Consider the following 113,887-nt stretch of genomic DNA (forward strand, 5'->3'; position numbering starts at 1 on the left):
TGCTCCTTAGAAAGGAGGTGATCCAGCCGCACCTTCCGGTACGGCTACCTTGTTACGACTTCGTCCCAATCGCCAGTCCCACCTTCGACAGCTCCCTCCCACAAGGGGTTGGGCCACCGGCTTCGGGTGTTACCGACTTTCGTGACGTGACGGGCGGTGTGTACAAGGCCCGGGAACGTATTCACCGCAGCAATGCTGATCTGCGATTACTAGCAACTCCGACTTCATGGGGTCGAGTTGCAGACCCCAATCCGAACTGAGACCGGCTTTTTGAGATTCGCTCCACCTCACGGTTTCGCAGCTCTTTGTACCGGCCATTGTAGCACGTGTGCAGCCCAAGACATAAGGGGCATGATGACTTGACGTCGTCCCCACCTTCCTCCGAGTTGACCCCGGCAGTCTCCTGTGAGTCCCCATCACCCCGAAGGGCATGCTGGCAACACAGAACAAGGGTTGCGCTCGTTGCGGGACTTAACCCAACATCTCACGACACGAGCTGACGACAGCCATGCACCACCTGTACACCGACCACAAGGGGGACCCTGTCTCCAGGGTTTTCCGGCGTATGTCAAGCCTTGGTAAGGTTCTTCGCGTTGCGTCGAATTAAGCCACATGCTCCGCTGCTTGTGCGGGCCCCCGTCAATTCCTTTGAGTTTTAGCCTTGCGGCCGTACTCCCCAGGCGGGGAACTTAATGCGTTAGCTGCGGCACCGACGACGTGGAATGTCGCCAACACCTAGTTCCCACCGTTTACGGCGTGGACTACCAGGGTATCTAATCCTGTTCGCTCCCCACGCTTTCGCTCCTCAGCGTCAGTAATGGCCCAGAGATCCGCCTTCGCCACCGGTGTTCCTCCTGATATCTGCGCATTTCACCGCTACACCAGGAATTCCGATCTCCCCTACCACACTCTAGTCTGCCCGTATCGAATGCAGACCCGGGGTTAAGCCCCGGGCTTTCACATCCGACGTGACAGACCGCCTACGAGCTCTTTACGCCCAATAATTCCGGACAACGCTTGCGCCCTACGTATTACCGCGGCTGCTGGCACGTAGTTAGCCGGCGCTTCTTCTGCAGGTACCGTCACTTTCGCTTCTTCCCTGCTGAAAGAGGTTTACAACCCGAAGGCCGTCATCCCTCACGCGGCGTCGCTGCATCAGGCTTTCGCCCATTGTGCAATATTCCCCACTGCTGCCTCCCGTAGGAGTCTGGGCCGTGTCTCAGTCCCAGTGTGGCCGGTCGCCCTCTCAGGCCGGCTACCCGTCGTCGCCTTGGTGAGCCGTTACCTCACCAACAAGCTGATAGGCCGCGGGCTCATCCTTCACCGCCGGAGCTTTCAACCCTCACAGATGCCTGCGAGAGTGGTATCCGGTATTAGACCCCGTTTCCAGGGCTTGTCCCAGAGTGAAGGGCAGATTGCCCACGTGTTACTCACCCGTTCGCCACTAATCCCCACCGAAGTGGTTCATCGTTCGACTTGCATGTGTTAAGCACGCCGCCAGCGTTCGTCCTGAGCCAGGATCAAACTCTCCGTGAATGTTTACTCGGCATCACTGCCGGTGCACACATCACGAGAGCGGAACAGCCAGGCGGAATAAGCCCGGCCGTTCACAGCGTCCTCGCTGTGTTTTTTCAAAGGAACCTCATCCGCGGCTATCACTGCCGCAGACGGGGTATCAACATATCTGGCGTTGATTTTTGGCACGCTGTTGAGTTCTCAAGGAACGGACGCTTCCTTTGTACTCACCCGAGAGACTCTCTCAGGCTTTCCTCCGGGCGCTTCCCTTCGGTCTTGCGTTTCCGACTCTATCAGATCTTTTCTCGATCCGATTCCCTGTCAGCGGGATTTGCCTTGGGCTTGTAGCTTTCGCCTGTCGGCCTTTCGACATTCACTACGTTAGCCGATTCCCTCGTCGACTCATAATCGAGTCCCGGAGACTTCGAATTCGGGCATGCAGGCATACCGAATTCGACCCCCATGAGGGGCGTCGTAGGTAGTGGGTTGGCCGCTTCCGGCTGCAGGCGATCGCCGTACCCGGTTCAGCGGCTCGGGCCACGTTACGCCCCTGCCCAAGGCGAGTCAACTTCGGCGGCGCCTCGGCGTGTGGGCTCGGTAGGGGCTCACGGTCGGGTCGTCGGCGATCCAGTAGCGCCAGGGGTGGACGGCTCCGTCACCGGACACTCCGGTGCGAGGGCCGTTGCGTACCTGGTCGGGCGGAATCGGAGTGCCCGTGAGGACGCGGAGCGGGGTGTCGGCGGGGGTGCAGGCGTCGGTGCCGTCGAGGGTCCGGTCGACGTCGAGGGCCGTGGCGAGGCGGGCCGGGCCTTTGGCCAGTTCCTTGTCGTTGCGGGCCGAGAGTCGACGGGTGCGTGCCAGCTCGGCCCCCTCGACGATCTCGCCGGCCCGGAGCAGGACCGCGCTCGCCTTTCCCTCGGGACCGCAGACGAGGTTCATGCAGTGCCACATGCCGTAGGTGAAGTAGACGTACACGTGTCCGGGGGGACCGAACATCACGCCATTGCGGGCCGTTGGGCCTCGGAAGGCGTGGGAGCCCGGGTCGTTCGGGCCGTCGTAGGCCTCGACCTCGGTGAGGCGGAGGGTGATCGGACCGTCCGGGGTCGTGCGGACCAGGAGGCGGCCGAGGAGATCCGGGGCGACTTCCAGGACGGGGCGGTCGAAGAACGACCGGGAAAGGGGCGTACGGTCGGGGGTCGCGATCATGCCCTCCGAGCGTAGTGCAGGCGCGTGGGTGCGTCGGGGTGGTCGGTGGGCACTCGACTTGCCAGGGTGTGAGTGCGGAACCGGCCACGGCCGGATCGCGTTTGTAGGGGTCAGGGATCCCGTCGTACAGGTCGTAGAGGGAGAGTCATGGCGTTCAAGAAGCTGCTCGCGAGTCTGGGGGCCGGTGGGGCCTCGGTCGAGACGGTACTGACGGAGGTCAATGTCGTTCCGGGCGGCGTCGTCCAGGGTGAGGTGCGCATCCAGGGCGGGTCCGTCAACCAGCAGATCGAAGGTCTGTCGGTCGGACTGCAGGCCAAGGTCGAGGTCGAGAGCGGCGACCAGGAGTACAAGCAGGACATCGAGTTCACCAAGCAGCGGCTCGGCGGGGCCTTCGAACTGCAGGCCGGGGCGGTGCACGCGGTGCCGTTCGGGCTGGAGATCCCGTGGGAGACGCCGATCACGATGATCGACGGTCAGGCCCTGCGCGGGATGAACATCGGTGTGACCACCGAGCTGGAGATCGCTCGGGCCGTGGACTCCGGCGACCTCGACCCGGTCAACGTGCACCCGCTGCCGGCGCAGAAGGCGATCCTCGACGCCTTCATCCAGCTGGGCTTCCGCTTCAAGAACGCGGACCTGGAGCGCGGTCACATCCGGGGCACCCGGCAGAAGCTGCCGTTCTACCAGGAGATCGAGTTCTACCCGCCGTCGCAGTACCGGGGTCTGAACCAGGTCGAGCTGAGCTTCGTGGCCGACGCGAGCGCGATGGACGTCGTCCTGGAGATGGACAAGAAGCCGGGTCTGTTCGGTGAGGGCAGTGACACCTTCCGGTCGTTCCAGGTCGGGCTGAACGACTTCCAGGGGACCGACTGGGCGGCGTACCTGAACCAGTGGCTGTCCGAGGTCGGCAGCAAGCGCAACTGGTTCTAGGCTCGGAACCACTGACTCCAGAACCGATTCAGGAGGTATCGAGGTGACCGAGCTCAAGCGGCGGCCGCTCCCCCACGACTTCCACCCGTCCGTGCCGTCGTTCACGGTGACGAGTGAGGACGTCGAGGAAGGCGCCGCGCTCCAGAGTGCTCAGGTCCACGCGGAGGGGAACACTTCGCCCCACCTGCGGTGGGAAGGCTTCCCGACCGAGACCAAGAGCTTCGCCGTGACCTGCTACGACCCCGACGCTCCGACCGGCAGTGGGTTCTGGCACTGGGTCGTGTTCGACATCCCGGCCTCGGTGACCGAGCTGCCGGCGGGTGCGGGCGGCGGCAAGTTCGAGGGGCTTCCGGAGGGTGCCGTCCACGCGCGCAACGACTACGGGACGAAGGACTTCGGCGGTGCCGCGCCGCCGCCCGGGGACGGGCCGCACCGGTACGTCTTCACGGTGTACGCGGTGGACCAGGAGAAGCTCGGTCCGGACTCCGACGCCTCGCCGGCCGCCGTCGGGTTCAACCTGCGGTTCCACGCGATCGCGCGGGCCCAGCTGATCGGGGAGTACGAGGTTACCGCCGACGGCTGACGCCGTGGGCTGACAGCTCATCGTTCATCCAACGTTTGCCCGCCTCTGGTCTTGGAAGTGATCAGGGGCGGGCATTTTTGTTGCCGGGGGTCGCGGGGGTGTCACCCCCCGTGGGAGCAGCAGATATTGCGTTGTCCATCTCGGCGTGCCCGGCCAGAGTTGATCCCAGCCCGCCAGGGGGTGGGCCGGTGCACACGGGAGGTGGGCTGGTTATGCGGGACACGCTGGTACTGAACGCGAGCTTCGAGCCGCTGTCGACGGTGACGTTGAACCGAGCCGTCGTTCTGGTGCTTCAGGACAAGGCCGTCGTCGAGCAGTCCCACCCCGAACTGCGCATGCGCGGAGCCGCGGTCGACATACCGGCGCCCCGGGTCATCAGGCTGTGCAGGTACGTACGGGTGCCCTTCCGAAGACAAGCTCCGTGGTCGAGGCGCGGTGTGCTGGTGAGGGACCGGCACCGGTGCGCGTACTGCGGTCGCAGGGCGACCACGGTGGACCACGTGGTGCCCCGGGCGCAGGGCGGCCAGGACTCCTGGCTCAATACGGTCGCCTCGTGCGCGGAGGACAACCACCGTAAGGCGGACCGGACCCCCGAGCAGGCGGGGATGCCGTTGCTGCGGCAGCCGTTCGAGCCGACGCCGGCCGATGCGATGCTCCTGGCTCTGGGGCAGGAGGACCTGGCCGCACTGCCGGAGTGGCTGGCCGTAGAAGCGGCTTAGGGGACTTCGCCGTCTGAGCCTTCGTGCTGCGTCCGCCTCGGGCCGCATGTGGCTGATCACGCAGTTCCCCGCGCCCCTTCGGGTGGGCGCGGGGACTGTGCTTTTCCGTGGCGTCAGTCGATCGACGGCTTCTCGCGGCGCTCCGGGATCTTCTTCTCGGTGCCGCCGCCGCCCGAACTCGAACCGCCGCCCATGGCACCGAAGTTGCCCATGGCGCCGGACAGGCCCTTGAGGGCGTCGCCGATTTCGCTGGGGACGATCCAGAGCTTGTTGGCGTCGCCCTCGGCGATCTTCGGGAGCATCTGGAGGTACTGGTAGCTGAGCAGCTTCTGGTCGGGGTCACCGGCGTGGATGGCCTCGAAGACCGTGCGGACGGCCTGGGCCTCGCCCTCGGCGCGCAGGGCGGCGGCCTTGGCCTCACCCTCGGCGCGCAGGATCTGCGACTGCTTCTCGCCCTCGGCGGTGAGGATGGCGGCCTGGCGCGTGCCTTCGGCGGTGAGGATCGCGGCGCGCTTGTCACGGTCGGCGCGCATCTGCTTCTCCATCGAGTCCTGGATGGAGGTCGGCGGCTCGATCGCCTTCAGCTCGACGCGGTTGACGCGGATGCCCCACTTGCCGGTGGCCTCGTCGAGGACGCCGCGCAGGGCCGCGTTGATCTCCTCGCGGGAGGTGAGGGTGCGCTCGAGGTCCATGCCGCCGATGATGTTCCGCAGCGTGGTGACGGTGAGCTGCTCGATCGCCTGGATGTAGCTGGCGACTTCGTAGGTCGCGGCGCGGGCGTCGGTCACCTGGTAGTAGATGACGGTGTCGATGTTGACGACCAGGTTGTCCTGGGTGATCACCGGCTGCGGCGGGAACGGCACGACCTGTTCACGCAGGTCGATGCGGTTGCGGATGGTGTCGATGAACGGGACGACGATGTTGAGGCCCGCGTTGAGTGTCCGCGTGTAGCGCCCGAAGCGCTCCACGATGGCGGCGCTCGCCTGCGGGATGACCTGGATCGTCTTGATCAGGGCGATGAAGACCAACACCACCAGAATGATCAAGACGATGATGACCGGTTCCATCGTGCTCCCCGTACCCTTCTCCGCCTCGGCGCTTTCGGAAGATCTTAGGCTTGTCGAAGATCTTGCTGGTCGAGTCTGACAGACCGTCGTGTGGCTCGTGGGGTGTTCGGTTCACTTGCGACGTGCGGGAGTTGTGCAAGGTCAGATCACGATCGCCGTGGCCCCTTCGATGTCGACGACATCGACTTCCTGGCCCACGTCGTAGGCGCGGTCGGTGTCGAGCGCGCGCGCCGACCAGACCTCCCCGGCGAGCTTGATGCGCCCGCCGGAGCCGTCGACGCGCTCCAGTACAACGGCCTGTTTGCCCTTCAACGCGTCCACTCCCGTGGCGAGTTGCGGCCGTTGTGCGCTGTGGCGGGCCGCGATCGGCCGGACGACGGCGATCAGGGCGACCGAGACGACGATGAAGACGAGCACCTGGGCGACGGTGCCGGTGCCGAGGCCGGCGGCGATCGCGGCCGCGCCGGCGCCGACCGCGAGCATGCCGAACTCCGGCATAGCGGTCACCACGAGCGGGATTCCGAGCGCTGCCGCGCCGACGAGCCACCACACCCACGCGTCTATGTCGTTCACACGGTCATGGTAGGACCGTGGGTCGTGCCGCCGACAGGGCGCGTGAGGGGGCGGTCGGGGGGACGGTCAGGACAGTGGCAGGCCCTGGGCGGTCCAGCGGTCGCCGACCTGCTCCACGACGAGGGGCAGACCGAAGCAGCGGGAGAGGTTGCGCGAGGTGAGTTCGAGCTCGACCGGGCCTGCGGCGAGGACCTTGCCCTGGCGGATCATGAGGACGTGGGTGAAGCCCGGGGCGATCTCCTCGACATGGTGCGTGACCATGATCATCGAGGGGGCGATGGGGTCGCGGGCGAGGCGGCCGAGACGGCGGACGAGGTCCTCGCGGCCGCCGAGGTCGAGGCCGGCGGCGGGCTCGTCGAGGAGGAGCAGCTCGGGGTCGGTCATCAGGGCGCGGGCGATGAGGGTGCGCTTGCGCTCGCCCTCGGAGAGGGTGCCGAACCTGCGCTCCAGGTAGTCGCTCATACCGAGGCGGTCGAGGAAGGCGCGGGCGCGCTGCTCGTCGATGTCCTCGTACTCCTCCTGCCAGCCGGCCGTCATGCCGTAGGCGGCGGTGAGGACGGTCTGCAGGACGGTCTGGCGCTTGGGGAGCTTGTCGGCCATGGCGATGCCGGCCATGCCGATGCGGGGGCGCAGTTCGAAGACGTCGGTGCCGGGCGTGCCGAGGGTCTCGCCGAGGATGGAGGCGGTGCCCTTGCTGGGGTAGAGGTAGCTGGACGCGACGTTCAGCAGGGTCGTCTTGCCGGCTCCGTTGGGGCCGAGGATGACCCAGCGCTCGCCCTCCTTGACCGACCAGGAGACCTGGTCCACCAGAGCCCGGCCCTCGCGGACCACGGATACGTCCTGAAGCTCCAGAACATCGCTCATGAGCGCGTTGTCTCCCCTTGCAGTGTGGCCGGTCTCGGTCGTCGCGTACGCCTGTGGCTCGGACCGCCGCGCGCGGGTGGGCGCGGCCCTCCAGGAAAATCTACGCCACCGGCCGGGGAAGCCGTTCCATCGGTCCGGTCCTTAGGGTGGGGGCATGCTCACGGAACCGCGCTCAGGTCGCCTCGCCGCTTGGGGAAATGCCCTCTTGGCCGGATTTGTCTCTCCGGACGACGCCGTTCTCGCCGTCGTCGGCGAGGACGCCGTGCACCGGGTGGAGGGGCTGCCCGGGGAGTCGGCGCCCGTCGGGCTCACACTCGGGCTGGGGCGGCTGCGGGCGCTGGGGGTGAAGGGGCTGCGGCTTGCGCTGCCCGCGCCGGGGCATCCGCTGGGGCTGAGCGGGCCGCCGGAGTTCAACGCGCGGGCGCTGGAGGCGGAGGAGGCGGTGGTGTGCCACGGGGCCGCGCTGGGGCTGGTGCCGGAGGTGTACGAGGCCGGACCCGAGGGCGATGCGCACGTCGAGGTGGTGTGGCACTGCCTGGCCGTTCGCGAGGCCCCGCCGGCGGACGTGCCGTCGCTGGGCGAGGCGGAGCGGGAGTTGGCGGAGGCGCTGCGGGAGGCGACGGCCGTGCTGTCGCGGTTGGACGTGGCGGGGTCGGGGCCGCTGGCGGAGGCGGCGATCGACGCGTACCGGGCTCGGGCCGGGCGGGGGCGGGAGGTGCTGGCGCCGGGGTACCCGCCGCGGGCGGTGCGGGTGCTGGAGTTGGCGCAGCGGGTGGGGTTGTTGGTCTCCCTCGCCGTGGAGAACGGCCACGGGGGTGCGGTGAGCGGGTCGGAGATGGCGGCACGCAGGGAGGCGTTGCGGCCGGTGGAGCGGACGGCCCGGCGGGCGCAGGTCGCGGCGTACAACGCGTATGTGGAGGAGTTGGAGCGGGGAGGTCGGTGAGGGGTCGGCCGAGGGCCCGGTGGGGTCGCACGGAGGGTTGTGGCGTTCGCCGCCGCGGCCGGTCGCACGGCGCCGCCGCGGCAGGTGGGGTCCGCGACCGCTGACGACCGTGGGTTCCGGACATGCAGAGGGACCCTCGCGTCTCCGTTGACGCGGGGGCCCTCTGCGGCTCGGGTGGGCTCAGTCGTCGACGCCCGTGTTGCCGGAGGCCGGGGTCGGGGCGGCGAGAGCGTTGACCGTGTTGCCGACGATGTCGGCGGGGGTGGGGAGCGGGGTCTGGACGATGCTGCCCGAGGCGACGCCGGGCGACTTCACCCCCGCGCCGTCGGCACCCGCGGCGGCGACAGCGGCGTCGGCGGAGGCGGGGGTGCCCGCGGAGGCGTCGGCCGCGACACCGGCGACGGTGAGGGCCACGGCGGTCTGCTCGGTGATGGTCATGGGGAGCGTTCCTCCTGCGGCGGTGATCCGTCCGACCCGGCCGGGGGTCGTGCGCCGACCAACGCGGGAGCGGTCGGGTGCGGCGGCCGCTGGGGAACTGCCCGTTCGGGTCATGGGGGTGACAAGCGGACCGGCCTCTCCCGGAATGGGGCCGAGAGAGGCCGGGGGTGACGCGGGGCGCGGGAGGACCTCAGTGGTTGAGGCCCGTGTTGCCGAAGGCCGGGTTCAGCACGCCGATGACGTTCACGCTGTTGCCGACGGCGTTGACCGGGACGTGCACCGGGGCCTGGACGACGTTGCCCGAGCCGACACCCGGCGAGCCCACGGCCTCGCCGGCGGCTGCGGCGCCGCCGGTGGCGGAAGCCATGCCGGCGCCCGCGGCCACCAGACCGCCGGCCACCATCGTCACGGCCGCTGCCTTCTTCAGGTTCTTCACTTCTGAGCCCTCCTGGGCCTGCTGGATCTCGTCGCGGCGGGTCGCCGCGGCACGCACTGGAGAACGCCGGTGGGCGCCGGAGGGTACGCCGTCCGGGGGACATTCCCACGACGGTATGAATCTCGGATCGGACGGGACGCCTCCGGATGTGCGCCCCCCCGTGCTCCGGTCGCGCCCGGGAGCGCGTCGGCCGTACCCGGTCGTGCCCCGCTCGTGCGCCGGGGCGCGCGGGCTCAGCCGGCCGCGCCGTGGCGTACGGCCCACAGGGCGGCCTGGGTGCGGTCGGCGAGGTCCAGTTTCATCAGGATGTTCGAGACGTGGGTCTTGACGGTCTTCTCGGAGAGGACCAGGGCGCGGGCGATCTCGCGGTTGGAACGGCCGTCCGCTATCAGTCCGAGGACCTCGCGCTCCCGCTCGGTGAGCGAACCCCCCCTTCCCTGACCGGAGTTGGCCTCCTCCTGGGAGAGGAGGGCGCCCGCGACCTCCGGCTGGAGCAGGATGTGGCCGGCATGGACCGAGCGGATGGCGCCGGCCAGCGCGTCGGGGTCGACGTCCTTGTAGACGTACCCGGCGGCGCCCGCGCGCAGGGCCGGGACCACCGTGCGCTGTTCGGTGAAGCTGGTGACGATCAGCACGCGCGCGGGGTTGTCGCGTTCGCGGAGCGTGCGCAGGGCCTCGACGCCGTCCATACCGGGCATCTTGACGTCCATCAGGACGACGTCGGGCCTCAGCTCCTCGGCGCGGGCGACTCCCTCGGCGCCGTCGGAGGCCTCGCCGACGACCTCGATGTCGTCCTGCACTTCCAGGAAGGTGCGCAGGCCGCGGCGGACGACCTGGTGGTCGTCGACGAGCAGCACCTTGATTGCGTCAGCCACCGGGGGCCTCCATCTCGATCGTGGTGCCCTTGCCGGGCGCCGATTCCACCGTCAGGCTGCCGCCGACGCCGCTGGCCCGGTCGCGCATGGACACCAGGCCGAGGTGGCGGCCCGCTCGGCGGATCGCCTTGGGGTCGAAGCCGTTGCCGTCGTCCGTGACCCGCAGGACCGTGTCGGGGCCGCGCTTGTGGAGGGTCACCTCGACGTGCTCCGCGTCGGAGTGCCGCAGGGCGTTGTGCAGGGCTTCCTGGGCGACGCGCAGGAGTGCCTCCTCCTGGGCGGCGGGCAGGGCGCGCACGCCGTGGCTGGTGAAGGTCACGCGCGCGGTGTGGGCGCGGTCGAGGACCTGTGTCTGGGTGCGCAGGGTGGCGACGAGGCCGTCCTCGTCGAGGGCCGCGGGGCGCAACTCCACGACGGCGGCGCGCAGTTCGTCGGCGGCTTCCGCGGCGAGCGCGGCGACCTGCTGCAACTCGCCCTTGGCGCGGCCGGGGTCGCGGTCGACGAGGGCGGCGGCGGCCTGGGCGGTCAGGCGCAGGGAGAACAGCTTCTGGCTGACCGCGTCGTGCAGTTCGTGGGCCAGGCGGGAGCGTTCCTCGGCGATGGTGAGTTCGCGGCTGCGCTCGTACAGGCGGGCGTTGGTGAGGGCGATCGCGGCGTGCTGGGCGAGGATGGAGAGGAGTTCCTCGTCGTCCTCGGTGAAGCCGCAGCCGCCTTGTGGTTTCGCGCAGTTCTTGTTGGCGAGGAACAGGGCGCCGATGACCTCGTCGCCGTCGCGGATGGGCAGGCCGAGGAAGTCGGACATCTCCGGGTGGGCGGAGGGCCAGCCCTCGAAGCGCGGGTCCTTGCGCACGTCGGCCAGGCGCTCCGGCCGGGCCTCGTGGAGCATCGAGGCGAGGATGCCGTGCTGGCGGGGCAGGGGGCCGATGGCCTTCCACTGCTCCTCGCTGACGCCGTCGACTACGAACTGGGCGAAGCCGCCGTGGTCGTCCGGGACGCCGAGCGCGGCGTACTGCGCGTCCAGCAGCTCGCGGGCGGAGGCGACGATCGTCTTGAGGACGTCGCGTACTTCCAGGTGTCTGCTCATGGCCAGCAGCGCGGAACTCACCGCGGCGAGGCCGGACCGGGGGCCTTGGCTCATGTCCTCACGGTACCGGCGGGGTGTGACGGTGGGGATCGGACCTGCGGCGGCCGTGGGGTAGGGCCGCGGACCTAGGCCTGTCGGAGGGTGCCGCAGGAGCTGGCGGCGCGGGTGCCGGCCGAGCAGCGTGGGCCGGGCCGCGTCCGGGACTCCGTACGGCTGCTGGTGTCGCAGGGGTGCACGGTGGCGCATCACACCTCCCGGGGCTTGCCGGGGCTGTCGCGGGCGGGGGATCTCCTGGTGGTGAACACCTCGCCGACGCTGGCGGACGCGGTGGACGGGGCGGTCGGGCACGCGCGTGTGGTGGTGCACCTCTCCACGCGCGGGGACGGCGAACCGTGGGCGATGGAACTGCGTGAGCCGGACGGGCGGGGCACCGCGCGCGCGTGCGGGCGGGCCCGCGGGGACGGAGATGCGGCTGTCCGGGGGGGTGCGGCCGGTGCTGGAGGAGGCGCTGAGTCCGCGGAGCGGGCGGCTGTGGTGGGCGCGGTCGTCCGTTGGGGCCGGTGCCGAGGGCTGCTGCGCGAGCACTGGCGGCCCGTCCGGTACTCCTGCACGGACCGGGACCAGCCGTTGTCGGTGTACCAGACGGTGTTCGCGCTGCCTTCGGGGGACGGGGCGGGCGGTGCGGAGATGCCGAGTGCGGCGCGTCCCTTCACCGCGCGGCCGGCCCTTCACCGCGCGGCCGGTGACGGAGCTGGTGAGCCTGGGGTGGGCTTCGCGCCGGACGTGCCGCACACCGGGGTCGCCGGGGCCGAGGCGCGCGAGTCGCCGTATCCGGAGCGGCTCGTGGTGTCGGAGGCGTCGGCGCGGTCGATCAACGCGGTCGTCGCCGGGGGTGGCGGCCGGGTGATCGCGGTGGGGACGACGGCCGCGCAGGCGGTGGAGTCGGCGACAGGGGGCGACGGGTCGTACGGGCCGTGGAGCCGGCGGGTCGTACGGGCCGTGGAGCCGGCGGGTCGTACGGGCCGTGCGGGGGTGGGCGGACCTCGCGGTGACGCCGGAGCGGGGGTGCGGTGGTGGGCGGGCTGCTGACCGGACTGCACGAGCCGGAGGCCTCGCATCCGCCGATGCTGAAGGCGGTGGCGGGGCGGGCCACGGTCGACCGCAGCGACGAGGAGGCGGTGCGCGGGCGGTACCCGTGGCACGAGTCCGGCGACGTGCATCTCCTCCTGCCCCCGCCGGGGTAGGGGCGCGGTGGTCGGGAGGTCCGGCGGAAGGCCGGGCGGACGACACTCACACACAGCATTGCTTCAGCAACTGATGGTGAGTTGGGGCCGCCGCGCGTGTGAGCCCGCACATAGGGCCCACATCACGTACGAAGGACTTTAGGAGTCAAAGGGGGCACAGATGAACGGGACAGATAGCTCTATCTGTCCCGATTTGCCCCTCCCTGATCCACTACCGGGGATCGTACGTCACACCTTTGCCTGGGCATTTTGCGGCCGCTAAGAATTGCTCTCGTCGCTCAGCGCCGCGGGTTCTCCCCGCGGCGTTCGTGCCGAAAGCACCCGTGTCCGCCGTCGGACGTAGAGAGCGACCTCCGCGCTATACGAAGAGGTCCTTCCGCATGCCCAAGAACACTCACAAGATCGCGATCGCCGGTGCCGCCACGCTCGGCGCAGCAGCCCTCGCCTTCTCCGTGGTGCCGGCCGACGCGCAGACGACCACGACGGACGCCGTCTCCTCGTCCAGCGTGGCCTACAGCTCCGAGCCCGTGCGGGACGTCAAGACGAACGTGACCGACCAGCTGGCGAGCGCCGGCGTGAAGATCGACGCGATCGAGGCGAAGAAGAAGGCCGCGGCGGACGCCGCAGCAGCGAAGCAGGCCGCCGAGGCCGCCGCGAAGAAGAAGGCCGCCGCCGAGGCAGCGGCCAAGAAGAAGGCCGCCGCGAGCCGCGCCGCCAAGCGCGCCGCGATCAAGAAGGCCGCCGTCAAGAGCTACCCCAACACCCTCGACGGCTGGATCCGCGAGTCGCTCGACGTCATGAAGAAGCACGGCATCCCGGGCTCGTACCACGGCATCCACCGCAACATCATGCGGGAGTCCTCGGGCAACCCGAACGCCATCAACGACTGGGACATCAACGCCATCAACGGCGTCCCGTCGAAGGGCCTGCTGCAGGTCATCCCGCCGACCTTCCAGGCCTACCACGTCCCCGGCACGTCCTGGAACATCTACGACCCGGTCGCCAACATCACCGCCGCCTGCAACTACGCGGCCGACCGATACGGCTCCATGGACAACGTCAACAGCGCGTACTGAGCCGGTCCGCACACGCCGAAGGGCGGCACCCCGCAGCGGGGTGCCGCCCTTCGGTGTCGTACGCCGCGCGCTACTTGCGCATGACCTCGGGCTCGTGCCGGCGCAGGAAGCGGGACACGAAGAAGCCGCAGATCACGCCGAGAGCGATCAGGGCGGCCATGTCCAGGCCCCAGGCGCCGACGGTGTGCTCCCACAGCGGGTCGTTGTCGCCGGCCGTCTCCGGCGGGCTGATCTTGTTGAAGTCCAGCGTGGCGCCCGCGGCGGCGACCGCCCAGCGCGACGGCATCAGGTACGAGAACTGGTTGACGCCGATCGAGCCGTGCAGGGCGAAGAGGCACCCCGTGAACACGACCTGGATGATCGCGAACATGACCAGCAGGGGCATGGTCTTCTCGGCGGTCTTCACCAGCGCCGAGATGATCAGGCCGAACATCATCGACGTGAAGCCGAGGGCCATGATCGGCAGGGAGAGCTCGACGAGCGTGAGCTTGCCGAGGACCAGGCCCTCCTCCGGGATCTCCCGGCTGGAGAGACCGATGACGCCGACCAGCAGGCCCTGCAGCACCGTGATCATGCCCAGCACGAACACCTTGGACATCAGGTACGCCGAACGGGACAGGCCGGTCGCGCGTTCCCGCTCGTAGATGACCCGTTCCTTGATCAGCTCGCGGACGGAGTTGGCCGCTCCGGCGAAGCAGGCGCCGACTGCGAGAATCAGCAGGACGGTGGTGGCCGTGCCGTTGGGGATGATCCGGCCGGTCTGCGCGTTGGGCTGGTTGGGCAGCAGACCCCGGTCCGGGTCGATCAGCAGGCTCACCGCGCCGAGGACGGCCGGCAGGATCACCATCAGCGCGAGGAAGCCCTTGTCGGAGGCGATCACCGAGACGTAGCGGCGCACCAGCGTCACGAACTGCGACATCCAGCCCTGCGGCTTCGGCGGCTTCATCGCCTGCATCGGCGGCATCTGTACGGACTGCGGCGCGATGGCGTCGATGTCCGCGGCGTACATCTGGTAGTGCTGCGAGCCCTTCCAGCGGCCCGCCCAGTCGTAGTCGCGGTAGTTCTCGAAGGCGGAGAAGACGTCGGCCCAGGTGTCGTAGCCGAAGAAGTTCAGCGCCTCCTCGGGCGGACCGAAGTAGGCGACGCTTCCACCCGGCGCCATCACGAGCAGCTTGTCGCAGATCGCGAGCTCGGCCACCGAGTGGGTGACCACCAGGACCGTGCGGCCGTCGTCGGCGAGGCCGCGCAGCAGCTGCATGACGTCGCGGTCCATGCCCGGGTCGAGGCCCGACGTGGGCTCGTCGAGGAAGATCAGTGACGGCTTGGTGAGCAGCTCCAGGGCCACCGAGACGCGCTTGCGCTGGCCTCCGGAGAGGGAGGTGACCTTCTTCTCCTTGTGGATGTCCAGCTTCAGCTCGCGCAGCACCTCGTTGATGCGGGCCTCACGCTCGGCACCGGTGGTGTCGGCGGGGAAGCGCAGCTTGGCCGCGTACTTGAGGGCCTTCTTGACGGTCAGCTCCTTGTGCAGGATGTCGTCCTGCGGGACCAGACCGATGCGCTGGCGCAGCTCGGCGAACTGCTTGTACAGGTTGCGGTTGTCGTAGAGGACGTCGCCCTGGTTGGCGGGCCGGTAGCCGGTCAGCGCCTTGAGCAGCGTGGACTTGCCGGAACCGGACGGGCCGATGACCGCGATCAGCGACTTCTCGGGGACGCCGAAGGAGACGTCCTTGAGGATCTGCTTGCCGCCGTCGACCGTGACGGTCAGGTGGCGGGCGGAGAAGGAGACCTCACCGGTGTCGACGAACTCCTCGAGGCGGTCGCCGACGATGCGGAACGTCGAGTGGCCGACGCCGACGATGTCGGTCGGCCCGAGCAACTGCGAGCCGCCCTTGGGGATCGGCTGACCGTTGACGTACGTGCCGTTGTGCGAGCCGAGGTCGCGGATCTCCATGCGGCCGTCGGGCGTGGAGTGGAACTCGGCGTGATTGCGCGAGACCTGCAGGTCGGAGACGACCAGGTCGTTCTCCAGGGCACGGCCGATGCGCATGACGCGGCCGAGGGAGAACTGGTGGAAGGTGGTCGGGCTGCGGTCGCCGTAGACCGGCGGCGCCCCCGCGCCGACGCCGGGGCCCTGCTGCTGCGGCACGACCGGCTGTTGCGGCTGCTGCCAGCCGGCCTGCGGCGCCTGCTGCTGGGGCGGGGCCTGCTGCGCCCAGCCCGCGTTCGCGCCCTGCGCGGCGTACGGCTGCTGCGGCTGCGCCTGGGGCGTGGCGACGGCGGCCGCGGCTCCTGAGACGCTCACGCGCGGGCCGTCGGTCGCGTTGCCCAGGTGCACCGTCGAGCCGGGGCGGATCTCCAACTGCTGGATCCGCTGGCCCTGTGCGAACGTGCCGTTGGTGCTGCCGTGGTCCTCGATGACCCAGCCCCGGCCGTTGAAGCTGACCGTGGCGTGGCGCCAGGAGACCCTGGCGTCGTCGAGGACGATGTCGCCCTGCGGATCACGTCCGAGGGTGTATGCCCTGGACGGATCAAGCGTCCAGGTGCGTCCGTTCAATTCCAGTACGAGTTCCGGCACTCCATGCCCCACTGAGTAGTCCCCCGAGTTACCCCCGTCGCAGGGAGTCTAGGGATGTCGAACATCGTCGGGAACTATTTCAGGCGTGGCCCCCTGACCGAAAGTCGGGCCTTGTGAAGACCGCGTACGGGCTCATCGGCCGTGCCCGTTGACGGGGTTGAAACCGGATCGGAGAGTGGTAAAAGCACGCGAGGGGGGACGGAAGCGGCGATCTTCGCCGCAGCGCGTGGCGGATCGGGGGGTCTGCATGAGGGCCGGCACGAGTGCGGAGACCGACGGGGGCAAAGTGCCGTGGGCGGACGTGCTGTTGTCCGCGGTCGCCGCGGTGAGCTGGGCGTCGATCGGGATGGCGGGGACGGCGGCGCTCGGTCTGCATCTGCTCGAGGCGGACACGGCGGGCTCGTTGGGGCCCATGACGGCGGCGGTCGTGGCGCTCGGGGCGGGGGGTTCGGTGACGCCGTCGGGCAATGTGTCCGCGTTCGGCCTCACCGGCGCGGAGGCGGACACTGCCATCGGGATCACGCCACTGGGTGTGAGTCTGGTCGGGGCGCTGCTGCTGTCGTGGTTCTTCCTACGGTCCCTGCGCGCGGCCGGAGTTGTGATCGCGCCGGCCGAACTCGCCGCCCGCGCGGGGACGGTGGTCGCGCTGTTCGCGGCAATGACGGGCGCTCTGGCGTGGGCGGGACACGATGTGATCACGATCGACGGCGGGACGCCGGGGCTCGACGTTCCGACCGGCGGCGGTGGCCGCGGCCTCGAGCTTCCCGGGCTCGGCGACCTGGGGGACGTGGGCGGCCTGTTGCCGGACCGGATCGGGGACCTGGACGACGCGCGGGCGGCGGTCGGGTTCACCGTCGACACGGTGCCCAGCGTGCTCGGGGGGCTCGGCTGGTCGGCCGGGGTGCTGCTGATCGCGCTGCTCGCCTCGCGCCGTACGCCCCTGCCGCGCGGGTGGGAGGCGGTGCACCGGGTCGTGCGGCCCGCCGTGTCCGCCGTCGTCACCGTGCTGCTGGTCGCGGTCGCCGCCGGGTTCGCGGCGGCGGCGTACGCGGCGATCGGCGACGACCGTCCGCGCCGGATCGCGGGAGCGGCGCTGCTCGGCGCGCCGAACGGGGTCTGGCTCGGCGTCGACCTGGGCCTGTCCGTGCCGTGGGACGGCCGGGCCACGGGCGTCCTGAGGGACGTCCTGCCGGATCCGCTCGGCGATCTGCTGGGCCCCGGCAGGCAGGAGTCGGTCACGCTCGGCCGGCTGGCGGAGTGGGACGGCCGGGTGTGGCTGCTGGGGGTCGCGGGGGCGGTGACGATGCTGCTGGCGGGGGTGCTGGCGGCCGCGCGGACCCCGCGTGCGCGGGGGGCGGGCGTCGCGGGGTTCGTCGGGCGGTGCGCGCTGGGGCTGGGGGTCGCCACGGCGGTGGCGCTGCCGCTGCTGGCCTGGTTGACGGACGTGTCGGTGAGCGCGTCGCTGTCCGTGCTCGGGTTCGACGCCTTCGACTCCGGCGTCGAGCTGCACGGGCACCGGGACACGGCGTTCCTGCTCGGTGCCGTGTGGGGCGCGGGGGCGGGCGCCACCGGGGCGCTGCTGGCCTGCGCGACGCGGGGGGCGGGGGGACAGGCGGCGGCATTGGCGAGGCCGGCGGACGGCGGCGCTGGCGGGGGTCCGGCTGTCGGTGGCGAAGGGGTGCGGGGGCAGGCCGGTGGCGGCGCGGGCGGGAGTCCGGCCGCCGGCGGACACGCGGCACGAGAGCCGGCGGACGGCGACGCGGGCGGGCGTCTCGCCGCCGGCGGCGAAGGGGCGCGGGGGCAGGCCGGTGGCGGGCCGGGCGGAAGTCCAGCCGCCTACGGCGAAGGGGTGCGGGGGCAGGCCGGTGGCAGCGCGGGCGGGCGTCCGGCTGTCGGTGGCGAAGGGGCGCGGGGGCTGGCGGGTGGGCCGTATGTGCCGCGTGCGCCGTACCGGCCCCCTGACCCGGCGACCAATCCGTATCTGCGGATGCCGGTGGGGCGGGGGGAGCCGGAGGACGCGCGTCCGGACGGTTCGTCCCCGGACGCGCGGGACGGGCGCCCGCCCGGGCGGGACCTGAGCGACGCGCCCACCGTCGTCCGCCCCGCGGGGCCCCCGCCGGCCCGCTCTGCGCGGCGTGGGGAGGCGGTGGAGTCCGCGGACGCCGGGCCGCCTCCGCCGCCTCCCCCTCCCCCGGCGTCACCGCCCCGGCCGCAGAAGCCCCGAGAACCGCGGTGAGGCGGCGGCCCGGGCGCCGGCCCCGACGCTTCGGGGGACGGTCACCCACAGGACGCCCACTGTTCCGTGTCCGCTGGGCGGACCTCGGCGGCGGTGGACGGCGGGTGCCGGATACGGTGGGTACACCATGAGCGCATCGCAGACCTCGCCCGCCGACGTCCCGACTCTCCTTGTCAAGATCTTCGGCAAGGACAGGCCGGGCATCACGGCCGGACTCTTCGACACCCTCGCCGCCTACTCCGTCGACGTGGTCGACATCGAGCAGGTCGTCACCCGCGGCCGGATGGTGCTGTGCGCGCTCGTGACCGAGCCGCCGCGCGGGCAGGAGGGGGAGCTGCGGTCGACCGTCCACAACTGGGCGGAGTCGATGAAGATGCAGGCGGAGATCATCTCCGGGCTCGGTGACAACCGGCCCCGAGGTCTCGGCCGCTCCCTTGTGACCGTCCTCGGGCACCCGCTGACCGCGGAGGCCACGGCCGCCGTCGCTGCCAAGATCACCAAGGTGGGCGGCAACATCGACCGTATCTTCCGGCTGGCCAAGTACCCGGTCACCGCCGTCGAGTTCGCCGTCTCCGGCGTGGAGACCGAGCCGCTGCGCACCGCCCTGGTCACGGACGCGGCGGCGCTCGGGGTGGATATCGCCGTGGTGGCGGCGGGGTTGCACCGGCGGGCCCAGCGGCTCGTCGTCATGGACGTCGACTCCACCCTCATCCAGGACGAGGTGATCGAGCTCTTCGCCGCTCACGCCGGCTGCGAGGACAGGGTCGCCGAGGTGACGGCGGCGGCGATGCGCGGGGAGCTGGACTTCGAACAGTCGCTGCACGCGCGCGTGGCACTGCTGGAGGGGCTGGATGCCTCCGTGGTGGAGAAGGTGCGCAGCGAGGTGCGGCTGACGCCGGGCGCGCGCACACTGATCAGGACCCTGAAGCGCCTGGGCTTCCAGGTGGGCGTGGTCTCCGGCGGGTTCACGCAGGTCACCGACGACCTGAAGGAGCGGTTGGGGCTGGACTTCGCCCAGGCCAACACCCTGGAGATCGTCGACGGGAAGCTGACGGGCCGGGTCACCGGGGAGATCGTGGACCGCGCGGGCAAGGCGCGGCTGCTGCGCCGGTTCGCCGCCGAGGCGGGCGTGCCGCTGTCGCAGACCGTGGCGATCGGTGACGGCGCCAATGACCTGGACATGCTCAACGCGGCCGGGCTCGGGGTCGCCTTCAACGCCAAGCCGGTGGTGCGCGAGGCGGCGCACACCGCGGTGAACGTGCCCTTCCTGGACACCGTCCTCTATCTGCTGGGCATCACCCGCGAAGAGGTCGAGGCGGCGGACACCCACGACGAGTAGTGCCCGCGCACAAACGCACGGGCGCGGAGACGCGTGAGCACGACAACCCACGGGCGCGGAGACGCGTGAGCACGCAAGCCCACCGGCGCGGAGACGCGTGAGCACGAAGCCCGCGAGGGTGCTCCGGGGCCCGGCGCCGGTGAGGCGCCGGGCCCCGCGTGCGCCGGGGGTTACTCGGACGGCGCCCAGTAGTCGAGGAGAGTGGCCACGCCCGGCTCCAGGGTCTTCCAGTCGCCGTCGAAGGAGAGGACGGCGAAGGCCGCGGCCGGGAAGCCGCGGCGGGTCATCCGCTCGCGGGCGTCGCCCTCGGCCGCGCCGGAGAGGATGTCGGCGAGGCCCTGGACGCCCGGGTTGTGGCCCACCAGCAGGACGGTGCGCATGTCGTCGGGCGTCTCGTTGAGCAGGGCGATCAGCTCGCCCGGGGAGGCCTCGTAGATCCGCTCCTCGTAGACGGTTTTCGGCCGGTGCGGGAACTCCTGGACGGCGAGCTTCCACGTCTCGCGGGTGCGGGTCGCGGTGGAGCACAGGGCCAGGTCGATGGGGATGCCGGTGTCGGTCAGCTTGCGTCCGGCGACGGCGGCGTCCTTGCGCCCCCGCTCAGCGAGCGGACGCTCGTGGTCGGTCACCTGTGGCCAGTCGGCCTTCGCATGCCGGAAGAGGACGATCCTGCGGGGTTCTGCGACGCTCATGACTCCCAGCTTCGCATGAAACACGCCACGGGGCGCAGGGAGTTGACATGCCCCTTCACCGCCGGGCCGGGGTGTGAAGGGTGTGCCCGGGGCGTGATCGACACGGCTAGCGCGCGAAGAGTTCCCGCACGCGCTCGACGAGCTGGGTGATCACCTGGTCGCCTGCCGCCGCGTGGGCGTCGGCGGGGTTCAGTATCAGCAGGAACAGGCTGACGAAGGCCAGCGTCGGCAGGGCGAGGGCCCACCAGGGCAGCCGGGTGCCGGTGCCGCCCGGGGCGGCCGAGTGGGGCCGGGTGTGGGTGTGGGCCGACATGGGTGCCTCCGCTGGCGTCGAGGTGTCCGTGGTCCCGCTCCGCGGTCCGTGTCCGCGGGTCTGCGGCCACATCTCGAAGGTACGGATCCGACGGCCCTCGCCCCATCCGGTGATCCACCCACTTGACCCTGACCCTCACCCCCTAGGGGACAGGGGGGTTAACCCCACCCTCCCCCGGCGGGACGGGCCGGCGGGCGGGCGTCAGGGTGAGGCGATCGTCGCGACGATCGCGATGATCACGAAGATGAGGAGGAACGCGCCGAAGACGAGCAGCATCTTCTTCTGGCCGTTCTGGGGGTTCGGGTCGAGCACGGGCATACGGCCAGTCTCGCACCCCGCGCCCCCGGCGCTCGCTCCGGGGTCAGCGGACGGCCTCGTCCTCCACGGTGCGGTCGCGGCCGGCCAGGACGCCGACGACCATCTGCGGAACCATCAGCGCCGCCATCAGTGCGAGGGGCGGTCCCCAGCCGCCGCTGTGCTGGTAGAGCACGCCAACGAGGAGCGGGCCCGGGATCGAGATCAGGTAGCCGGTGCTCTGCGCGAAGGCCGACAGCTGGGCCACGCCCACGCCGGTCCTGGCCCGCATGCCGACCATCGTGAGGGCGAGCGGGAAGGCGCAGTTCGAGACGCCGAGCAACACAGCCCAGGCCCAGGCGCCGTCGGCGGGCGCGAGGTAGAGACCGGCGTAGCCGAGGAGTCCGCAGACGCCGAGGGCGATCACGATGGGGCCCTGGTGCGGCAGCCGGGTCGCCACGCGCGGGATGACGAAGGCAAGCGGCACGCCCATCACCATGGTGACGGCGAGGAGCAGCCCGGCCGTGCTCGCGGCGACGCCCGCGTCCCGGAAGATCTGCGCCATCCAGCCCATGGTGATGTAGGCGGCGGTGGCCTGGAGCCCGAAGAACACGGCGAGCGCCCAGGCGGTACGGCTGCGGGTGATGCGCAGCCGCGGGGCGTCCTCGCCGCCGAGCGTCACGCGCGCGTGACGCTCCGGTCCGGGCCCCCCGCGCGCGTGACGCTCGGGTGCGGGCCCCCCGCGCGCCTCACGGTGAGACGTGGACTCCCCCTGGGTGTGACGCTCGGGGCCGGACTCCCCGCACGCGTCACGGTGAGACGACGACCCCGCGCGCGCCTCACGCGGGGGTCCGGGCTCCCCGCGCGCGTCACGGTGCATGGCGGGCTCCGCGCCTGCGGAGTGCTCGGGGGCGGACGCTCCGCGTGCGGGCGCCCGCCCGGCCGACGCCGCACCCGGCTTCCGCTCGCTCTCCCGTTCCCGTTCCCGGACGAACGGGAGCCACGGCAGGACGGCCGCGGCGGCGAGCGCGGCCCACACGGCGAGCCCGGACCGCCAGCTGCCGCCCAGCGTGTCCGTCAGGGGCACGGTCACCGCGGCGGCGGCCGAGGTGCCGAGGGCGAGGGCCATCGAGTACAGGCCGGTCATGGATCCGACCCGGTCGGGGAACCAGCGCTTCACGATGACCGGCATCAGGACGTTGCTGACGGCGATGCCCATGAGGGCGAGGGCGCTGGCGGCGAGGAAGGTCACGGTGTCGCCGGCGAAGGGCCGGACCGCCAGCCCCGAGGCGATCGCCGCCATGCCCGCGCAGACCACCGCGCCCGCACCGAACCGGCGGGCCAGGCGGGGGGCCATGACGCCGAAGACGGCGAAGCAGAGCGGGGGCACGGAGGTCAGGAGCCCGGCGACGCCGCCGCTCATGCCGAGGCCGTCGCGGACCTCCTCCAGAAGGGCGCCGAGGCTGGTGATCGCGGGACGCAGGTTGAGGGCCGCGAGGACGATGGCGGCCGTGAGCAGCCGCCGGGTCCACGTGCGCGTGGACGCCGTTCGGGGGTGGTCGACGGAGCTGCGTACGGAGGTGGACATCCTCGTCCCGGTTTCCTGGTATCCCTGCGCCATGACCCCATCATAGAATCATCGGACGAATGCTCCTTCCAGTCCCTAGGACGGTCATGCCGCTCAACCACCCCCTCAGGTCGGCGCTGTCCGAGCAGGTCATCGCCGCTCTGCGCACCCAGATCACCTCGGGCGAGTGGCCGGTGGGCTCGCGCATCCCGACCGAGCCCGAGCTGGTCGAGCAGTTGGGCGTCGCCCGCAACACGGTCCGTGAGGCCGTGCGCGCCCTCGCTCACAACGGCCTGCTGGACATCCGGCAGGGCTCGGGGACGTACGTCGTCGCCACCAGTGAGCTGGCGGGCGTGATGCAGCGCCGCTTCGCCGACGCCGACCCCCGGCACATCGCCGAGCTGCGGGCCGCCCTGGAGTCGTCCGCTGCGAAGCTGGCGGCCCAGCGGCGCACCGAGAAGGACCTCAAGCAGTTGGACGCCCTGCTGCTGCGCCGCGAGGAGGCGTGGGAGTCGGGCGACGCGGAGGTGTTCGTGACGGCGGACGCCACCTTCCACCTGGCCGTGGTGGCCGCCTCCCACAACGACGCGATGACCGCGATGTACGCGGACCTGGGCGAGGTGCTGCGGGACTGGCTGCGCGCGGACGTCGGCGAGGAGCTGACGCCCGGGACGCACATGGACCACACGCGGTTGGTGGACGCGATCCGGGCCGGGGACGCGGAGGCCGCCGCCGAGGAGGCAGCGAGCTACCCCTTCCTGTGCCGGCCCGGCCGGTTCACGCCCGCTGGTGACTGACCCAGGCCGCGCCGACCTCCTTCCAGCACCGGCCGGTCAGCCGCACGGTCACGGCGGGGCCCACGTCGGCGGGGGCGCCGTCGGTGTCCAGGTCCCACCAGCGGGCGCACTCGATGTGCAGGCGGACCCGGTCGACGGTGGCATAGGGGTTGTGGCAGTGGGCGACGACCTGGGAGCCGCGGACGCTGGTGCGGCACTCCGCGCCGAACGGCTCCGAGGTCGCGGTGGGTTCCGGTGCCTCCACGCGCGCGTGCGACAACGCTTCGTACGGCACGGACACGACGAGACAGACGGCGACGGTCACTGGGGCGAGGCTGCGGGACAGGCGCACAAGGGGAACCTCCTCGGCCGAGCTGGGGAGGGGGAGCGCGTGCTGGACGCGTATCTCATCGTCGCTGGTGGCGGGCGCTCCACGCCTGGCCGGATGGGCCGAACGGGTGACGCCCCGCTCCCCGCGCGGCGCGGGGACGGGGCGTCGGGAAGGCTCGGCGGATCAGGCGCCGACGGCGTGCAGGCCGCCGTCCACGTGGATGATCTCGCCGGTGGTCTTCGGGAACCAGTCGCTCAGCAGGGCGACGACGCCCTTGCCGGCCGGCTCCGGGTCCTTGAGGTCCCACTCCAGGGGGGCGCGGGTGTCCCACACGGAGGCGAGCTCCGCGAAGCCCGGGATGGACTTGGCGGCCATGGAGCCGATCGGGCCGGCCGAGACGAGGTTGCAGCGGATGTTCTGCTTGCCCAGGTCGCGCGCCATGTAGCGGCTGGTGGCCTCCAGGGCGGCCTTGGCCGGGCCCATCCAGTCGTACTGCGGCCAGGCGTACTGCGCGTCGAAGGTGAGGCCGACGACCGAGCCGCCGTTCTGCATCAGCGGCAGGCACGCCATGGTCAGCGACTTCAGGGAGTACGCCGAGACGTGCATGGCCGTGGCGACCGACTCGAACGGCGTGTTGAGGAAGTTGCCGCCGAGCGCGTCCTGCGGCGCGAAGCCGATGGAGTGGACGACGCCGTCGAGGCCGCCGAGCTCCTCGCCGACGGTGTCCGCGAGCCGCCCGAGGTGCTCGTCGTTCGTCACGTCGAGCTCGATGACCTTGGTGGGCTTGGGCAGCTTCCGGGCGATGCGCTCGGTCAGCGTGGGCCGCGGGAACGCGGTCAGGATGATCTCGGCACCCTGCTCCTGGGCCAGCTTGGCGGTGTGGAACGCGATGGAGGACTCCATCAGCACACCGGTGATCAGGACGCGCTTGCCCTCGAGAATTCCGCTCATGGTGATCAGTGACCCATTCCCAGTCCGCCGTCAACGGGAATGACGGCTCCAGTGATGTACGAGGCGTCGTCCGAGGCGAGGAACCGCACCGTCGCGGCGACCTCCTCCGGCTGCGCGTACCGTCCGAGCGGCACCTGGGCCACGATGCCCGCGCGCTGCTCGTCGGTGAGGGCCTTGGTCATGTCGGTGTCGACGAAACCGGGCGCGACGACGTTGAAGGTGATGTTGCGCGAGCCCAGCTCACGGGCGAGGGAGCGCGCGAAGCCGACGAGGGCGGCCTTGGAGGCGGCGTAGTTGGCCTGCCCGGCCGAGCCGAGGAGCCCCACGACCGAGGAGATCAGCACGACGCGGCCCTTCTTGGCGCGCAGCATGCCGCGGTTGGCGCGCTTGACGACGCGGAAGGTGCCGGTGAGGTTGGTGTCGACGACCGAGGTGAAGTCCTCCTCGGACATGCGCATCAGGAGCTGGTCCTTGGTGACGCCGGCGTTGGCGATCAGCACCTCGACCGGGCCGTGCGCTTCCTCGACCTCCTTGTAGGCCTGCTCCACCTGCTCGGGGTCGGTGATGTCGCACTTGACAGCGAGGAAGCCGGCCGGCGGCTCGCCCGAGCGGTACGTGATCGCGACCTTGTCGCCGGCGTCGGCGAACGCGCGGGCGATGGCGAGGCCGATGCCCCGGTTTCCTCCGGTGACGAGAACCGAGCGGCTCAACGGATCACCCTTTCGATAGGGGTCTGACACACCCGCCCGGGCCCGTGGACGGCAGGCGGCTTCCCTCGAAACCTATCGGTCCGCTTGCGCCTGAGGACATTCGGGCACCGACAGTGGGGCACCGGCGCCACTGTGGGGTCCCTACAGTTTCGCCCATCGCCGGTGCGCGAGTGTCAGCTCCCCGCACAGGGCTTCGAGGGTGGAATCCCGCAGCGCACCTCGGTGGGAGAGGATGTTCCTGGCCTTGACGAGCTCCCTCAGCAGGCGCAGTTCCTCGTCGGGCAGCGCCAGTCCGCCGCTGTGGTGCGCGCCGAGCAGCGCGCCGACCTCCAGCTGTGCGAACGCCGGTTCCGGCCGGGTGCGGCAGTCGGCGGGCGGGCGCGTGGCGTGGGTCTCGACGAGATCGGCGAGCGGGCGGGTCGCGTAGCGCGCCCCGAGCCGGGCGAGCTGGGCGCGGGCGTCCTCGATCCAGGGGAACACGGCCCGCTGCTGGGCCTGGCCCACCAGCGGGTCGAGCTCGGACGGGGCGTCCGCGGCGGCGTACCAGACTGCCGGGTGCCGGCGCAGCCTGCCCTCCCAGGACTGCACCAGCCCCCGGGCCCAGGCCGGCCGCAGCCGTGACCCCGGGCGGCGGCGCGTGCCGGCGTCGAGGGCCGCGTCGGGGCACAGGCCGGCGGCCGTGATCAGGGTGCCGTCCAGACAGGAGCGCAGGGCCGGCCCGAGCCCGCCGATCCTGCCGTCCCAGCCGGTGGCCAGCCGCTCGGCGAGGGCCAGGTCGAAGGCCGCGAGCTCGGTGACGATCTCGTCGCGGACGGCGGCCAGGACGCGCTGGGTGACGGTGCCGCCGGGGCCGCGCTCCCGGACGGAGGCCACCACGGTCGCGGTGTCCAGGCGCCCGACCGTGCCCCACCACCAGTGCACGGAGGTGGTGGCGATGTCCCGGTCGAGTTCGTCGGTGAGTGTCTCCGGCACGTCCCGCAGCCGGGCCACGACCAGCAGCCGGGGACGGGCCTGCGGGGGCAGACCCGCGTCCTTGACCGCGGCGGCCAGGGAGTGGAAGAGCCGCGCCACGGCGCCGCCCCGGACGGCGCCGCCGCGGGGGCCGGGCACGGCCGGCCGGGGATCGTCGGGCTCCGTCCAGGCGCGCAGTCCGACCACGGGCCGCCAGCGCTGCCCCGGGTCGGTGAGCCGCGCGACGACCTCGCCCGGCCCCACGGCCAGCTCCTTGCCCAGCCGCTCCAGCAGTTCGGGGGCGGCCTGCTCGCGCACCGCGGGGCGCACGGGGCGCGCGGCGCGGACGTCGGACCATCCGAGGTCGAAGTCGTCGTCGAAGTCGAGGGCGGGCAGGTCGCCCCAGTCCTCGTCGGCCGCGTGGGCCGGCTCGGCGTCCTGGTCCCCCGGTGCCGCCCGGCCCTCGCGGTCCCGCCCCGGTGCCTCGGCGGGTCCGCCCGGTTCGGGGCCGCGCTGCGCGGGCACCGTCAGGACGGTCGGCGGGGCCACGTCCAGCCGGTCGGGCGTGGTGGTGAGCGCGGCCCGGTACAACTGCTCCGCGTGCCCCGTCTCCACCAGTTGGTCGGGCAGCAGCCACAGGCAGTTCAGGCCCGCCGCCAGGCGGGCGGCGATCTCGTCGACCTGCGCTCCGACGCCCGGCAGGTCGACGAGCGCCCGGCCGGGCCGGTACGCCGTCACGCGCTCTCCGTGGCGCGTGCGCGCACCGCCCGGAAGGTGACCGGGTCGAGTGCCATGCCCCCGTCGGTCTCGTCGACGACGTTGAGTTCGTCCAGGTGGGCCAGCCAGTCCCGGGTCTCGTCGGAGCCGAGGCCGGTGGCCGCCTCCACGTCGTCGACCGGCACGCCCTGGCCCTCCTCGACGTACTCCGTCCACAGGCTGAGCAGGGCGAGGTCGCGCTCGCTCAGACCGGACTTCTTGAGGTGGGCGTCGACGTTCGCCGGTTTGGCGGTGACGGTGCGGATGTGGTCGAGGGCGTCGTCGAGGGTCGCCCCGCGCAGGGAGACGTCGGCGACCGCGGCCTCCGTCCACTGCGGCCAGCCCGAGGTGGCGTCGGTGAGCCGGCGGCGGTCCTCACGGTCGACGAACGGGCACTCGGGCCAGGCGCGCAGCGAGTCGGCGGTCCAGCGGCGCGGCGGGAGGGTCCGCACCCGCAGCCGCCTGCCCTCGTCGCCGGCGCGCAGGGCGGCGACGGCGCCGGCGTCGGCCACCACGACGACCGAGCGGGTCTGCTTGTTCTTGCGTCCCTCGTTCTGCGGGACGTGCTTGTCGGCGGCCGGACCGGCGTGGTCGACGCACAGCCGCAGCTCCTCGCCGAGGGCGTCGGCCGCGACACCCCTCAGGTCGGCGAGGACGACGTGCGCCGTGCGCGAGCGGGCCGAGGCCGCCGCGGTCAGGAGCGCGCCGAGGTCCTCCCCGCGCTTGACCTTGAGCACCTTCACCCCCCGCCCCTCGGCGAACGCCGAGACGGCCTGGAGCACCAGGTCCGGCTGGTGCAGGGCGGTCGTCGCCACCAGCGAGACGCCCGGCTGGGCGGCCTCGTGCAGCTGGCCCTCGGTCAGCGGGCTGTAGCGGGGGGCGCCGGTGCTGCGGTCGCGGCCGAGGATGCGCCGGGCGGCGCGCGGGTTGTAGTCGTAGGGCAGGCCGAACTCGGTCTCGTGCAGCTCGGTCTCCAGCTCCTCGCGGGTGCCGAGCATGTTGACGACGTTCGGGCTGCGTACGGCGAAGCGCGCGCGGTCGCCCAGGCGGATCAGCAGGCCGAGCCCGACCATCTCGTTGAGGTAGATCTCCGCCTGCTGCACCCCGCACTCCTCGAAGCCCTCGGGCCAGGCGTCCCGGGCGAGGTCGAGCAAATCCTTGGCGCTGTAGTCGCCCTGGTAGCTGTCCTTGAGGCTCTCCAGGGCGATGAGGAGCGCGAGGACCCGGTAGCGGTCCTCCAGGTTGATCGTGAACCGCAGCCGCTCCGCGATGCGGCGGCGCAGCGTCTCGGAGGCCGCGACCTCCTGCACGTCGGCCTCGGAGATGGCGGTGGCACGGCCGGTGACGGCGTAGGGCCGCGAGTGCAGGGTGCGCACCAGCTCGCTGCAGAAGATCTGCACCAGGTTGGCCTGGTAGTTGGTGATGGCGAGGATCCGCCAGACCAGTTCCGGCCGCTCGAAGACGTAGCCGAGGGCCGCCATGGGCTCGGTCACGAGCCGCAGGGCCGCCTGCTGCTTCAGCGGGCCCACGAGGACGTCCGGGCCGCCGTGCGCCGTCGAGACGTTGGACAGGGCACCGAAACGCTGCACCTGGTGCAGACCCGCGAACACGATCTTGAACCGGCGTTCCGAGTGCTCCATGAGCTGCTGGAAGCGCTTGACGTTCGGGAACGTCGACTCGCCTCCCATGCGGAAGGTCCGGCGGGAGTCGGCGGTCAGGAACGCGTCGGCCTCGTCGGCCAGGACGAGCAGCCGGCGCGACTCGTCGGCGTCGAGCCATTCGCCGAGCTTACGCACGATCACGTCGGGGCCCGCCTGCTCCGACACCTTGTTGGCGAAGACGCCCCGGCGCTTGAGTTCCTCCGCGAGCAGGCTCCAGATCTTGTCGGGCGCCTCGGCCTGGCCGATCTCCGCCTTGAGCAGGTCGAGGTAGACGGACACGTAGTTGTCGGAGCGGCGCGGGAAGATCCTGGCCACCCGGCGCAGCAGCGCGGACTTGCCGAGCTGGCGGCCGCCGTAGAGGAAGAGCCCGCCGCGCGGGTCCATGACCTCCCGCATCTCCTCGTCGCGGCCGTAGAAGACCTCCGGCGGGACCAGTCCCGCGACGAACGGCGTGTACGGGTTGTACGCCGCCCAGGGCAGGGTGACGCGCTGGAGGGCGCGGAAGCTGCCGGGGGCGCGGGCGGCCATCCAGCCCACGACGGCCGGGTCGACGACCAGCGCCTGCTGGGCGCCCGCCCGTGACGCCTCGGCGAGGCGGCGGCGTCCCTCGGCGCCCAGCGGGTGCAGGTAGAGCACCACGTTGGCGTCGACGTCGGCGTCCTCCAGGTGGGCGAGCGGGCCGTTCGCCCGCTGCTCCTCCCAGATCAGCTGGACGGTGTAGGAGGTGGCCTGGGAGCCGAGCGCGGCGACGTACCCGGGACGCTCGGCGACCCTGGCGCGCACCTTGAACCGGCGCACGCCCTGGGTGCGGGTCTCCACGACGGGCTGGCCGCTGGGCTCGAGGCCGAGCAGTCGGAGCACCCGCGGGAGGTGTTGCTGCCACTCGCTGTTGCGGCCGTGCCGGGTGCACAGCGCCTTCCAGGAGCGCAGTCCGAGGTCCGCCGCCTCGGTCAGTGCGACGCCGGAGCCGTAGCGGGCCGTCCACCAGTCGGCGTCGACGCCGTCGCCGCCCGGCTGGGGGACGCCCGGGCCGGTGAGGCCGTCGAGGAACACGGCGAGTTCCTCACCGTCGTCCTCGGGCCGTTCGGGCAGTTGCTTGCCGCCGCGCGCGAGGGCCAGGAACTCCTCGGCGGTCACCGTGTCGCCCTCGGTGATGAGCGCGGCGATCCGGTCGTAGTCGGCCGGGTCGAGCGAGGCGTTCGGGGTGAGCCGCAGTTGCTCCAGCTCCTGCCGCTGGCGGCGGGTGGACTTCTGCACGAGCTGCGACAGCTCGCCCCGCAGCGCCTCGAGCCGCTCCACGGCGTACCGGTAGCGGCCGGCCCTCTCGCCGTCGGCGAACTCCTGCAGTCGTCCCGTGAACTCGCGTTCCCTGTCGGGCGCGAGCAGGTTGAGCGTGCGCATCTGGGCGAGCATCCCGGCCGCCTCGGCGTGCCGGCGGCGCACGGTCTCCCGCCAGTTCTCCTGCGCCTGCTGCACCCGCCGCTCGGCTCCCTCGCCCCACTCGGCGTCCGGCTTCCCGTACGCGCCGGGCTCCTGCCGTACGGCGTCCACGAGTGAGCGCGCGAGGTGCAGGTCGCCGCGGGTGAGGTAGCGGCGCAGGGCCTGCTCGGCGTCCGGCGGTGCCATGAGCGCGGCCATGCGGCGGGCGGTGCGCGGGTCCTGGAGGTCGGGCAGGCCGACGCTGTCCCGCGGCAGGTCGGCGAGGGTGAGCAGGCAGTCGGTGGCGGGGTGGGGGCTGCCGTCGTCGCGGCCGGGGCGGTTCTCGGCGGCCGGGTGGCGCACCTTGCCCTCCAGCCAGTGGTGGAGCAGTTCCAGGGCCGCGCCGCCCACACCCGGCGGCGGTGCCACGTCGCGCAGGGCGCGGCGCGCGGCGGCCAGTTCGGGGATGCCCGACTGGGACATCCCGGCGGGCCGCAGCAGGTTGGCGGCGACCGCGTCGGCCTTGGTCAGGACGTCCGCCACGGACCGGCAGGCCGCGTGCAGCTGGCGCAGGGCGCCCGCGGTTATCGGCTCCTTGGCCTGCTTGGGGGTGCGGAAGCGGCTGTCGGTCTGTTCGATCAGCCGGTCGACGTGGTCGGCGCTACGCAACTGCTCGGCGCGGGAGCGGAAGTCGGCGGCGGGCAGCGGACCGCCGTCCACCCACTGGATGACGTCGCGCAGGGCGACGCCGAGCTCTCCGCGCGGGCCGACCAGGTCCTGCAGGACGCGGGTGGCGCGCTGGTACATCGTCTTGCGGCGGGAGAGGCTGTCGAGCAGCTGGTGGGCCTGCGTGCCGAGTTCCTCGCGCAGGTCGTGGTCCTGCTGTGCGTCGTCGGTGTGATGCGCCCCGGGTTCGAAGGACCGTCCGTTGCGCACGGCGGCGACCAGGACGGTGAGCAGTTCCTGCCAGGGCTCGGCCAGTCCGGCCGGCGGCGAGAAGTCACCGACGAGCACGTGCGGCCAGCACGCGGTGAGCCCGGCGCGCAGGGCGGCGACCAGGGCGACGAGGTAGGCGTCCCGGTCCCGGGCCAGCGGCGTCTGGTCGATGTCGTGCGTGATCTGGACGTCCGTGGCCTCCGACTCCGTCGCGCAGTCGAACGCGGCGGCCGCGAACGCCAACGCCCGTGCGCGGACGGCGGGTTCGGCGGACGCCTCGGTCATCCAGTACGCCTCGGCCAGCTTCCCCGTCCGCATGAGGACGGCGACCGGTGACTCCCTGCCCGTCTCCCAGGGCGCCCGCACGTCCCAGTCGGCGTCCGCGACGGAGGCCGGCCAGGGCTCCTGCTCGACGAGGATGGTGTCCGGGGCTTCCGGCCGGGGGGCGGGGACGGCGGCCTGCGCGGCGGCTTCGTCGGCCCCGGCGGTCTTCGTGGCCTCGGCGGCCTCGGCTTCGGCGGCCTCGGCGGTCTTCGTGGCCTCGGCTTCGGCGGCCGCGGAGAACCCGGGCTCACCGGCCGGGCGCGCCGGCTCGTCCGCCGGGGGCTCGGGGTCGGTGTCGCCGGCCTCCTCGGCGGGTTCCGGTTCCTCGGAGGGCGCCTGGGCGGGCTGTGGCTCGGGCGTCGGTGCGGGCTCCGGTGCGGCCGACTCCACGGATCGCGTGGACCCCGTTGCCTTCGTGGGCTCCTCGGCCGGCGCGGCGGCGGGTGCGGTGTCCGGCCCTGCCCCGGCCCCGGCCTCCGGCTTCTCCGACCGCGGCTCCCGCTCCGGCTTCGCCACCGCTTCCGTCTCCGGTAAGGCGGCCGCCCGGACCCCGGCCCCGGGACCGGTCGGCGCGCCGGTTCCCAGCGTCTTCTCCAGCTCGTCGATCTGTGCCCGCACCCGGTTGCGCAGCATGGTGAGCGTCGCGGCCTCGTCCGGGTCCATGGCCGCGTCGATCAGGGCGTCGTAGGACTCGGCGCGCTCGCGCAGCGCGGCGAGCTCCGCGCGGGACTTCTCCAGCCGCGCGCGCTCGGCGGTCAGCCACGCGTAGTCGGACTCGTGCGGCCAGTCGACCCCCTCGTCCGCGCACCGGTCGGCAACGCGGTCGCGCAGGCCGGTCCAGGCCTGCACCGTGTCCGCGAGGCCCCGGGCCCCCGCCGTGGGCCGCCGCCCGGACTCGACCGCGTCGGCCACCGTACGCAACGCGGCCGCCACGTCCCGGCCGGAGTCGCAGAGTTCGGTCAGTCGGGCGTCGAGCGTCGGCTCCCGGTCCGCCGCGCCGAGAAGCTGCCCCGTCGTGCCCGTCGTTGCGTCGTCCCCACCGACCCCGCCGTCCATGTCGCCGTCCGGACCGTGGTGCCCTGCTGCTCTCACGACTCTCCTGAGGATCTCGGCTGGATTCGACGGGGGACGGCGGTCGGCCGCCGTGCGCAGTGCGTCCGCGTGTCCCTGTGCCAGGCGCGCGGTCGGTGTCTTCTGCCGCTCCGGGGAGAGCAGTCCGTACAGCGCGCAGCGGGCGAGTGCGGGGTCGAGGACGCGGAGCATCGTCTCGAGCAGTTCGAGGGTCGGCTCGCCGAGCAGCTCGGCGGGGCATCCGTGCTCCTCGACGAGCGCGTGACACGCCCAGGTCAGGCCGCAGGATCCGGCCAACTGCAGGTGCTGCTGTCTCGCTCTGGTGACCCACACCCGGAAGGTGTTCATCTCACGCCGGGTGACCGTCGTGCGGTTGCGGACGTGGTGGCCGCGTGCGCAGGACTGGTGGCGGAGACACTGATGCGCTGTCAATAAGCTTCGTATGTCGTGCTCGTCGAGCGACGAGAGCCAGGTACGAAAATCACTCCCCCACCCCTGCATGGCGTCATCATGCCACTTCGCGTTCACCCCGCGGCACATACCGGAGGTACTGCCCGGACCGTCGAACGGCCTGCCACGACCCGTCGTTCGAAAAACCTGTGGACACGCCGGTCCCGGTGCTGACGTGCTTGACTGCGGCCTGTCCGCTCGCGGAGAACCGTCGAAGAGAACCGAAGTGAACCCATTCGATAGGGGAGAGCCTCCTGTGGCCCACGGCATCGATCCAACCTTTCTCGCGCTGCCCCTACGCGCCCTGGCGGACGCCGCGCTCGCACGCGCGCGTGCGCTGGGGGCGGAGCACGCGGACTTCCGGTTCGAGCGGGTGCGCGGTGCGTCCTGGCGGCTGCGGGACGCCAAGCCCGCCGGGTCCTCGGACACGACCGACCTCGGGTACGCGGTGCGGGTCGTGCACGGCGGGACGTGGGGGTTCGCGTCGGGTGTGGACCTGACGATGGACGCGGCGGCCAAGGTCGCCTCGCAGGCGGTGGCCATGGCGAAGCTGTCGGCCCAGGTCATCAGGGCGGCCGGGTCGGACGAGCGCGTGGAGCTCGCCGACGAGCCGGTGCACGCCGAGAAGACGTGGGTGTCGTCGTACGAGATCGACCCGTTCACCGTGCCGGACGAGGAGAAGGCGGCGCTGCTCGCGGAGTGGAGCACACGGCTGCTGGCGGGCCGCGGCGTCAACCACGTCGACGCCTCGCTGCTCACCGTCCACGAGAACAAGTTCTATGCCGACACGGCGGGCACGGTGACCACGCAGCAGCGGGTGCGGCTGCACCCGTCGCTGACGGCGGTGTCGGTGGACGAGTCGAGCGGTGAGTTCGAGTCGATGCGCACGATCGCGCCGCCGGTCGGCCGCGGCTGGGAGTACCTCACGGGCACCGGCTGGGACTGGGACGAGGAGCTGGAGCGCATCCCGGAGCTGCTCGCGGAGAAGATGCGGGCGCCGAGCGTCGAGCCGGGGCCGTACGACCTGGTCGTGGACCCGTCGAACCTGTGGCTGACCATCCACGAGTCGATCGGGCACGCCACCGAGCTGGACCGGGCCCTGGGCTACGAGGCCGCCTACGCCGGCACCTCCTTCGCCACCTTCGACCAGATCGGCAAGCTCCGGTACGGCTCGGAGCTGATGAACGTCACCGGGGACCGCACCGCGGAGCACGGCCTGGCGACCATCGGCTACGACGACGAGGGGGTCCGGGCGCAGTCCTGGGACCTGGTGAAGGACGGCACGCTGGTCGGGTACCAGCTGGACCGCAGGATCGCCCGGCTGACCGGGTTCGAGCGTTCCAACGGGTGCGCGTACGCCGACTCGCCCGGCCATGTGCCGGTGCAGCGCATGGCGAACGTCTCGCTGCGTCCGGACCCCGCCGGCATGTCCACGGAGGACCTCATCGGGGGCGTCGACCGGGGCATCTACGTCGTCGGGGACCGTTCCTGGTCGATCGACATGCAGAGGTACAACTTCCAGTTCACGGGGCAGCGCTTCTTCCGGATCGAGAACGGGCGGATCACCGGACAGCTGCGGGACGTGGCCTACCAGGCGACGACGACCGACTTCTGGGGTTCGATGGCGGCGGTCGGCGGTCCGCAGACGTACGTCCTCGGAGGTGCCTTCAACTGCGGCAAGGCCCAGCCGGGGCAGGTCGCGGCCGTCTCGCACGGTTGCCCGTCCGCCCTGTTCAAGGGCGTCAACATCCTCAACACCACGCAGGAGGCCGGCCGATGAGCGCCCCTACGAACAAGCCGCACGAGGTCGTGGAGCGCGCCCTCGCGCTGTCGCGGGCCGACGGCTGCGTCGTGATCGCCGACGAGCAGTCGACGGCCAACCTGCGCTGGGCGGGCAACGCGCTGACCACCAACGGCGTCACGCGCTCGCGCACGCTCACCGTGATCGCGACGGTGGACGGCAAGGAGGGCACGGCCTCCGGCGTCGTCTCGCGGACCGCGGTGACCGAGGACGAGCTGGAGCCGCTGGTGCGGGCCGCCGAGGCGGCCGCGCGCGGGGCCGGTCCGGCGGAGGACGCCCAGCCGTTGGTCACGGGCGTGACGGAGTCGCCCGACTTCGCGGACGCGCCCCTCGAGACCTCGTCCGCCGTGTTCGGGGACTTCGCGCCCGCGCTGGGCGAGGCGTTCGCACGCGCGCGTGCCGGCGGGCGGGAGCTGTACGGCTTCGCCAACCACGAGCTGGTCTCGACCTATCTGGGCACGTCGACGGGGCTGCGGCTGCGGCACGACCAGCCGAACGGGACCCTGGAGCTGAACGCCAAGTCGCCGGACCGTACGCGCTCGGCGTGGGCGGGCCGGTCGACGCGGGACTTCAAGGACGTCGACCCGGGGGCGCTCGACGCCGAGCTGGCCGTGCGCCTCGGCTGGGCCGAGCGGCGGATCGCGCTGCCCGCCGGGCGGTACGAGACGCTGCTGCCGCCGACGGCCGTCGCGGACCTGATGATCTACCAGCTGTGGTCGGCGTCCGGCCGGGACGCCGCCGAGGGCCGGACGGTGTTCTCCCGGCCGGGCGGCGGCACCCGGGTCGGCGAGAAGCTGACCGAGCTGCCGCTGTCCCTGCGCAGCGACCCGCACCATCCGGGATTGGAGTCGGCGCCGTTCGTGGTGGCGCACTCCTCCGGCGGCGACCAATCGGTGTTCGACAACGGGCTGCCGATCCGGGCGACCGACTGGATCGGCGAGGGCGAGCTGAAGCACCTCACGACGAGCCGGCACAGCGCGGGCCTGACCGGCCTGCCGGTGGCCCCGGGCGCCGACAACCTGATCCTGGACGGCGGCGACGACCGTTCGCTGGAGGAGATGGTGGCGGGCACCGCACGCGGGCTGCTGCTGACCTGCCTGTGGTACATCCGCGAGGTCGACCCGGCGACGCTGCTGCTGACCGGTCTGACCCGGGACGGCGTCTACCTGGTGGAGAACGGCGAGGTCGTCGGCGAGGTCAACAACTTCCGGTTCAACGAGTCGCCGGTCGGCGTGCTGGGCCGGGCGACCGGGGCCGGGCGTACCGAGAAGACGCTGCCCCGGGAATGGAGCGACTATTTCACCAGGGCGGCCATGCCCGCGCTGCGGGTGCCGGAATTCAACATGAGCTCTGTCAGCCAGGGCGTATAACCTCGTAGCCGGCAGCCGCTCGGCTGCCCGAGGATCATCGAGGAGACACGAGAACCGTGACGGACATCGTCGACGACCTGAAGTGGCGGGGGCTGTTCGCCCTGTCCACCGACGAGGACGCTTTGCGCAAGGCGCTCGCGGACGGTCCCGTCACGTTCTATTGCGGCTTCGACCCGACCGCCCCGTCCCTGCACGTCGGGCACCTGGTGCAGGTGCTCACCGTGCGCCGGCTCCAGCAGGCCGGTCACCGGCCGCTGGCGCTGGTGGGCGGGGCGACGGGATTGATCGGCGACCCGCGCCCGACCGCCGAGCGCACGCTCAACGACCCGGAGACGGTCGCCGGGTGGGTCGACAAGCTGCGCGGCCAGATCGAGCCGTTCCTATCCTTCGAGGGCCAGAACGCCGCGGTGATGGTCAACAACCTCGACTGGACCGCCGGCCTGTCCGCGATCGAGTTCCTGCGGGACATCGGCAAGCACTTCCGCGTCAACAAGATGCTGACGAAGGACTCCGTGGCCCGCCGTCTGGAGTCCGACCAGGGCATCAGCTACACCGAGTTCAGCTACCAGATCCTCCAGGGCATGGACTTCCTCCAGCTCCACCGGCGCTACGGCTGCACGCTCCAGCAGGGCGGCAGCGACCAGTGGGGCAACCTCACGGCGGGTCTGGACCTGATCCACCGGCTGGAGCCGGACGCCACCGTGCACGCGCTGGCGACGCCGCTGATGACGAAGGCGGACGGCACCAAGTTCGGCAAGACCGAGGGCGGCGCCGTCTGGCTCGACCCGGAGCTGACGACGCCGTACGCGTTCTACCAGTTCTGGCTGAACGTGGACGACCGGGACATCTCCCGCTACATGCGGATCCTGTCCTTCCGCACCCGTGCGGAGCTGGAGGAGCTGGAGCGGCAGACCGAGGAGCGCCCGCAGGCCCGGGCCGCCCAGCGGGCGCTGGCCGAGGAGCTGACGACGCTGGTGCACGGCGCCGACCAGACGGCCGCCGTCATCGCCGCGTCCAAGGCCCTCTTCGGCCAGGGCGAGCTCGCGGACCTCGACGACCGGACGCTGGCGGCGGCCCTGTCGGAGGTCCCGCACGTCCGGGTCACCGAGCTCGGGCCGGTCGTGGACCTGTTCGCCGAGGTCGGCCTGGTGGCCAGCAAGTCCGCCGCGCGGCGCACGGTGAAGGAGGGCGGCGCCTACGTGAACAACGTGAAGGTCGCCGCGGAGGACGCCGTCCCGGCCGCGGAGGACCTGCTGCACGGGCGGTGGCTGGTGCTGCGGCGTGGCAAGAAGAACCTGGCGGCCGTCGAGGTCGCCCAGGGCTGAGTCACCCCGTTCCGGAGTGCGCCGTGGGGGTGCGGGCGGGTCGCCGGGGGGAACCGCTGCGGGCTGCGGCTCCGCCCCGACCGGCTTCCTCGCGGCCGGCCGTCGTCACGGCCGGCCGCGGGCGTGGTCGGTCGCGGGCGTGGTCGGTCGCGGGCTCGAATCGTGGCCGGTCACTGTCGTCGTGAACGGCCACGGTCGTCTTGACCGGTCCTGATCGGTCGCGGTCGTCCTGATCGGTCGCGGTCGTGAAGTCGGTCGGGGCCGTGCAGTCGGTCGCGCCCGCGCCCCCTGTGGTCGTCCCGGGTCAGATGCGCCGCTTCCTCTTGCCCAGCGTCGCCATGTAGAGCATGTCGCCGAAGGCCACGATGACGATCGCGGCGATCAACTGGAAGACGTGACGGCTCCAGTCGATGCCGGGGGTCTCGTCGACGCCGAAGCCGCGCGCGACCGCGTTGCCGACGACCGCGCCCAGAATGCCGAAGATGGTGGTCAGCCACAGCGGGCTGTGCTGCTTGCCCGGGATGATCGCCTTGGCGATCAGTCCCAGCACGAACCCCACGATGATCGCCCACAACCAGCCCATGACTTCCTCCTGTGTACGGCTCGACGCGAGCATTGCTCCCAGTCTCGATCCGCTCGCCCTACGCCGCATGCCGGGCGGATCCGTACGCGGTACCGCGCAGGGCGTCCGGCGGGCGGGAGGCGACCCGGGCTCGAAGGCGGCGCAGGCGCGGCGTACCGTGGATGACGGGGTGAGTTCGATGCGGGCGGATGGTGGAACGTGATGCGGAAGCAGGGTGACGGCGGCAACGTCCAGGTGTTCCGGATCACCGGGGCACGGCAGGGTCTCCAGGAGGACGTGCGCGGTCGGCAGCGGCGCTATGTGATCTCGATGTCGATCCGGACACTGTCGGTGATCCTCGCCGCGGTGCTGTGGAACGTGGAGCGCCATGTCGCCGTGGTGGCGCTGGTCCTCGGGGCGGTGCTGCCGTACATCGCGGTGGTGGTCGCCAACGCCGGCCGGGAGAACGCGCCGGGGCTGCCGTCGACCTTCGTGACGGTGCCGTCCAAGCCGATGATCGCGCCGCCGCGGGCGGACGAGGAAGAGGCCCGGGAGCCCTCCGCGGAACCGCAAGAGGAGCCCGTCGCGGAATCCGTCCCAGGAGACGCGCAGGACGGTCCGGCGCAGCGGGGGCCCTGAGTCAGCCGTGCGCCAAGCTCAGGAAAAGCTCAGATCAATCATGTTGTTCCGGTGCCGTGGGGCCGGTGACCCGTGACATACTTCGTACGCGCTCCGCATCCCCCGTCGGAGCGACGGACCGACGCCGGGCAGCTCCCCCCGTGGCTGCTCGGCGTCGCCTTGTTCTGCCGTCTTCCCTGTGAGGCGCACCCGTGAGTGAAGAGACCCCGACCTGCTCCGCCAAGGGCTGCCGCGTCGCCGCCGTGTGGGTCCTCGCCTGGAACAACCCGAAGCTGCACACCCCGGAGCGCCGCAAGACGTGGCTGGCGTGCGACGAGCACCGGGAGCATCTGTCGCAGTTCCTCGGTGTGCGGGGCTTCCTCAAGGACGTCGTGAAGTTCGCGGACTGGGAAGCTCCTAAAGGCGCATAAGGGGTCCTTGCACCGCACAACGGGTCCTTGCACCATGAGCGCCTGATCAGGCCTGCCGCTAGGAGGGAAACACCCCCTAGCCCCCGATCGCTGACATCGGGCGGTCCGGCTGGACGAACGACGGGTCGTCCAGGCCCGCGCCCGCCTTCTTGCCCCACATCGCCAGACGCCAGATGCGGGCTATCTCCTCGTCGGGGGCGCCGGAGCGCAGGGCGGCGCGCAGGTCGGTCTCCTCGCGGGCGAACAGGCAGGTGCGGACCTGGCCGTCGGCCGTGAGGCGGGTGCGGTCGCAGGCCGCGCAGAACGGGCGGGTGACGGAGGCGATGACGCCGACGCGGTGCGGGCCGCCGTCGACCAGCCAGCGCTCGGCGGGGGCGGAGCCGCGGGCCTCGTCGCCCTCGGGGGTGAGGTCGAAGCGGGTGCGCAGGGAGGCCAGGATGTCCCCGGCGGTGACCATGCCGTCGCGCTTCCAGCCGTGCTGGGCGTCCAGCGGCATCTGCTCGATGAAGCGCAGCTCGTAGGCGTTCTCGACGGCCCAGGCCAGCAGGTCGGGGGCCTCGTCGTCGTTCAGCCCCGGCATCAGGACCGCGTTGACCTTCACCGGGGTCAGGTCCGCCTCGCGGGCGGCCTCGAGGCCTTCGAGGACGTCCTTGTGACGGTCCCGGCGGGTCATGGTCTTGAAGACGTCCGGGCGGAGCGTGTCCAGCGAGACGTTGACCCGGTCCAGGCCTGCCGCCTTCAGGGCCGTCGCGGTGCGCCTGAGGCCGATGCCGTTGGTCGTCAGGGACATCTGGGGGCGGGGGGCGAGGGCCGCCACCCGCTCGACGATGCCGACCAGGCCGGGGCGCAGCAGGGGCTCACCGCCGGTGAAGCGGACCTCCTCGATTCCCAGCGAGGTGACCGCGATGCCGATCAGCCGGACGATCTCGTCGTCCGTGAGGAGGTCGGGCTTGGCCAGCCACTGCAGGCCCTCCTCGGGCATGCAGTAGGTGCAGCGCAGGTTGCACCGGTCGGTCAGCGAGACGCGCAGGTCGGTGGCCACTCGGCCGTAGGTGTCGATGAGCACGGGGGCCCCCTCCCTCGATCCACGGATCGGTCAGTGTTCCGACACCTGCGAGCCTACGCGACGGCACCGACAACGACAGGTGCCCGATCCCACAAGACGCGGCGCGGGGCCGCCGTAGGGATCTACGACGGCCCCGGGTGCGGGACGGTCAGTGGGCGCCGGTGCCCGTGAGGGAGCGCACCTCCAGTTCCGCGTACTTGCCGGTGTCGGGCCCCTCCTTGGACAGGACGGTGCCGAGCCAGCCCATGAGGAAGCCGAACGGGATGGAGATGATGCCGGGGTTCTTCAGCGGGAACCAGGCGAAGTCGGCGTCGGGGAACATCGCCTTGGGGTCGCCGGAGACCACGGGCGAGAAGAGCACCAGGCCGACGGCGACGATCAGGCCGCCGTAGATCGACCACAGGGCGCCCTGGGTGGTGAACCGCTTCCAGAACAGGCTGTAGAGGATCGTCGGCAGGTTCGCGGAGGCGGCGACGGCGAAGGCGAGGGCGACCAGGCCGGCCACGTTGAGGTCGCGGGCAAGGGCGCCCAGGCCGATGGAGACGATGCCGATGAAGACGGTCGCCCAGCGGGCCGCGCGGACCTCCTCCTTGCCGGTGGCCTGGCCCTTGCGGATGACGTTGGCGTAGATGTCGTGGGCGAAGGACGACGAGGAGGCGAGGGTGAGGCCGGCGACCACGGCGAGGATCGTCGCGAAGGCCACCGCGGAGATCGTCGCGAGCAGGATCGCGCCCCAGGCGGAGTCGACGCCGCCGAGGTGGAGGGCGAGCAGCGGCGCGGCCGTGTTGCCGGACGGGTTGGAGGCGATGATCTCGTCCTGGGAGATCAGGGCGGCGGCGCCGAAGCCGAGCGCGATGGTCATCAGGTAGAAGCCGCCGATGATGCCGATCGCCCAGTTCACGGACTTACGGGCGGCCTTGGCGTTGGGCACGGTGTAGAAGCGGATCAGGATGTGCGGCAGGCCGGCGGTGCCGAGGACGAGGGCGATGCCCAGGGAGATGAAGTCGAGCTTGGAGGTGCCGGTGGCGCCGTACTGGAGGCCGGGTTCCAGGAAGGCAGTGCCCTTGCCGCTGTTCGCGGCTGCCGTGCCGAGCAGGTCGGAGATGTTGAAGTCGAACTTCAGCAGCACCAGGAAGGTGATCAGCAGGGTGCCGCCGATGAGCAGCACGGCCTTGACCATCTGGACCCAGGTGGTGCCCTTCATGCCGCCGATGGAGACGTACACGACCATCAGGAGGCCGACGAGGGCGACGATGAGGATCTTGCCGGCGTCGGAGGTGATGCCCAGCAACAGGGAGACCAGGACGCCCGCGCCGGCCATCTGGGCCAGCAGGTAGAAGATCGACACGACGATCGTGGAGGTGCCGGCGGCGGTGCGGACGGGGCGCTGACGCATGCGGTAGGCGAGGACGTCGCCCATGGTGTACCGGCCGGAGTTGCGCAGCGGTTCGGCGACCAGCAGCAGGGCGACCAGCCAGGCGACGAGGAAGCCGATGGAGTACAGGAAGCCGTCGTAGCCGAAGAGGGCGATGGCGCCGGCGATGCCGAGGAACGACGCGGCCGACATGTAGTCGCCGGAGACGGCGAGGCCGTTCTGGAAGGCGCTGAACTGGCGGCCGCCGGCGTAGAAGTCGGCGGCGTCCTTGGTCTGGCGGCCCGCCCAGACGGTGATGACGAGGGTCGCGACGACGAACAGCGCGAAGAGGGTGATGATCAGCGGGCGGTGTTCGCTGGCCTCGTTGGCGGCGAGGAGCGTCTGCTGTGCGGGGCTCATGCGGCACCCTCCATGCGGGACTTGATGGCCTCGGCCTTGGGGTCGAGCTTGGCGGCGGCGTGCCGCGAGTACCACCAGGCGATGAGGAACGTGGTGACGAACTGGGCGATGCCGAGGACGAGGGCGACGTTGATGTTGCCGAACAGCTTGGTGCCCATGAAGTCGCCCGCGTAGTTCGACAGCAGGACGTACAGCAGGTACCAGGCGATGAAGGCGACGGTCAGCGGGAAGGCGAAGGAGCGGTACGAGCGGCGCAGTTCACCGAACTCCGCGCTCTCCTGCACCGCGACGAACTCCGCGGTGGAGGGGAGTTGGGCTGGGTTCTTCGAGGGGGGCGGTGTCTCGGTGGCCACGGAGTCTCCTCGTTGCGGATGCGGTCGGACGGCGAACGGAGGCGAGTGTCCTCGCGTTCCCTGCCCAAGGTCACGGCGCCACGCGTGGACGGGTTCAACACGATGGGTGGCTTTGTGGAAGTCATCCGGGGAAGGTCATTGCTGGTCGGTGAGTCGGGGAGATAGCTTCGGGCGAGCACCACCCGTCATGTACCTGCCCAGGCGCGAACCGCGTTCCGGGCGGGTCCCGTTTCCGGATGATGTGGAGACCCCATGGCTCATCTGCCTTCCAGACGTCGCCTCGCCCTCGCGGTGCCCGTCGTACTGTCGCTGACCGCCTCCCTCGGCTTCCTGCCGACGGCCGCCTCGGCCGCCCCGGTCACGGCTCCCGCCGCCCAGGCGGCCGACGCCGGCACCCTGGCGTACGTCGTCAACACGAAGGTGGACCGCCGCACGATCGCGTCGGTGAAGCAGGCGGTCGCGGCGGCCGGCGGTACCGTCACGGCGGCCTACGACAAGATCGGCGTACTCGTCGTGCACTCGGCGAACCCCGACTTCGGCCCGCAGATACGCGCCGTGCGCGGGGTCCAGTCGGCGGGTGCGACGCGCACGGCGCCGCTGAGCCTCGCGGGCACCACCGACGAGGGTGCGGCCCAGCTGCTGTCGAAGGCGGAGGCCGCGCGGACCGCGAGCGCCTCGGCCGCCGCGGGCGAGAGCGAGCCGCTCGAGGCCGACCAGTGGGACCTGCGCGCCATCGGCGCCGACAAGGCCGCCGAGATCAACCCGGGCAGCAAGAAGGTGACGGTCGCCGTGATCGACACCGGCGTCGACGACACCCACCCGGACCTCGCCCCGAACTTCTCCGCGTCCCAGTCGGCCAACTGCGTCGGCGGTGTCGCGGACACCTCCGCGGGCGCCTGGCGTCCGTACACCGCCGAGGACTACCACGGCACGCACGTCGCCGGTGAGATCGCTGCCGCCCGCAACGGCATCGGCGTGGCGGGCGTGGCGCCCGGGGTGAAGGTCTCCAGCATCAAGGTGAGCGACCCCAAGGACGGCCTCTTCTACCCGGAGAACGTCGTCTGCGCCTTCGTCTTCGCCGCCGACCACGGCGTCGAGATCACGAACAACAGCTACTACGTCGACCCGTGGCTGTACAACTGCATGGACGACGCCGACCAGAAGGCCATCGTCGACGCGGTCAACAGGGCGCAGCTGTACGCCCAGAAGAAGGGCACGCTCAACGTCGCGTCGGCGGGCAACTCCAACCACGACCTGGACTCCGACGCCATCGTCGACACCTCGAGCCCCGACGACTCCACGCCGGTGACCCGGACGATCGACCCGCACGAGTGCTTCGACGTGCCGACCCAGCTGCCGGGGGTCGTCACGGTGAGCGCAACGGGCGTCAAGGGCGCCAAGTCGTACTACTCCACGTACGGTCTGGGCGTCGTGGACGTCGCGGCGCCGGGCGGCGACCGGTACCAGATCCCGGAGACCCCGTCGGCCAACGGGCGCATCCTGTCGACGATGCCGAACAACGCGTACGGCTTCCTCCAGGGCACCTCGATGGCGTCCCCGCACGTGGCGGGTGTGGCCGCGCTGCTGAAGTCGAAGTACCCGTTCGCCTCGCCCGCGGCGCTCCAGGCCCTGCTCAAGGCGCAGGCCGACAACCCGGGCTGCCCGGCCGAGCCGTACGACGGCAACGGTGACGGCGTCGTGGACGCGACCTGCGCGGGCGGCAAGCGGGTCAACGGGTTCTACGGGTTCGGCGTGGTGAACGCGCTGCGTGCGGTGAAGTAGCCGGCGCGCGGATCTGGTGCACGGGGCCGGGCGGGCCGACCGCCCGGCCCTTCGCACGGGGTCGATTCGACCGGTACTGCATAGTGCAGTCATGACTGATGTCTCGTGGGCCTGGTCGGATCTGGGCGGCGATCCGGCGCTCCTCGCGCGCGTGTCGACCGTGGTGCGCGAGGGCGCCCTCGCGGCGCGGCTGCCCGTCCGGGAGCTGGCACGGGCGTGCGTCGGCGCATGCGCGCTGGCCGCCGCCGAGCTGGGGGCGCGGCGGGCCGGGCTCGCGCGGGTGCCCCGGGTGCGCGTGGACGACGGGGCGGTGGCCACCGCGTTCGTCAGTGAACGGCATCTGCTGGTCGACGGGCGGGCGCCGGTCGCCTTCGCACCGCTGTCGCGGTTCTGGCGGACGGCCGACGGGTGGGTGCGCACGCACGCCAACTACCCGCACCACCGTGAGCGGTTGCTGCGGGCGCTGGACCTGCCCGACGACCGTCCCGAACCGGTCGCGGCCGCCCTCGCGGAGCGGTCCGCCCTGAAGGTGGAGGACGCGGTGTACGCGGCGGGCGGTCTGGCCGTCGCGCTGCGCACGCCCGAGGAATGGGCCGCGCACCCGCAGGCGGCGGCGATCGCGCGGCGGCCGCTCGTGGAGAGCGAGCGGTTGGACACCGCACGCGCGCGTGCGCTTCCGTCCCTCACCGGCACCCCCCTGCTGCCGGCCGCCGGGCTGCGCGTCCTGGACCTGACCCGGGTCATCGCCGGCCCGGTCGCCACCCGCACCCTGGCCCTGCTGGGCGCGGACGTCCTGCGCGTCGACACACCCCGGCTGCCCGAACTGTCCGACCAGCACGTCGACACGGGCTTCGGGAAGCGGTCGGCGACGCTGGACCTCGCCGTCGACCGGGGGGCGTTCGAGGAGTTGCTCGCTGCGGCGGACGTCGTCGTCACCGGCTACCGGCCGGGCGCCCTTGACCGGCTCGGGCTCTCCCCCGACGAGCTGGTCGCACGCCGGCCCGGGCTGCTGGTGGCGCAGTTGTCGGCGTGGGGGGCGTACGGGCCGTGGGGCGCGCGGCGCGGATTCGACAGCCTGGTGCAGGTCGCGACGGGCATCGCGGCGACCGAGGGCACCGCCGGACAACCCGGCGCCCTGCCGGCCCAGGCCCTCGACCACGGCACGGGGTACCTGCTCGCCGCGGCGATCCTGCGCGCCCTGACCGAGCAGTCCTCGGAGGGGTGCGGCAGGGTCGTACGGGTGGCGCTGGCGCGGACGGCCATGTGGTTGCTGGAGGGGACGGGTGCGGGACCGGGCGGGCCGGGTGCGGGACCGAGTGGAGCGGGTGAGGGAGCGCCTGGGGCGAGGGTGGCCGGAGCGAGTGGGACGGGGCCGGGAGCGACCGGGGCGGGGCCCGGCACGACCGGTGCGAGCCCTGGCACGACCGGTGCGGGCGGAGGAGTGACCGGAACGAGCACCGAGGCCGGCGCCGAGTACGACGGTCCGGGGGCGTGGCTCGGTGAGACCGACAGCGGGCTCGGGCGGCTGCGGTACGCGCTCCCGCCGGTGTCGTTCGCGAACGGGCCTGCCGACTGGGCACGCCCGCCCGGCCCCTGGGGGGCGGACCCGGCTCGCTGGGAGGCGTGAGGCGGAGAACCCGAGCCGGGGCTGCTGAGACCCGCTCGGGGGACGGGCACGGCACCCCCTGAGCCATGGCGGGCAACGGTGACGACGCCCGGCGGGGACGGACCCGGCTCGCCCGCCGGCGGGAACCGAGGACCGAGCCGGGCTGCTGAGACCCGCTCAGGGGACGGGCGACGGCACCCGTGAGCCGTTCGCGGCCGACGGTGGCGGGCGGCCGGCGAGGGTGCCCCGGGTCAGCAGGAACTGCGCGGCGGCGTAAGTGAGCATGATCCAGAAGTCGGGGCGGGGCGGCTGCGGCCAGTGGGCGATGCCGGTGGCGATGAGGGTGTCGGAGAGCAGGAACAGCGCGCCGCCGAGCCCGGCGACGAGGCCGGCCCGGGTCGCGGCGGTGTACGCCATGGCCGTGAGGAGGGCGCTGTAGCAGGCGACCGGGACACGCAGTTCCGTCGGCAGGTCCGGCCACAGCAGGGCGACGGTCGTGATCAGGGCGGCGGCGTAGCAGGGGAAGAGGACGGCGCCCCGGGCGCGGACCGAGCCGTGACGGCGGAAGAGGGCGAGGTAGCAGACGTGCCCGGCGGCGAAGGAGGCCATGCCGGCGAGGAAGGCGGGCTCGGCGTCGAAGAGGAGCAGGACGTCGCCGCCCCAGCCGCACAGGAGGGCGGCGACCAGGGGGCGAGGAGCGCCGCGCAGGGCCGCCCAGGCGGCCAGCAGCGGCATCAGCAGGGGTTTGGCCGCCCCGTGCCCGACGGCCGCATCGGCCACGAGGGCGCTCAGGTCGACGACGGTGGCGACGGCGAAGGTGGCGAGGAGAACGCGGTCACGGGTGAGGACACGGTGGACGCCGTCACGGGAGGCGGCAGCACGGACGTCGTCACGGGTCGCCCCGGGGTCGACGCTCGAGCGGGTGGCGGTGGGGGCGACGCGGGGGCGGGTCACGGCACGGCGGACGCGGTCGCGGGTCGCGGTGAGGAGGGCGCGGGCGGGGGTCACGCGGGCGAGGACTCCTCCACCTGGGCGGCCACGGCGGCCTCGGCGGGCGGCGCCGGCCGCCAGCCGGGTCCCCGGAACACGCGGCCCGCTCGCTCACCCCAACTCGACGCCGCTCTGAGGTCCCTGGCGATGGCCACGTACTCGTGGGTGGCCACCCTGATCGGGTTGAACGTGTTGATGTTCTTGGTCAACCCGTAGACGGGCCGCTCGGCCTCCGGCGCGAACGACGCGAACAGCCGGTCCCACACGATGAGGATGCCGCCGAAGTTGCGGTCCAGGTAGCCGCCCTGGGAGGCGTGGTGGACGCGGTGGTGGGAGGGCGTGTTGAACACGAACTCGAACCAGCGGGGCATCTTGTCGATGCGCTCGGTGTGGATCCAGAACTGGTAGACGAGGTTCGCCGAGGAGCAGAAGGCGAGCGCGGCCGGGTGCACGCCCGCGGCGACGAGCGGGACGTAGAACGGCCAGACGGTCAGGGACGTCCACGGCTGGCGCAGCGCGGTGGTCAGGTTGAACTTCTCGCTGGAGTGGTGGACGACGTGACAGGCCCACAGGATCCGGACCACGTGGTGGCCGCGGTGCGAGAAGTAGTAGAAGAAGTCCTGGGCGAACAGCATCAGCGGGATCGTCCACCACAGGACGGGAACCCTGAGCGGGGTCAGTTCGTAGACCGTGGTGTAGATCGCGACGATGGGGATCTTCCACAGGAGGTCGAAGGCGAGGCTCCCGAGCCCCATGCCGATGCTCGTCGCCGCGTCCTTGGCGTCGTAGCCGGCCGCGTCCTCGTCTGGATGGAGGCGGACGCTGATCATCTCGACCACGGCGAGGAGGACGAAGGCGGGTATCGACCACAGCACGACATCGGGCAGGTTCGGCATGCTGGCACCGTAGAACCGCTGGTGGGCCGGGGCTAGACGTTGTTACCCACAAGTATTACCGACGGTACGCGCTTGCTTCTTGGCGATCCCCGCCAACGGGCGCGGGAGCGGTGCCTAGGATGCGGTCGGCGGGAAGCGGGGAGGTCGGGGGATGCAGGGGATCGACGTCGTGGTGGTGCGGCTGGCGTCGACGGTGGTGTCGGCGGTCGCGAGGTCGATGCTCAGGCCGAGCCCGGGCGCGGGCCTGGTGACGAAGCCGGTCCGGCCGCTGCCGAAGCCGGCGGGACCCGAGAAGCTGGCGCGGGTGCTCGGCGCGCGGCTGGCCGACGGGTACGCGGCGCTGCCGGAGCACGAGAGGCTGGCGGCGGTCGCGGCCGTGCAGGACACCTTCGCGGCGGCGGGTGAGCTGACGGCGGAGTCGCTGTTCGCCGCCGACCTCGACCCGGCACGGCTGGCGGACGACCTGCGGCGCCCCGTCCCCGACCTGGCGGAGCGCGCCCAGGACCTGTACGCGGAGCTGCTGGGGCTGTGCTGCGGGCACGTCGTCGAACAGCTCACCGCGCACCCGTCGTTCGCGGCGCGGGCGGCGGTGGAGCAGACGCGGCGGACCGGGGCCCTGCTGCGGGACCGGGAGGAGGCCGTGCCGTCCGCGCAGCTCGCGTTCGAGCGGCGGTACGCCGACTTCGTCGCCGGGACGCACGCGCGGCTGGAGCTGTTCGGGGTCACGCTGGGCGGTCGGCGTCGGGCCGAGTGGCCGTTGGACACGGCGTATCTGAGCCTGGCCGTGAGCGCCGAGTGGTGGCGTCCGTCCCGCCGCGACGGAGCGCCGGAGAAGGCGGTCAAGGTGGAGCAGGCCCTCGCGGACGGCCGGCGGCTGATGCTGCGGGGTCCGGCCGGGTCGGGCAAGTCGACGCTGGTTCAGTGGCTGGCACTGAACGCGGCCCGGCAGAGCTTCGGTCCCGAACTCGCGGACTGGAACCGCTGCGTGCCGTTCGTGCTGCGACTGCGTGCCTTCCGTACCCCTGACGGTCTGCCCCTGCCGGAGGACTTCCTGTCCGCCGCGGGCGTCCCGCTCGCGGCGCCGCACGGCTGGGTGGAGGAACTCCTGGGCAACGGACGGGCGTTGGTGCTGGTGGACGGCGTGGACGAGGTGCCGCCGAGGCTGCGCGACCGTACGGAGAAGTGGCTGAGGTCGCTGCTCACGGCCTTCCCGCAGGCCCGCTACGTCGTCACGACCCGCCCGTCGGCGGTGCCGGAGGACTGGCTGGCACCCCAGGGCTTCACGGCGCACACGCTGCTGCCCATGGAACGCGAGGACGTCCGGACGTTCGTCCGGCACTGGCACGACGCGGCCCGCGTGGAGTGCGCGCCGGACGGCGAGCGCGAGCTGCTCGACCGCTACGAGGCGAGCCTCGTCGAGGCGGTGGCCACCCGCCGCGACCTGGGCCGGCTGGCGACGAACCCCCTGATGTGCGCGCTGCTGTGCGCCCTGAACCGCGACCGGCGCATGCATCTGCCGCGTGCTCGCAAGGAGTTGTACGACGCCGCCCTCGACATGCTCCTGGTCCGCAGGGACACCGAGCGGGAGATCTCCTCCGTCGAGGGCGTCGTCCTCTCCCGCGAGGAGCAGACGGCCCTGCTCCAGCGGCTGGCCTACTGGATGATCCGCAACGGCCAGGTGGAGGCCGCCCGCGACGAGGTCGTCGCCCTGCTGGACGAGTGGCTGGACGCCATGCCGCAGGTGCGCGAGCAGGGTGACGCGGAGCAGGTCTTCGCCCACCTGCTCATCCGCAGCGGTCTGCTGCGCGAGCCGGTGCCCGGTTACGTGGACTTCGTCCACCGCACCTTCCAGGACCACCTGGGCGCGAGGGCCGCCGTCGAGGCCCGGGACTTCGGCGTGCTGGTGCGCAACGCCCACGACGACCAGTGGGACGACGTCGTGCGGATGGCGGTGGGACACGCGCGCGTGGAGGAACGCGCACGGCTGCTGCGGCAGTTGCTGCGCCGGGCGGACAAGGCGCAGCGGCACCGGCACCGGCTGGTGCTGCTGGCGGCGGCGAGCCTGGAGCACGCGCCGGAGCTGGACCCGGCGGTGCGCCGGGAGGTGCAGGCACGTGCCGAGGAGCTGATGCCGCCGCGCTCGCCGGAGGAGGCGGCGGAGCTCGCGAAGGTGGGCGAGCTGGTGCTGGAACTGCTGCCGGGACCGGAGGGGTTGGACGAGAAGACCGCCGAAGCGGTGGTCCGGACGGCTGTGCTGGTCGGCGGTCCGGCGGCGCTGGCGGTCGTCGCGCGGTTCCGGGGCGACGACCGGCATCCCGTCTGCTACCAGATGTCCGTCGGCTGGCGCTTCTTCGACGCCGAGGAGTACGCCCTCGCCGTCCTGGCGGACGCGCACCTGCCGGACAGCTACCTCCACGTGGTGACACCGGCGCAGCTCACCGCACTGGAACACCTCCCGCACATCGAGCGGTTCCACTTCCGGGGCGCCTTCGGCGTGCCCGAGGTGATCGTGCGGAACGCGCGCGCGACGTGGCTGTTCCTCAACGACGACGAGACGCTGACCGACCTCACCCCCCTGGCCCGGCTCCCCCGGCTGGAACGGCTCGGCATCGACTCCTGCCGCAACCTGCGCGACCTCTCCCCCCTGACGGGCCTGCCGATCCGCACCCTCTACCTCTACGGCCTCTCGCCGGAGCTGTCCCTGGCGCCGCTCGCCGGCCTCAGCCGCCTCACCCACGTCTCGATGGACTTCGTCCCCGCGGGCATGCGGTCCGTGGCCGACCTCCCGGAGGTCGACCTGACCGGCTTCGGACTCTTCCCGGGGACGGAGGACATCCTGCTCGACGGGCTCTCCCGTCTGTCGCGCCTCGACTGGCTGAGCGTCTGCGGCACGGCGCAGATCGAGCAGTTGGCCCGCCTGGAGGACGTACCGGACATCAGCACGGTCCAGGTCCTGTACGGCACCCTGGCCCCCGAGTCCCTCACCCGCCACCGCCGGCTGGCCGAGATCGCCCTCGCCGAATGCGAGCTCACCTCGGGTCTGGACGCGTGGAAGGACCTGCCGGACCTGCACACCGTCGTCCTGCGGGGCTGCCAGGGACCGATCGACCTGACGCCTCTGGCCGACCGTGAGAACCTCACCGTCCGCTTCACTGCCGGCACACGGCTGCTCGGCGCGGAACGCCTCCCGCCGGAGCGTCTGATCCCGCTTCCCGTCTGACGCTGCCGCGCGCGGCGGGCCCGTCAGCAGCCGTTCGCCGGAGTGAGGGCCCGGATCTCGCCGACGGGGACACGGACCCATTCCGTCCTCTTGTCCCCCTTGCCCTTGGCCGGCTCGGCCTTGGCGGGCCTGATCGTCACCGTCCGGGCGTCCCCCACGACCAGCTCCCCGCAGAGGACGGCACGGTCCGTGGTCACCACGACGTACGGCCCGCTCTTCCCCGCCGCCGCCTCCTCCACCGGCACCAGCCAGGACACGCCGATGGCGGCGACGATCGCACACAGCCCCGCGACGGCCAGCCGCCGCGCACCGACCAGCGCGCGCTGGGTGCGCTCGACCTCGTCGACGACCGCCTCCATCAGCCGGTCACCGGTCAGCCAGGTCCCTTCACCCAGCTGCCCGTGCGCGGCCCGCACGGCGCGCAGGGCGCTCATGAGCAGCAGCACGAACGCCAGGACCAGCAGCAGCGCCGTGGTCCAGCGCCACACGTGCGGCATCCCGGCGACGCTCTCGCGCCCCTTGAGCACGAACACCACACCGACGAGCCCCGTCAGCCCGGTCAGACCGGTGCGCCACCCCTCGGCCTGCCGGCGGACGGTGCCCAGCTGGTCGTACTGGAGCTGCTGGCCGAGCTGGGCGTACCGCTTCTTGAGCAGATCGGTCACGGGGCGGCACCCTGCTCGGGCGGCACCGGCACGTCCCAGAAGGCACCGCAGCCGGTGTCGGGGGACTCGGGGGGACGGTCGGCGTGCGGGTAGCCGCACTGGCAGTACACGGTGACGGCGCCGGTGAGCGGCTCGGGGCGCCTGCGTCTGCCCCACTTGGCCGGGCCGAGGACGCCGTGGGCCACGCGGAAGACCACGTCGGATCTGCAGGTCGGGCAGGGGCCCGTGACCGTGTACCAGCGGCCGTCGCCGGAGCGGACGACGCTGAAGGCGCCGGGGCCGGCGGTCGGCGCCGTCACCTCGTGCTCGCGGAAGTCGGTCTGTTCGTGTCCGGGCATGCTGCTCCTCAGGCGGCGTCGTCCGTCTCCGGGAGGGGGACGGGGGCCGGGTCGGCCGGGTGGTCGGACGGCAGGTCGAGGGCGAACAGGGACGCGTAGAGCGCCAGCCGCTCATGGACCCAGGCGGTCGGTTGCTCCACCTCACGTGCGGCGACGGCGATGTGGTGTGCCGTCACCCGGCCGGCCAGGGCCGGGGCCGTGCCCGTGAAGTGCTCCGTCAGCAGGATGAGATCGCGCCAGGTCGGCACCGCGTCCAGTGCGGGCCGGGCCACGCCCATGGCGAGCCCGAAGGGGCGGTACACCGCGAGGCGGTCCCAGGCGTGGTCGAGCCGCCAGCCGAAACGGGCGGCGACACGGAGCAGGTCGAGCGGACCGACGTGCAGGTCGCCGACGAGGTCGCCGTGGAAGAAGGCGCGGTCGTGAGCCGTGGGCCGGTGGGTGCGCCAGGCGTCGTCGCCGTCCGGCGTCGAGGGCTCGGCCCACAGGGCTCCGAGCGAGGAGTAGCGGCACAGGAGGTCGAGGCTCTGGCCGAGAGTGCGGCCGCCGGCGCACGCGTGGGCGGCCAGGGCCGCCGGGGTGGGGGCGGCCCACTGCACGCCGTCCCCGTCGTCCCTCACCAGGCCGTACTGGGGAACCGTGCAGCACGCGGTGAGGTCCTTCACCGTCGGCACCGCGTCGGCGACGTCCGCGTCGAGCGGCTCCTCCAGCGCGGTGGTGTCGACCCCGAGCAGGGAGGCGAGGGCCAGGAGACGGGAGCGGGTCTCCCCCACCGACATCTCGTGGACCGCCGCCACCCAGAAGACGTAGACGATGTCCGGCTTCCCCCGGACCGCGGCCCGGGCGAGTTCACGCGCCGTGGTCGTCGCACTGGACGACATCAGGAAGCGGTTCAGGGGGAGCAGGGCCCAGTCGCCGCGGGAAACGGCGCGCCAGCGCTCGACCAGGAGCGGCGCCCTGTCGTCGACCAGTCCCAGCGCCGACAGCTCTTCGAGGCGCTCGATCACCTCCGGGGTGCTTTCCGCGGCTCGGCACACGGTGACCGCGGTGAGGAACAGCGGCGCCGGCGCGTCGGGGGACTCGGCGTCCAGCCGCACGTCCCAGTTCTCCGCCGCCGCGCCCAGCAGATCGCAGTCGAGCCGGGTGAACGTCCGCCCGGCCAGCGCGCCCGTGTCCGGCACCCGGATGTCGTGGTCCGCGAAGTGCTGGACGTACCGCTTCACCACGTCGTCGACCGATTCGTTCGACATGCCCGAGGCTCGGGCGAGCTGGTGGAGCGACAGGTCGAAGCCCCGCTGGTACGGAGAGAACCCGAAGGCGTGCTCGAAGCGCTCCTGTTCCTCCTGCTCCATTCCCGAAGCGAACGTGCCGGTCGCGGGCTGCTCCTCGGGGGACAGGCCGAGCCAGCGGTACCGCTCGACCACGTCCCGGTACTCGGTCTCGGAGGGCCGTGGCCGGAAGTGACGTGTCCCCGCCGCCGGAGCACACCGGGGGTGGCAGGACAGCACTTCGACGTCCCGTTGTGAGGCGGTCCGGTCCGCGGGCGGTTCCCCGGCCGTCGGCATGATCCTGACCGGGAGGCCGGCGGCCGCGAAGCGCTCCGCCCTGCGCACGGCCGCACGCAGTGGCTGTGCCGCGTTGACGCTGAACAGGGTGAGGAGGGCGGTGGTGCTCTCCAGCGGCCGGCGGGCCGTACGGGACAGCAGGCCCTCGTCGGCACGGCGCGACGCCAGGATCCGGCGGTCGACGTCGTCGAGCGTCATGCGGTACGCGGCGTCGAGATCGGCGAGGGGCGGCAGGGTGTACCCGGTGATGGCGTAGCGTCTCAGCCGCCGCAGCACCTCGCCCAGGGTCGACACGGTGTCCGGCGTCACGGACAGGGCCGCCGACTCCAGCATCTCCTTCTTGACGAACGGGCCGTAGGCGGTCGAGCGCATCCACACCTCCCAGGTGCGCGGCTCGGGATAGCCGGCCACCGAGTCCGGGAGGGGGAGTTCGTGCCGCGTCGTGGAGACCGGGATGCCCGCGGAGCGCAGCACGCCCAGCCGCCAGGACAACAAGGCGTCGGCACCCATGAAGTCGCTCTCCGTGGTGTCCCGGAAGCGGCCTTCCAGCGGGACGAGACCGGCGTCCGGTGGCACACAGCCGACGCGCCGCAGGTCGACGTCGGTGGTCCTGTTCCAGCCGAGCCTGCTGACGACACGGGTGCCGCGGGCGAGGAACCGCTCCATCAACCGTGCCCCGGCGGCCGGGTGGAGTGCGGCGAACGCCCACAGCCATTCGAGGGTGAGCCACTCGGGCGCGGTGGCGTCGCGGCACGCGTCCTCGATGCGTGCGTCGACCCAGGCCCGGTCGTAGGACAGGATCCGGTTCCGGTCCGTGCTGATCTCCGGTGAGTGCGTTCCTCCGAGGTCGATGACGCAGCCGAAGGGGTGCCCGTCCCGGGAGTGCCAGTCCTTGCCCCGCTCCTCCTCGTCCATGTACCTGTTCCTCAGCTGTCCCAGCCAGCGGGAGGCGCTGTCCTCCTTCCGCTTGAACATGTCCTCCGGGCTGACCAGCACCCCGTCCGCCAGCAGGCAGCCCTTCCCCTCCACCCACCACAGGTCGGTGCCCGCCTCGACGGCCCGGTCGGCGTCCCCGAAGTAGTGGAGTACGCGTTCCCGCCAGGTGCGGACGACCCGTTCGTCCTTCTCCACCCGCATCCCGAACCCGGCCCGCCACACGTGCTTGCCGAGTTCCTCCGCCACGTCCACGTCGGTGTCCTGGAGATACAGCCGGACCCGCGTCCCGCCCCCCGGCTGCGCCTCCTCGCTGCGGCGGATGCGGAACAGGCTGCCCGTCGAGGCGATGTCCACGCGCAGGCCGCCGTCGGCCGTCACCCGGCCGTACTCGTCGGTGGCGCGGGTCCAGATGCTGATCTCGTCGGCGAGCATGAAGTAGCTGAAGACGCCGATGCCGAACCGGCTGTTGGGGTGGATGCGCAGCTCCGGGTCGGCCCGGCGCCACTGCGCCTGTTCCCTGCGGTAGGCGCGGGACTGCTCGAACCGGCGGCCCGCGCGTGAGAACGTGCCGCGCAGGGTGGCGTGGCCCATGCCGACGCCGTTGTCCTCGCACTCCACGTAGGGCCGGCCGGTCTCCGCGTCCACGCCCTGCCGGAAGACGATCTCACCGGCCCAGGTGAACGGGATCCGCTGGGCCGCCTTGCCGTAGCGCAGCCGGGCCTGGCGGTACCGGCAGGCGTCGAGGGCGTTCTGGTAGAGCTCGCGCAGTGCGAGTGCCCGGTCGCCGTAGAGCCGGGTGCCCATGAGGAGTTCGCGCATCTCGTCCTCGGCGAGACCGAACCTCATCAGCGGCGTGCTGTAGGCGTCGCTTCTGCTCACGACGTCGTACTGGGGCTGGAGCCGGCGGCAGGTGACGCGGTCGGGCAGGTGGGCCAGGAGGTCGGCGGGGCCGGCGGGGCCGACGTGCTGCCGGATGTTCTGCACCGCGTCGTCGGTCCAGCCCGTCAGCGCCTCCAGGCCCGCGTGGACCGCCGGGTGCGGGCAGTCCAGGACCAGGTCGAGCGTCCTGCTGAGTCGGTCGCGAACCCAGTGCAGCTGGCGTACGCTCGCGACGGCCTGGGTGGGGTGCAGACCGTCGGTGATGCCGATGTTGTCGACCAGGACACCGGGCAGTTGCCGCAGGTCCGCGCCGAGCAGGCCGGCGACCCCGATCAGCCAGGACAGCTCGCGCGGGCGCCAGCGCTCCGGTGTGCCGTCGGAACGGACGATCCCGTCGAGGCGTCGGCGGCCGTCGGTCGGTTCATGCTCACCCTGGTAGGGCTGGGTGGGGGCGACTCCGATCTGTCGGCAGACCCGCACCAGTTCGTCGGTGAGCCGGCCGACCTGTCCGTCGGGCGCGCCGGGGCCGATGACCGCCTTGGCGAGCGGGGCAAGAAGCTGGGGCGCGTAGCGGTCCCACAGCTCCTCCTTACCGCCGACGTGCCGGTGCAGCAGCCAGGCGGCGACCGCGTCGGCGTCCTCGCCGCGATCGCGTCCGGCCAGTTCACGGCCCTTGCGCCACAGCAGGGAGTTGGCGGCGAACGTGTGCTCCAGATCGACGCGTTCGGGGTCGGCGCCCGCTGGCCCGGTGGCCGGGTCCAGCCGGAAGGGGTCGACGGCGGCGACTTCCTTCACCCCCATGGCGTACACGGCCTCGCGGACGAAGGGCGCGGCCGCGAGGGCGGAGAACTCACCGGCGTCGAGCAGGGGCCCGCCGCGGGTCTGCGACGGGGCGAGCAGGGTGCGCAGGCCGCACATCAGGACCCGTACGGGGTAGTGGTCGTCGGCCCACGGGTCGGGGACACCGCTCAGCGCGCCGGCGCACCAGGTCGCGCAGTCGGCGACCAACTGGACGAGGGCTTCCTCGAGTCGGGTCCGGCGCTCGTCGTCGCAGTGGACCGCCGCCCACAGCTCCGGGTTGCCCACGGCCGTCGTCCACTCCTCCCGGAGGGTGCGGCCGGCGCAGAGGTCCACTCCTTCGATCGCCCGCGGGCCGGCCGGCGCGTAGTGCACGGCGGGGGTCTGCCGTTCCCGCGCGGCCCGGGCCAGCTCGGTGGTCCGGCGGACGGTGTGGGCGATGACCTCGGCGACCGTGCGCGGGGCTGTGTCGGCGTGCAGCGCTTCGGCGAGGGCGCGGGTGAAGTGGCTGCCCCGCGTCTCGTCCGAGCCGCAGGTCTGGCCGGGGCCGCAGCCGAAGAGGACGGCGACCCTGTCCTGGCCGGCCGGGAAGTTGGTCGCCGGACCGCCGAAGGACGCGGTGCCGTCCTCGTCGCGGCAGGCGTCGACCGTGAGCAGCACGGTCGCGGCGCGGCAGCCGCGCAGCAGCTTGGCGAGATCGAGCCCGATCAGACTGTCGACGTCGACCTGCGGCGGTGTCGTCGCCCACGTCAACTGCGCGTCGGCCGGCACCAGATGGTCGGCTCCGCCCACCGACAGGCCGTGCCCGGTGAAGTGGATGAGGACCGTGGCGTCCTCGGGGGCGGTCGCGCACACGCGGCTGATGGCGCTGCGGATCCGGGGGCCCTGCGCCGGCTCCTCCGCGCTCGCCCCGATCAGCTCGACGCTGTAGCCCGAGGAGCGCAGCGACTCCGTCATCAGCTCCACGTCGTGACCGACGACGTCCGTCAGATCGCCGAAACGATCGGACAGTTCGCAGGACGGGACAGCGATGATCAAAGCCTGCCGGCTCTCCCCCATGCCTGACGCCTCCCCAGGTACCGTCACGGTGCGCAGGTCAGCATGGCACAGCAGGAAATCACGCAGCGTCGGACGCGAAAAACAGGTGGCGTTCCGTCAGGTGACCGTTCTACAGTCCTCACCACAGGGGCGGCTCCGCCGGTGTGCTTCCTTCTCTCCTTCCTACGCATCCTGTAGCGCACCCACTCTCCGCCTCTTCCCTTCCTTCACCAGACCTCTGGCCCCGATCGGTTCGGGGATTCCATCGAGGGTCGTGTCGTCTCCTTTTCCCTAGCCTTCCGGGGGATTCCGCTTGTCCGTACTGGCGTCCGTGCTGCTTCGTCGTCTCCGTACCGTCTACGTCGACCAGGCCGGGCCCCGGCCGGGGGATCCGTCGACCGACGAGGGGTTGTTCGCGCTCGAAGCGGAGTTGTTGGACCGGGGGTTCGCGCCGAGTGCGCCGTTGCGGGCGGCGCTGGCGTGGCTGGGTCCCGCGGGGCTGGCCGCCGCCGGGCGGGAGCTCGTCGCGCACATCGACGCCGAACTGGGCGCCGACCGCACGCACATGCCGCTGTTCCGCAGCTTCCCGGCGTCCGTGCCGGACGACACGTTCTCGATGTGGGTCGACCGGGTCTTCGCGCTGCTGTCGCAGTGGCCGAAGCAGCCGTGCGTGCTGTGCGGCACGGTGGGCGCCGTGCACCCGGTGGCGCCGTGCGCGCATCTGGTGTGCCGGGTGTGCTGGGACGGCGCGGACTACGCCGGCTGCCCGATCTGCCACCGCCGCGTCGACCCCGCCGACCCCTTCCTGACGCCGGCTCCGCCTCGCCACGCGCGCGAGGAGGAGGTGTCCGTGGGTCCGCTGAAGCTGCTGGCGCTCGGGCGGGACGCGCGGGCCGACGCCGTGACGGCGCTGCGGACGCTGCTGGCCCGTCGAACGCCGCTGCCGCCGAGGGACCGGCAGGACCTGGCGGTGCTGCTGGAGCACGCGCCGCTCGGCGCGGAGTGGTTCCCGCGGGAGATACCGGTCCGTGAGACGAAGGCGCTCGTGCTGGGGCGGATGCTGCGGGCGCGGGAACGGCGCGCGGACGCCCTGGAGTTGCTGGACGTCCACCTCACGACCGCCACCGATGTGCTGCGGCTGCTGTGCGTGTGGTCCGGCGGGGAGGCGGACCTGATCGAGCCGCCCCGGCTGCGGTCCCTGCCGCGCGGGCTGCGCCGCCGTCTGCTCCGTCTGCTGGACGGGCTGTCGACGCCGCTGCTCGTGGAGGACGTCCTGCGGCACCCGGTGCTGTGGAAGCGGGCCGCGGAGATCCTGCACCCGTTCGAGCAGCACGCCCGCCATCCGAGGGCGGCGCTGGCCTTCGCCGTGGTGCGGGGGACGGACACCGCCGGGACCGCGCTCGGTGCGGCGCTGCTGCGCACGGCCGCCGCCCACCCGGACGCCGTACGGGTCGACGGGGACCGTCTGCGGGCCGTGACCTGGAGTGCCCGCGTCGAACAGGCGCTGGCCGAACGGGACGCGCCGGCCGCGCTCGCGCTGCTGTCGCACCGCCCCGGTGAGCTGCTGCGGCGTCTGGACCATCTGCTGCGGCTGCGGAACCTGACCGAGCTGCCGGAGGGTTTCGCGGACGTGTTGCGGCGGGTGCTGCCGCAGGCGGGGCCGGCGCCGCTGCTGGCCTCGCTCGGCCGGATGCGGGTCCGTGATCTGCCGTCGGAGCGCAGGGTGTTCTTCCCGCGCGGCCAGGTCACCCAGGCGTACACCCTCGACGACACCCGTGCGCCGCTGTCGGCGGCGGTGACGGGTGCGGTGTGCGCGCTGCTGGAGGCGGAGGCGGTGCGCCGGCTGTCGGCGGCGCCGAAGGTCGAGCTGGCCGTGCTCGACTCCGCGCTCACCGGGCTCGCGGTGCCGGCCACCGAGCGCGCCGACACCAAGGCGCTGGTCTCCGTGCCGCGCGGCAGCACCCAGCCGCTGCCGAAGGGCGAGGTGATGCGGCTGTTCCTGCACTGGACGGAGCCCGCCAGGACACGCGTGGACCTCGACCTGTCGGTCGCGCTGTACGACGAGGACTGGGAGTTCGCCGGCCTGTGCGACTACACCCGTCTGGTGCACGACGAGCGGTCGGCCGTGCACTCGGGCGACCTGACCTCGGCGCCCGCGCCGGACGGCGCCACCGAGTACGTGGACCTGGACCTCGCCTCGCTCGGCCGGCTCGGTGTGCGTTACGCGCTGCCCGTCGTCTTCAGCTTCAACGACATCGCCTTCGAACGGCTGCTGGACGCCTTCGCGGGCTTCATGACCCTGCCCTCGTCGGCCGACGAGGCGCGCGACGCGTCGTACGACCCGCGGACCGTGCGCCAGCGCTACGACCTGGTCGGCGACTCCCGCATCCACGTCCCGCTCCTGGTCGACCTGCACCACCGCACGTTCCTGTGGATCGACCTGCACCTGTCGTCCGACGAGGGCTTCCACAGCCTGTACCGGCACGGCGCCGAACTGGGCCGGGCCGGCCGGGACCTGCACCGGTACTTCGCCCGCGGCCGGACGACGTTGTGGGACCTGGCGGTGTGGCACGCGGCCGCGCGCGCCGACGAGGTCGCGGTGGTCCGGCGGGCGCAGGAGCCGGGCGCCGCCGACGAGCTGTGGCACTACACACGGCGGGCGGGGGAGCCGGACACGGCGTTCGCGGCACGCGTGCGTGCGCTCGACGCGCCCCAGCGGCGGGAGTGTCCGGACGGCGACGGCGGCCGGGCGGACGAGGCGGCCGCCGAAGCCGGGGCCGGGAAGCACGTGTTGCTGGCGCTGGTGTACGGCGGGGTGGCGCCCGAGGGGGCGACGGGCGAGGTGTACCGGCTGCTGCCCGGCCCGGTCGACGGCTGCGGTCTCACCCCGCTTGCGGCCGGGGACCTGGTGGCGGCACTGGGCTGACGGTGCCGGGCCGCCACGACCTCCCCCGCACGCCCCGGCCCCGCGGCGGCCTGCCCTCCACGTCCTCGGGCCACGGCGGCCTTCCCGCCACGTCCCGGGCCCTGCGGGGGGCTTTCCCCTACGTCCTCGGCCCCAAGGCCTTCCCCGTACGACCCGGGCCGGCCCTCTCGTGGACTCGCCGGACCGCGCGTCGGGGCCGTCCGCGAACTCCCGTACGCCGCGCATCCCTTCCGTCCGGTTTCATCCCGTACGTACGTGTGGTCGTGCGCGATGTCGCGTCCGGAGGCGTTCACGGGGTGTCAGTGGCGGCCCGTATCCTCAGGAACCATGCTCGAAGACCACACGACCACGGTGTCCTCCCCCACGGAGTGGCCGGCCGCGTATCCCCAGGGGTACGCGGTCGTTGACGTGGAGACCACCGGCCTGGCCCGTGACGACCGGATCGTCTCCGCCGCCGTCTACCGGCTGGACGCGCGCGGTGAGGTCGAGGACCACTGGTACACGCTGGTCAACCCCGAGCGCGATCCGGGCCCGGTGTGGATACACGGTCTGACGAGCGAGACGCTGGAGGGCGCGCCCCTCTTCGGCGAGGTGGCCGAGGAGTTCGCGGCTCGGCTCGCGGGTCGGGTGCTCGTGGCGCACAACGCGGTCTTCGACTGGCAGATGATCGCCCGGGAGTACGCGCGCGCGGAGCGCGAGGCCCCGGTGAAGCAGCGGCTGTGCACCATCGCGCTCTCCAAGGAGCTGGCCCTGCCGCTGCCCAACCACAAGCTGGAGTCGCTCGCGGCGCACTTCGGTGTCGTGCAGCGGCGGGCGCACCACGCGCTGGACGACGCGCGTGTGCTGGCGGAGGCGTTCCGGCCGAGTCTGCGGGCCGCGGCGGCGGGCGGCGTACGGCTGCCGCTGCACGAGTGCCGGCCGCTGACGGAGTGGCAGGACCGGCCCGCACCCCGGATCGGCCGGCAGGCGAGCGGTCCCGGCGGCGGCTCCGGTGGGTACCGCGGTCCCGGCGGCGGTTACCGGCCGAGCAGTTGGCGCCCGTCCCGCAGGCGGCCCGCGTGCCCCTACCCCAACCCCGGCCGGTACGAAGAGGGCAAACGGCTCATGCAGGGCATGCGGGTGGCGTTCTCGGGTGACACGTCGGTCGAACGGGAGCTGCTGGAGGACCGGGCGACGGAGGCCGGACTGCATGTCGCCACCAGCATCTCCCGGCTGACCAGCCTGCTCGTCACCAACGACCCCGACTCGGGCACCTCGAAGGTGGTCAAGGCGCGCCAGTTCGGCACCCCGGTGGTGGACGAGGCGGCGTTCGGACAACTGCTGCGGGACGTGGAGCCCGCGGCGGAGTGACCGGCACACGGGGACCGGCCGGCGCGGAACCGGCCGGCGCGGGACCGGCCCCGTGTGGCGACCGACTGGCCCGCGTGGGACTGACCGGCACGCGGGGACCGAGAACCCCGCGTGGGGACCGACCGGCACATAGGGGCCGCGCCTGGTGACCGGCGGGTTCGCGTGGGGACCGACCCGCGCGCGGGTACTGCCCCCGCCTCGTCGGCACTGACCCGCGCGTGGGGCGAGCGACCCGTACGTCCGGGTGATTGCCGCGCGACTCGCCCGTCGCCCGCTCGCCCGCGCCACGGCGACCCCTCACCCTGTGGCGCATGGCGACATGCGAAGTATGCGGCAACAGCTACGGAATGACCTTCGAGGTGCACGCGCAGGGCGCGGTGCACGTCTTCGACTGCTTCTCCTGCGCGATCCACCGCATGGCCCCGATCTGCGAGCACTGTCGGGTGCAGATCATCGGCCAGGGCGTGGAGGTCGAGGGTCACTGGTACTGCGGCGCCCACTGCGCGCGGGCGGAGGGGAAGGTGGGCATCGTCGACCGCGTCTGAGCGCACCCCGCCGGGAGCACCCCACGGTCCGAGATGTACGGTCGTGGGGTGTACCGCTTCCTGTTGTCCCGGCAGTGGGTGATCATCACGCTGGTCGCCCTCCTCCTCATCCCCACGATGATCAGGCTGGGCATATGGCAGATGCACCGCTACGAGGAGCGCTCCGCCCGCAACCAGCTGGTCGCCGACGCGCTCACCGCCGAGCCGGTGCCGGTGGAGCGGCTGACCTCCCCCGGGCACACCGTCACCCGCGACGAGCGGTACCACCGGGTGACCGCGAAGGGCCGCTTCGACACCGGGCGGGAGGTCGTCGTCAGGCGACGCGTGAACGCCGACGAGGAGGTCGGCTTCCACGTCCTCACCCCCTTCGTCCTCGACGACGGCAAGGTCCTGATCGTCAACCGCGGCTGGATCCCGGCGGACGGCCCGAGCCAGAGCGCGTTCCCGAGGATCCCGGCGCCGCCCGCCGGGGAGATCACCGTCACCGGGCGGCTGATGCCCGACGAGACGACCGCGGCGAGTGGCATCAAGGACCTCAAGGGTCTGCCGGACCGGCAGATCATGCTGATCAACAGCGAGCAGGAGGCGCGCCGGCTGGGCGCCCGGGTCCTCGGCGGTTACATCGCGCAGACCGCGCCCGAGCCGAAGGGTGACACCCCCGAGCTGCTGGGCCGGCCGGGCGAGGAGAACGCGCCGCTGAACTACGCGTACGCCATCCAGTGGTGGCTGTTCGCCGCCGCTGTGCCGATCGGCTGGATCGTCCTGGTCCGACGGGAACTGCGCGACCGGCGGGAGGCCGGGCAGCGGGAGACGGAACGGGCCGAGCCGGCGGCGGTGTAGACCCCGCGCAGCCCGCGCCCGAGCATTGTCCGCGCCCGCGCCCGCACCCTGTCCGCGCCCGCGGTCGCCCGCGCCCGCCCGCGCGAGGCCGCTCACGGGCTGCCGTCGGACAGCCGGTCGCGGCATCCTGACCTCTGGGGGAGACGGCATCGGGGTGGGGGTCGCCGGAATGGGGGGCGTGGGAGGCGGGGGCAGTCGGGGTGGCGCAAGGGGGGCGGAACCGGGCGGAGACCCGGCGGGCCGGAGCGCCGGACCGGAAGCCGGCCGGCCCCCGGGCCGGGGCGGTGCCCCGGGCCGCGCCCCGGGGCCCCCTCAGCAGCACCGGCTCTGCGGCCGTTCCTCCCGCCGGCGCGTGCGCAGCACCTCGTACTCGCGGCGGGTGGGGACGGGCGTGTGCGGGTGACGGCGCCGGTGGTGGGCGCAGTAGTGGTCGTACTGCGCCTCGCCGGTCAGCTCACGCAGGTACCAGCGCAGGTACCGCCCCATGCCGCGGACCCGGTGGAGGACCGTCACCCTCGCGCTCCGGCAAGGGGCTCGGCCGGCCGGGACGGCACCTCGATGCGGGACTCGACGTACGCCGCCTCGGTCGTGGGCAGCGTCCCGGGCGCGCGGACGGCGCGGACGCACACCACCGCCGCGTTGACCAGGACCACCGCGACGAGCGCCAGGAACACCGCGATCAGGACGCCGTCCACCGTGGAGTTGGTGACCACGGTGTGCATGTCGTCCAGGGACTTGGCGGGCGGCAGGACCTTCCCGGCGTCGAGCGCGTCGGCGTACCGCGTGCGCTGGGCGAAGAAGCCGATCTTGGGGTCGTCGGAGAAGATCTTCTGCCAGCCGGCGGTGAAGGTGATCGCGACCACCCAGGCCAGCGGGACCCCGGTGACCCATGCCCAGCGCAGCCGCCCGGACTTGACCAGGACGGTCGTGCACACCGCGAGGGCGATCGCGGCGAGGAGCTGGTTGGCGATGCCGAAGAGCGGGAAGAGCTGGTTGATCCCGCCGAGGGGGTCGGTGGCGCCGGTGTACAGGAAGTAGCCCCACGCCGCGACGACCAGGGCGCTGCACAGCCAGATGCCGGGCTTCCAGTTGACACGGCCGACGGGCTTCCACACGTTGCCGAGCATGTCCTGGAGCATGAAGCGGCCCACCCGGGTGCCGGCGTCCACCGTGGTCAGGATGAACAGCGCCTCGAACATGATGGCGAAGTGGTACCAGAACGCCTTCATGGCGGTGCCGCCGAAGACCCCGGAGAAGATCTCCGACATGCCGACGGCGAGGGTGGGCGCGCCGCCGGAGCGGGCGATCAGCGTCTGTTCCTCGACCGCCTCGGCGGCCTGGGTGAGCTGGTCGGGGGTGATGGTGAAGCCGAGGCCGGCCACCGCGTGGGAGGCGGACTCGGCCGTCGTCCCGAGCAGGCCCGCCGGCGCGTTCATCGCGTAGTACAGCCCCGGCTCCAGGGTCGCCGCGGCGATCAGCGCCATGATCGCGACGAACGACTCCATCAGCATGGCGCCGTAGCCGATCATCCGGACCTGGGACTCCTTCTGGATCAGCTTCGGGGTGGTCCCGGAGGCGACCAGGGCGTGGAACCCGGACAGCGCGCCGCACGCGATGGTGATGAAGAGGAAGGGGAAGAGCGAGCCGGCGAAGACGGGCCCGGCGCCCGTGGAGGCGAAGTCGGTCACCGCGTCCGCCCTGAGCACGGGCGCGGCGACGACGACGCCGACCGCGAGCAGCGCGATGGTGCCGATCTTCATGAAGGTGGAGAGGTAGTCGCGCGGGGCGAGGAGCATCCACACCGGCAGCACGGAGGCGACGAAGCCGTAGCCGACGAGACAGAAGACGAGCGTCGTGGGGCTGAGGGTGAAGGTGTCGGCGAGCGAGGAGTTCTGCACCCAGCCGCCGCCGACGATCGCGAGCAGCAGGAGCGCGACGCCGATGAGGCTGGTCTCGACGACCCGTCCCGGGCGGATGCGGTGCAGCCAGGAGCCCATGAACAGGGCGATGGGCACGGTCATCGCGACGGAGAAGGTGCCCCACGGGGAGTGGGCGAGGGCGTTGACGACGACCAGCGCCAGCACGCCCAGCAGGATGATCATGATGGCGAACACGGCGATCAGGGCCGCCGCTCCCCCGGCCCTGCCGATCTCCTCGCGGGCCATCTGCCCGAGCGACTTCCCGTCCCGTCGCATCGACAGGAACAGCACGACCATGTCCTGCACAGCCCCCGCGAAGATCACCCCGGCGACGATCCACAGGGTGCCGGGCAGGTAGCCCATCTGGGCCGCGAGCACCGGTCCGACCAGCGGTCCGGCGCCGGCGATCGCCGCGAAGTGGTGGCCGAGCAGCACTCGGCGGTCGGTGGGCTGGAAGTCGACGCCGTCCTCCAGCCGTTCGGCCGGGGTGGCGCGGCGGTCGTCGGGCCGCAGCACGCGCCGGGCGATGAAGCGGGAGTAGAAGCGGTAGGCGATGGCGTACGAGCCGAGGGCGGCGATCCCCAGCCAGACCGCGGAGATCCGCTCGCCCCGGGCCAGCGCGAGCACGCCCCAGGCGACGGCGCCGACCAGGGAGACGGCGGCCCACAGCAGGACGGACCGTGGGGACATTCGGCGCCTCTCCGGCGTCGGGCGGCCGGTTTCGGGCATGGCTGAGACGGACATGGCGGCTCCTCGCTCGCACAGCGGGGTAAACGATCTCCGCAGCTCAGGAGGGCTTGCGGAGCAGCGGACGCGGGGCCCCGGGGGGTCCCGCTCGCTGTCGGTCTGTGCAAGAGTTGCCCACCCGCAGGAACCGGTTGACAGCGAATGTCCAGGAGATTTCCCGCCGGTTTCGCGTCAACCGAATCAGCCCCCCGCGCAACCAGAGGGTGAGGGCACAGGCACACCAAGGACGGTGACCCATGGCCGACGGCGCCATGACCGCGACTTTCCTCGCCGTGATCGGCGCGGCGTCGCTGCTCGCCGTCACCGCACGGCGTCTGCGCCCCACCGACCGGCTGCCCTCCCTGGAAGGCTGGGCGCTGGCCGACCGCAGCCTGGGTCCGGCGTGGACCTGGCTGCTGCTCGGCGGCACGATCTTCACCGCGTACACCTTCACCGCCGTACCGGGACTGGCGTACGGCAACGGGGCGTCCGCGTTCTTCGCGGTGCCGTACACGGTGATCGTGTGCCCGCTCGCCTTCGTCCTGCTGAGCCGCCTGTGGAGCGTGGCGCGCCGGCACGGCTACGTCACCGCCGCCGACTTCGTGCGCGGACGCTACGGTTCGCCGCCGCTGGCCCTGGTGGTCGCGCTGACCGGCATCCTGGCGACGATGCCGTACCTGGCACTGCAACTGCTCGGGATACGGGCGGTGCTGACGGCCGGGGGGCTCTATCCGCGCGGCGCGGCCGGCGACCTGGTGATGGTGGCGCTGTTCGCGGGGCTCGCGGTGGCCACCTACCGGCACGGGCTGCGCGCGCCGACGGTGATCTCGGCGCTGAAGGCGGTGGCGGTGTTCGTCTCGCTCACCGCCGTGTGCTGGCTGGTCCTGGGGCGGCTCGGCGGGCCTGGGCCGGTCTTCGACTCGGCGGCCCGGCGGCTCGGCGGGACGGACGTGGCCCACTCGCCGCTGATGCTGTCCCCCGCCCAGCAGCCCGCGTACGCCACGCTCGCCCTCGGCTCCGCGCTGGCCCTGCTGATGTACCCGCACGTTCTCACCGCGGCCTTCGCCGCCGACGGGCCGCGCACTCTGCGCAAGGTCTCGGTGGCGCTGCCCGCGTGGACGGGACTGCTCGCCCTCTTCGGCTTCCTCGGCGTCGCGGCGCTCGCGTCGGGTGTGCAGGCCCCGCCGGGCGGTGCCGAGTCGGCCGTGCCGATGCTCGTGGACCGGCTGATGCCGGCGCCGCTGGCCGGGCTGGTGTTCGCCGCGATCACCGTGGGCGCGCTGGTGCCGGCGGCGGTGATGTCGATCGCCGCGGCGACGAGCTTCGTGCGGAACGTGTACGTCGAGTACGTCCATCCGACGGCCACGCCGAAACGGCAGGTGCGCATCGCCAAGGCCGTGTCCCTGACGGCCAAGGTCGGGGCGGTGGCGTTCGTGTTCGGGCTGCGCGACCAGGACGCCGTCAACCTCCAACTGCTCGGCGGGGTGTGGATCCTGCAGATCTTCCCGGCCGTGGCCCTCGGGCTGTTCACCGCCCGGCTGCATCCGCGGGCGCTGCTCGCCGGGTGGGGCACGGGCATGGTCGCCGGGACCCTCATGGTGGTGCGGGAGGGGTTCTCCTCGACCGTGGCCCTCGGCCTCGGCTCCCCGGAGATCTACGCCGGGCTGGCGGCGCTGCTGCTCAATCTGACCGTGGCGGTGGCCGGCACCGTCCTCCTCGAACGTCTCGGCGTCCCGCGCGGCGCCGACCTGACCGACCTGCCGTCCCGCCTGACCGTCAGGCGGCGCCCCGAGACGGGAGCGAACCACCCGTGAGACGCGGACATCCCATCCCCGTGCCCGAGCCGTACGTCGAGCCGCTCGCCCTCGCCGCGGTCGACCCGGCCGACCTGGAACGCGAGGCCGGCCTCGCCCGCCTCTTCGAGCTGCACTACTCCTCCATGCTGCGGCTGGCGGTGCTGCTCGGGGCCGACGACCCGGAGAACGTGGTGGCGGAGGCCTACTACCAGATCTACCGCAAGTGGCGGCGGCTGCGGGACGTGGAGGCGGCGGAGGCCTATCTGCGCTCCACCGTCTGCAACCTGACCCGGATGCGGATACGGCATCTCCAGGTCGCCCGCAAGCACGTGGAGAACCCGCCGGAACCGCCCGACGAGACGGTCGCCTCCGCCGAGAGCACCGCACTGCTGCGCGACGACCAGCGGGTGCTCATCGACGCCCTCCAGCAGTTGCCGGCCCGGCAGCGCGAGGCGCTGGTGCTGCGCCACTGGCTCGGGCTGAAGGAGAGCGAGATCGCCGCCGCGATGGGCATATCCTGCGGCTCCGTCAAGACCCACACGTCCCGCGGCCTGGCCGCCCTGACCGAGGCGATGGAGGCCCGGCGATGAACGACACCGGCCACGACCGCACGGAGCGGGAACTGCGCGAGGCCCTGGAGGCACTGGCGGGCGGGGTGCGCGCGGCTCCCGACGCCTACCGCACGGCACGGGGCGAGTGGCTGCGCCGCGAACGCCGGCGGCGGCTGGTGCTCGCCGTCCTGATCGCCGTCGTCTTCGCCCTGGCGACGCTGATCGGGCTGTGGGTGCTGAACCAGGCCCCGGCCGACCCCGGCGTGATCTTCTCGGGGGCGGGCGGCGGGCCGGGCCCGGCCTCACCCCCCCGGCCGCACCCCTGATTGCCCCCCTCCGGTCCGGGAACCCGCACCCCGTGCACTCCCGCATCGAGGACTACGCCCTCATCGGCGACGAGCAGACCGCCGCGCTGGTCGGCATCGACGGCTCCGTCGACTGGCTGTGCCTGCCCCGCTTCGACTCCGCCGCCTGTTTCGCCCGGCTCCTCGGCGACGAGGAGAACGGCCACTGGCGCATCGCGCCCAAGGGCGTCCGCGGCCCCTGCACCCGCCGTGCCTACCGCCCCGACACCCTCGTCCTGGACACCGAGTGGGAGACGGACGACGGCGCGATCCGCGTCACCGACCTGATGCCGCAGCGCGACCGGGCCCCCGACGTCGTCCGCGTCGTGCAGGGCCTGCGCGGCCGGGTCACCGTGCGCTCCACGCTGCGGCTGCGCTTCGACTACGGCTGGGTCGTGCCGTGGATGCGCCGGGCCGACGGCCACCGCGTGGCGATCGCCGGACCGGACGCGGTGTGGTTCCGCAGCGAACCGCAGGTGCGCACCTGGGGCCAGGACTTCGGCACCCACTCGGAGTTCACCGTGGGTGAGGGCGAGTCCGTGGCGTTCGTGCTGACGTGGCACCCCTCGCACCACCCCCGCCCGCCGCTCGTCGACCCCTACGAGGCGCTGCGCGTCAGTGTGGAGGACTGGCGGGCGTGGGCGGCCCGCTGCCGCTACGACGGACCCCACCGGGACGCCGTCATGCGCTCCCTGATCACTCTCAAGGCGCTGACCTACGTGCCGACCGGCGGGATCGTCGCCGCGCTCACCACGTCGCTGCCCGAGGAACTCGGCGGGGTGCGCAACTGGGACTACCGCTACTGCTGGCTGCGCGACTCCACCCTCACCCTCGGCGCGCTGCTGGCCGCCGGCTACGAGGAGGAGGCCGAGGCCTGGCGCAACTGGCTGCTGCGCGCCGTCGCCGGCGATCCGGCCGACCTGCAGATCATGTACGGGCTGGGGGGCGAGCGACGACTGCCCGAGTGCGAGCTGCCCTGGCTGTCCGGGTACGCCGGCTCCACGCCCGTGCGCATCGGCAACGGGGCCGTCGACCAGCTCCAGCTCGACGTCTACGGCGAGGTCATGGACTCGCTGTCGCTGGCCCGCGTCGTGGGCATGTCGCCCAAGCCGCACATGTGGTCGTTGCAGTGCGCGCTGATCAAGTGGCTGGAGGAGCACTGGCGGCAGCCCGACGAGGGGCTGTGGGAGGTGCGGGGCGGCCGGCGTCAGTTCGTGCACTCCAAGGTGATGGTGTGGGTGGCCGCCGACCGGGCGGTGCGCGCGCTGGAGACCTACCCCCGACTGAGCGGCGACCTGCACGGCTGGCGGAGGTTGCGCGACGAGGTGCACCGCGAGGTCTGCGAGAAGGGCTACGACGCCGAGCGCAACACCTTCACCCAGTTCTACGGCTCGCGCGAGCTGGACGCCGCGCTGCTGCTCATCCCCCGCGTCGGCTTCCTGCCGCCCGACGACCCGCGGGTCGTGGGCACCGTCGACGCGGTCCGCGAGGAGCTCGGCCACGGCGGGCTGCTGCGCCGCTACAGCACCGAGGGCGCGACCGTCGACGGTCTGCCCGGCGACGAGGGCGCCTTCCTCGCCTGCTCGTTCTGGCTCGCCGACGCCCTGCACATGACGGGCCGCACCGAGGAGGCCCGTCAGCTGTTCGAGCGGCTGTGCCGCCTGGCCAACGACGTGGGGCTGCTCGCGGAGGAGTACGACCCGGTGGCGGGCCGCCACCTCGGCAACTTCCCTCAGGCGTTCAGCCACATCGGCCTGGTCAACACCGCCCTCACGCTGTTCGGCGACGACGAGGCAGGATAGGGGCCATGGATCTTGGACTGAAGGACCGGGTGTACGTCGTCACCGGGGCCACCCGCGGGCTCGGCAACGCCGCCGCACGCGAGCTGGTCGCGGACGGCGCGAAGGTGGTCGTCACCGGCCGGGACGAGCAGCGGACCGCCGACGCGGCGCGGGAACTGGGGCCGAACGCGGTCGGGGTCGCGGTGGACAACGCCGACCCGCAGGCGCCGGAGCGGCTGGTCGCGGCCGCCCGTGAGCACTTCGGCGGCTTCGACGGCGTACTGGTCAGCGTCGGCGGACCGCCGCCCGGGTTCGTCGCCGACAACACCGACGAGCAGTGGCAGACGGCGTTCGAGTCGGTGTTCCTGGGCGCGGTGCGGCTGGCCCGGGCGGCCGCCGCCGAGCTGGAGGCCGGCGGGGTCATCGGCTTCGTGCTGTCCGGGTCGGTGCACGAACCGATCCCCGGGCTGACGATCTCCAACGGGCTGCGGCCGGGCCTCGCGGGGTTCGCGAAGTCGCTGGCGGACGAGCTGGGACCGCGCGGCATCCGCGTCGTGGGCCTGCTGCCGGCGCGGATCGACACGGACCGCGTGCGCGAGCTGGACGGACTGTCGGCCGACCCGGAGGCCACCCGGGCCGCCCACGAGTCCCGGATCCCGCTGCGGCGCTACGGGACGCCGGAGGAGTTCGGGCGGACGGCGGCCTTCCTGCTGTCGCCGGCCGCCTCCTACCTGACGGGTCTGATGCTGCCCGTCGACGGCGGGATGCGGCACGGTTTCTGAGGCACCCTCAACCGACCCTCTCCGCCTTGTGCTTGTGCACCCTCAGCCGGACCTCCGCCGGGAGGGCCTTGAGGGCCGCCGACTCCCGCGCGTGGGTGAGGGCCTGTGTCGTGACGTGGTGCAGGGCGTCGGCGGGGTCCACACGGGGTTCCAGGAGGAGCCGTACGTGGGCCTCGGGCGCGTCCCTGCGGCCCGTGAGGCGGGCGCGGGCGTGGGCCACGCCGTCGGGACGGGCCGCGTCGGCGGCCAGGGCGCCCTCCAGGGCGCGCCCCCGCAGCCGGGCGCCCGCGCCGTCGCCGGTGTCGACGAGGACCTCGCCGAGCCGACGCCGGCGCAGGACGGCGACCAGCCACCACAGGGCGAGCAGCACGAGCAGCGTGAGCACGCCGAGGACGGCCGGCCACCACCAGGCGTCGTGCCGCCACCGGGTGCGTTCGGCGGTGGTGAGCAGGACGTCGTGGGATCCGTCGTGGATCCACCAGGACGGCGGGGAGGCGCCCAGGCCGACGGCGAGCACGGAGCCGCCCACGACCAGCAGGACGAGGCCGACGATCCCCAGTACCACGCGGTTGACGGTCCGGAGCACGGTTCTCACCCCCTTCTGCCGGGTCGGCGCACCCGCACCGACAGCGACGGCGGCCGGGCCAGGCCCAGGCCGCGTACCGCGTCGCCGAGCACGGCATCCAGGTCGGCGCGGACGTCGTCCAGGTCGCGGAAGTGGGAGACGGCGTGGACGTCGGCCCGGCGGCGGCCCGCGCGCACCCGCACCGACTGCACGCCGGCGACCTCCATGGCCCGGTCGCGCAGCACCAGCGCGGCGGCGCCCCGGTGGAGCCAGGCGCGGACGTCGGGACGGGAGCGGCGCATGGGCAGGACGTCGCGCAGGCCCGGGGTGACGGCCAGCAGGATCAGCCACAGGCCGAGGGCGGCGGCGACGGCCGCGCCGACCAGTACCCAGATGTCGTCGAGGGGCCGCTCGGCGAGCTGCCGGGCCAGTTCGCGCCGGGCGTGCAGGGCGGGCCGGTCGGCGCGGACGGCGGCGATGTCGTAGAGGAAGGCGCCGGCGAGGGCCAGGAGCAGGACCGCGACCACGGCCGCCGGGACGCGGCGCGCGGACCAGAAGCGGCCGCTGCTCGCCGCGGGGGCGGGTTCCGCCGTCTCCTCGGGAGGCGGCTTGTCCATGACCGGCAGTCGTCGCGTGGTGCCCTCGGTGCCGAGGGGCTCGGTCATCGCGTCCTCCCGTCTGCCAGGCCGTGCGCCGCGGTCGGATGCAGGCGCTCGACGTGGACGGCGACTTCCGGCACGTCCATGCCCACCAGCGCGCCCACGCGCTCGGTGACCCGGCGGCGTACCGCGTGGCAGCGCGGGCCGAGGTCGCCGGGGTAGCCGAGTTCGACGTGGACCCGGATGTGGGCGGCCTCGTGGTGGACCACGACGGTGGCGTGCGGGCGCGCGGCGTCCGGGGGCAGGGTGCCGACCGCCTCGTGGGCGGCCTGGGCGGCGATCTTCGCCACGACCCGGTCGGCGATCCGGGTCGCGCCGCGTTCACCCGGCGGGATCATGGCCGGCCGGGTGCCGCGCGCGCCGGTCCCCTCGTTCACGGGCGTCACCTGCGCCGGTCGTCACGCGTGCGGAAGAAGTCGCCGAGCTCCAGGTCCCCCTCGAGGAACCGGCCGACGACGAAGCCGATGGCGCCCAGGGCCGCCACCAGGACGAAGGCCCCGAACCCGCCGAAATATCCGGCGAAGCCCAGTGCCATGCCGGCGATCATGCCGATCACGGACATGCTCAAGGTGCGCTCCCCTCGGCGGAATGATCCACCACTCGGTCACTGGAGCCGGGACTCCGGCTCCTCGTCCTCTTCCTCGGGCAGTTTGACGTCGCTGACCGCGATGTTGACCTCGACGACCTCCAGGCCGGTCATCCGCTCCACGGCCGCCACGACGTTCTCCCGCACGTCCCGGGCGACCTCGGAGATCGACACGCCGTAGTCGACGACGATCTCCAGGTCGAGCGCGGTCTGCACCTCGCCGACCTCCGCCTTGACGCCCCGGGTCACCGACTTGGACCCGCCGGGCACCCGGTCGCGCACGGCGCCGAAGGTGCGGCTGATGCCGCTGCCCATCGCGTGGACGCCCACCACGTCCCGTGCCGCCATTCCGGCGATCTTCTCCACGACCCCGTCGGCGATGGTGGTGCGCCCTCGGCTCGCCGGGTCGCCGCCTCCGCGCCGGGTGCCCCTGCGGGCCTGTGCCTCCGTACCGGCGTCCGGGATCTGCGTCCTCTGTTCCGCTGTCTCACTCATCACCGTATGTCCTTTTCGTCGTCCTTCTTCGACCACGGTAAGCGCGGTTGCGTCACCGCGCTCCGGGGATGCGGCAGGCTGGAGGAATGACGGCGGATCGGTGGACGCGAGCGGTGCGGGAACAGCTGGGGCTCGGCAGGCTGTTGCCGTTGGGCGGGCCGCGGGACGGTGCGTGGATCGCGGAGAGCGCGGCGCAGGTGGTGCTGCGGCGATCGGTGCGGGGGGTGCGGGGCGTGCGGCTGGGCCCGCTGCGGATCGCGGTGGCCGACCCGGACGGCGGCGAGGAGCCGGCCGTGCCGCCCCCGCCGAGCGCGCTGCCCCCGGGGCCCCTGCGGGTGACGGCGGAGTGCGCGGCGACGGCCTCCGAGCCGCTGCCCGCCTCGGCGTCCCGGCTGCGGTCGGCGCTGGCGACGGCGGCGGCGGAGCGGCTGGGGCTCGTGGTGGCCGAGGTGGACCTGCGGGTGACGGCCCTGCTGGACGAGGACGGGGAACCGGAACATGAGCGACCGTCCGCGCCGCCGTCGGCCGAGGTGTCCGCGGAGGGCGAGGAGGCGCGGGTGGGCGCGGCCGTCCTCGCCGTGCCGGGGGTGACGGCGCTGACCGGTGTGCTCGGCCGGGCGGTGCGCGTCGAGGAGCGCGAGAGCGGCACGGCCGCCGCGCTGCCGCGCCGGCACGCGCGCGTGGAGATCGCGGTGAGCGCGGACCGCCGGGTTCTGGACGTGGCCCGGGAGGTCCGCGCGGCGGTGTCGGACGCGCTGCGGGATCAGCCGACGGTGGCGGTGCTGGTGACGTCGGTGGACTGACCCCGGCGGGTCACTCGCCGAGCCCCGCCAGGTCGCGCAGGCGTCGGGTCTGGGCGCCCCGTTCGGCGGCGCGCTGCTCGTCGTAGGTGCGGTCGGCCGCACCGCGCAGCAGCGCCTTGGTCTCGATGACGGCGTCCCGGGGCGCGGCGAGAATCGCGGCGGCCAGTTCGTTGACCGTCGCGTCCAGTTCCCGGACCGGCACGGCGATGTTGGCCAGCCCGGAGCTCACCGCCTCCTCGGCGTGCACGAACCGGCCGGTCAGGCACATCTCGACGGCGCGGCCGTAGCCGACCAGGGAGACGAGGGGGTGCGTGCCGGTGAGGTCCGGTACGAGGCCGAGGCTGGTCTCGCGCATGGCGAACTGCACGTCGTCGGCGACGACGCGTACGTCGCAGGCGAGCGCGAGTTGGAAGCCCGCGCCGATGGCGTGGCCCTGGACGGCGGCGATGGACACGACGTCACTCCGTCGCCACCAGGTGAAGCCCTCCTGGAACTCGGCGATGGCGGCGTCGATGTCGGCGTCACCACTGCGCGCGAGGTCGATGAAGGAGGGTTCGCCCTCGATCCCCTCGGGCGTGAACATCTGCCGGTCGAGGCCGGCGGAGAAGGACTTGCCCTCGCCGCGCAGCACGACCACGCGGACGGAGCCCGGCAGGCGCCGACCGGCTTCGGCGAGCGCGCGCCACATCGCGGGGCTCTGCGCGTTGCGCTTGGCCGGATGGGTCAGCGTCACCGTGGCGAGCGCGTCGTCGACGGTGAGCCGTACGCCGTCCTTGTCGAGCAGGGGAGCGAGTACCTGGTCGGGCGAAGCCATGGGGCGCCTCCGATGTGTGCGGTCAGCAGAGCAGTGCTGGGAGCGATGCTAAGTGACTGCACAGTAACCACCCGGCCGGCCGGACGACCGACCGGGTGGCCACCATCGAAGCCCGTGGGCCGCCCGGGGTCAGGACGAGGCGGCCTTCTTGCCCCGCGTCGCCCCGCCACGCCCACGGAGCGTGACGCCCGACTCGCTGAGCATCCGGTGCACGAAGCCATACGAGCGGCCGGTCTCCTCGGCCAGCGCCCGGATGCTCGCACCGGAGTCGTACTTCTTCTTCAGGTCTGCCGCGAGCTTGTCGCGCGCGGCGCCGGTCACCCGGCTGCCCTTCTTCAGAGTCTCGGCCACCCGTGCCTCCTCATGGGAAGTGCGCTCTGGTCTCCTCATGATCACCCCTCCGGGGCGTGATGGCCACCCATTCGGCAAGGTCCGTGCGACAGGGTTTTGACGACAGGAGTGCGTCCCCACAAGTGGAACCTGTCATTCCAAGCGGTGATGTTCGTACGCCCGAACGGGTTGTTCCGCGAAAGGCCAGGTCAGAGACGCGGGACGGCCGATCCCTTCGCCAGGAAGGGATCGGCCGGAAAATCGGTGTAGGACACACCTCGATACGAGGAGATCTCACACAGATGATGGATCACCGGTAGGCCGAATGATCCATACGCCGGAGATCACGCGTTCGGTCACGCCAGGGCGACGAGATCCGCGTAGTCGGAGCCCCACAGGTCCTCGACGCCGTCGGGCAGCAGAATGATCCGCTCCGGCTGGAGCGCCTCGACCGCGCCCTCGTCGTGGGTGACGAGGACCACCGCGCCCTTGTACGTGCGCAGCGCGCCGAGGATCTCCTCGCGGCTGGCCGGGTCCAGGTTGTTGGTGGGCTCGTCGAGCAGCAGCACGTTGGCCGAGGAGACGACGAGGGTGGCCAGGGCCAGCCGGGTCTTCTCACCGCCGGAGAGCACACCGGCCGGCTTGTCGACGTCGTCGCCGGAGAACAGGAACGAGCCGAGCACCTTGCGGACCTCCACGAGGTCCATGTCGGGGGCCGCGGAGCGCATGTTCTCCAGGACCGTGCGGTCCGGGTCGAGGGTCTCGTGCTCCTGGGCGTAGTACCCGAGCTTGAGGCCGTGGCCGGGACGGACCTCTCCGGTGTCGGGCTGCTCCACTCCGCCCAGCAGCCGCAGCAGGGTCGTCTTGCCGGCGCCGTTCAGGCCGAGGATGACGACGCGGGAGCCCTTGTCGATGGCGAGGTCGACGTCGGTGAAGATCTCCAGCGAGCCGTACGACTTCGACAGGCCCTCGGCCATGAGGGGCGTCTTGCCGCAGGGCGCGGGCTCGGGGAAGCGGAGCTTGGCGACCTTGTCGGAGACACGGACCGCCTCGAGACCGGAGAGCAGCCGGTCGGCACGGCGGGCCATGTTCTGCGCGGCGACCGTCTTGGTCGCCTTGGCGCGCATCTTGTCGGCCTGCGCGTTGAGCGCGGCTGCCTTCTTCTCGGCGTTGGCGCGCTCGCGCTTGCGGCGCTTCTCGTCGGCCTCGCGCTGCTGCTGGTAGAGCTTCCAGCCCATGTTGTAGATGTCGATCTGGGACCGGTTGGCGTCCAGGTAGAACACCTTGTTGACGACCGTCTCGACCAGGTCGACGTCGTGCGAGATGACGATGAAGCCGCCGCGGTAGGTCTTGAGGTAGTCGCGCAGCCAGACGATCGAGTCGGCGTCGAGGTGGTTCGTCGGCTCGTCGAGGAGGAGGGTGTCGGCGTCGGAGAAGAGGATCCGGGCCAGCTCCACGCGGCGGCGCTGACCTCCGGAGAGGGTGTGCAGGGGCTGGCCCAGCACCCGGTCGGGCAGGTTGAGCGCGGCGGCGATGGTGGCGGCCTCGGCCTCGGCGGCGTACCCGCCCTTGGTGAGGAACTCCGTCTCCTGGCGTTCGTACTGCTTGAGGGCCTTCTCGCGGGTCGAGCCCTGCCCGCTGGCGATCCGCTGCTCGTTCTCGCGCATCTTGCGGATCAGCAGGTCCAGTCCGCGCGCGGAGAGGATGCGGTCGCGGGCGAGGACGTCCAGGTCCCCGGTGCGGGGGTCCTGCGGAAGGTAGCCGACCTCGCCGGAGCGGGTGACGGTGCCGCCGGCCGGGATGCCCTCACCGGCCAGGACCTTGGTGAGGGTGGTCTTGCCGGCGCCGTTGCGGCCGACCAGGCCGATGCGGTCGCCCTTGGCGACGCGGAAGGAAGCGCTCTCGATGAGGATGCGGGCACCGGCGCGCAGCTCGATGCCGGAGGCGGAGATCATGGTCAGACTCCTGTGCGGGGTCGGTGGCGGGATGGGCGGCTGAGGACGTTCCCGCCGTCTAATGCGCGAGGAGAATGGCCATGGGGCCAGTCTAACGGTGTCGTGCAACCACTTTTCCTGGGTCCGGGTGTTCGATCTCCCCGTGCTCCGTCGCGACGCGGGCGCCGCGGCGGAGCACGGGGGCGTTGTCAGTGGTGGCTGCGAGACTGGGCAGCGGATGACATCTCCGGCAGTGACCACAGGGGAGTGATCGGCATGGCAGGGACGAGCGGCGGACGTCCGAGCATCTATCCGACGGTGCTGTACCGGGACGCGAAGGCGGCGATCCGGCAGCTCACGGAGGCCTTCGGGTTCACCGAGCTGTCCGTGTACGAGGGCGAGGACGGCACCGTCCTGCACGCGGAGCTGGTGCAGGGCAACGGCGCGGTGATGCTGGGCTCGAAGGGCCGCGGCGGGGTCTTCGACAGCGCGATGAAGGACGCGGGCACGACCGGGGTGTACGTCGTCGTGGACGACGTCGACGCACACCACCGCCGGGCCGTGGAGCACGGCGCGGAGATCCTGATGCCCCCGACGGACCAGGAGTACGGCTCCCGGGACTACATGGCCCGGGACGCCGAGGGCAACGTGTGGAGCTTCGGCACCTACGCGCCCGAGATACAGGGCTGAGGGCGGCCCGGGAGGGTCAGCTTCCCCCGGTGTGCACCTGGAAGGCGGCGCGTCGGACGGCCTTGGCCAGCGCCGGGTCGGGGTGGGCGGCGGCGAGCGCGACCAGGACCTGCACGGTGCGCGGGTGACCGGCGGCGCGCACCTCGTCCAGCAGGGCGGGGACGGTCGGCTGGAGCGCGGACTCCAGGTGCCGCACCAGCATGGGCGCCTCGCCGTGGTCGGCGACCGCCGCGGCGGTGTCGACCCACAGCCAGGTGGCCTCCTCGCGGGTGAGCACCTCGTGCGCGTCCTCGGGGTCGACGCCGTCGTGCTCGGCGAGCCACAGCAGGGCGTACGGGCGCAGGGCCGGCTCCTCGACGACGGCGCGCACGTCGGGTTCGGCGGGGGCGCCGACGACGCGCAGCGCCTCGAAGGCGAGTCCGCGCAGCAGGGCGTCCTCGCCGCGGGCGGCGGCCAGCAGTTCGGTGACGGCGCTGCCGACGGGGCGGGCGGCGAGCCAGGCGCGGTACTCGGCGCGGGCCGCGTTGGGACGCAGCTGGGCGCAGCCGCGGAGCATCTCCTCGGCCGCGACCTCGATGTTGCCCGCGGGGCTCTGCGCGGCGACGCAGATCTGCTCCAGCTTGACCCAGACCGCCCAGCTGCCGAGCGGGGTGAGGGTGGCCTGGCCGGCGTCGCAGGTGAGGGCTCCGACGGAGGCGAGGGCGTCCAGGGCCCAGCCGAGGAGGGGGGCGAGTTCGGCGTCCCGGGCGGGCTCGGCCGCGTCCGTGTCGGCGACGGGGGCCGCGCTCTCGGGGCTCCCGGCGCCTGCGTCGGGGATGTAGGCGACCTCGCAGCGCTCGGTGCGCAGTTCGGTGACGCGCTGGCGCAGCAGGTCGAGGAGCTGCTCCACGGGCACGGGGCCGGCGGACAGCTGGAGGAAGGAGAGCACCTGCGGCATCGCCGAGACGACCTCGGCGACCGCGCCGGGCTCCTGGTCGGCGGGTTCCGGGGTGGCGAGCGACCAGGCGTCGAAGAGGGCGACCCAGCCGCGCAGTACGGCGCTGTCGTCGCGGTTCCAGGCGCGCAGCCGCCAGCCGGGGCGCGCGCTGTCTCCGTGCACCTCGACCAGGCCGGCGAGGCGGGCGGTGTCCCAGTCGGCCCTGACCTGAGCGGAGGTCAGGCCGAGTTCCCGCGCGGCCCGTTCGGCGGTGGCCTCGGAGAGGGTGGCCTTGCCGTCGTCGGTCGCCCCGTCGCTGCCGGGGCCGAGGGCGGCGTCGGCCCAGCGGGCGACGCGGGCGGCGGCGGCCAGACCTGAGCGCGCCATTCTGGCCAGCTCCGCCGGTGCCGGGGTGCCGTGGGGAGGGCGGGGCGCGGGGCGGCGCGGGCGCCGCTCGTTCACAGCTGAGGGGGCGGCGGCCAGGGGTCGCGGGCGGACGAGTCGAAGCCTGGAGTCGCGCGGGATACGGGACGTCACGGGTGCAGTCTTCCGGTTGACGGTCCGAAAACCCAAACGGAATGCCAAGGCGGGCCCCGGGGCCGGTCGACGCACGGGTGCGTGAGAGGGGCGAGCAGAAGCGTTCAGGCCACTGGTACATCCTTAAACGGAACCTCCGCCCCCACTCTTCCCCGCTCCCCTGCGACCGGCCGGGTCGGGTGACGGGCCGGGACTCACCCGGACGAAGTCGCGCGGCGGTGCGGTGCGGTCGGCCGCGGCCTCCGGCGCTGGGCGCCGACTCCGGGGATGACGCCGCTGGGCGCGGGCCCCGGGCCAGGGGCCCTGGCGCATGGCGGGCGCAGCCGCAGGGGCGGGGCCCCTGGGCGCGGGGCCCTGGCGCGGGGGCAGGGGCAGGGGCGAGCGCAGGGGCGGGGCCCCTGGGCGCGGGGGCCCTGTCGCGGGGGCGGGGGCAGGGGCGGGCGCAGGGGCGGGGCCCCTGGGCGCGGGGCAAGGCGCCTTCGAGGCGCGGGGCGAAGCGCCTTCGAGGCGCGGGGCGAAGCGCCTTCGAGGCGCGGGGCGAAGCGCCTTCGAGGCGCGGGGCAAAGCGCCTTCGAGGCGCGGGGAAGGCCGCCGACGCGTGGTGACGCGGCCGGGCGCCCGGTTGCTCACATCAGCGGCGTCAGGAAGCGCCGCAGCGTCTCCTCGTAGGTGGCCGGGTCGGCGTTCCACATGGCGGCGTGGGGGGCCTGACGGACCGTGTGGAGGGAGACCAGGTCGGGGCGTCGGGTCGCAAGGCGGCGGGTGGGGGACCACGGGGCCACCGTGTCGTCGGGACCGTGGAAGACCAGAGTCGGTACGCGCAGGCTCCGGTCGTCGAAGGGGTCGCTGTGCAGGCCGGTGCGGCCCTGGGCGGCGCGGACGGCCAGCGGCAGCAGCGCGCCCGGGGTGTGCCGCGCGGCGGCGAGGGCGCGCAGTGTCGTCGGCCAGTCGAGGACCGGGGAGTCCAGGACCAGTCCGGAGACGAGGTCCCGCAGCCCCGAGTGGGCGGCGGCGCGCAGCGCCATGGTGGCGCCGGTGGACCAGCCGAGCAGGACGAGGCGTTCGGCGCCGTGGCCGACGGCGTACCGCATCGCCGCGTCCAGGTCGCGCCACTCGGTCTCGCCGAGGTGGTTCAGGCCGTCCGGCGGGCGGGGCGCGCCGAGATCGCCGCGGTGGGCGGGGACGAGCACGGGGAAGCGGCGGCGGTGCAGGAAGCCGACGAGGTTCAGGGCGTGTTCCCGGGTGGTGCCCAGTCCGTGCACGGCGATCACCCAGGTGCGGCGGGCGCCGGGGACGAGCCAGGCCGGCAGGGAGCCCAGCTCGCCGGGGACGTCGACGGCCGAGTGGTCGAGGCCGAGCGCGCTGCCGGGGTCGCCGACGTGCAGGGCCGGCGTGAACCAGACCGCGTCGCCGCGGTCGAGGGTGCCGTGCGTGACGCGCTCCAGGCGGCGTACGACGGTGTCGGCGGTGTGCGGGGCGGTGGGCAGGACGGGGCCGACGACGGCGTGCGAGCCGGTGCCGGAGAGGCCGTAGGTGCCCGGGCGCAGGGCGGCGAGATCACGGGTGAGGGTGATCTGGCCGGCGGCCGTGCCGTGCACCGTGAGGCGGGGTTCGGTCGGCAGGGGCCGGCCGGGCGGCGCCTTGAGCGCGGCGTCGCTGGCGTACCGGCCGACGGCGACACTGGCGGCGCCGGCGGCCAGGGCTGCGGTGACGGCGGCGGCCGTCGCTGTGACTGTGCGCACCCGTCCAGTGTCCCGGCCGACCCGCCGCGCGGCCAGTGGTGGGGCGGAGCGGGCGACGCGGCGGACCCTGCGGACGCGGGGCGGAGCCCGGGCGGAGGAGCCGGGACGGAGAAGCCCGGGACGGAGAAGCCCCGGACCGAGAAACCCCGGACCGAGAAACCGCGGACCGAGAAACCGCGGACGGAGAAGTCCACGACGGAGAAGCCCGGGACCGGGTAAGCCCGGGACCGGAGGGTGGCCTCAGTCCCGCCGCTGGCCGTACCCCCGCATCCGCTCCCCCGCCTCCGCCACCTGCTCGTCCGTCAGCAGGGTCGGCGTGCGGCCGGGTAGCGACGACGCGGTCAGCCACAGCCGGCACATCCACTCCAACTGGGCCGTGCGGTCGTAGGCCTGGTCGAGGGTGGTGCCGTAGGTGAGCGTGCCGTGGTTGCGCAGCAGGCAGCCGGTGCGGCCGTCGAGCGCGTCGAGCACGTTCCGGGCCAGTTCCTCGGTGCCGTAGGTGGCGTAGGGGGCGACCCGGACGGGGCCGCCGAGGGCGCTCGTCATGTAGTGGACGGACGGCAGTTCGGGGACGAGGGTGGAGACCGCCGTGGCGTGCACGGCGTGGGTGTGGACGAGGGCGCTTGCGTCGGTGGCCCGGTAGACGGCGAGGTGCATCGGCAGTTCGCTGGTCGGGACCAGGGTGCCGAGCACCTGCCGGCCGTCGAGGTCGACACCCGTGACGTCGTCCGGCGTGAGCCGGTCGTAGGGCACGCCCGAGGGGGTGACCAGCACGGTGTCGCCGACGCGGACCGAGACGTTGCCCGAGGTGCCGACGACCAGTCCGTCGGCGACGGTGCGGCGGGCGGTCGCCACGAGCGCCTCCCAGGCACGTGCCACCTCCCCCTCCCGGACCCCGGCCACCGCGGTTTCCCGAGCCCCGGCCACCGGGCCGCCCCGGGCCCCTGCCTCCTCCTCGCGCAGGTGTCCGCCGCACGGCTCTCCGTCACCCCGTGTGCCGTCCCGGACGTCGCCCCGGGACGCCCTCGCGTCGCGTCGCTGCTCAGCCATGCCGCGATCCTGCCAGGAGGAAGCCCCGGACGGGTGACGAGTGTCTCTCGCGGGGTACTCCGTGCGGCTGAAATTGGCCGGTCGGGGGGCCGGGGCCGTGCGGCGTCCGGCCGCCGTGCGGGCACCGGGCCGGAGCGGAGTGCTGGCCCCCATTTGTGGACACCGTGATGCCCGCCCCAGTTCACCTTCCGTTCACTCAGGTTGCCTACGGTCAACCGACCAACGACCTCGAACGATTGCCTGGGTAAATGGAAAGCTTCTCGCTGATCCTCGCGATTGTGGTAGTAACCGCACTCGCGTTCGATTTCACGAACGGTTTCCACGACACCGCCAACGCGATGGCCACGACCATTTCGACCGGCGCACTCAAGCCCAAGGTCGCGGTGGCCATGTCCGCCGTCCTCAACCTTGTGGGTGCTTTCCTCTCCGTGGAGGTCGCCAACACGATCTCCAAGGGTCTCGTCGACGAGACCGGTATCCGTCCCGAGGTCATCTTCGCGGCGCTGGTCGGCGCGATCCTCTGGAACCTGCTCACCTGGCTGGTCGGGCTCCCCTCCAGCTCCTCGCACGCCCTCATGGGCGGTCTGATCGGCGCCACCATCGCCTCGGCGGGCGTCGGCGCGGTGCACGGCGACGTGCTGGTCACCAAGGTGCTGATCCCGGCGATCGCGGCACCGCTGGTCGCGGGCGTCGCCGCGATGCTCGCGAGCCGGCTGACGTACACCCTCGGCAAGAAGGCCGACGGCAAGGCCGCCGAGAAGGGCTACCGCGCCGGCCAGATCGCCTCCGCCGGCCTGGTCTCCCTGGCCCACGGCACCAACGACGCGCAGAAGACGATGGGCATCATCACCCTCGCCCTGGTCGCCGGCGGTGCCGTCGCCCCCGACTCCGACCCGCCCCTGTGGGTCATCCTCTCCGCGGGCGTCGCCATCGCGCTGGGCACCTATCTCGGCGGCTGGCGCATCATCCGCACCATGGGCAAGGGCCTGACCGACCTCCAGCCGCAGCAGGGCTTCGCCGCCCAGACCAGCGCGGCCACCGTCATCCTGGCCTCCTCCCACCTGGGCTTCTCCCTCTCCACCACCCACTCGGTCTCCGGTGCGGTGATGGGCGCGGGCCTGGGCCGCAAGGGCGGTGTCGTCCGCTGGTCCACCGCCACCCGGATGTTCGTCGCCTGGGGTCTGACCCTCCCGGCCGCGGCCCTGGTGGGCGCGCTCGCCGAGTACGTGACCGGCTTCGGCGACTGGGGCACGGCCCTGGTGGCGGTCTTCCTCGTCGGCTCCAGCGCCGCGATCTGGAAGATCTCCCGTCGCGAGGTCGTCGACCACACCAACGTCAACGACTCGGACGAGCCGGCCGGCGTGGTGACCCAGGCGATCGCCGCCGTGACGCCGCCCCCGGCGGGCCCGGTGGCCGAGGCGGGCCTGACGGCCACGATCGCCGCCCCCACGGCCGCCGAGCCGGCCCCGCCGGCCGCCACCACCACCGTCTGAACTGCGCGCACCCGGTTCCGCACCCGCTCAAGAAGGAATCACCATGAAGATCGACTGGGCTGCCCTCGGCTCCGTCTTCGGCGTCAGCCTCGTGGTCACCGTGGCCCTCGTCGGCCTGTTCACCCTCGGCATCACGGGCCTGTCGCGCCGCGAGCGCGCCGCCGCCCAGGGCGAGTCGGCGGCCCTCGCGGTCACCGCGGCCTACGCCTGCTTCGCGGCCTGCGCGGCGGCGGTGGCGTACGGGATCTCCCTGATCGTCGCCTGACGCACGACGCTCCTGCGTGGGCGGGGTGCGGGACGGTTCTCCGTCCCCCACCCCGCCTTTTCGTGCCCGGCCTACACCCGCGTGTGGGGTTCTGCACACTCTCCTCGCGCAGGTCAACGGCAAGTTGACGGCCCTTCCGGGGCCGTGGTGGACTGCCGGGGCCATGTACGGCGGCAAGAGAGGAAGCCGGTGCGAGTCCGGCGCGGTCCCGCCACTGTCACCGGGGGTTGCCCCCCGGGAGCCAGGAACTCTCACCGCCGGTCTCGTCGAACCAGGGCGTGGACACCCTGAGTGAGGACATACCGCCATGCTCGGCTGCCGTTCGAGGTCAAGCGCCGCAACTCCCCTCCGCCACCCCGCGGTCGGCTGAGCCGATGCGGGCCGATCGCGCCTTCGCGTACGGCGCCGCCGCCGGCCTCCTCGGCGACCTGCTGTTCGGCGATCCCCGCCGGGGGCATCCGGTCGCCGCGTTCGGGCGGGCCGCGGGCGCCGTGGAACGGGTGCTGTGGCGGGACCACCGGGGGTGGGGCGCGCTGCACACCGCGGTGTGCGCCGGGGGTGCCGTCGCGCTGGGTGCCGTCGCCGCGCGCGCGGCGCGTACCTCCCCCACCGCCTCCGTCGCCCTGACCGGAGTCGCCACCTGGGCCGTCGTCGGCGGGAGTTCCCTGGTGCGCGAGGCCCGGACCATCGGACGGGCGCTGGAGACCGGCGACGTGGAGACGGCGCGGGCCCGGCTGCCGCACCTGTGCGGGCGGGACCCGCAGGCCCTGGACGCCGACGGGATCGCCCGCGCGGTCGTCGAGTCCGTCGCCGAGAACACCTCCGACGCGGTGGTGGGGGCGCTGGTGTGGGGGGCCGTCGCCGGGGTGCCGGGGCTGCTCGGCTTCCGCGCCGTGAACACCCTCGACGCCATGGTCGGGCACCGGTCGCCACGCCATCGCCGCTACGGCTGGGCCTCGGCCCGGCTCGACGACGTCGCCGGCTGGCCGGGGGCGCGGCTGACGGCCGTCCTGGCGGCCGTCGCCGGGGACGATCCGCGGGGGGCCGTGCGGGCGTGGCGGGCCGATGCCCGCCGGCATCCCAGCCCCAACGCCGGTCCCGTGGAGGCGTCCTTCGCGGGCGCCCTCGGGGTGCGGCTGGGCGGGACGCTCTCCTACGGCGGCCGGGTCGAACACCGGCCGGTGCTCAACGGGGCGGCGGGGCGGCCCGTCGTCGCGCACGACATCGAACGCGCCGCACGGCTCTCCCGCCGTGTCGGTCTGCTCGCGCTCGGCGTGACGGTCGCCGGGCGGCTACTGACAAGGGGGCGTACGCGATGACCGGTGGGGGTCTCCTCGTGGCCGGCACCACCTCCGACGCCGGCAAGAGCGTCGTCACCGCCGGGATCTGCCGGTGGCTGGTGCGGCAGGGGGTGAAGGTCGCGCCGTTCAAGGCGCAGAACATGTCGCTGAACTCGTTCGTGACGCGGGAGGGCGCCGAGATCGGGCGGGCGCAGGCCATGCAGGCACAGGCCTGCCGGGTCGAGCCGACCGCGCTGATGAACCCGGTGCTCCTCAAGCCCGGGGGCGAGCGCAGCAGTCAGGTCGTGCTGCTCGGCAAGCCCGTCGGCGAGCTGAGCGCACGCGGGTACCACGGCGGACGCCAGCGCGAACTGCTGGGGACGGTGCTGGACTGCCTCGCCGAACTGCGGGGCACGTATGACGCGGTGATCTGTGAGGGGGCCGGCAGCCCCGCCGAGATCAATCTGCGGCGGACCGACATCGTGAACATGGGCATCGCGCGGGGCGCGCGGCTGCCCGTGCTCGTCGTCGGCGACATCGACCGCGGGGGTGTCTTCGCGTCGTTCTTCGGAACCGTCGCGCTGCTCTCGCCCGAGGACCAGGAGCTGGTCGCCGGGTTCCTCGTCAACAAGTTCCGCGGCGACGTCGGCCTGCTCGAACCCGGGCTCGACATGCTGCACCGCCTCACCGGGCGGCGGACGTACGGGGTGCTGCCGTTCCGGCACGGCCTCGGCATCGACGAGGAGGACGGCCTGCGCGTGTCGCTGCGCGGGACCGTGCGCGAGTCGACGGTGGCGCCGCCGGTCGGGGAGGACGTGCTGCGGGTCGCCGTGTGCGCGATCCCGCTGATGTCCAACTTCACCGACGTGGACGCGCTGGCCGCCGAACCCGGTGTCGTCGTGCGGTTCGTGGACCGGCCGGAGGAACTGGCGGACGCCGACCTGGTGGTCGTCCCCGGCACCCGGGGGACCGTGCGGGCGCTGGAGTGGCTGCGGGAGCGGGGGCTGGCGGACGCCCTCGTGCGCAGGGCCGCCGAGCAGCGGCCCGTCCTCGGCATCTGCGGCGGGTACCAGGTGCTCGGCGAGCACATCGAGGACGACGTCGAGAGCCGCCTCGGCCAGGTGGACGGCCTCGGAGTCCTGCCCGTCCGGGTGCGGTTCGCCCGGGAGAAGACGCTCACCCGGCCCGTCGGCATGGCCCTCGGCGAGCCCGTCGAGGGGTACGAGATCCATCACGGGGTGGCCACCGTCGCCGGAGGGGAGGCGTTCATCTCCGACGACCGGGGGCACGGCCTGGACGGTTGCCGGGTCGGGCAGACCTGGGGCACCCACTGGCACGGCTCGCTGGAGTCGGACGGCTTCCGGCGGGCCTTCCTGCGCGAGGTGGCCGCCGCTTCGGGCCGCCGGTTCGTGCCGGCCCCCGACACCTCCTTCGCCGTGCTGCGCGAGGAGCAGCTCGACCGGCTCGGCGACCTGATCGAACAGCACGCGGACACGGACGCGCTGTGGCGGCTCATCGAGTCCGGCGCGCCACAAGGACTGCCTTTCATTCCACCGGGAGCGCCCGCATGAGCACAGTGTTGTTGTTGTCGACCGCCGACACCGATCTGCTGGCGGCCCGGGCCGCCTCCGGTGCCTCCTACCGGATCGGCAACCCGGCCCGCGTCGACGTGGCCGAGGAGCTGCCCGCTCTCGTCGCGGGCGCCGACATCGCCGTCGTACGGCTGCTCGGCGGCAGGCGGGCCTGGGAGGACGGCCTCGCCCTGCTGAAGGCCTCCGGCATCCCCACCGTGCTGCTGGGCGGGGAGAGCGTCCCGGACGCGGAGTTGATGGCCGAGTCGTCGGTGCCCGCGGGTGTGGTGGCGGAGGCGCTCCGCTACCTCGTCGAGGGCGGTCCGGCCAACCTGACCGAGCTGGCGCGGTTCCTCTCCGACACCGTGCTGCTGACCGGTGAGGGTTTCCTCGAACCGCAGAAGATGCCCGAGTACGGGGTGCACGGCTCCCGTACGCGGGTCGAGGGCAGGCCGACGGTCGGTGTGCTCTTCTACCGGGCGCACGAACTGAGCGGCAACACCGCCTTCGTGGACACCCTGTGCGACGCGATCGAGGCCCGGGGCGCCAACGCCCTCCCGGTGTACTGCGGTTCGCTGCGCGGGGCGGACGCCGGGCTGTACGAGCTGCTGGCGCGGACCGACACCCTCGTCGCCACCGTCCTCGCCGCCGGCGGTACGCACGCCTCGCAGGCCTCGGCGGGCGGCGACGAGGAGGCCTGGGACATCGGGGCCCTCGCGGACCTCGACGTACCGGTGCTGCAGGGGCTGTGCCTGACGTCGTCGCGGGCCGCGTGGGACGCCTCCGACGCCGCGCTGTCCCCCATGGACGCGGCGATGCAGGTCGCGATTCCCGAGTTCGACGGGCGGCTGATCACGGTTCCCTTCTCCTTCAAGGAGCAGGGCCCGGACGACGTTCCCGTGTACGTCGCCGACCCCGAGCGGGCCGGACGCGTCGCCGGGATCGCCGTACGGCACGCCCGGCTCAGGCACAAGGCGAACGCGGACAAGAAGGTCGCGCTCGTGTTCACCGCCTACCCGACCAAGCACTCGCGGGTCGGCAACGCGGTGGGGCTGGACACGCCCGCGTCGGCGGTCCGGGTGCTGGACGCGCTGCGGGAGGCGGGGTACTCCCTCACCGAATACCCTGCCGGCGGCGACGAGCTGATCCACCGGCTGATCGCGGCCGGCGGGCACGACGTGGAGTGGCTGACGGAGGAGCAGCTGGCGGCGGCACCCGCGCGCGTGCCGCTCGCCGACTACCGGGCGTGGTTCGACACCCTCGACCCGGAGCTGAGGGACGCGATGACCGAGGCGTGGGGCGAGCCGCCCGGCAGCCTCTACGTCGACGGCGACGACATCGTGCTCGCGTCGCTGCGGTTCGGGAACGTCGTCGTCATGATCCAGCCGCCGCGCGGTTTCGGCGAGAACCCGATCGCGATCTACCACGACCCCGACATGCCGCCGTCGCACCACTACCTGGCGGCCTACCGGTGGCTGGAGAACAGTTTCGGCGCCGACGCGATCGTGCACATGGGCAAGCACGGCACGATGGAGTGGCTGCCGGGCAAGGGGCTGGGCCTGGGCCGCGGGTGCGCGCCGGACGCCGTGCTCGGCGACCTGCCGCTCGTCTACCCGTTCATCGTCAACGACCCCGGCGAGGGCACCCAGGCCAAGCGGCGCGGGCACGCCACGGTCGTCGACCACCTGGTGCCGCCGATGGCGCGCGCCGACACCTACGGCGACCTCGCCAAGCTGGAGCAGCTCCTCGACGAGTACGCGCTCGTCTCCGACCTGGACCCGGCGAAGGCGCCGGCGGTCCGCGCGCAGATCTGGACGCTGGTCAAGGCGGCCGAGCTCCACCACGACCTGCATGTGGACGAGCAGCCGCAGGACGACGACTTCGACGAGTTCGTCATGCACATCGACGGCTACCTGTGCGAGATCAAGGACGTGCAGATCCGCGACGGTCTGCACATCCTGGGCGGCGGGCCGGTCGGCGAGGCGCGGGTGAACCTGGTGCTGGCCGTGTTGCGCGCCTCGCAGGTGTGGGGCGGGCAGGCGAACGCGCTGCCGGGGCTGCGGGCCGCGCTCGCCGCGCACTTCGGGCTGGTGGAGAAGGAGCTGCTCGCCGAGCCGGGGGCGCCGCTGAAGGTGCCGGTGGAGCTGAGCGACCTGGTGGAGGGTCCCTCCCGCACGGCCGCCGACGCGGTCGACCTGCTGGAGCAGCTGTGCCGGCGGTTCGCGGAGGGCATGGAGGCGCGGGGCTGGGCGGTGACGGAGGTCGCGCCGCTGGTGCGCGAGGTGCTGGGCGGGGACCTGCCCGACGCCGTCGCCGTGCTGGAGTTCGCCTGCACCGAGGTGGTGCCGCGGCTGGAGCGGACCACCGACGAGGTCGGGCACATCCTGAAGGCCCTCGCGGGCGGGTACGTCCCGGCGGGTCCGTCGGGTTCGCCGACGCGCGGACTGGTCAACGTGCTGCCGACCGGCCGGAACTTCTACTCCGTCGACCCCAAGGCCATTCCGTCCCGGCTGAGCTGGGAGGTCGGGCAGTCGCTCGCCGACTCGCTGGTGGAGCGCTACCTCCAGGACACCGGCGAGTACCCGAGGTCCGTCGGTCTGACGGTGTGGGGCACGTCCGCGATGCGCACGCAGGGCGACGACATCGCCGAGATCCTCGCACTGCTGGGCTGCCGTCCGGTCTGGGACGACGCCTCCCGCCGGGTGACCGGTTTCGAGATCGTGCCCCCCGAGGAGCTGGGCCGGCCGCGCATCGACGTCACGGTCCGTATCTCCGGCTTCTTCCGCGACGCGTTCCCGCACGTCGTGGGGCTGATCGACGACGCGGTGCGGGCGGTGGCCGAGCTGGACGAGCCCGCCGAGTCCAACTTCGTGCGGGCCCACGTGGACGAGGACACCGCCGGCCACGGCGACCGCCGCCGGGCGACCGCCCGGGTCTTCGGCTCGAAGCCGGGCGCGTACGGGGCGGGACTGCTGCCGCTGATCGACGCGCGGAACTGGCGCTCGGACGCGGACCTCGCCGAGGTGTACGCGGTGTGGGGCGGATACGCCTACGGGCGCGGGCTCGACGGGCGGGCGGCGCGCGGGGACATGGAGACGGCGTTCAAGCGGATCGCCGTCGCGGCGAAGAACGTCGACACCCGCGAGCACGACCTCGTCGACGCCGACGACTACTTCCAGTACCACGGCGGCATGGTCGCCATGGTGCGGCACCTGACGGGCGCCAACCCCGAGGCATACGTGGGCGACTCGGCCGTCCCGGACCAGGTGCGGACCAGGACGCTGGGCGAGGAGACGCACCGCGTGTTCCGCGCGCGGGTGGTCAACCCCCGCTGGATGGCGGCCATGCGGCGGCACGGCTACAAGGGCGCCTTCGAGATGGCCGCGACCGTCGACTACCTCTTCGGGTACGACGCCACGGCCGGTGTGGTCGACGACTGGATGTACGAGAAGCTCAGCGCCGAGTACGTCTTCGACCCGGAGAACCGGGAGTTCATGAAGACGTCCAACCCGTGGGCGCTGCGGGGCATCACCGAGCGGCTGCTGGAGGCGGCGGACCGCGGGCTGTGGGCGGAGCCGGACGCCGACACGCTCGAGCGGCTGCGTGCCACCTACCTGGAGCTCGAAGGCGATCTGGAGGGCGACGAACAGTGACGACCCCCTTTCCTTTCACGGCCGTGGTCGGCCAGGACGATCTGCGGCTCGCGCTGCTGCTGAACGCGGTGTCGCCGGCGGTCGGCGGGGTGCTGGTGCGGGGCGAGAAGGGCACCGCGAAGAGCACCGCCGTGCGCGCCCTGTCGGCGCTGCTGCCCGAGGTCGACGTGGTGCCGGGGTGCCGGTTCTCGTGCGATCCCGCGGCGCCCGACGCGGGGTGTCCGGACGGGCCGCACGAGACGACCGACGGTGTGACGCGGCCGGCCCGGATGGTCGAGCTGCCCGTCGGCGCCTCCGAGGACCGGCTCGTCGGCGCCCTCGACATCGAGCGGGCGCTCGCCGAGGGCGTGAAGGCCTTCGAACCGGGCCTGCTCGCCGACGCGCACCGCGGGATCCTCTACGTCGACGAGGTCAACCTCCTGCACGACCACCTCGTCGACCTGCTGCTGGACGCGGCGGCGATGGGCGCGTCGTACGTGGAGCGCGAGGGTGTGTCGGTGCGGCACGCCGCGCGTTTCCTGCTCGTCGGGACCATGAACCCCGAGGAGGGCGAGCTGCGGCCGCAGTTGCTGGACCGGTTCGGGCTGACCGTCGAGGTGGCCGCCTCGCGGGAGCCCGACCAGCGGGTGGAGGTGGTGCGGCGGCGGCTCGCCCACGACGACGATCCGGCCGGCTTCGCCGCGCGGTGGGCGGACGAGGAGGCCGCGGTGCGGCGGCGCATCGTCGCGGCGCGCCGGCTGCTGCCGTCGGTGCGGCTGGGCGACGGGGCGCTGCGGCAGATCGCGGCGACCTGCGCGGCGTTCGAGGTGGACGGCATGCGGGCCGACATCGTGATGGCGCGCACGGCGACGGCGCTGGCCGCCTGGGCCGGGCGCACCGACGTGCTGGCCGAGGACGTGCGGCAGGCCGCTCTGCTGGCGCTGCCGCACCGACGCCGGCGCAACCCCTTCGACGCGCCGGGGCTGGACGAGGACAAGCTCGACGAGACCCTGGAGGAGTTCTCCGGGGACGACGACGGCGACCCCGATCCCGACGGACCCGGCGGGGGCGGCGGCGGTCGGCCGTCGCCCGACGAGGGGCCGCAGGGCGGTGACACGGGCGCGACACCGGAGGCCGGTGAGGACGGGGAGCCCCGGACGTCCCCGGCCCCGGATTCCCGGGAACAGGCTCCGGCTCGCTCGTCGGATCCGTTCCGCACCAAGGTGCTGAGCGTGCCCGGGATCGGCGAGGGTGCCGCCGGGCGGCGGTCGCGGGCGCGGACCGAGCACGGCAGGACCACGGGCGCGCGCCGGCCCCGGGGGGCGCTGACCAAGCTGCATCTGGCGGCGACCGTGCAGGCCGCCGCGCCGCACCAGCGGGCGCGCGGGCGGTCGGGCCCGGGGCTCGTGGTGCGGCGGGACGATCTGCGGCAGGCGACCCGGGAGGGGCGTGAGGGCAACCTCGTGCTGTTCGTGGTCGACGCCTCCGGCTCCATGGCGGCACGGCAGCGGATGAGCGCCGTGAAGGGTGCCGTGCTGTCGCTGTTGCTGGACGCCTACCAGCGACGGGACAAGGTGGGGCTGGTGACGTTCCGGGGGGCGGGCGCGGAGGTGGCGTTGCCGCCGACGTCGTCGGTCGACGCCGCGGCCGTCCGGCTGGAGTCGCTGCCCACCGGTGGGCGGACGCCGCTGGCCGCCGGGCTGCTCAGGGCGCACGACGTGCTGCGGGTGGAGCGGCTGCGGGATCCGGCCCGGCGGGCGCTCGTGGTGGTCGTGACGGACGGGCGGGCCACGGGCGGGCCCGAGCCGGTCGCCCTCGCCGGGCGCGCGGCCCGGCTGTTCGCCGCCGACGGGGTCGCGTCCGTGGTGGTCGACTGCGAGTCGGGGCCGGTGCGGCTGGGGCTGGCCGGGAAGCTCGCGGGTGAGCTGGGCGGGGCGGCGGTGACGTTGGACGAGCTGCGCGCGGACTCCATCGCCGGGCTGGTGCGAGATGTTCAGGGGACTTCGAGGAGGGCCGCGTAATGCCGCAGGGACAGCCGAGTGTGGTGCCGGACGACGGGCTGACGACACGTCAGCGGCGCAACCGGCACCTGGTGGTCGTGCACACCGGGATCGGGAAGGGCAAGTCGACGGCCGCGTTCGGGCTCGCGCTGCGCGCCTGGAACCAGGGGTGGCCGATCGGGGTGTTCCAGTTCGTCAAGTCGGCGAAGTGGAAGGTCGGCGAGGAGAACGCCCTCCGGGTGCTCGGCGCCTCGGGGCAGGGCGGCACCGTCGACTGGCACAAGATGGGCGAGGGCTGGTCGTGGGTCCAGCGTGACGCCCAGCTGGACAACGAGGAGAAGGCCCGCGAGGGCTGGGAGCAGGTCAAGCGGGACCTCGCCGCCGAGACGTACCGGCTGTACGTCCTCGACGAGTTCGCGTACCCGATGCACTGGGGCTGGGTCGACACCGACGAGGTGGTGGACGTGCTGCGGCACCGGCCGGGGACCCAGCACGTGGTGATCACCGGGCGCAACGCGCCCGGGAAGCTGGTGGACCTCGCCGACCTGGTGACCGACATGTCCAAGGTCAAGCACCCGATGGACACCGGCCAGAAGGGGCAGAGGGGCATCGAGTGGTGAGTGCTTCCGTCCCCCGGCTGGTCGTCGCCGCGCCGTCGTCCGGCAGCGGCAAGACGACCGTCGCCACGGGGTTGATGGCCGCGTTCGCCGCGCGGGGGCTCACCGTGTCCCCGCACAAGGTCGGGCCGGACTACATCGACCCCGGGTACCACGCGCTCGCGACCGGGCGCGCGGGGCGGAACCTGGACGCGTACCTGTGCGGGCCGGAGCTGGTCGCCCCGCTGTTCCGGCACGGGTCACGGGGGTGCGACATCGCCGTCGTCGAGGGAGTGATGGGGCTGTACGACGGGGCCGCCGGGGAGGGCGAACTGGCGTCCACCGCCCAGGTCGCCAAGCTGCTGCGGGCGCCGGTGGTCCTGGTCGTGGACGCGTCGTCGCAGTCGCGGTCGGTGGCGGCGCTGGTGCACGGCTTCGCCTCCTGGGATCCGCAGGTGCGGGTCGCGGGCGTGATCCTGAACAAGGTGGCGTCGGACCGGCACGAGGAGCTGCTGCGGGAGGCGCTGGAGTCGTCCGGGGTGCCGGTGTTCGGGGTGTTGCGGCGGGTGGCCCGGGTGGACACGCCGTCGCGGCACCTGGGGCTGGTGCCGGTCGCCGAGCGGCGGGAGGCCGCGGTGGAGGCCGTGGCGGCCATGGCGGCGCAGGTCGCCGCCGGGTGCGACCTCGAAGGGCTGCTCGGGCTGGCGCGCGGCGCGGGTGAACTGTCGGTTGCGGCCTGGGATCCGGCCGAGGCCGTGGCCTCGCCCGCCCACGACCGCCCGGCCCGGTCGGACGGGACGTGCGCGCCGCGCGTCGCCGTCGCCGGGGGCGAGGCGTTCACCTTCTCCTACGCCGAGCACACGGAGCTGCTCACCGCCGCCGGCGCCGAGGTCGTCCCCTTCGATCCCCTGCGGGACGAGCAGCTGCCCGACGGTACGAGGGGGTTGGTGATCGGCGGCGGCTTCCCCGAGGTGTACGCCCGCGAGCTCGCCGCCAACGAACTCCTCCGCAAGGCCGTCGCCGAGCTCGCGTCGAGCGGGGCGCCGGTCGCCGCCGAGTGCGCCGGGCTGCTCTACCTCTGCCGTGAGCTCGACGGACTGCCGATGTGCGGGGTGCTGGACGCCACCGCGCGGATGACGGAACGGCTGACGCTCGGCTACCGCGACGCGGTGGCCGTGAGCGACAGTGTGCTGGCCGCCGCGGGGACGCGGATGCGGGGGCACGAGTTCCACCGGACCGTCGTGGAACCGGGGGCGGGGGCGGCCCCCGCCTGGGGCGTGCGCGCCCCGCGGCGGCGCGTCGAAGGATTTGTACAGCGCGGTGTGCACGCGAGTTATCTGCACACGCACTGGGCGGCCGAGCCCGGTGCGGCCCGTCGGTTCGTGGAGAGGTGCCGGACGTCATGAGCAGCAGGCTGGTCGGGGTCGGGGTCGGGCCGGGGGATCCGGAGCTGGTGACCGTGAAGGGCGTCAACGCGCTGCGCGCCGCCGATGTCGTCGTCGTCCCCGTCATGGACACCGGCGAGCGGGGGCGCGCCGAGGCGACGGTGCTGCACTACGTGCCCGTGGAGAAGGTCGTCCGGGTCGTGTTCGCGCTGAACGAGCGCAGTGACCGGGCGCGGCGCGAGGCCGCCTGGGACGCCGCCGGGACGCGGGTCGCCGAGCTGCTCGGCCGGCACGCCCGGGTCGCCTTCGCGACCATCGGGGACCCCAACGTGTACTCGACGTTCACGTATCTCGCGCAGACGATCGCGGAGCTGGTGCCGGGCACGGTCGTGGAGACCGTGCCGGGGATCACCGCCATGCAGGACCTCGCGGCACGCTCGGGGGCCGTGCTGACCGAGGGCACCGAGCCGTTGACCCTGGTGCCGGTGACCGCCGGTTCCGCCGTGCTGAAGGACGCGCTCGCCGGGCCGGGCACGGTCGTCGCCTACAAGTTCGGCCGGCAGGCCGCCGAGGTCGCCGAGGCGCTGCGGGAGACCGGGCGGATCGCCGACGCGGTGTGGGGGTCGGCGCTCGGTCTGCCCGAGGAGTCCGTCCACGGCGCCGCGGAGCTGGACGGCGCGCCCCTCCCCTACCTCTCCACGCTCATCGCGCCCGCGCGGCGCGAGGGCGGGCGGGGCGGCAAGCTGTGAGACCGTCCGCGTCACTGCGACAGGCCGACCACCAGCCAGACGAAGGCCACGCCCGAGATCGTGCACAGCACGGTCGAGCGGGCGGGGTGGTCGTGGTGGGCCTCGGGGAGGATCTCGGCCGCCGCCAGGTACAGCAGCGCGCCGCCGAACAGGCCGAGGTAGGCGCCGAGCAGGTGCTCGGGCAGGGACACGAACGCCGTGGACGCCGCGCCGACCACCGGTGCGGCCGCGTCCGCGACCAGCATGGCCACCGCCCTGCGGCGGGCGTTGCCGTACAGGCGGGTGAGCGTGTACGTGTTGAAGCCGTCCGCGAAGTCATGGGCGACGACGGCCAGCGCGACGGCGGTGCCCATGCCGCCGCCGACCTGGAAGGCCGCACCGATCGCCACCCCGTCCATGGCGCTGTGACCGACCATCGCGGCGGCCGCCGTCAGCCCCACCTCGGGGGTGCGGCCGTCGTGTTGCCCGGCGCCGTGCACGGCCGTGGGGGTCCCCCCGCTCGAGCCCGGTCGGGAGTGGGGGAGGTGGGCCAGCAGACGTTCCACCAGATGGGCCGCCAGGAAGCCCGCCACGAACAGCAGCAGTGCCGCCGGGACGCCGAAGAACTCCGTGCCGGCCGCCTCCAGCGCCTCCGGCAGCAGGTCCAGGCCGACCACGCCCAGCATCAGGCCGCCGGCCAGGCCGAGCACCAGGTGACGGCGGTCGGTCACGCGGTGCGCCGTCCAGCCGCCGGCCAACGTCATCAGGAACGCGCCGAGCGCGACGATCACCGCCATGGCTTCTTCGTATCGGACGAGGCCCGCACGGCGCACGTCTCCGCTCCGCTTTCCCCCGTCCCCGATCCGGCCGCACCGGTCACCCCCGTCCGGCCCTCCCCCCTCATCCCGTCATGAAAGGACCCGAACCCATGGCCGACGCCCCCACCGGCAAGGTGACCTTCGTCGGTGCCGGACCCGGTGCCGCCGACCTGTTGACGTTCCGTGCGGCGCGGGCCATCGCCGAGGCCGACGTGGTGATCTGGGCGGCGAGCCTGGTGCAGGCGGAGGTCCTCGAGCACGCGCGGGCGGACGCGGAGGTCCTCGACTCGGCGGCCATGTCCCTGGAGGACGTCGTCGCCGTGTACGAGCGGGCCCGTGACGAGGGGCTGCGCGTCGCCCGGATCCACTCCGGGGACCCGGCCCTGTGGGGCGGGACGCAGGAGCAGCTCGACCGGTGCGCAGGGATCGGCATCGCGACCGAGGTCGTGCCGGGGGTGTCCTCCTTCTCGGCCGTCGCCGCGCTCGCGCAGCGCGAGCTGACGATCCCCGAGGTGGCGCAGTCGGTGATCCTGACCCGGCTCGGCGGAGGCAAGACGCCCATGCCGCCCGGGGAGGAGGTGCGGGAGTTCGCCCGGCACGGCACGACGATGGCGGTCTTCCTGTCGGCCGCGCGCAGCGGACAGCTGGTGCGGGAGCTGCTGGAGGGCGGCTACCCGACGGCCACGCCGGTCGTGATCGCCTACCAGGCGACCTGGCCCGAGGAACTGGTGGTGCGCTGCACGATCGGCACGCTGGAGGAGACGGTCAAGGAGCACAAGCTCTGGAAGCACACGCTCTTCCTCATCGGCCCCGCCCTCGACGCGCACGGCACCCGCTCGCACCTGTACCACCCCGGTCACTTCCACGGTTACCGCAAGGCCGACCCGGCCGCCCGCAGGGCACTGCGCGAGCGGGGGGCGAGTACGTGAGCGGTCCGATCACCGTCGTGGGGACGGGGACGGGAGCACCGCTCCCCGAGGACGTCCTCGCCGGTGCGGAGCTGGTCGTCGGCGGACGGCGGCACCTGGCGGCCGCAGGGCTCGCCGAGGGGGTCGAGCGGATCGTGCTCGGTCCGCTGGCGCCCGCCCTGGACCGGGTGGAGGAGTACGTCGGCGAGGACCGCTCGGTCGTCGTGCTGGCCTCGGGCGACCCCGGGTTCTTCGGGATCGTGCGGGCGCTGGCCGAACGGTTCGGCGCGCACCGGCTCGACGTGCGGCCCGGTGTCTCCTCCGTCGCCACCGCCTTCGCCCGGCTCGGGCTGACCTGGGACGACGCCGTGGTGGTCAGCGCCCACGGGCGGGATCCGCGGACCGCCGTCCAGGTGTGCCGGGCGCATCCGAAGGTCGCCGTGCTGACCGGCCCGGGTGCCGGGCCCGCCGAACTGGGCGCCGCGCTCGCCCGGACCGCCCCCGGGCGGGTCCTCGTCGTGGCGTCCGCGCTGGGCGACCCGGCGCGCGAGCGCGTCGAACGGGTGACGCCCGCCGAGGCGGCGGCGCGCGACTGGGGCACGGCGGTGAGCGTGGTGCTGTGCCTGGACGCGACGCGGGCGCCGGGCCCGGCGCGGACCCTCGCGGGGCCGTCCCGCGGGGCGGCCGGATGGGCGCTGGACGAGGGCGACTTCGCCCACCGCGACTCGATGATCACCAAGTTCGAGGTGCGGGCGCTGGCGCTGGCCCGGCTGGGTCCGCGCATCGGCGACCTGGTCTGGGACGTGGGGTCCGGGTCGGGGTCCGTGGCCGTGGAGTGCGCCCGGCTGGGGGCGGCCGTCAGTGCCGTGGAGAAGGCCGGGGACGGGGTCGGTCGGATCCGGGCCAACGCGGCCGCGCACGGCGTCGACGTGCACGTGGTGCACGGGACGGCGCCGGAGGCGCTGGCCGGGCTCGACGATCCCGACGCCGTGTTCGTCGGCGGCGGCGGGCGCGAGCTGCCCGAGATCGTCGCGGCGTGCGCGCGGCGGGCGCGGCGCACCGTCGTGGTCGCCATGGCGGCGCTGGACCGGGTGCCGGCCGCGCGGGCCGCGCTCACCGGTGCCGGGTTCGACTCCGACGGCGTGCTGTTGCAGTCGTCGCGGCTCGCGCCGCTGCCGGGGGACGTGACGCGTCTCGCGGCCACCAATCCCGTGTTCCTGCTGTGGGGTTCGAGAACGTCGGGAACCCCTTCGACCACCCGTTCCACACCGCGTTCGAGGACCTCGCTCGACCGAGAAGAAGGAGTCATCCAGTGATCGGCCTCATTTCCGCCACCGCGGCGGGGGCGGCGGCGCGCGACCGGCTGGCCGCGGCGTGGCCGGACCGCACACGCGTGTACGACGGCCCGGTGGGGGACGCCGTCCGGCGGGCGTTCGCGGAGTGCGAGCAGCTCGTGTGCTTCCTGGCGACGGGAGCCGTCGTACGGCTGCTCGCGCCGCTGCTGACGGACAAGGCGTCCGATCCGGGGGTCGTGTGCGTCGACGAGGCCGGGCGGTTCGCGGTCCCGCTGGTCGGGGGGCACGGCGGCGGGGCGAACGCGCTGGCCCGGGAGGTCGGCGGTCTGCTCGGTGCCGAGCCCGTCGTGACCACGGCCACCGACGCCGTCGGGATACGCGGTCTGGACACCCTCGGGCTGCCCGTCGAGGGCGACGTCGCCGGGGTGACGCGGGCGCTGCTGGACGGGGAGCCGGTCGCGCTGGAGGCGGAGGTGGCCTGGCCGCTGCCGCCGGTGCCGTTCGCGGAGCGCGGAGCGCACACCGTCCGGGTGACGGACCGGGCGGTCGCGCCCGGCCCCCGGGAGGTGCTGCTGCGCCCGCCGACGCTCGTGGTGGGGGTCGGCGCGTCCAGGGGCGCCCCGGTGGAGGAGGTGCTCGGGCTGGTCGAGGACGCGCTGCGCGACGCGGGCCTGTCCGCGCGCAGCGTCGCCGAACTCGCCACCGTGGACGCCAAGGCGGACGAGCCGGGCATCGTGGGGGCCGCCCGGCGGCTCGGCGTGCCGCTGGTGACGTACACCGCCGAGGCGTTGGCCTCGGTCGAGGTGCCCCACCCGTCCGACGCGCCGCTCGCCGCCGTCGGCACCCCCTCCGTCGCGGAGGCCGCGGCGCTGCTGGGCGGGGGCGAACTCCTCGTCCCCAAGCGCAAGTCGCGGCGCGCCGACGGGCTGCCCGCGATGGCGACCTGCGCGGTCGTACGGCGTCCCGGACGCGGGCGGCTCGCGGTGGTGGGGCTCGGGCCGGGCGCACGGGACCTGCTGACGCCGCGGGCGAGGGCGGAGCTGGAGCGGGCCTCGGTGCTCGTCGGGCTCGACCAGTACGTCGACCAGGTCCGCGATCTGCTGCGGCCCGGCACCCGGATCCTGGAGTCCGGGCTCGGGGCGGAGGAGGAGCGGGCGCGGACGGCCGTGGCGGAGGCCCGGCAGGGGCGGGCGGTGGCGCTGATCGGCAGCGGGGACGCGGGCGTGTACGCCATGGCCTCGCCCGCCCTCGCCGAGGCGTCCGACGACATCGACGTGGTGGGGGTGCCGGGGGTGACCGCGGCGCTGGCCGCCGCCGCGCTGCTGGGCGCGCCGCTGGGCCACGACCACGTGTCGATCAGCCTGTCCGACCTGCACACGCCGTGGGAGGTCATCGAGCGGCGGGTGCGGGCGGCGGCCGAGGCGGACATCGTCGTGACCTTCTACAACCCGCGCAGCCGGGGCCGTGACTGGCAGTTGCCGAAGGCGCTCGCGATCCTGGCCGAGCACCGGGCGCCGACGACGCCGGTGGGGGTCGTGCGCAACGCCTCACGGCCGGACGGGACGAGCAGGGTGACGACGCTCGCCGCCCTCGACCCGGCGACGGTCGACATGATGACCGTCGTGACCGTGGGCAACACCGCGACCCGGAACATCGCCGGCCGCATGGTGACGCCGCGCGGCTACCGCTGGCAGGAGGAACCGAAGTGAACCGTGTGGTCCACCCCATCGAGGAGGAGTCCTTCCGGCGGCTGCGCGCCCGTCTGGACACCTCGCACTTCCCGCCGCTGACCCGGGCGGTGGTGGAGCGGGTCATCCACTCCGCCGCCGACCTGGAGTACGCGGGCGATCTCGTCATGGACGAGGGCGACCTGGAGAAGGCGCACGCCGCGCTGCACGCCGGGGCGCCGGTCGTCGTGGACGTGGAGATGGTCGCCGCCGGCATCACGCGCCGGGAGACCGTCTGCCGTCTGAAGGACGCCGTGTCCGCTCCGGGGCTGACCCGCTCGGCGCACGCCGTCCGGCTCGCCCATGAGCAGGTCGGGCCCGGCGCCCTGTGGGTGATCGGCTGCGCCCCGACCGCCCTGGAGGAGCTGATGACGCTGGACGCCGCTCCCGCGCTCGTCATCGGGCTGCCCGTCGGTTTCGTCGGAGCGGCCGAGTCGAAGGCCGCGTTGCGCGAGAGCGGTCTGCCCGCCGTGAGCAACGTGTCCGAGAAGGGCGGGTCGGCGGTCGCCGCCGCCGCGCTGAACGCCCTGCTCTACCACCCCCTTTCCCAGTCCGAGGAGAAACAGTGACCACCCCGCCGCCCGCCCTGCTCATCGCCGGCCACGGCACCCGGGACGATGCCGGAGCCGAGGCGTTCCGCGACTTCGTCCGCGAGCTGGGGCGCCGCCGCCCCGAACTGCCCGTCGCGGGCGGCTTCATCGAGCTGTCCCCGCCGCCGCTGGGCGAGGCCGTCACCGAGCTGGTGGAGAAGGGGGTGCGGCGGTTCGCCGCCGTGCCGCTGATGCTGGTGTCCGCCGGGCACGCCAAGGGCGACATCCCGGCGGCGCTGGCCCGGGAGAAGGAACGGCACCCGGGGATCTCCTACTCCTACGGCCGTCCGCTGGGCCCGCACCCGGCGCTGCTGAGTGTGCTGGAGCGGCGTCTGGAGGAGGCGCTCGGCGCCGAGCCCGGGCGTGCCCCCGAGGACCGGGCGGATGTGACGGTGCTGCTCGTCGGGCGCGGCTCGACCGACCCGGACGCCAACGCCGAGGTGCACAAGGCGGCGCGGCTGCTGTGGGAGGGGCGCGGCTACGGGGGCGTGGAGACGGCGTTCGTGTCGCTGGCGGCGCCGGACGTGCCGAGCGGTCTGGACCGGTGCGCGAAGCTGGGTGCGCGGCGGATCGTCGTCCTGCCGTACTTCCTGTTCACCGGGATCCTGCCGGACCGGGTGCGGCAGCAGACCGAGGGCTGGGCCGCGGCGCACCCGGAGGTGGAGGTGCGGTCGGCGGACGTCATCGGGCCCGAGCCGGAACTGCTGGACCTGGTGCTGGAGCGGTACGAGGAGGCCGTCCGGGGCGATCTGCGGATGAACTGCGACTCGTGCGTGTACCGCATCGCGCTGCCGGGCTTCGAGGACAAGGTGGGCCTGCCGCAGCAGCCGCACTTCCACCCCGACGACGACGGCCACCACCACGGGCACGGCCACGGACACCACCACCATGGCGGACACGCGCATGCTCACTGAGGGGCACGATCTGCGCCACCACGGGGACGCGGAGGTGCGGGACGACGGCTCGGCGCTCGTCGACCTCGCGGTCAACGTCCGCGCGGACACTCCCCCGGACTGGCTGCGTGACTGCGTCGCCGCGTCGCTGACCGGCCTGGCGGCCTACCCGGACGGGCGGGCCGCGCGGGCGGCGGTGGCGGCGCGGCACGGGCTGCCGGTGGAGCGGGTGCTGCTGACGGCGGGCGCGGCGGAGGCGTTCGTGCTGCTGGCGCGCGCCCTGCGGGTCCGCCGGCCGGTGGTGGTGCATCCGCAGTTCACCGAGCCGGAGTCGGCGCTGCGGGACGCCGGGCACCGGGTCGACCGGGTGCTGCTGCGGGCTCAGGACGGCTTCCGGCTGGATCCGGCGGCCGTCCCGGACGACGCCGACCTGGTGGTGGTCGGCAACCCGACGAACCCCACGTCGGTGCTGCACCCCGCGGAGACGCTCGCGCGACTCGCCCGACCGGGGCGGACGCTGGTGGTCGACGAGGCGTTCATGGACGCGGTGCCCGGTGAGCGCGAGGCCCTGGCGGGCCGTACGGACATGCCCGGTCTGGTCGTGCTGCGCAGCCTGACGAAGACGTGGGGCCTGGCGGGCCTGCGCATCGGCTACGTGCTAGCCGACCCGGAGACCGTGGCCGCGCTGGAGCGGGCCCAGCCGCTGTGGCCGGTGTCCACGCCGGCGCTGGCCGCGGCGGAGGCCTGCGTGTCCGCCCGGGCGCTCGCGGAGGCGGACGAAGCGGCCCGGCGGGTCGCCGCCGACCGGGCCCATCTCGTGGCGGGGCTGGGTGAGTTCGCCTCCGACGGGCTGCGGGTGGTCGAGCCGGCGGAGGGGCCGTTCGTCCTGGTACGGCTGCCCCGGGCGGCGGCCGTCCGCCGTCGTCTGCGGGACCTGGGTTTCGCGGTCCGCCGGGGGGACACCTTCCCGGGACTGGACGAGGAGTGGCTGCGCCTCGCGGTGCGGGACCGGGCGACGGTGAACGGTTTCCTGCAGGCGCTGGACCGCTCGATCACGCTGACGACGTCCGCCCACCGGGCATCCTGAGCACCCGCGTCCCCTCCCGGTCACCCACCGGTCTCCCCGCGAGCACCCGCCGACCCGCCCGCACGACCCGAGCGGCCAGCGCCCGCCCCCTGGGCGTAGGGGGGTAGCTTCGAGGCCGGTCCGGTGCCGTGCGTGCGGCCGCGGGACGCCGGTCTCAGCCGACGACCCGCCCTTCGACGACCACCCGCCGCGGGGACGCCAGGACGCGCACGTCCTGGCGGGGGTCCTGGTCGTACACCACCAGGTCGGCCGGTGCGCCCTCGTCCAGGCCGGGGCGGCCGAGCCAGGCACGGGCGTTCCAGGTCGTCGCCGACAGGGCGTCCACCGGGGGGATGCCGGCCGTCACCAGTTCGGCGACCTCCTCCGCCACCAGGCCGTGGGGCAGCGAGCCGCCCGCGTCGGTACCGACGTAGACGGCGATGCCGGCGTCGTAGGCGTTGCGGACGGTGTCGTAGCGGCGCTCGTGGAGGCGGCGCATGTGGGCCGACCACCGGGGGAACCTCGACTCGCCGCCGTCGGCCAGTTTCGGAAAGGTGGCGATGTTGACCAGGGTCGGGACGATCGCCACCCGGTGGGCCGCGAACAGGGGGACGAGCTCGTCCGTCAGGCCCGTGGCGTGTTCGACGCAGTCGATGCCCGCCTCGACCAGGTCCTGGAGGGAGTCCTCGGCGAAACAGTGGGCCGTGACCCGCGCGCCCAGGCGGTGGGCCTCCTCGATCGCCGCCTGAACGGCCGCGCGGGGCCAGCACGCCGACAGGTCGCCGGCCTCGCGGTCGATCCAGTCGCCGACCAGCTTCACCCAGCCGTCGCCGCGCCGGGCCTCCCGGGCGACGTGGGCGACCAGGTCCTCCGGTTCGATCTCCCAGGCGTAGCCGCGGAGGTAGCGGCGGGTGCGGGCGATGTGCCGGCCGGCCCGGATGATCTTGGGAAGGTCCGGGCGGTCGTCGATCCAGCGGGTGTCGGAGGGCGAGCCCGCGTCGCGGATCAGCAGGGTGCCGGCCTCGCGGTCGGTGAGCGCCTGCCGCTCCGCGACGTCCCGCTCGACCGGGCCGTGCGCGCCGAGGCCCACATGGCAGTGGGCGTCGACCAGCCCGGGCAGCGCCCAGCCCTGCACCGTGCGGATGTCGCGGGCGGCGACGGGACGGTCGTAGGTGATCCGTCCGTCGACCACCCACAGGTCGTCGCGGACGTCCTGGGGGCCCACCAGAACGCGGCCCTTCACGTGCAGCACGGCGTGATCGCTCATGCAGTGCACCTTAGGGGCCCTTGCACCGTGAGCGCCTGGCGGGCATGGTGCCTGATCAGGCGTCGCGGGTGGGGCGTCTTGGGTCAGGCGCCGCCGCCGACCTGGTCGGACGTCTCCTCCTCGACGTCCGCCATCGCCGGGTCGAGGAGGCGGGAGAGGAAGTGGCGGGTGCGTTCGTGGCGGGGGTTGCCGATGACCTGCCCGGGGGTGCCGTCCTCGACGACCACTCCGCCGTCCATGAAGACGACCCGGTCGGCGACCTCACGGGCGAAGGTCATCTCGTGGGTGACGACCATCATGGTCATGCCCTCGTGGGCGAGCATGCGCATGACCGCGAGGACGTCTCCCACCAGCTCCGGGTCGAGCGCGGAGGTCGGCTCGTCGAACAGCATCACCTCGGGGCCCATCGCCAGCGCGCGGGCGATGGCCACGCGCTGCTGCTGGCCGCCGGAGAGGGAGGAGGGGTAGGCGGCCGCCTTCTCGGACAGCCCGACCCGCTCCAGGTTCTCGGCGGCCACCCTCGCCGCCCGCGCCTTGTCCCGCTTGAGCACGCGCCGCTGCGGCAGGGTGAGGTTCTCGGTCACCGTGAGGTGCGGGAACAGGTTGAACTGCTGGAAGACCATGCCGATGCGGCGGCGTGCGGCGTCGATGTCGACGTCGGGGTCGGTGAGTTCGGTGCCGCCGACGACGACCCGGCCCTTCGACGGCTCCTCGAGGAGGTTCACGCACCGCAGCAGGGTCGACTTGCCGGAGCCCGACGGGCCGATGACGCAGACGACCTCGCCCTGGCCGATCTCCAGGTCGATGCCGCGCAGCACCTCGTTGTCGCCGAACGACTTGTGCAGCCCGCGGACTTCGATCTCCGGTCGGCTCATTTCACGGCCTCCTGGGCCTTCGCCTCCATACGGCGCACGACGAAGCCGAGCGGGATCGTGACCAGCAGGTAGCACAGGCCGGCGACGAGGATGGGCGTGGAGTTGGCGGTGGTACTGGCCAGGTCGCGGCCGTACTTGGACAGTTCGCGCTCCTCCAGGGTGACGCCGAGGAACAGCACCAGCGAGGAGTCCTTGAACAGCAGGACGAGTTCGTTGGTGAGCGGCGGGAGGATGATGCGGAAGGCCTGCGGGATGATGATCGAGACCATGGCCCGGGCGGGTGAGAAGCCCAGCGACCGGGCCGCTTCCATCTGGCCCTTGGGCACGGCCTGGATGCCCGCGCGGATCGTCTCCGCCATGTACGCGGCGGCCACCAGGCCGAGGGCGAGGGCGACCTTGCCGTAGGTGCCGCCGATGATCTCCGTGCCCGGGAAGGCCAGCGGCACCGCGACGCCGATGAAGATGAAGATCAGCAGGGCGGGCAGGCCGCGGAAGATCTCGATGTAGATGCCGGCGAGCCACCGGTAGGGCCCCACGGAGGACAGCCGCATGAGCGCGACGACCATGCCGAGGGCCAGTCCGACGGCGAAGCCGGTGACCGTGTACAGCACGGTGTTCTTCAGCGCCAGCGTGATGACGTCCGGGAACATCTGCTCGGCGATGTCGGCCTGCGCGAACTGGTTCTGCAGCCGGTCCCAGTCCGCCGAGACCGCGAAGGCGATCACGGCGGCCACGAAGACGGCGTACTGCACACCGCGCGAGACGCTGCGCTTCTGGCGGCGGGTCAGCCCCTTGCGGCGGGGCGCTGCGGCGGGCCCGGTGGAGTCGCTCATGAGGCGGACGGGGAGGCGACGGACGCGTCGTAGGGGCCGATCCACCGCTCGTAGAGCTTCTTGTAGGTGCCGTCGGCCTTGGCGTCGGCGATCGCCTTGTTGACGGCGGTGACCAGCCGGGTGTTGCCCTTCTTCACCGTGAAGCCGTACTGCTCGCCGGTGTTGAGGTTGCCGACGACCTGGTAGGCGCCGGCGTTGGCCTTGTCCTTCAGCCAGCCCTGGACGACCGGGTAGTCGATGATGACGGCCTTGACCTGGCCGGTGCGCAGCCCGTTGAGGACGGCGTCGGAGGACTCGAAGGAGACCGGGTCGAAGCCCTGCTTCTTGGCGTAGTCCTCGCCGGTGGTCTGGGCCTGGGCGCCGAGCTTGACGTCCTTGGACTTCACGTCGGCGAGGGAGTTCACGCCGGCGTTCTTGTCGACCAGCACGGCCTGGGTGGCGTCGAAGTACGGGTCGGAGAAGTCGACGTTCTTCTTGCGCTCCTCGGTGATGGTCATGCCGGCGGCGGCCAGGTCGCACTCGCCGGAGTTGAGGAAGGCGCCGGTCTTGAAGTTCTCGAACGGCGTGTCGAGGATCGCCTGCTTCACCCCGAGGTCCGCGGCGACGAGGTCGATCAGGGCGACGTCGAAACCCTGGACCTTGCCGTCGATCTCCGACTGGAACGGCGGGTAGGGCAGGTGGGTGCAGGTGGTGAGCTGTCCGGCCTTGACCAGCTCGACGCCGCCGGCGGCGGTCTTGCCGCCGCTGCCCGCGTCGTCGGTGGAGGTGCAGGCAGCCACGAGCAGGAGCCCGGCCGTCGCGGCGGTGGCGGCCAGGATGCGGGTCCGGCGCCCGGGGAGCGTGTTCACGGCGGGCCTTCCTTCGAGGGGAGCTGTAGGGACGAGGACGTCCGATCGAGTTCCGATTATAAGGAGAAGTTTGAGTGTCTCAAACCAATCCCATGGCTCGGCGGCCGCTCGACCTGCGAAGTCATCGCCCAAAGGGGTCGGAGGACACTCCAGTTACTCTCGTCACCCCTACCCCGCGAGTGAAGAGAGCACGCCGTGACGCACCCGTTCCTGGACCTGGCCCCGCTGAGTGCCGCCCACTTCGCGTCGATCGAGGACCGCGTGGCGCGCCTGCTGAGCACCGAGCAGGACGTCGTGATCATGCAGGGCGAGGCGCTGTTGCCGCTGGAGGGGGCGATCCGGGCGACGGCCGGTCCCGGGACCACCGCGCTGAACGTCATCACGGGCCCGTACGGGCAGACCTTCGGCGACTGGCTGCGGGACTGCGGCGCGACGGTGATCGATCTGGCGGTGCCCTTCCACACGGCGGTCACCGCACAGCAGGTCCGGGAGGCCTTCGCCGAGCACCCGGGGATCGACTTCGTCTCCCTGGTGCACGCGGAGGCGGCCACCGGCAACACCAACCCGGTGGCGGAGATCGGCGAGGTGGTGAAGGAGCACGGGGCGCTGTTCTACCTGGACGCGGTCGCCTCGGTGGGGGCGGAGCCGGTGCTGCCGGACGCCTGGGGTGTGGACCTGTGCGTGATCGGGGCGCAGAAGGCGATGGGCGGCCCGGCGGGTGTGTCGGCGGTGTCGGTGAGCGGGCGCGCGTGGGAGCGGATGGCCGCGAACCCGAAGGCGCCGCGCCGCTCGTACCTCTCCCTCCTGGACTGGAAGGAGCGCTGGGTCGACGGCGGCCGCAGGGCCCTGCTGCACGCGCCGGCCCAGCTGGAGATGCTCGCGCTGGAGGCGTGCGTGGCGCGGATCGAGGCGGAGGGGCTCGAGAACGTCATGGCCCGGCACGCCTCCGCCGCCGCGGCGACCCGGGCGGGCGCGAGCGCCCTGGGCGGCGGCCTGGAGCCGTACGTGCACGAGGCACGGGAGGCCGCCCCCGTCGCCACGACCCTGCGCACCCCCTCGGGGGTCGACGCCTCGGAGCTGGTGGCCCGCGCTCTGGCGGCCGACCCCGCGCTCCCGATGGCCGCGGGCGGGGGTGCGCTGTCCAAGGAGATGATCCGCGTCAACCACTACGGTCCGGACGCCACCCCGGGCACGGTCCGCACGGCCCTGACGGCCCTGGGGGCGGCGCTGGCGGAGCGGGGCGCCGCGGTGGACCTGGCGGCGGCCCTGCGGGCGACGGAAGAGGCCTGGTGAGAAGCGCCGCGCGGCACGACGGGCGTTCCGGTATTCATCCGGAGAGCGTCGGCGCGGTTACCGGCGCCTGAATTCCCGGTAATTCCACAATTACCTTCCCCATTCCACCGGATTCTCCGGACGATAGCTTTCCCGAGTTCTTCTGCCCGGATCTCCCGGAACTAAACACCGGGAGTTTCGGGGGGATTACACGGGGGTGACGCATTGCACAGCCATATAGTTTTGTGGTGATTTGACGGGTGCAAAGCCGGACAAATCTTCCACCTCTCACCAGGGCATCACACAACCAACGCCCCCTCTCCATGCATCTTTGAATTCCGCTCGGTAAGTTCCATCCGCATGACTGCCACGCAAGCAGACCTGCAGATCGACCGACCGTCGGTGGCGGACGGGGCCGCACTCTGGCGTCTCGCCAAGGAATCCGGGACGCTCGACCTGAACTCCTCGTACAGCTATCTGCTGTGGTGCCGTGACTTCGCCGGCACCTCGGCGGTGGCGCGTGCCGAGGGCGGGGAGCCCGTCGGGTTCGTCACCGGGTACGTGCGGCCGCAGGCACCGGACACGCTGCTGGTCTGGCAGGTGGCGGTCGACCCCGCGTACCGGGGCCGCGGCCTCGCCGCCGCCCTGCTCGACGGACTGGTCGCACGGATCGCCGCCGAGCGCCCGGTCACCACCGTCGAGACCACCATCACCCCGGGCAACACCGCCTCCGAGCGGCTGTTCGCCTCCTTCGCCGCCCGGCACGGGGCGAGCGTCAGCCGCGAGGTGCTGTTCGGCGCGGACCACTTCCCCGACGGTCCGCACGACCCCGAGGTGCTGTACCGCATCGGCCCGCTGGCGGGCCCCACCGCCTGATCCCCCGCCCACGTCCCCCCCCCCCACCGCCTTGAGGAGCGTTTCGCCGTGACCATCACCCAGCCCGACCTCAGCGTCTTCGAGACTCTCGAGTCCGAGGTCCGCAGCTACTGCCGCGGCTGGCCCGTCGTCTTCGACCGCGCGCAGGGCAGCCGCATGGAGGACGAGGACGGCCACCAGTACCTCGACTTCTTCGCCGGTGCCGGCTCACTCAACTACGGCCACAACAACCCCGTACTGAAACGGGCGCTGATCGACTACCTGCTGCGCGACGGCGTCACCCACGGGCTCGACATGTCCACCGTCGCCAAGCGGTCGTTCCTGCAGACCTTCCAGGACCTGATCCTGCGGCCGCGTGACCTGCCGTACAAGGTCATGTTCCCGGGCCCGACGGGCACCAACGCCGTCGAGTCCGCGCTGAAGCTGGCGCGGAAGGTGAAGGGCCGCGAGGCGATCGTGTCCTTCACCAACGCCTTCCACGGCATGTCGCTGGGGTCGCTCGCCGTCACCGGCAACGCGTTCAAGCGGGCCGGCGCCGGCGTCCCGCTGGTGCACGGCACACCGATGCCGTTCGACAACTACTTCGAGGGCACGGTCCCGGACTTCCTCTGGTTCGAGCGGCTCCTGGAGGACCAGGGCTCCGGCCTCAACAAGCCGGCCGCCGTGATCGTCGAGAGCGTGCAGGGCGAGGGCGGCATCAACGTGGCCCGTCCGGAGTGGCTGCGCGCCCTGGCCGAGCTGTGCGAGCGGCAGGACATGCTGCTGATCGTCGACGACATCCAGATGGGCTGCGGCCGCACCGGCGCCTTCTTCTCCTTCGAGGAGGCCGGGATCACGCCGGACATCGTCACCGTGTCCAAGTCCATCAGCGGCTACGGCCTGCCCATGTCGCTGTGCCTGTTCAAGCCCGAGCTGGACGTGTGGGAGCCGGGTGAGCACAACGGCACCTTCCGCGGCAACAACCCGGCCTTCGTGACCGCCACCGCCGCCCTGGAGACCTACTGGGCCGACGGCTCGGCGATGGAGAAGCAGACCCGCAAGCGCGGCGAGCAGGTCGAACAGGGGCTCATCGCGATCTGCGAGGAGAACCTCGCCGACGTGAAGGAGTACCGCGGCCGCGGCCTGGTGTGGGGCCTGGAGTTCCACGACAAGGAGCGGGCCGGGCGGATCGCGCGGCGCGCCTTCGAACTCGGGCTGCTGGTCGAGACGTCCGGCCCCGAGAGCGAGGTCGTCAAGCTGCTGCCCGCCCTCACCATCACGCCCGAGGAACTGGACGAGGGCCTGAGCATCCTCGCCCGCGCCGTCCGGGAAACCGCCTGAGAACCCTAGCTAGGAGGCATCGCACCACCGTGATCGTCCGTTCGTTCAAGGACATCGAAGGCACCGACCGGCATGTGAGGGCTGCGTCCGGCACCTGGGAGAGCAAACGCATCGTCCTCGCCAAGGAGAGGGTCGGCTTCTCGCTGCACGAGACGATCCTGTACGCGGGCACGGAGACGTCGATGTGGTACGCCAACCACGTCGAGGCCGTCGTCTGCGTCGAGGGCGAGGCCGAGCTCACCGACCACGAGACCGGGCAGAGCCATGTCATCACGCCCGGCACCATGTACCTCCTCGACGGCCACGAGCGGCACACGCTGCGCGTCAAGGAGGACTTCCGCTGCCTCTGCGTGTTCAACCCGCCCGTGACGGGGCGGGAGGACCACGACGAGAACGGCGTCTACCCGCTGCTCACCGAACCCGAGGAGGTGTGACACCCATGGCCACCGTCACCGACACCGCCGTCACCGATCTCTATCCCAGCCGGGGCACCACCGAGGTGACCGTCCCCCGCCAGGACCCGGTCGTCTGGGGTGCCCCGGACGCGCCCGGTCCCTTCGAGCCGCTGGACCTCCAGTCGTTCGAGCGCAACGGCTTCGTCGCCGTCGACCAGCTGATCACCGACGACGAGGTCGCCGTCTACCGGCAGGAACTGGACCGGCTGGTCACCGACCCGGGGATCCGGGCCGACGAGCGGTCCATCGTCGAGCCGGCGTCGCAGGAGATCCGGTCCGTCTTCGAGGTGCACCGGATCAGCGAGGTCTTCGCCCGGCTCGTGCGCGACGAGCGGGTCGTCGGCCGGGCCCGGCAGATCCTGGGCTCGGACGTGTACGTCCACCAGTCGCGGATCAACGTCAAGCCGGGCTTCGGCGCCTCCGGCTTCTACTGGCACTCCGACTTCGAGACCTGGCACGCCGAGGACGGCCTGCCGCGGATGCGGACGGTGTCCGTCTCGATCGCGCTGACCGAGAACTACGACACCAACGGCGGTCTGATGATCATGCCGGGGTCGCACAAGACGTTCCTGGGCTGCGCCGGCGCCACGCCGAAGGACAACTACAAGAAGTCGCTGCAGATGCAGGACGCGGGCACGCCCTCCGACGAGGCGCTGACCGCGATGGCCTCCGAATACGGCATCAAGCTGTTCACGGGCCGGGCCGGTTCGGCGACCTGGTTCGACTGCAACTGCATGCACGGGTCCGGCGACAACATCACGCCGTTCCCGCGCAGCAACGTGTTCATCGTGTTCAACAGCGTGGAGAACGCGGCGGTCGAGCCGTTCGCGGCTCCCGTGCGGCGGCCCGAGTTCATCGGGGCGCGGGACTTCACCCCGGTGCGGTAACCCCGGCCGGACAGCCGTCCCCGACCATCGGGCCGGGGCCTCCTCGTGTGGGACGGGAGGCCCCGGCCCGGTCGTGTGTCAGCCCGACAGCGCGTCCAGCAGGCGGTCCACGTCCGCGGGCGTGTTGTACAGGTGGAAGGCCGCGCGCAGACGGCCCGCGCGGTCGGAGACCTGGATGCCCGCCCGGCCGAGCTCGGGCTGGAGGTGACCGAGTCCGGGCACGGAGACGATCGCCGAACCCGGCGCCGGCACGGGCTCGTGGCCGAGCGCCGCGAGCCCGGCCCGGAACCGGTCGGCGAGCGCCAGGTTGCGGGCCCGCACGGCGTCCACTCCGAGCTCCTCGATCAGCTCGAGCGAGCGGCGCAGGCCGGCGAAGGTGAACAGGGCGTGGGTGAGGTCGAACCGCCGTGCGCTGTGGGCGAGTTCGGCCACCGGCCCGTAACAGCTGTCCCAGGGCCGTTCGGCCGCGACCCAGCCCGCGAGCAGCGGGGTCAGGCCGCCGAAGTCCTCCGGGACGACGAGGAAGGCCGTGCCGTGCGGGCCGAGCAGCCACTTGAAGGAGACCGAGGCGCTGAAGTCGTGGGCATCGGCCTCGCACGGCAGCCAGCCGGCGGACTGGGAGAAGTCGACGTAGGTACGCGCCCCGTGCGCGCGGGCCGCCTCGCCCAGGGCGGCCAGGTCGGCGACGCGCCCGTCGGCGGACTGGACGGCGCTGACCGCGACGAGCGCGGTGCCGGGGCGGACGGACTCGGGGATCCGCTCCAGCGGGACCGTGCGGACCTTGAGGTCGCCGCGGACGTGGAAGGGGTTCAGCACGGAGGTGAAGTCGTCCTCGGCGGTGAGGACTTCGGCGCCGGCGGGCAGCGCGGCGGCGATCAGCCCGGTGTGCGCGGCGACCGAGGCGCCGACGGCGACCCGGGTGGCGGGGACGCCGGCCAGTCGGGCGAAGGCGGCCCTGGACGCCTCGACGTCCTCGTACAGCGAGGTCAGCGGCCTGCCCTCGGCCCGCAGCAGCGCGGCCTCGTGCAGGGCGGTGACGGTGCGGGCGGGCAGCAGGCCGTTGCTCGCGGTGTTCAGGTAGATGCTCTTGGGGGTGAACTCGGCGCGGACGAGGTCCTCGAACGTCTCCGTGGTCTCCATGGCTCCACTGTGCGGCCCGAAGACATCGCGGTCCATTGCGGATTTCTGCGCAGTGTCCCTCAGGAACGCTTATACATCCGCGCCGAGCTGCGGTATCTCAGTGCTGCGGCACCGCGCACCCGTCCGGACCGCAGGCGTCGGCGTCCCCCTGTTCGAGGAGTGTCAGCGGTGAGCGCTCCCCCCAGGCCCGGGTCAGCGCCTGGGCGAAGACCTCGGCGGGCTGGGCACCGGAGACGCCGTAGGTGCGGTCGAGGACGAAGAAGGGCACGCCGTTCGCGCCGAGCTGGGCGGCCTCGCGCTCGTCGGCGCGGACCGCGTCGGCGTACGCGGTCGGGTCGGCGAGCACCGCGCGGGCGGCGGCCGCGTCGAGTCCGGCCTCGACGGCCAGTTCCACGAGCCGCTCGTCGCCCTCGGTGAACAGGGACCGCTCCTCGGCGAAGTTCGCCCGGTACAGGACCTGGATCAGCTCGTCCTGGACGCCGTGCTCCTTGGCGAGGTGCAGCAGCCGGTGCAGGTCGAAGGTGTTGCCGTGGTCCCGGCCCTCGGTGCGGTAGTCGAGGCCCTCGGCGGCGGCCTGGGCGCCGAGGTTCTCCTCGCCGGCCTGCGCCTGTGCCGCGCTCATGCCGTACTTCTTGGTGAGCATGCTGATCACGGGCTGGACGTCGCCCTTGGCGCGGTCCGGGTCCAGTTCGAAGGACCGGTGCACCACCTCGACCTGGTCGCGGTGCGGGAAGGCCGCCAGCGCCTTCTCGAAGCGGGCCTTGCCCACGTAGCACCAGGGGCAGGCGATGTCGCTCCAGATCTCGACGCGCATTCTCGGCTCTCTCCAGGTCGTACGGGTGCTGCGGAGACTCCCTCCGGCGGTGTGTGAACGTTCAAGGGGCCGGGTTCATTCCCCGCACGGGACCGGGCACGGGAAACGCGGTGGTCCCTGCTGGGCCTCGGCCCGGGCCGGTCCCGCCGGTGGGATGCGAGCGGGCCGGGCCCTCGCCGCGGCCCTGCTCGTGCCCCGACGGCCCGGCTCAGCTTCCGTCGCGCAGGTCGTCCGGCCAGCTCGGCCTGAACCGAAGGTGGTCGTAGGTCACGACGCACCCCTCCCCCATCGGCGCCTGCGCCATGAAGCCGACCAGGGCCGCGCCCGTCTCCTTCTCGTCGCCCAGCGTGAACAGCCGCACGAAGGTCCAGCGCTCACCGTCCCGCGAGGCGTGGAAGGCGAAGGCACGCCCGGTCCGGCTCACCCTCAGCCAGACCGAACTGCCTTCCACGGTGAAGGAGTTGGCGTCGTCGGAGTGTCCCCGGGTGACCACCGTGCAGACGGTGGGCACGTCCGGGGAGTACTCCAGACAGAGCTTGGCCCAGGCCCGCTCACCGACGTGGACGTACAGCACGCCCGCGTCGAAGGCCCCGTTGAACCCCACGGTGACCCGGGCGACCAGCTGGAAGTCGCCTTCGGGCGCCCCGAGCAGGCGGGGTGCGTCGGAGGCGGGGTCCAGCGCCTCGCCCGTGGGCGGCACGAACCGGTCCTGGCGCGGGCCGGCCCACCCGGTGAGGACACCGTCCTCGTGGGACCAGTGCCCGTCGGGCCCGTACGTGCGCAGGGGGAAAGGGAGTTCGGGAATCTCGACGTCCATCCTCAGAGTCTCCCAGTCTCCGTGTGTCCGTGGGGCCGGCGGGGTGGTCAGCGCTCGAGGGTGTTGTTGAAGCGCCGGGGCAGTCCGAGCGGGTTGTCGTCCCGCAGCTCGGGCGGCAGCAGCGCCTCGGGGGCGTTCTGGTACACGACCGGCCGCAGCCACCGTTCGATGGCGGTCCCGCCCACCGACGTGGAGGTGGACGTCGTGGCCGGGTAGGGCCCGCCGTGGTGCTGGGCCGGCGCCACGGCGACGCCCGTCGGCCACCCGTTCACCAGCACCCGGCCGGCCAGCGGCGTCAGCTCGGCGAGGATCTCCGCGCCCCGCCCGGCGCCGGCGGCCTCCTCCGACGACAGCTGGACCGTCGCCGTGAGGTTCCCCGGCAGCCGCGACAGCACGGCCCTGACCTCGTCCTCGTCCTCGTAGCGGGCGACGACGGTGACCGGGCCGAAGCACTCCTCCAGCAGCAGGTCGTGCTCGCCCTCCGCGGCCAGCCGGGCCGCCGGCACGGTGAGGAACCCGGCGCTGACGGTGTGCTCGCCGCCCGCGCCCGGAGTGACCGGCGACTCCACGTCGGGCAGCTCGGCGCGCTCGGCGACCCCGGCGATGAAGTTGTCCCGCATTCGGTGGTCGAGCAGCACGCCCG

98 protein-coding genes, 1 rRNA gene and 1 riboswitch (1 of these 100 cut by a window edge) are annotated in these 113,887 nt (G+C 72.8%); of the genes, 49 read left to right on the forward strand and 50 right to left on the reverse strand.

Translation table 11 applies throughout. The features are described 5' to 3' along the window. Window positions 1-10: 10 nt before the first annotated feature. Together ACZ4YY_RS00005 and ACZ4YY_RS00010 are read right to left on the reverse strand one after the other, a co-directional pair. Window positions 11-1,536 (reverse strand): 16S ribosomal RNA (locus ACZ4YY_RS00005). Window positions 1,537-2,079: 543 nt separating this feature from the next. Beyond that, on the reverse strand, window positions 2,080-2,721 hold the full coding sequence (locus ACZ4YY_RS00010) for a DNA-3-methyladenine glycosylase (protein WP_468281707.1): 642 nt from the start codon (window positions 2,719-2,721) through the stop codon (window positions 2,080-2,082). Window positions 2,722-2,868: 147 nt separating this feature from the next. Here ACZ4YY_RS00010 and ACZ4YY_RS00015 point away from each other — a divergent pair, with 147 nt between their 5' ends. The 3 genes from ACZ4YY_RS00015 to ACZ4YY_RS00025 all read left to right on the forward strand — a co-directional run bounded on the left by ACZ4YY_RS00015 (window position 2,869) and on the right by ACZ4YY_RS00025 (window position 4,953). Beyond that, window positions 2,869-3,651, forward strand: coding sequence for a sporulation protein (locus ACZ4YY_RS00015; protein ID WP_468281709.1), 783 nt, complete (start codon window positions 2,869-2,871; stop codon window positions 3,649-3,651). A gap of 43 nt (window positions 3,652-3,694) precedes the next feature. Then, complete coding sequence (locus ACZ4YY_RS00020) at window positions 3,695-4,234, forward strand: YbhB/YbcL family Raf kinase inhibitor-like protein (protein ID WP_468281710.1); 540 nt, start codon at window positions 3,695-3,697, stop codon at window positions 4,232-4,234. A 212-nt stretch (window positions 4,235-4,446) separates the two neighbouring features. Continuing rightward, window positions 4,447-4,953, forward strand: coding sequence for an HNH endonuclease (locus ACZ4YY_RS00025; protein ID WP_468281712.1), 507 nt, complete (start codon window positions 4,447-4,449; stop codon window positions 4,951-4,953). 113 nt (window positions 4,954-5,066) lie between these two features. Here ACZ4YY_RS00025 and ACZ4YY_RS00030 read toward each other — a convergent pair whose 3' ends face one another. From ACZ4YY_RS00030 to ACZ4YY_RS00040, 3 genes are all read right to left on the reverse strand, one after another. Beyond that, the gene (locus ACZ4YY_RS00030; protein WP_468281714.1) at window positions 5,067-6,020 is read right to left on the reverse strand and encodes an SPFH domain-containing protein; all 954 of its coding nucleotides are present in this window, start codon (window positions 6,018-6,020) and stop codon (window positions 5,067-5,069) included. A gap of 141 nt (window positions 6,021-6,161) precedes the next feature. Then, window positions 6,162-6,593, reverse strand: coding sequence for an NfeD family protein (locus ACZ4YY_RS00035; RefSeq protein ID WP_468281716.1), 432 nt, complete (start codon window positions 6,591-6,593; stop codon window positions 6,162-6,164). 66 nt (window positions 6,594-6,659) lie between these two features. Next, the gene (locus ACZ4YY_RS00040) at window positions 6,660-7,457 is read right to left on the reverse strand and encodes an ABC transporter ATP-binding protein (RefSeq protein WP_468281718.1); all 798 of its coding nucleotides are present in this window, start codon (window positions 7,455-7,457) and stop codon (window positions 6,660-6,662) included. Between the two features lie 154 nt (window positions 7,458-7,611). Between ACZ4YY_RS00040 and ACZ4YY_RS00045 the strand changes: the two genes are divergently transcribed. Beyond that, the gene (locus ACZ4YY_RS00045; protein WP_468281720.1) at window positions 7,612-8,400 is read left to right on the forward strand and encodes a hypothetical protein; all 789 of its coding nucleotides are present in this window, start codon (window positions 7,612-7,614) and stop codon (window positions 8,398-8,400) included. A 180-nt stretch (window positions 8,401-8,580) separates the two neighbouring features. Here the strand turns inward: ACZ4YY_RS00045 and ACZ4YY_RS00050 are convergent, their stop codons facing one another. From ACZ4YY_RS00050 to ACZ4YY_RS00065, 4 genes are all read right to left on the reverse strand, one after another. Then, window positions 8,581-8,838: a chaplin family protein gene (locus ACZ4YY_RS00050; RefSeq protein ID WP_468281722.1), complete on the reverse strand. Its 258-nt coding sequence runs from the start codon at window positions 8,836-8,838 to the stop codon at window positions 8,581-8,583. Between the two features lie 190 nt (window positions 8,839-9,028). Beyond that, entirely contained in the window at window positions 9,029-9,274 is a 246-nt protein-coding gene (chpE, locus tag ACZ4YY_RS00055) for a chaplin ChpE (protein WP_468283167.1), read from the reverse strand. Window positions 9,275-9,507: 233 nt separating this feature from the next. After that, window positions 9,508-10,149, reverse strand: coding sequence for a response regulator (locus ACZ4YY_RS00060; RefSeq protein WP_468281724.1), 642 nt, complete (start codon window positions 10,147-10,149; stop codon window positions 9,508-9,510). Further along, window positions 10,142-11,287: a GAF domain-containing sensor histidine kinase gene (locus ACZ4YY_RS00065; RefSeq protein ID WP_468281726.1), complete on the reverse strand. Its 1,146-nt coding sequence runs from the start codon at window positions 11,285-11,287 to the stop codon at window positions 10,142-10,144. Before ACZ4YY_RS00065 ends, ACZ4YY_RS00060 begins: the two co-directional genes overlap by 8 nt. A gap of 87 nt (window positions 11,288-11,374) precedes the next feature. Here ACZ4YY_RS00065 and ACZ4YY_RS00070 point away from each other — a divergent pair, with 87 nt between their 5' ends. From ACZ4YY_RS00070 to ACZ4YY_RS00080, 3 genes are all read left to right on the forward strand, one after another. Continuing rightward, a complete protein-coding gene (locus ACZ4YY_RS00070; protein ID WP_468281728.1) occupies window positions 11,375-12,322 on the forward strand; it encodes an S-adenosylmethionine:tRNA ribosyltransferase-isomerase in 948 nt (315 codons plus the stop codon). Then, window positions 12,307-12,477 (forward strand): S-adenosylmethionine:tRNA ribosyltransferase-isomerase, encoded by a 171-nt coding sequence (locus ACZ4YY_RS00075; protein WP_468281730.1) that lies wholly within the window; start codon window positions 12,307-12,309, stop codon window positions 12,475-12,477. The genes ACZ4YY_RS00070 and ACZ4YY_RS00075 overlap by 16 nt, the downstream gene beginning before the upstream one ends. Window positions 12,478-12,857: 380 nt before the next feature. After that, window positions 12,858-13,553, forward strand: coding sequence for a transglycosylase SLT domain-containing protein (locus tag ACZ4YY_RS00080; RefSeq protein WP_468281732.1), 696 nt, complete (start codon window positions 12,858-12,860; stop codon window positions 13,551-13,553). 70 nt (window positions 13,554-13,623) lie between these two features. On the opposite strand, the gene ACZ4YY_RS00085 is transcribed toward ACZ4YY_RS00080, so the two are convergent. Then, complete coding sequence (locus ACZ4YY_RS00085) at window positions 13,624-16,128, reverse strand: ABC transporter ATP-binding protein/permease (RefSeq protein WP_468281734.1); 2,505 nt, start codon at window positions 16,126-16,128, stop codon at window positions 13,624-13,626. Window positions 16,129-16,375: 247 nt separating this feature from the next. Between ACZ4YY_RS00085 and ACZ4YY_RS00090 the strand changes: the two genes are divergently transcribed. Both ACZ4YY_RS00090 and serB read left to right on the forward strand, forming a co-directional pair. After that, the gene (locus ACZ4YY_RS00090; RefSeq protein WP_468281736.1) at window positions 16,376-18,364 is read left to right on the forward strand and encodes a streptophobe family protein; all 1,989 of its coding nucleotides are present in this window, start codon (window positions 16,376-16,378) and stop codon (window positions 18,362-18,364) included. 127 nt (window positions 18,365-18,491) lie between these two features. Continuing rightward, window positions 18,492-19,703 (forward strand): phosphoserine phosphatase SerB, encoded by a 1,212-nt coding sequence (gene serB, locus ACZ4YY_RS00095; protein ID WP_468281738.1) that lies wholly within the window; start codon window positions 18,492-18,494, stop codon window positions 19,701-19,703. Between the two features lie 170 nt (window positions 19,704-19,873). On the opposite strand, the gene ACZ4YY_RS00100 is transcribed toward serB, so the two are convergent. The 4 genes from ACZ4YY_RS00100 to ACZ4YY_RS00115 all read right to left on the reverse strand — a co-directional run bounded on the left by ACZ4YY_RS00100 (window position 19,874) and on the right by ACZ4YY_RS00115 (window position 22,620). Next, window positions 19,874-20,392, reverse strand: a complete 519-nt coding sequence (locus tag ACZ4YY_RS00100) for a SixA phosphatase family protein (RefSeq protein WP_468281739.1) — start codon at window positions 20,390-20,392, stop codon at window positions 19,874-19,876. Between the two features lie 106 nt (window positions 20,393-20,498). Then, window positions 20,499-20,705, reverse strand: coding sequence for a hypothetical protein (locus tag ACZ4YY_RS00105; RefSeq protein ID WP_468281741.1), 207 nt, complete (start codon window positions 20,703-20,705; stop codon window positions 20,499-20,501). Between the two features lie 201 nt (window positions 20,706-20,906). Beyond that, complete coding sequence (locus ACZ4YY_RS00110; RefSeq protein WP_468281743.1) at window positions 20,907-21,023, reverse strand: SGM_5486 family transporter-associated protein; 117 nt, start codon at window positions 21,021-21,023, stop codon at window positions 20,907-20,909. Window positions 21,024-21,066: 43 nt separating this feature from the next. Further along, complete coding sequence (locus ACZ4YY_RS00115) at window positions 21,067-22,620, reverse strand: MFS transporter (RefSeq protein ID WP_468281745.1); 1,554 nt, start codon at window positions 22,618-22,620, stop codon at window positions 21,067-21,069. A gap of 53 nt (window positions 22,621-22,673) precedes the next feature. Here ACZ4YY_RS00115 and ACZ4YY_RS00120 point away from each other — a divergent pair, with 53 nt between their 5' ends. Beyond that, window positions 22,674-23,363, forward strand: a complete 690-nt coding sequence (locus tag ACZ4YY_RS00120) for a FadR/GntR family transcriptional regulator (protein WP_468281747.1) — start codon at window positions 22,674-22,676, stop codon at window positions 23,361-23,363. Here ACZ4YY_RS00120 and ACZ4YY_RS00125 read toward each other — a convergent pair. The 5 genes from ACZ4YY_RS00125 to ACZ4YY_RS00145 all read right to left on the reverse strand — a co-directional run bounded on the left by ACZ4YY_RS00125 (window position 23,344) and on the right by ACZ4YY_RS00145 (window position 32,884). Further along, entirely contained in the window at window positions 23,344-23,694 is a 351-nt protein-coding gene (locus tag ACZ4YY_RS00125; RefSeq protein ID WP_468281749.1) for a hypothetical protein, read from the reverse strand. The genes ACZ4YY_RS00120 and ACZ4YY_RS00125 overlap by 20 nt on opposite strands. A gap of 162 nt (window positions 23,695-23,856) precedes the next feature. Beyond that, the gene (gene fabI, locus ACZ4YY_RS00130) at window positions 23,857-24,624 is read right to left on the reverse strand and encodes an enoyl-ACP reductase FabI (protein WP_468281751.1); all 768 of its coding nucleotides are present in this window, start codon (window positions 24,622-24,624) and stop codon (window positions 23,857-23,859) included. A gap of 5 nt (window positions 24,625-24,629) precedes the next feature. Next, entirely contained in the window at window positions 24,630-25,334 is a 705-nt protein-coding gene (fabG, locus tag ACZ4YY_RS00135; protein WP_468281753.1) for a 3-oxoacyl-[acyl-carrier-protein] reductase, read from the reverse strand. Window positions 25,335-25,475: 141 nt separating this feature from the next. After that, window positions 25,476-27,023, reverse strand: coding sequence for a hypothetical protein (locus tag ACZ4YY_RS00140; RefSeq protein WP_468281755.1), 1,548 nt, complete (start codon window positions 27,021-27,023; stop codon window positions 25,476-25,478). Continuing rightward, the gene (locus ACZ4YY_RS00145; protein WP_468281757.1) at window positions 27,020-32,884 is read right to left on the reverse strand and encodes an ATP-binding protein; all 5,865 of its coding nucleotides are present in this window, start codon (window positions 32,882-32,884) and stop codon (window positions 27,020-27,022) included. Before ACZ4YY_RS00145 ends, ACZ4YY_RS00140 begins: the two co-directional genes overlap by 4 nt. A gap of 274 nt (window positions 32,885-33,158) precedes the next feature. Between ACZ4YY_RS00145 and ACZ4YY_RS00150 the strand changes: the two genes are divergently transcribed. From ACZ4YY_RS00150 to tyrS, 3 genes are read left to right on the forward strand one after another with little or no spacing between them, the layout of a single operon-like run. Beyond that, window positions 33,159-34,682 carry a TldD/PmbA family protein gene (locus ACZ4YY_RS00150; RefSeq protein ID WP_468281759.1) on the forward strand — a complete coding sequence of 508 codons (1,524 nt, stop codon included), beginning with the start codon at window positions 33,159-33,161 and terminating at the stop codon, window positions 34,680-34,682. Next, window positions 34,679-36,073, forward strand: a complete 1,395-nt coding sequence (locus ACZ4YY_RS00155; RefSeq protein WP_468281761.1) for a metallopeptidase TldD-related protein — start codon at window positions 34,679-34,681, stop codon at window positions 36,071-36,073. The genes ACZ4YY_RS00150 and ACZ4YY_RS00155 overlap by 4 nt, the downstream gene beginning before the upstream one ends. Window positions 36,074-36,129: 56 nt before the next feature. Continuing rightward, window positions 36,130-37,398, forward strand: a complete 1,269-nt coding sequence (tyrS, locus tag ACZ4YY_RS00160; RefSeq protein WP_468281763.1) for a tyrosine--tRNA ligase — start codon at window positions 36,130-36,132, stop codon at window positions 37,396-37,398. Between the two features lie 304 nt (window positions 37,399-37,702). Here tyrS and ACZ4YY_RS00165 read toward each other — a convergent pair whose 3' ends face one another. Next, entirely contained in the window at window positions 37,703-37,981 is a 279-nt protein-coding gene (locus tag ACZ4YY_RS00165) for a GlsB/YeaQ/YmgE family stress response membrane protein (RefSeq protein WP_468281765.1), read from the reverse strand. Window positions 37,982-38,182: 201 nt separating this feature from the next. On the opposite strand from ACZ4YY_RS00165, the gene ACZ4YY_RS00170 reads away from it, so the two are divergent. Together ACZ4YY_RS00170 and ACZ4YY_RS00175 are read left to right on the forward strand one after the other, a co-directional pair. Beyond that, the gene (locus ACZ4YY_RS00170) at window positions 38,183-38,599 is read left to right on the forward strand and encodes a DUF3099 domain-containing protein (RefSeq protein WP_468281767.1); all 417 of its coding nucleotides are present in this window, start codon (window positions 38,183-38,185) and stop codon (window positions 38,597-38,599) included. 191 nt (window positions 38,600-38,790) lie between these two features. Continuing rightward, window positions 38,791-39,009 (forward strand): hypothetical protein, encoded by a 219-nt coding sequence (locus ACZ4YY_RS00175; protein WP_468281769.1) that lies wholly within the window; start codon window positions 38,791-38,793, stop codon window positions 39,007-39,009. 76 nt (window positions 39,010-39,085) lie between these two features. On the opposite strand, the gene moaA is transcribed toward ACZ4YY_RS00175, so the two are convergent. The 3 genes from moaA to ACZ4YY_RS00190 all read right to left on the reverse strand — a co-directional run bounded on the left by moaA (window position 39,086) and on the right by ACZ4YY_RS00190 (window position 42,202). Continuing rightward, a complete protein-coding gene (gene moaA / locus ACZ4YY_RS00180; protein WP_468281771.1) occupies window positions 39,086-40,075 on the reverse strand; it encodes a GTP 3',8-cyclase MoaA in 990 nt (329 codons plus the stop codon). A gap of 148 nt (window positions 40,076-40,223) precedes the next feature. Then, window positions 40,224-41,849, reverse strand: coding sequence for a solute symporter family protein (locus ACZ4YY_RS00185; RefSeq protein ID WP_468281773.1), 1,626 nt, complete (start codon window positions 41,847-41,849; stop codon window positions 40,224-40,226). Continuing rightward, a complete protein-coding gene (locus tag ACZ4YY_RS00190) occupies window positions 41,846-42,202 on the reverse strand; it encodes a DUF485 domain-containing protein (RefSeq protein ID WP_468281775.1) in 357 nt (118 codons plus the stop codon). The genes ACZ4YY_RS00185 and ACZ4YY_RS00190 overlap by 4 nt, the downstream gene beginning before the upstream one ends. Before the next feature lie 252 nt (window positions 42,203-42,454). Here ACZ4YY_RS00190 and ACZ4YY_RS00195 point away from each other — a divergent pair, with 252 nt between their 5' ends. Beyond that, the gene (locus ACZ4YY_RS00195) at window positions 42,455-43,984 is read left to right on the forward strand and encodes a S8 family peptidase (RefSeq protein WP_468281777.1); all 1,530 of its coding nucleotides are present in this window, start codon (window positions 42,455-42,457) and stop codon (window positions 43,982-43,984) included. 91 nt (window positions 43,985-44,075) lie between these two features. Next, window positions 44,076-45,611 (forward strand): CoA transferase, encoded by a 1,536-nt coding sequence (locus tag ACZ4YY_RS00200; protein WP_468281779.1) that lies wholly within the window; start codon window positions 44,076-44,078, stop codon window positions 45,609-45,611. Between the two features lie 156 nt (window positions 45,612-45,767). Here the strand turns inward: ACZ4YY_RS00200 and ACZ4YY_RS00205 are convergent, their stop codons facing one another. Continuing rightward, on the reverse strand, window positions 45,768-46,382 hold the full coding sequence (locus ACZ4YY_RS00205) for a lysoplasmalogenase (protein ID WP_468283170.1): 615 nt from the start codon (window positions 46,380-46,382) through the stop codon (window positions 45,768-45,770). Window positions 46,383-46,594: 212 nt separating this feature from the next. Next, a complete protein-coding gene (locus ACZ4YY_RS00210) occupies window positions 46,595-47,476 on the reverse strand; it encodes a sterol desaturase family protein (RefSeq protein WP_468281781.1) in 882 nt (293 codons plus the stop codon). Window positions 47,477-47,627: 151 nt separating this feature from the next. On the opposite strand from ACZ4YY_RS00210, the gene ACZ4YY_RS00215 reads away from it, so the two are divergent. Then, the gene (locus tag ACZ4YY_RS00215) at window positions 47,628-50,696 is read left to right on the forward strand and encodes an NACHT domain-containing protein (protein WP_468281783.1); all 3,069 of its coding nucleotides are present in this window, start codon (window positions 47,628-47,630) and stop codon (window positions 50,694-50,696) included. A 23-nt stretch (window positions 50,697-50,719) separates the two neighbouring features. Here ACZ4YY_RS00215 and ACZ4YY_RS00220 read toward each other — a convergent pair whose 3' ends face one another. The 3 genes from ACZ4YY_RS00220 to ACZ4YY_RS00230 are packed head-to-tail and all read right to left on the reverse strand — an operon-like array spanning window position 50,720 to window position 56,933. After that, window positions 50,720-51,361, reverse strand: coding sequence for a hypothetical protein (locus ACZ4YY_RS00220; RefSeq protein WP_468281785.1), 642 nt, complete (start codon window positions 51,359-51,361; stop codon window positions 50,720-50,722). Next, window positions 51,358-51,699 (reverse strand): hypothetical protein, encoded by a 342-nt coding sequence (locus tag ACZ4YY_RS00225; RefSeq protein WP_468281787.1) that lies wholly within the window; start codon window positions 51,697-51,699, stop codon window positions 51,358-51,360. The genes ACZ4YY_RS00220 and ACZ4YY_RS00225 overlap by 4 nt, the downstream gene beginning before the upstream one ends. 8 nt (window positions 51,700-51,707) lie before the next feature. Continuing rightward, window positions 51,708-56,933: an HD domain-containing protein gene (locus ACZ4YY_RS00230; protein WP_468281789.1), complete on the reverse strand. Its 5,226-nt coding sequence runs from the start codon at window positions 56,931-56,933 to the stop codon at window positions 51,708-51,710. Between the two features lie 292 nt (window positions 56,934-57,225). Between ACZ4YY_RS00230 and ACZ4YY_RS00235 the strand changes: the two genes are divergently transcribed. From ACZ4YY_RS00235 to ACZ4YY_RS00250, 4 genes are all read left to right on the forward strand, one after another. Further along, window positions 57,226-59,838: an MXAN_6230/SCO0854 family RING domain-containing protein gene (locus ACZ4YY_RS00235; RefSeq protein WP_468281791.1), complete on the forward strand. Its 2,613-nt coding sequence runs from the start codon at window positions 57,226-57,228 to the stop codon at window positions 59,836-59,838. A gap of 327 nt (window positions 59,839-60,165) precedes the next feature. Next, window positions 60,166-61,188 (forward strand): DEDDh family exonuclease, encoded by a 1,023-nt coding sequence (locus ACZ4YY_RS00240; RefSeq protein WP_468281793.1) that lies wholly within the window; start codon window positions 60,166-60,168, stop codon window positions 61,186-61,188. A 311-nt stretch (window positions 61,189-61,499) separates the two neighbouring features. Continuing rightward, the gene (locus ACZ4YY_RS00245; RefSeq protein ID WP_468281794.1) at window positions 61,500-61,733 is read left to right on the forward strand and encodes a hypothetical protein; all 234 of its coding nucleotides are present in this window, start codon (window positions 61,500-61,502) and stop codon (window positions 61,731-61,733) included. Window positions 61,734-61,781: 48 nt separating this feature from the next. Then, window positions 61,782-62,573 carry an SURF1 family cytochrome oxidase biogenesis protein gene (locus ACZ4YY_RS00250; RefSeq protein ID WP_468281796.1) on the forward strand — a complete coding sequence of 264 codons (792 nt, stop codon included), beginning with the start codon at window positions 61,782-61,784 and terminating at the stop codon, window positions 62,571-62,573. Between the two features lie 312 nt (window positions 62,574-62,885). Here ACZ4YY_RS00250 and ACZ4YY_RS00255 read toward each other — a convergent pair whose 3' ends face one another. After that, window positions 62,886-63,059 carry a YbdD/YjiX family protein gene (locus tag ACZ4YY_RS00255; protein WP_468283173.1) on the reverse strand — a complete coding sequence of 58 codons (174 nt, stop codon included), beginning with the start codon at window positions 63,057-63,059 and terminating at the stop codon, window positions 62,886-62,888. A gap of 23 nt (window positions 63,060-63,082) precedes the next feature. Then, complete coding sequence (locus ACZ4YY_RS00260; protein ID WP_468281798.1) at window positions 63,083-65,236, reverse strand: carbon starvation CstA family protein; 2,154 nt, start codon at window positions 65,234-65,236, stop codon at window positions 63,083-63,085. Window positions 65,237-65,475: 239 nt separating this feature from the next. Between ACZ4YY_RS00260 and ACZ4YY_RS00265 the strand changes: the two genes are divergently transcribed. The 5 genes from ACZ4YY_RS00265 to ACZ4YY_RS00285 are packed head-to-tail and all read left to right on the forward strand — an operon-like array spanning window position 65,476 to window position 70,472. Further along, window positions 65,476-67,032 (forward strand): sodium:solute symporter family protein, encoded by a 1,557-nt coding sequence (locus ACZ4YY_RS00265; protein ID WP_468281800.1) that lies wholly within the window; start codon window positions 65,476-65,478, stop codon window positions 67,030-67,032. After that, a complete protein-coding gene (locus ACZ4YY_RS00270) occupies window positions 67,029-67,604 on the forward strand; it encodes a SigE family RNA polymerase sigma factor (protein ID WP_468281802.1) in 576 nt (191 codons plus the stop codon). Before ACZ4YY_RS00265 ends, ACZ4YY_RS00270 begins: the two co-directional genes overlap by 4 nt. Then, window positions 67,601-67,891 carry a hypothetical protein gene (locus ACZ4YY_RS00275; RefSeq protein ID WP_468281804.1) on the forward strand — a complete coding sequence of 97 codons (291 nt, stop codon included), beginning with the start codon at window positions 67,601-67,603 and terminating at the stop codon, window positions 67,889-67,891. Before ACZ4YY_RS00270 ends, ACZ4YY_RS00275 begins: the two co-directional genes overlap by 4 nt. A 32-nt stretch (window positions 67,892-67,923) precedes the next feature. After that, complete coding sequence (locus tag ACZ4YY_RS00280) at window positions 67,924-69,711, forward strand: glycoside hydrolase family 15 protein (RefSeq protein WP_468281806.1); 1,788 nt, start codon at window positions 67,924-67,926, stop codon at window positions 69,709-69,711. A gap of 5 nt (window positions 69,712-69,716) precedes the next feature. Then, entirely contained in the window at window positions 69,717-70,472 is a 756-nt protein-coding gene (locus tag ACZ4YY_RS00285) for an SDR family oxidoreductase (protein WP_468281808.1), read from the forward strand. Window positions 70,473-70,479: 7 nt separating this feature from the next. On the opposite strand, the gene amaP is transcribed toward ACZ4YY_RS00285, so the two are convergent. From amaP to ACZ4YY_RS00310, 5 genes are read right to left on the reverse strand one after another with little or no spacing between them, the layout of a single operon-like run. Next, window positions 70,480-71,067: an alkaline shock response membrane anchor protein AmaP gene (gene amaP / locus ACZ4YY_RS00290; protein ID WP_468281810.1), complete on the reverse strand. Its 588-nt coding sequence runs from the start codon at window positions 71,065-71,067 to the stop codon at window positions 70,480-70,482. Then, window positions 71,064-71,702 carry a DUF6286 domain-containing protein gene (locus ACZ4YY_RS00295; RefSeq protein WP_468281812.1) on the reverse strand — a complete coding sequence of 213 codons (639 nt, stop codon included), beginning with the start codon at window positions 71,700-71,702 and terminating at the stop codon, window positions 71,064-71,066. Before ACZ4YY_RS00295 ends, amaP begins: the two co-directional genes overlap by 4 nt. Then, on the reverse strand, window positions 71,699-72,082 hold the full coding sequence (locus ACZ4YY_RS00300; protein WP_468281814.1) for an Asp23/Gls24 family envelope stress response protein: 384 nt from the start codon (window positions 72,080-72,082) through the stop codon (window positions 71,699-71,701). Before ACZ4YY_RS00300 ends, ACZ4YY_RS00295 begins: the two co-directional genes overlap by 4 nt. Next, entirely contained in the window at window positions 72,079-72,264 is a 186-nt protein-coding gene (locus ACZ4YY_RS00305) for a hypothetical protein (RefSeq protein ID WP_468281815.1), read from the reverse strand. The genes ACZ4YY_RS00300 and ACZ4YY_RS00305 overlap by 4 nt, the downstream gene beginning before the upstream one ends. 36 nt (window positions 72,265-72,300) lie before the next feature. Then, complete coding sequence (locus ACZ4YY_RS00310) at window positions 72,301-72,777, reverse strand: Asp23/Gls24 family envelope stress response protein (RefSeq protein WP_468281817.1); 477 nt, start codon at window positions 72,775-72,777, stop codon at window positions 72,301-72,303. Between the two features lie 86 nt (window positions 72,778-72,863). Between ACZ4YY_RS00310 and ACZ4YY_RS00315 the strand changes: the two genes are divergently transcribed. Continuing rightward, entirely contained in the window at window positions 72,864-73,580 is a 717-nt protein-coding gene (locus ACZ4YY_RS00315) for a nucleopolyhedrovirus P10 family protein (protein WP_468281819.1), read from the forward strand. A gap of 10 nt (window positions 73,581-73,590) precedes the next feature. Here ACZ4YY_RS00315 and ACZ4YY_RS00320 read toward each other — a convergent pair whose 3' ends face one another. The 3 genes from ACZ4YY_RS00320 to ACZ4YY_RS00330 form a co-directional block, all read right to left on the reverse strand. Continuing rightward, the gene (locus tag ACZ4YY_RS00320; RefSeq protein ID WP_468281821.1) at window positions 73,591-74,394 is read right to left on the reverse strand and encodes an enoyl-CoA hydratase/isomerase family protein; all 804 of its coding nucleotides are present in this window, start codon (window positions 74,392-74,394) and stop codon (window positions 73,591-73,593) included. Between the two features lie 129 nt (window positions 74,395-74,523). Then, window positions 74,524-74,745, reverse strand: coding sequence for a helix-turn-helix domain-containing protein (locus tag ACZ4YY_RS00325; RefSeq protein ID WP_004002281.1), 222 nt, complete (start codon window positions 74,743-74,745; stop codon window positions 74,524-74,526). A gap of 335 nt (window positions 74,746-75,080) precedes the next feature. Further along, window positions 75,081-76,679, reverse strand: a complete 1,599-nt coding sequence (locus ACZ4YY_RS00330; RefSeq protein WP_468281823.1) for an ABC-F family ATP-binding cassette domain-containing protein — start codon at window positions 76,677-76,679, stop codon at window positions 75,081-75,083. A gap of 255 nt (window positions 76,680-76,934) precedes the next feature. Between ACZ4YY_RS00330 and ACZ4YY_RS00335 the strand changes: the two genes are divergently transcribed. Beyond that, entirely contained in the window at window positions 76,935-77,348 is a 414-nt protein-coding gene (locus tag ACZ4YY_RS00335; protein WP_468281825.1) for a VOC family protein, read from the forward strand. A gap of 16 nt (window positions 77,349-77,364) precedes the next feature. Here ACZ4YY_RS00335 and ACZ4YY_RS00340 read toward each other — a convergent pair whose 3' ends face one another. From ACZ4YY_RS00340 to ACZ4YY_RS00350, 3 genes are all read right to left on the reverse strand, one after another. After that, window positions 77,365-78,801 carry a hypothetical protein gene (locus tag ACZ4YY_RS00340; protein WP_468281827.1) on the reverse strand — a complete coding sequence of 479 codons (1,437 nt, stop codon included), beginning with the start codon at window positions 78,799-78,801 and terminating at the stop codon, window positions 77,365-77,367. Between the two features lie 626 nt (window positions 78,802-79,427). After that, window positions 79,428-80,543: an alpha/beta hydrolase gene (locus tag ACZ4YY_RS00345; RefSeq protein WP_468281829.1), complete on the reverse strand. Its 1,116-nt coding sequence runs from the start codon at window positions 80,541-80,543 to the stop codon at window positions 79,428-79,430. A 240-nt stretch (window positions 80,544-80,783) separates the two neighbouring features. Beyond that, a complete protein-coding gene (locus ACZ4YY_RS00350; RefSeq protein ID WP_468281831.1) occupies window positions 80,784-81,593 on the reverse strand; it encodes a class II aldolase/adducin family protein in 810 nt (269 codons plus the stop codon). A 248-nt stretch (window positions 81,594-81,841) separates the two neighbouring features. Here ACZ4YY_RS00350 and ACZ4YY_RS00355 point away from each other — a divergent pair, with 248 nt between their 5' ends. The 9 genes from ACZ4YY_RS00355 to cobI all read left to right on the forward strand — a co-directional run bounded on the left by ACZ4YY_RS00355 (window position 81,842) and on the right by cobI (window position 94,564). Further along, window positions 81,842-83,086 (forward strand): inorganic phosphate transporter, encoded by a 1,245-nt coding sequence (locus tag ACZ4YY_RS00355; RefSeq protein ID WP_468281833.1) that lies wholly within the window; start codon window positions 81,842-81,844, stop codon window positions 83,084-83,086. A gap of 43 nt (window positions 83,087-83,129) precedes the next feature. Continuing rightward, window positions 83,130-83,351, forward strand: a complete 222-nt coding sequence (locus ACZ4YY_RS00360; protein WP_468281835.1) for a hypothetical protein — start codon at window positions 83,130-83,132, stop codon at window positions 83,349-83,351. A 131-nt stretch (window positions 83,352-83,482) separates the two neighbouring features. Then, a riboswitch (cobalamin riboswitch) is annotated at window positions 83,483-83,621 on the forward strand. Window positions 83,622-83,725: 104 nt separating this feature from the next. Then, on the forward strand, window positions 83,726-84,670 hold the full coding sequence (locus ACZ4YY_RS00365; RefSeq protein WP_468281837.1) for a cobalamin biosynthesis protein: 945 nt from the start codon (window positions 83,726-83,728) through the stop codon (window positions 84,668-84,670). Next, the gene (locus ACZ4YY_RS00370; protein WP_468281839.1) at window positions 84,667-86,202 is read left to right on the forward strand and encodes a cobyric acid synthase; all 1,536 of its coding nucleotides are present in this window, start codon (window positions 84,667-84,669) and stop codon (window positions 86,200-86,202) included. The genes ACZ4YY_RS00365 and ACZ4YY_RS00370 overlap by 4 nt, the downstream gene beginning before the upstream one ends. Further along, window positions 86,199-89,855 (forward strand): cobaltochelatase subunit CobN, encoded by a 3,657-nt coding sequence (gene cobN, locus ACZ4YY_RS00375; RefSeq protein ID WP_468281841.1) that lies wholly within the window; start codon window positions 86,199-86,201, stop codon window positions 89,853-89,855. Before ACZ4YY_RS00370 ends, cobN begins: the two co-directional genes overlap by 4 nt. Beyond that, window positions 89,852-91,855, forward strand: coding sequence for a putative cobaltochelatase (locus tag ACZ4YY_RS00380; RefSeq protein WP_468281843.1), 2,004 nt, complete (start codon window positions 89,852-89,854; stop codon window positions 91,853-91,855). Before cobN ends, ACZ4YY_RS00380 begins: the two co-directional genes overlap by 4 nt. Next, window positions 91,855-92,454 carry a cob(I)yrinic acid a,c-diamide adenosyltransferase gene (gene cobO / locus ACZ4YY_RS00385; protein WP_468281845.1) on the forward strand — a complete coding sequence of 200 codons (600 nt, stop codon included), beginning with the start codon at window positions 91,855-91,857 and terminating at the stop codon, window positions 92,452-92,454. The genes ACZ4YY_RS00380 and cobO overlap by 1 nt, the downstream gene beginning before the upstream one ends. Further along, window positions 92,451-93,836: a cobyrinate a,c-diamide synthase gene (locus ACZ4YY_RS00390; protein ID WP_468281847.1), complete on the forward strand. Its 1,386-nt coding sequence runs from the start codon at window positions 92,451-92,453 to the stop codon at window positions 93,834-93,836. Before cobO ends, ACZ4YY_RS00390 begins: the two co-directional genes overlap by 4 nt. Continuing rightward, entirely contained in the window at window positions 93,833-94,564 is a 732-nt protein-coding gene (gene cobI / locus ACZ4YY_RS00395) for a precorrin-2 C(20)-methyltransferase (protein WP_468281849.1), read from the forward strand. The genes ACZ4YY_RS00390 and cobI overlap by 4 nt, the downstream gene beginning before the upstream one ends. 11 nt (window positions 94,565-94,575) lie before the next feature. Here the strand turns inward: cobI and ACZ4YY_RS00400 are convergent, their stop codons facing one another. Then, window positions 94,576-95,340, reverse strand: a complete 765-nt coding sequence (locus ACZ4YY_RS00400; protein WP_468281851.1) for a ZIP family metal transporter — start codon at window positions 95,338-95,340, stop codon at window positions 94,576-94,578. 131 nt (window positions 95,341-95,471) lie between these two features. On the opposite strand from ACZ4YY_RS00400, the gene cobM reads away from it, so the two are divergent. The 6 genes from cobM to cobC are packed head-to-tail and all read left to right on the forward strand — an operon-like array spanning window position 95,472 to window position 101,861. Continuing rightward, window positions 95,472-96,290 carry a precorrin-4 C(11)-methyltransferase gene (cobM, locus tag ACZ4YY_RS00405; RefSeq protein ID WP_468281853.1) on the forward strand — a complete coding sequence of 273 codons (819 nt, stop codon included), beginning with the start codon at window positions 95,472-95,474 and terminating at the stop codon, window positions 96,288-96,290. Beyond that, window positions 96,287-97,585, forward strand: coding sequence for a precorrin-6y C5,15-methyltransferase (decarboxylating) subunit CbiE (cbiE, locus tag ACZ4YY_RS00410; RefSeq protein ID WP_468281855.1), 1,299 nt, complete (start codon window positions 96,287-96,289; stop codon window positions 97,583-97,585). The genes cobM and cbiE overlap by 4 nt, the downstream gene beginning before the upstream one ends. Beyond that, window positions 97,582-99,273: a precorrin-3B C(17)-methyltransferase gene (gene cobJ / locus ACZ4YY_RS00415; RefSeq protein WP_468281857.1), complete on the forward strand. Its 1,692-nt coding sequence runs from the start codon at window positions 97,582-97,584 to the stop codon at window positions 99,271-99,273. The genes cbiE and cobJ overlap by 4 nt, the downstream gene beginning before the upstream one ends. Next, complete coding sequence (locus ACZ4YY_RS00420) at window positions 99,270-99,860, forward strand: precorrin-8X methylmutase (protein WP_468281859.1); 591 nt, start codon at window positions 99,270-99,272, stop codon at window positions 99,858-99,860. Before cobJ ends, ACZ4YY_RS00420 begins: the two co-directional genes overlap by 4 nt. Continuing rightward, a complete protein-coding gene (locus ACZ4YY_RS00425) occupies window positions 99,857-100,795 on the forward strand; it encodes a sirohydrochlorin chelatase (protein WP_468281861.1) in 939 nt (312 codons plus the stop codon). The genes ACZ4YY_RS00420 and ACZ4YY_RS00425 overlap by 4 nt, the downstream gene beginning before the upstream one ends. Further along, window positions 100,770-101,861 carry an Rv2231c family pyridoxal phosphate-dependent protein CobC gene (gene cobC, locus ACZ4YY_RS00430; RefSeq protein ID WP_468281863.1) on the forward strand — a complete coding sequence of 364 codons (1,092 nt, stop codon included), beginning with the start codon at window positions 100,770-100,772 and terminating at the stop codon, window positions 101,859-101,861. The genes ACZ4YY_RS00425 and cobC overlap by 26 nt, the downstream gene beginning before the upstream one ends. 154 nt (window positions 101,862-102,015) lie before the next feature. On the opposite strand, the gene ACZ4YY_RS00435 is transcribed toward cobC, so the two are convergent. The 4 genes from ACZ4YY_RS00435 to ACZ4YY_RS00450 form a co-directional block, all read right to left on the reverse strand. Further along, window positions 102,016-103,107 carry an amidohydrolase family protein gene (locus ACZ4YY_RS00435; protein WP_468281865.1) on the reverse strand — a complete coding sequence of 364 codons (1,092 nt, stop codon included), beginning with the start codon at window positions 103,105-103,107 and terminating at the stop codon, window positions 102,016-102,018. An 83-nt stretch (window positions 103,108-103,190) separates the two neighbouring features. Next, window positions 103,191-103,982 carry an amino acid ABC transporter ATP-binding protein gene (locus ACZ4YY_RS00440; RefSeq protein WP_468281867.1) on the reverse strand — a complete coding sequence of 264 codons (792 nt, stop codon included), beginning with the start codon at window positions 103,980-103,982 and terminating at the stop codon, window positions 103,191-103,193. Continuing rightward, window positions 103,979-104,815, reverse strand: coding sequence for an amino acid ABC transporter permease (locus ACZ4YY_RS00445; protein ID WP_468281869.1), 837 nt, complete (start codon window positions 104,813-104,815; stop codon window positions 103,979-103,981). Before ACZ4YY_RS00445 ends, ACZ4YY_RS00440 begins: the two co-directional genes overlap by 4 nt. Further along, a complete protein-coding gene (locus tag ACZ4YY_RS00450) occupies window positions 104,812-105,663 on the reverse strand; it encodes a transporter substrate-binding domain-containing protein (protein WP_468281871.1) in 852 nt (283 codons plus the stop codon). Before ACZ4YY_RS00450 ends, ACZ4YY_RS00445 begins: the two co-directional genes overlap by 4 nt. A 195-nt stretch (window positions 105,664-105,858) precedes the next feature. On the opposite strand from ACZ4YY_RS00450, the gene ACZ4YY_RS00455 reads away from it, so the two are divergent. From ACZ4YY_RS00455 to thpD, 5 genes are all read left to right on the forward strand, one after another. Beyond that, entirely contained in the window at window positions 105,859-106,956 is a 1,098-nt protein-coding gene (locus ACZ4YY_RS00455) for a pyridoxal-phosphate-dependent aminotransferase family protein (protein ID WP_468281873.1), read from the forward strand. A gap of 339 nt (window positions 106,957-107,295) precedes the next feature. Next, window positions 107,296-107,811, forward strand: a complete 516-nt coding sequence (gene ectA, locus ACZ4YY_RS00460; protein WP_468281875.1) for a diaminobutyrate acetyltransferase — start codon at window positions 107,296-107,298, stop codon at window positions 107,809-107,811. Between the two features lie 48 nt (window positions 107,812-107,859). Further along, on the forward strand, window positions 107,860-109,131 hold the full coding sequence (ectB, locus tag ACZ4YY_RS00465) for a diaminobutyrate--2-oxoglutarate transaminase (RefSeq protein ID WP_468281877.1): 1,272 nt from the start codon (window positions 107,860-107,862) through the stop codon (window positions 109,129-109,131). 29 nt (window positions 109,132-109,160) lie between these two features. Beyond that, window positions 109,161-109,565 (forward strand): ectoine synthase, encoded by a 405-nt coding sequence (locus ACZ4YY_RS00470; RefSeq protein ID WP_468281879.1) that lies wholly within the window; start codon window positions 109,161-109,163, stop codon window positions 109,563-109,565. Between the two features lie 5 nt (window positions 109,566-109,570). Then, window positions 109,571-110,473 (forward strand): ectoine hydroxylase, encoded by a 903-nt coding sequence (gene thpD, locus ACZ4YY_RS00475; RefSeq protein ID WP_468281881.1) that lies wholly within the window; start codon window positions 109,571-109,573, stop codon window positions 110,471-110,473. Window positions 110,474-110,551: 78 nt separating this feature from the next. Here the strand turns inward: thpD and ACZ4YY_RS00480 are convergent, their stop codons facing one another. The 4 genes from ACZ4YY_RS00480 to ACZ4YY_RS00495 form a co-directional block, all read right to left on the reverse strand. Next, window positions 110,552-111,613 carry an aminotransferase class V-fold PLP-dependent enzyme gene (locus tag ACZ4YY_RS00480; protein WP_468281883.1) on the reverse strand — a complete coding sequence of 354 codons (1,062 nt, stop codon included), beginning with the start codon at window positions 111,611-111,613 and terminating at the stop codon, window positions 110,552-110,554. Window positions 111,614-111,710: 97 nt separating this feature from the next. Further along, complete coding sequence (locus ACZ4YY_RS00485) at window positions 111,711-112,427, reverse strand: DsbA family oxidoreductase (protein WP_468281885.1); 717 nt, start codon at window positions 112,425-112,427, stop codon at window positions 111,711-111,713. Window positions 112,428-112,635: 208 nt separating this feature from the next. After that, a complete protein-coding gene (locus ACZ4YY_RS00490; RefSeq protein ID WP_468281887.1) occupies window positions 112,636-113,244 on the reverse strand; it encodes a DUF1349 domain-containing protein in 609 nt (202 codons plus the stop codon). A gap of 47 nt (window positions 113,245-113,291) precedes the next feature. Beyond that, window positions 113,292-113,887 carry the end of an aldehyde dehydrogenase (NADP(+)) gene (locus ACZ4YY_RS00495; protein ID WP_468281889.1) on the reverse strand. The gene runs 934 nt beyond the window's last position, so the window shows 596 of its 1,530 coding nt (coding positions 935-1,530); the start codon falls outside the window, past its right edge; its stop codon occupies window positions 113,292-113,294.

It is taken from the genome of Streptomyces sp. NPDC030143, assembly GCF_055573695.1.

Bases quoted from the DNA above. Each gene is read 5' to 3' on its own strand.
- ACZ4YY_RS00010 (WP_468281707.1), bottom strand. From the start codon at position 2,721: ATGATCGCGACCCCCGACCGTACGCCCCTTTCCCGGTCGTTCTTCGAC.
- ACZ4YY_RS00015 (WP_468281709.1), top strand. From the start codon at position 2,869: ATGGCGTTCAAGAAGCTGCTCGCGAGTCTGGGGGCCGGTGGGGCCTCG.
- ACZ4YY_RS00025 (WP_468281712.1), top strand. From the start codon at position 4,447: ATGCGGGACACGCTGGTACTGAACGCGAGCTTCGAGCCGCTGTCGACG.
- ACZ4YY_RS00030 (WP_468281714.1), bottom strand. From the start codon at position 6,020: ATGGAACCGGTCATCATCGTCTTGATCATTCTGGTGGTGTTGGTCTTC.
- ACZ4YY_RS00040 (WP_468281718.1), bottom strand. From the start codon at position 7,457: ATGAGCGATGTTCTGGAGCTTCAGGACGTATCCGTGGTCCGCGAGGGC.
- ACZ4YY_RS00045 (WP_468281720.1), top strand. From the start codon at position 7,612: ATGCTCACGGAACCGCGCTCAGGTCGCCTCGCCGCTTGGGGAAATGCC.
- ACZ4YY_RS00050 (WP_468281722.1), bottom strand. From the start codon at position 8,838: ATGACCATCACCGAGCAGACCGCCGTGGCCCTCACCGTCGCCGGTGTC.
- ACZ4YY_RS00065 (WP_468281726.1), bottom strand. From the start codon at position 11,287: ATGAGCCAAGGCCCCCGGTCCGGCCTCGCCGCGGTGAGTTCCGCGCTG.
- ACZ4YY_RS00080 (WP_468281732.1), top strand. From the start codon at position 12,858: ATGCCCAAGAACACTCACAAGATCGCGATCGCCGGTGCCGCCACGCTC.
- ACZ4YY_RS00090 (WP_468281736.1), top strand. From the start codon at position 16,376: ATGAGGGCCGGCACGAGTGCGGAGACCGACGGGGGCAAAGTGCCGTGG.
- serB (WP_468281738.1), top strand. From the start codon at position 18,492: ATGAGCGCATCGCAGACCTCGCCCGCCGACGTCCCGACTCTCCTTGTC.
- ACZ4YY_RS00100 (WP_468281739.1), bottom strand. From the start codon at position 20,392: ATGAGCGTCGCAGAACCCCGCAGGATCGTCCTCTTCCGGCATGCGAAG.
- ACZ4YY_RS00105 (WP_468281741.1), bottom strand. From the start codon at position 20,705: ATGTCGGCCCACACCCACACCCGGCCCCACTCGGCCGCCCCGGGCGGC.
- ACZ4YY_RS00110 (WP_468281743.1), bottom strand. From the start codon at position 21,023: ATGCCCGTGCTCGACCCGAACCCCCAGAACGGCCAGAAGAAGATGCTG.
- ACZ4YY_RS00115 (WP_468281745.1), bottom strand. From the start codon at position 22,620: ATGGCGCAGGGATACCAGGAAACCGGGACGAGGATGTCCACCTCCGTA.
- ACZ4YY_RS00120 (WP_468281747.1), top strand. From the start codon at position 22,674: ATGCCGCTCAACCACCCCCTCAGGTCGGCGCTGTCCGAGCAGGTCATC.
- fabI (WP_468281751.1), bottom strand. From the start codon at position 24,624: ATGAGCGGAATTCTCGAGGGCAAGCGCGTCCTGATCACCGGTGTGCTG.
- ACZ4YY_RS00155 (WP_468281761.1), top strand. From the start codon at position 34,679: ATGAGCGCCCCTACGAACAAGCCGCACGAGGTCGTGGAGCGCGCCCTC.
- ACZ4YY_RS00165 (WP_468281765.1), bottom strand. From the start codon at position 37,981: ATGGGCTGGTTGTGGGCGATCATCGTGGGGTTCGTGCTGGGACTGATC.
- ACZ4YY_RS00170 (WP_468281767.1), top strand. From the start codon at position 38,183: ATGCGGAAGCAGGGTGACGGCGGCAACGTCCAGGTGTTCCGGATCACC.
- ACZ4YY_RS00185 (WP_468281773.1), bottom strand. From the start codon at position 41,849: ATGAGCCCCGCACAGCAGACGCTCCTCGCCGCCAACGAGGCCAGCGAA.
- ACZ4YY_RS00195 (WP_468281777.1), top strand. From the start codon at position 42,455: ATGGCTCATCTGCCTTCCAGACGTCGCCTCGCCCTCGCGGTGCCCGTC.
- ACZ4YY_RS00200 (WP_468281779.1), top strand. From the start codon at position 44,076: ATGACTGATGTCTCGTGGGCCTGGTCGGATCTGGGCGGCGATCCGGCG.
- ACZ4YY_RS00210 (WP_468281781.1), bottom strand. From the start codon at position 47,476: ATGCCGAACCTGCCCGATGTCGTGCTGTGGTCGATACCCGCCTTCGTC.
- ACZ4YY_RS00215 (WP_468281783.1), top strand. From the start codon at position 47,628: ATGCAGGGGATCGACGTCGTGGTGGTGCGGCTGGCGTCGACGGTGGTG.
- ACZ4YY_RS00225 (WP_468281787.1), bottom strand. From the start codon at position 51,699: ATGCCCGGACACGAACAGACCGACTTCCGCGAGCACGAGGTGACGGCG.
- ACZ4YY_RS00230 (WP_468281789.1), bottom strand. From the start codon at position 56,933: ATGGGGGAGAGCCGGCAGGCTTTGATCATCGCTGTCCCGTCCTGCGAA.
- ACZ4YY_RS00240 (WP_468281793.1), top strand. From the start codon at position 60,166: ATGCTCGAAGACCACACGACCACGGTGTCCTCCCCCACGGAGTGGCCG.
- ACZ4YY_RS00245 (WP_468281794.1), top strand. From the start codon at position 61,500: ATGGCGACATGCGAAGTATGCGGCAACAGCTACGGAATGACCTTCGAG.
- ACZ4YY_RS00255 (WP_468283173.1), bottom strand. From the start codon at position 63,059: ATGGGGCGGTACCTGCGCTGGTACCTGCGTGAGCTGACCGGCGAGGCG.
- ACZ4YY_RS00260 (WP_468281798.1), bottom strand. From the start codon at position 65,236: ATGTCCGTCTCAGCCATGCCCGAAACCGGCCGCCCGACGCCGGAGAGG.
- ACZ4YY_RS00265 (WP_468281800.1), top strand. From the start codon at position 65,476: ATGGCCGACGGCGCCATGACCGCGACTTTCCTCGCCGTGATCGGCGCG.
- ACZ4YY_RS00275 (WP_468281804.1), top strand. From the start codon at position 67,601: ATGAACGACACCGGCCACGACCGCACGGAGCGGGAACTGCGCGAGGCC.
- ACZ4YY_RS00285 (WP_468281808.1), top strand. From the start codon at position 69,717: ATGGATCTTGGACTGAAGGACCGGGTGTACGTCGTCACCGGGGCCACC.
- ACZ4YY_RS00295 (WP_468281812.1), bottom strand. From the start codon at position 71,702: ATGACCGAGCCCCTCGGCACCGAGGGCACCACGCGACGACTGCCGGTC.
- ACZ4YY_RS00310 (WP_468281817.1), bottom strand. From the start codon at position 72,777: ATGAGTGAGACAGCGGAACAGAGGACGCAGATCCCGGACGCCGGTACG.
- ACZ4YY_RS00315 (WP_468281819.1), top strand. From the start codon at position 72,864: ATGACGGCGGATCGGTGGACGCGAGCGGTGCGGGAACAGCTGGGGCTC.
- ACZ4YY_RS00320 (WP_468281821.1), bottom strand. From the start codon at position 74,394: ATGGCTTCGCCCGACCAGGTACTCGCTCCCCTGCTCGACAAGGACGGC.
- ACZ4YY_RS00330 (WP_468281823.1), bottom strand. From the start codon at position 76,679: ATGATCTCCGCCTCCGGCATCGAGCTGCGCGCCGGTGCCCGCATCCTC.
- ACZ4YY_RS00335 (WP_468281825.1), top strand. From the start codon at position 76,935: ATGGCAGGGACGAGCGGCGGACGTCCGAGCATCTATCCGACGGTGCTG.
- ACZ4YY_RS00350 (WP_468281831.1), bottom strand. From the start codon at position 81,593: ATGGCTGAGCAGCGACGCGACGCGAGGGCGTCCCGGGGCGACGTCCGG.
- ACZ4YY_RS00355 (WP_468281833.1), top strand. From the start codon at position 81,842: ATGGAAAGCTTCTCGCTGATCCTCGCGATTGTGGTAGTAACCGCACTC.
- ACZ4YY_RS00360 (WP_468281835.1), top strand. From the start codon at position 83,130: ATGAAGATCGACTGGGCTGCCCTCGGCTCCGTCTTCGGCGTCAGCCTC.
- ACZ4YY_RS00365 (WP_468281837.1), top strand. From the start codon at position 83,726: ATGCGGGCCGATCGCGCCTTCGCGTACGGCGCCGCCGCCGGCCTCCTC.
- ACZ4YY_RS00370 (WP_468281839.1), top strand. From the start codon at position 84,667: ATGACCGGTGGGGGTCTCCTCGTGGCCGGCACCACCTCCGACGCCGGC.
- cobN (WP_468281841.1), top strand. From the start codon at position 86,199: ATGAGCACAGTGTTGTTGTTGTCGACCGCCGACACCGATCTGCTGGCG.
- cobO (WP_468281845.1), top strand. From the start codon at position 91,855: ATGCCGCAGGGACAGCCGAGTGTGGTGCCGGACGACGGGCTGACGACA.
- cobI (WP_468281849.1), top strand. From the start codon at position 93,833: ATGAGCAGCAGGCTGGTCGGGGTCGGGGTCGGGCCGGGGGATCCGGAG.
- ACZ4YY_RS00400 (WP_468281851.1), bottom strand. From the start codon at position 95,340: ATGGCGGTGATCGTCGCGCTCGGCGCGTTCCTGATGACGTTGGCCGGC.
- cobM (WP_468281853.1), top strand. From the start codon at position 95,472: ATGGCCGACGCCCCCACCGGCAAGGTGACCTTCGTCGGTGCCGGACCC.
- cobC (WP_468281863.1), top strand. From the start codon at position 100,770: ATGGCGGACACGCGCATGCTCACTGAGGGGCACGATCTGCGCCACCAC.
- ACZ4YY_RS00435 (WP_468281865.1), bottom strand. From the start codon at position 103,107: ATGAGCGATCACGCCGTGCTGCACGTGAAGGGCCGCGTTCTGGTGGGC.
- ACZ4YY_RS00440 (WP_468281867.1), bottom strand. From the start codon at position 103,982: ATGAGCCGACCGGAGATCGAAGTCCGCGGGCTGCACAAGTCGTTCGGC.
- ACZ4YY_RS00445 (WP_468281869.1), bottom strand. From the start codon at position 104,815: ATGAGCGACTCCACCGGGCCCGCCGCAGCGCCCCGCCGCAAGGGGCTG.
- ectA (WP_468281875.1), top strand. From the start codon at position 107,296: ATGACTGCCACGCAAGCAGACCTGCAGATCGACCGACCGTCGGTGGCG.
- thpD (WP_468281881.1), top strand. From the start codon at position 109,571: ATGGCCACCGTCACCGACACCGCCGTCACCGATCTCTATCCCAGCCGG.
- ACZ4YY_RS00480 (WP_468281883.1), bottom strand. From the start codon at position 111,613: ATGGAGACCACGGAGACGTTCGAGGACCTCGTCCGCGCCGAGTTCACC.
- ACZ4YY_RS00485 (WP_468281885.1), bottom strand. From the start codon at position 112,427: ATGCGCGTCGAGATCTGGAGCGACATCGCCTGCCCCTGGTGCTACGTG.
- ACZ4YY_RS00490 (WP_468281887.1), bottom strand. From the start codon at position 113,244: ATGGACGTCGAGATTCCCGAACTCCCTTTCCCCCTGCGCACGTACGGG.